The organism is Streptomyces sp. NPDC016469 (assembly GCF_040632905.1).
Lineage (GTDB): Bacteria > Actinomycetota > Actinomycetes > Streptomycetales > Streptomycetaceae > Streptomyces.
Genome location: NZ_JBEYCQ010000006.1, coordinates 1 through 115,343 on the forward strand (window position 1 = coordinate 1; position 115,343 = coordinate 115,343).

The following is a 115,343-nucleotide window of genomic DNA, read 5'->3' on the forward strand; positions in this document are numbered from 1 at the left end:
CCAGCTCGCCGATGCGCTCGAACAGGTCGTCTCCCAGGGCGACTTCGACCTGGCCGCCCCGGTGCGAGGCCACCGCCGGACGCGGGCGGTCCAGGCTCAGCCGGTGCTCCTCCGGCAGCGCGTCCAAGGCATCCCGCCAGAAGGCGAGTTCGCGGGAGAGCACGCTGTCCGCGTCGTCGGCCGCGCCCAGCACCCGCTGCTGCCACACCGCGTAGTCCGCGTAGTCCACCGGCAGCGGTTCCAGCACACTCGCGGTCGCACCCGCGCTCCGCGCCTCGTAGGCCCGGGACAGGTCATCGAAGAAGACACCGGCCGAGCGTCCGTCCGTCGCGATGTGGTGGAAGAGCAGGAACAGGACGGTGTGCCCGTCCTCGACGTCGAAGAGGATGGCCCGCAGCGGGTTCCCGGTCCTGAGGTCGAACCGGTGCCGGGTGGCCGCGTCCAGGTCGCCGTCCAGCGAGGCCGACGTGGACGCCCGGCGCTCGATGGCGACCCGGGCCCCATCGGCCAGCTGGACGTGCTGCCGCGGCTCGCCGTCGCCCGTCGTGAACACGGTGCGCAGCGGCGCATGGCGCTCCACGACGTCGTTGAGCGCGGCTTCCAGGGCATCGACGTCCGGGGTGTTTTCCAGGCGTACGGCCATCGGCACGTTGTACGCGGTGCTCCCGCCGTCCAGCTCGGTGAGCAGCCACAGCCGGCGCTGGGCGAACGAGACGGGGCTGTCCGGGCCGTCGCCCGCCTCCCCGGCGACCAGGGGCGGCAGCGCGGGCCGCCCCTTCAGCGAGCCGATGTACTGCGCGAGGCGTGCGGGCGTGGGGTGCTGGAACACGTCCCGGATGGTCAACCGGACACCCAGCACCTCGGCCATGTGGTTGGTCAGGCGGGCCGCCAGCAGCGAGTGACCGCCGTGGGCGAAGAAGCTGTCGTCCACACCCACCGGCTCCGAGGCGCGCAGCACCCGGCTGAAGAGGGCAACCGTCACCTCTTCGAGCTGTGTCTGCGGTACACGCCCGGTGTTCACCGCCGTGACCGGCTCGGGCAGTGCGCGCTTGTCGATCTTCCCGTTCGCGGTGAGCGGGAGGCGGTCGAGCGGGGTGAGGTAGGCGGGGACGAGGTGTTCCGGGAGCCGGTCGGCCAGGTGGCGTCGGAGCTCCACGGGATCGCCACTGGTGACCACATAGGCGGAGAGCTGGTCGTGGTGTTTGGTGACGACGGCCTGGGTGACGTGGGGGTGCGTGAGGAGTGCGGCTTCGACCTCGGCGGGTTCGATGCGGAAGCCCCGGATCTTGATCTGGTGGTCGGCGCGGCCTTCGTAGTGCAGGCGCCCGGCGTGGTCGAAGTGGGCGAGGTCGCCGGTGCGGTAGAGGCGGGAGCCGGGTGCGCCGTACGGGTTCGGTACGAAGCTGGTGGCGGTGAGGTCGGGGCGGTTGAGGTACCCGTGCGCGAGGCCGTCGCCGGAGACGTACAGCTCACCGGTGGCCCCGGGTGCGCAGAGCCGGAGCGCGGTGTCGAGGACGTACAGCGGCTTGTTGACCAGCGGGGTGCCGATGGGGATGGCGGTGTGGGGCTCGTCGGCGGGCTCGATGGTGTGGGTGGTGGCGTAGATCATCGCCTCCGCCGGACCGTACCCGTTGATCACCTCGATGCCCGGCCTGGCGCTGTGCAGCTTGTGTACGTGGACGGGCGAGGCCGCCTCCCCGACGGTGTAGGCCGTGGTCACCGAGTCGAAGGTCTCCGGGTGTTCGTCGGTGAGGTAGTTGAAGAGGCTGGCCGACAGCAGCAGCGTCGTTACGCGGTGCTTGGGGGCCAACTCCGCGATGAGCGAGGGTTCCGGCTTCTGCCCGGGCTGGAGGACGACGCGTGCGCCGTGAAGGAGCGGGCCCCAGAATTCGAGGCTGAAGGCGTCCCAGGAGATGGGAGAGGACTGGAGGTATATCTCGTCCGGGCCCGTGGGCAGGTAGGTCTGTCCGACCAGGGTCGATACGAGGTTGCGGTGCGAGGAGACGATGCCCTTGGGCCGTCCGGTGGAGCCGGAGGTGAACATCACGCAGGCGAGGTCGTCACCCTGGATCGGCAGACCCAGGTTGCCCGCGTCGTGGTGGGCCACCTCGTCCGGGCCCTCCACACACGTCACCCACTCGCCTTCGAGGCGAGCCGCGAGCCCCGCATGTGTGACCAGGTGGCTGATCGCGGCCTCGGTCGCGGCGGAGCGCAGTCGCTCGTCGGGGAAGTCCGGGTCGAGCAGTACGTGTCCGGCGCCGGTCTTGAGTACGGCGATGAGGGCGGTGGCGAAGGTGGCGTCGCGTTCCAGGAGGATGCCGGCGAGGTCGCCCCGGCCGAGGCCGCGCTCGCGCAGCTCACGTGCCCAGCGGTTGGCGGTGGCGTTCAGCTCCGCGTACGTGAAGCTGTGCTCACCGTCGATCAGCGCGACCGCATCAGGAACCCGCGCAACCTGCTCCTCGAAGCGCTGCACGAGTGACACATCGTCCCGGTCGGTCATCTCCCCGGCCCACGCCCCGAGCAGCACCTCCCGCTCACCCGCCGACAGCACATCGATGTCCCCGATGCGCGCCTCCGGGTCGGCGAGCGCCTGGCGCAGCACCGCTCCGAGCACGGTCACCATGCGCTCGACGGTGGACCGGTCGAACAGGTCCTCCGCGAAGACGACCATGCCGCGCAGGGCCTCGCCGTCGTCCGTGCGGAGCAGGAACTCCAGGTCGAACTTGGCCGAGCCGTTGGCAAACGTCTGCACGGCTTCCGGCCGCATACCGGGCAGAGCCAGCACCGGTGCGCCGGTTTCCAGGGTGAGGCAGATCTGGAAGAGGGGGTGGCGGGCGAGTGTGCGGGTGGGGTTGAGGGTGTCGAGGACGAGGTCGAAGGGGGCGTCCTGGTGGGCGAAGGCGTCGAGGTCGGAGGTGCGGACGCGTTCCAGGAGTTCGCGGAAGGTGGGGTTGCCGGTCGTATCGGTGCGCAGAACAAGGGTGTTGACGAAGAAGCCGATGAGATCGCGCAGGGCCTCGTCGGTGCGGCCTGTGACGGGGGAGCCGATGGCCAGGTCGGTGCCGGCGCCCAAGCGGGTGAGCGCTGCGACCAGGGCCGCGTGCACCACCATGAAGGAGGTGCAGCCCTCGGCCCGGGCCAGCTCACCCACGCGGGCGAACAGGTCGTCACCGAGATCGACGGCCACCTCACCGCCCCGGTGCGAGGCCCGGGCGGGGCGCGGCCGGTCCAGGTTGAGACCGTGCCCCTCCGGAAGCCCCGCCAAGGTGCCGTGCCAGAAGGCGAGTTCGCGGGAGAGCACGCTGTCCGCGTCGTCGGCCGCGCCCAGCACCCGCTGCTGCCACACCGCGTAGTCCGTGTACTGCACCGGCAGCGGCTCAAACACCCGCCCCTCGGCCCCGGCGACCCGTGCCTCGTACGCACGGGCCAGGTCCGTCACGTACACCTCGCTCGACCGGCCGTCCGTCGCGATGTGGTGCAGTACGACGACCAGGTGGTGCGTGGTTTCGTCCAGCCGGAACAGCGTGATGGAGAGCGGCAGTTCACTGCGGAGATCGAAGACATGGCGGCCGGCTTCGGCCACCGCGTCGTCCAGCTCCCCGGCGGTCACCTCGCGGCGCTCCATGCGCAACCGCGCCTCGGTGGCCGGGAGGATGCGCTGACGCGGTTCGCCGTCCACCGTTTCGTACAGGGTGCGCAGGGGCGCGTGGCGCTCGATGACGTCGTTGAGCGCGGCTTCCAGGGCGTCTGAGTCCAGGGTGCCTTCCAGGCGTACGGCCATCGGCACGTTGTACGCGGTGCTCCCGCCGTCCAGGTCTGCCAGCAGCCACAGCCGGCGCTGGGCGAACGACATCGGGGCCGATCCCTCACCGGACCCCTCACCGGCGGCCGGCGGAGGCAGTGCCGGCAGGCCCTTCGCCGCACCGACCTTCTCCGCGAGCCGTGCCACGGTCGGGTTCTCGAACACGTCCCGTATGGTCAGCCGGACGCCGACGACCTGCGCGATCCGGTTGGTGAGGCGGGCGGCGAGGATCGAGTGCCCGCCGTGGTGGAAGAAGTCGTCATCGATCGTCAGTGTGCCGGGCACGTCGAGCGTGCCGGTGAAGAGCTCGGTCAGGGTCTCTTCCAGCAGGGTGCGCGGGGCGCGACCGCCCGACGACGCCGCGACCGGCTCGGGCAGCGCACGCTTGTCGATCTTCCCGTTCGGCATGAGGGGGAAGCGGTCGAGCGGGGTGAGGTAGGCGGGGACGAGGTGTTCCGGGAGCCGGTCGGCCAGGTGGCGCCGGAGCCCCACCGGGTCACCGCTGGTCACTACGTAGGCCGAGAGTTGGTTCTGGTGTTTGGTGACGACGGCCTGGGTGACGTGGGGGTGGGTGAGCAGCGCGGCCTCGACCTCGGCGGGTTCGATGCGGAAGCCCCGGATCTTGATCTGGTGGTCGGCTCGGCCCTCGTAGTGCAGCCGTCCGTCGCGGTCGAAGTGGGCGAGGTCACCGGTGCGGTAGAGGCGGGTCCCGGCGGGGCCGTACGGGTTGGGCACAAAGCTGGAGGCGGTGAGGTCCGCGCGGTTGAGATAGCCGTGGGCCAGGCCGTCACCGGAGACGTACAGCTCACCGGTGGCACCCGGCGGGCACAGCCGCAGCGAGGTATCGAGGACGTAGAGCGGTTTGTTGACCAGCGGGGTGCCGATGGGGATGGCGGTGTGGGGCTCGTCGGCGGGCTCGATGGTGTGGGTGGTGGCGTAGATCATCGCCTCCGCCGGACCGTACCCGTTGACCACCTCGATGCCCGGGCGGATGGTCTGAAGTTTGTGCACGTGGACCGGGGACGCCGCCTCGCCCACCGTGTACGCGGTCGTGACCGAGTCGAACGTCTCCGGGTGTTCGTCGGTGAGGTAGTTGAAGAGGCTGGCCGACAGCAGCAGCGTCGTTACGCGGTGCTTGGGGGCCAACTCCGCGATGAGCGAGGGTTCCGGCTTCTGCCCTGGTTGCAGGACGACACGTGCGCCGTGGAGCAGCGGCCCCCAGAATTCGAGGCTGAAGGCATCCCACGAGATGGGGGAGGATTGGAGGTACACCTCGTCCGCACCTGTCGGCAGATAGGTCTGTCCGACCAGCGTTGATACGAGGTTGCGGTGCGAGGAGACGATGCCCTTCGGGCGGCCCGTGGAGCCCGAGGTGAACATGACGCACGCAAGGTCGTCACCGTGGATCGGCACCATGAGGTTGCCCGCATCGTGGCCCGTCACCTCGTCCGGGCCCTCCACACACGTGACCCAGTCGCCCCGAAGGCGGTCCGCCAGTCCCGCGTGTGTGACCAGGTGGCTGATGGCGGCCTCGTCCGCCGCCCAGCGCAGTCGCTCGTCGGGGAAGTCCGGGTCGAGCAGTACGTGTCCGGCGCCGGTCTTGAGTACGGCGATGAGCGCGGCGGCGAAGGTGGCGTCGCGTTCCAGGAGGATGCCGGCGAGGTCGCCCCGGCCGAGGCCGCGCCCGCGCAGCTCACGTGCCCAGCGGTTGGCGGTGGCGTTCAGCTCCGCGTACGTGAAGCTGTGCTCACCGTCGATCAGCGCGACCGCATCAGGGACCCGCGCAACCTGCTCCTCGAAGCGCTGCACGAGTGACACATCGTCCCGGTCGGTCACCTCCCCGGCCCACGCCCCGAGCAGCACCTCCCGCTCACCCGCCGACAGCACCTCCAACTCCGCGACACTCCGGGCGCCCGGCTCCACGGCCTGCACGGCAGCGGTGAGGAAGGCGACGAAGCGGTCCTGGTGGGCCGCGACGGCCTCGGGGTCGACGCCCTCCACCGGTGTGTCGAAGTCGATCCGGAGCCCGTCCGCCGCGCCCAGGTCGTACACCGCGACGCTGAGGTCGTCCACCGGGCCGTTGCTCACGTTGTGGTTCACCGTGGGGTGGCCGCACACCGTGAGGTCCGCGTTGAAGCCCATGATGTTGAGCACCGGACCCGTCGGCCTGCGCCCACCGGTGAGCGCACCGGCGTCCCGGCGCAGGTCCTCGTACCGGGTCAGCTGGTGCCGCAGACCGTGCTTGACCTCGGCGGACACCGCACGGACCAGGCCGCTCAGCGTCTCGCCCGCGCCCACCCGGAGGCGCAGCGGTACGACGTTTGACGCCATGCCCGGGGTGTTGCGCGCGGTTTTCGTGGTGCGGCCCGCCACGGGGAGTGCGAGCATCAGCTCGTCCTGGGCGGTGACCCGGTGCAGGTACACCGTGAACAGCGCGACCACCAGGACGGGCCAGGAGACCCGCTCGGCCCGGGCGACGGCGCGCAGCCGGTCCGCCTCCGCCGCAGGGACCAGGACCGTGCGCCGGGCGAAGGGCAGCGCCCCCCGGGACGGGGTCGCCCGGCCCGGGCCCCGGACGAGACTGGCCGCTGCCTCCGGCGCACCGCTCAAGTGAGCGCGCCACGCGGCCCGTTCAGTGGCCACCGCCTCGGAGGACCGGAAGGCGGCGTCCTCCGCGTGCAGGTCGGCCAGCCGGCCGAACGGGGAGTCGCCCCACGGCTCACCGGCGACCGCCCGCTCGTACAGCTCGACCAGCCGGTGCAGCAGCATCGACACGCTCGCGCCGTCCACGAGCAGGTGGTGGAAGGTGTAGAGGTAGAAGAAGCGGTCCTCGGCGAGCTTGATCAGGGCGCAGCGGACCGGGGACTCGCGGGTCAGATCGAAGGGTGCCCCGACCGCCGCGTCCACCAGACCCCAGGCCGCCCCCTCCGGATCCGCCTCGCCGCTCACATCGGTGTACGCGAGCGCCCGGTCGCCCGGGCCGGCGTCGATCAGCTGCCACACCTGCTCGCCGTCGTCCTCGAAGCAGCGGGTGCGCAGGACGTCCGCCTCTGCCACGAGGCGGCGCCAGGCCGCGCCCATCAGCGCCGTGTCGACCGGGCCGAGGATGTCCCGGCACTCGGCGACGTTGTACTTCAGGCCGGTGGGGTCCAGGGTGTGCGCCGTCCAGATGTCGCGCTGGGCCTCCGAGAGCGGCAACCGGGAGGCGGCCGGAGCGGGTGCGACGGTGGCGTCGGACGGCATGAGGTCTCCTGTGGGAAGCGGCGGGAGGGGGCGGAGCAGTGCCATACAACCGCCGGGGCCGGGCGCCGAGCGGCAGTTGTTCCGGCGGTAGGGCCAGCAGTTCGGCGGTGCGGCGGCAGTCGAACGGCAGGCACGGAAGCGCCCACCGCCGGGTGGCACCAACGCGCACCGCCCACCGCGCGCGGCCGCCGCAACACCCAGCCGTCACACCCCGGCCGTCGCCCCCGCCGCGGCCCGCACCACGCACAGCACGCGGAACGCCGAGCGCCCGCCGTCCGCGCTGGTCCGGATCACGCCGCCGACCAGCAGTTCGCGGATCAGCCGGCCGCACTCCGGCAGCGGGCGGCCGGTGAGCCGCACGACGTCCTGGAGGAGGAACTCCCCGTCGCCCCCCTCGCACAGGACGCCGATGAGCGTCCGGTACGGGGCGGGCAGCGCGGCGAGGGTGCGGCTCACCCGGACCTGGAGACGGGAGCCGTCCGGGCCGCCCGCCAGGTGGTCGAGGAGCGGGGCCGGGTCGGAGTCCACGATGTTCCGCAGGGTGGACAGGTCGCACACCGTGAGCCAGGAAGCGGCGGCACCGAGCGCCGCCGGGTGGCCGTCGAGGCGGCGGCAGATCCAGGCCACATCCGCGAGCGCCTGCTCATCGGGCACGATGTCGGGCCGCACGCGGCGGAGCTGGCTGAGGAAGAACCGTACGGCAGGCGCGTCCGTTTGCCCGGCGGTGGGATCCGAGGCCTCCAACGGGGAGAGCAGGAACAGGCGTTCACCGGGCACGTTCCAGGGTCGCTCACCGGTGATCAGCAGCCGCAGGCCCGGGAACGTACGCAGGAGCCGGCTCAGGCGGCCGAAGTCCAGGGCGGCGGTGTCGACACCGTCGAGGACGAGCACGGCGGCGCCACGTACGGAAGAGTTGCCGTCGTCATCGAGGGCGGCCAGCGCGTCCGCCAGTTCGGGCAGCCCGTCCTCGGCCACACCGCCGCCCCGCAGGAAACGCGCGCATTCGTCCGCGAGTTGGGGCATCGGGTCGTCGTCGGGGCGCAAGCAGTCGGCGGTGGCGCCGTCACCGTAATGCCACAGCACCGGCAGCCCGGCATCGTGCAGCCGGGCGGCCGTCTCCAGCGCGAGCCGGGTCTTGCCGACACCGCTCAACCCGACCACGGTGACCAGCCGTTCGGTGCCGGACCGCAGCTCCTCCACCAGGACACCCGTCTCCGCGTCGCGCCCGACCAGCGGGTACAGCGGCACGGGCGGGGCGGCCCGCTCCATGGACAGGCGCCGGACCTCACCGCCCGCCCGGGACCCGCGCCGGGCCGCCGCCTCAAGCGTGGCACGGGCCCGGGGACCGAGTCTGAGCGCGTCGGCGATCAGCCGCACCGTGTCCGTCCTCGGCCGCTGGGCCTTCCCCTTCTCCAGGTCCCGGATGGCCCGCACGCTGATGGTGGACAGGTCCGCCAACTCCCGTTGGGTCAGGCCGATACGGAGCCGATGGCCGCGTATCAGGGAACCGAGCGGGGCGGTGGTGGCCGGGGTGTCCTGCGGGGGGTGGCTGCGCGTCATGGGAAGGACTCCTGCTCGTCGGGGGATGGGCGCCCCGGAAGCGGCTGCGGTCCGGGATGCCGGGGGACGGCTGTCGTGCCTTGCTGCTGCCGGAATCCTCCGCGCGTGCCCTATCCGGGAGGCATCCCGAGGCCAACGCCGTCACGGGCCGGGCCGGCCCCTCGGGATAAGGCGATAGAGGCAGCCGCCCGGGACGGCGATAGGGGCTCCCGCCGTGATAGCGGGGGGATAGGGGCGGGGGCGGTGCCGTGAATCCGCTTCTTCCTAACGTGGTGTCCAGAAGGAAACGGAACACCGACGAAGGGACAGTCCGATGAACCGGAACACCACCGCCCGCAACGCCCTCCGCGCCGCTTTCGCCACCGTCGCGGTCGTGATCGTCACCGGCATCGGCGTCCAGGTGGGCTGGGCCGACGACACCTCCGGCACCGGCACCCAGCCGGCCGGCACCAGCAGCACCCCCACCCCGGGCGCCACCGGCTCCACCGACAACAACCCCTGGGACTGACCCCCGCCGGACTCAGCCGGCGCCCAACAGCCGCCGAGTCTCCGCCAGTTCCCGCTTCATGCCCCGGCTCGTGAAGACCTCCACCGCAGGGGCCAGCAGTTCCCGGGAACGCCCCGGCTCCTCCTCGCCGAGCAGCCGCGCCAGATCCAGGCGGGCCAGAGCGCCGCCGCTGAAATCCATGATCTGCTCCCGGGCCGCGACGGCCCGGTCGAAGAAATACCTCGCCCGGTCGGGCCGCCCCATCAGCACGAACGCCTGACCGAGGTCGCGCAGCAGATGCCCCTCGCCGATCACGTCACCGGAATCCCGGCACAGCTCCAGGACCTCCGTGAACGTCAGCACCGCGAGATCCAGATCCCCCCGCTCCAAAAGCAGTTGGCCCACCCGGCGCAGGGTCCGCGCCCTGCCTCCCAGATAGCCGACCCCGTCGTATATCTCCAGCGCCTCGTCCAACTGCGCCTGCGCCACGTCCATATCACCCCGGCGCATCCGGATGTGCGCGCTCTGCGTCAGCACGATCGCCCGCCCGACCACGTCACCGGCCCGGTCGAAGTCCGCCAACGACCGCTCGTACAGAGCGAGGGCGGTGTCGTCCTCCCCGTTCGTCCGCGCGATCAGGGCCATGTCACGCCGGCACAGCGCCTCGCCCTGCGGCTCGTCCAGCGCCTGGAAGACATCGAGCGCCGAACTCAGCGCCTGGCGCGCCATGTCGCACTCGTTGCGGCTCATGTACAGCGAACCCAGCGAGGCCCGAACGGCGGCGGTGCCCCGCAGATTGCCCGCCTTCCGCACGGCGGCCAGCGCCCGTACGTGGGTCTGCTCCCACAGGTCGTAATGGCCCCGCACCTCGAACAACGTGACCAGGGTCGTCGCCAGATTCCAGCTGACGTCGTGCAGGCCCTCGTCGGCGGCCTGCTCCACCATCCCGCACAGGGCGCCCTGCTCCGCGTCGAACCAGGCCAGCGGATCGGCGAGCAGCTCACTCGTGCATGACGGGGGCGGCGCCCAGCGCGGCGCGTCGCCGTGCAACACGGTGAAGTCACCGCCGTACACCTTGCGATGGGCCTCCTGCGCGAGATACATCCAGCCGCCCGCCATCCGGACGAGTGCGTCCCGGCGCAGCTCCGGCGCGTCCTGCGCGGCCAGCTGCTCGCGCGCGTAGACGCGGATGATCTCATGGAACTGATACCGGTAGCCGCCGGTCCGCTCCACCCCGACCACGTCCAGCATCTGCATGTCGACCAGCGGTTCCAGCAGGTCCGAGGGCACGGGCCGGTCGTCGTCCAGCAGGGAGCCCGCCAGCCAGCCCGGCAGCGTCGGGGTGCGCGCCATGGACAGCAGCCGCAGCAGCCCCCGGTCCTCGGGCGCCAGGCCGTTGTACGAGAGCGACAGGCTGGCGCGCATCGTCATCTCTCCGTGCGCCAACTCGTCCAGCCGGTGCCGCTCGTTGGCCAACCGGTGCACCATCGACGCGAGCGTCCAGTGCGGGCGGGCGGCGAGCCGGGCGGCCACGATCCGCAGCGCCAACGGCAGCCGGCCCACCGTACGCACCAGGGCCTCCGCCGACGCGGCCTCGCCCTCGACCCGCTCCTCCCCGATGATCCGGGACAGCAGCTTCAGCGCCCGCTCCTCGTCCAGGACGTCCAGCTCCACGCGGTGCGCGCCCGGCAGCGCGGTCAGCCGCGCCCGGCTGGTGACCAGCACCGCGCAGTCCCGGCTGCCCGGCAGCAGCGGCTGCACCTGGCTCTCCGAAGCGGCGTCGTCCAGGACCACCAGGAGGCGGCGGGAGGCGAGCCGGGTGCGGTACATCTCCGCTCGCTCGTCCAGCGAGTCCGGGATCAGCTGGCCCGGGATGCCCAGGGCCCGCAGGAAACGGCCCAGCACCTCCGCGGTGGTGGCCGGGGTGCCGGTGCCGCGCAGATCGCAGTACAGCTGGCCGTCCGGGAATCCCGTCTCCGCGAGCCGGTGCGCGAGATTCACGGCGAGCGTGGACTTGCCGGTGCCGGGCTTCCCGGTGATCACGGCGAGACCGACCGCCTTGCGCTCCCGGCCACCGGTCAGCGCCTTCTCCAGGGCGGCGAGCTGGGTCTCGTCGGCCACGAAGTCCGAGGTGGCGGCCGGCAGTTGCTGCGGCCGGGTGTCGTGGGGCTGCGGTTCGGCGGGGGTGGGGGCGTCCTGGCCGGGCCCGGATGCCGGCTGCGGACTCAGGGTACCGGTGCTTGCCGTGTCGGTACGGGGCGCGGCGCGCCCGGCCGCGTCGGCGGGCCGCCGGGGTGCGGGGGGCTCGGGAGCACCGCCGCTCGCGGACCTGGGCTCCTGTCCCCGTACCGGCGGAGGCAGTTCACCGGCGAGGATCGCCGCCTCCAGCCGCCGCAGTTCCCGGCCCGGTTCGAGCCCCAGCTCCTGGTCGAGGATCCGGCGCCCGTCCCGGAACGCCTCCAGCGCCTCCGCCTGCCGGCCCGACCAGTGCAGGGCGCACATCAGCTGGCCCCGCAGCCGTTCCCGCAACGGGTTCTCATGCGTGAGCAGTTGGAGCTCACCCACCAGCCGGTCGTGCCGGCCGAGCTCCAGTTCCAGCTCCATCCGCAGCTCGACGGCGCTCAGCCGCTCCTCGTCGAGCTGGCGCGCCTTGTTGGCCAGTGGGCCGCTGTCCAGGCCGGTCAGGGAGTCCCCCTGCCACAGCGCCACCGCGGACTTCAGGAGCGCCACCGCCTTCTCGGTCTCGCCCTCGTCGCGCTGCCGCCTGGCCCTCGCGACCAGGCCGGTGAAGAGCAGCGAGTCCACATCCCCGGTGTCCACGTGCAGGACGTATCCCGGCGGGCGGGTCGATATGGAGACCGTGCTGTCCGCACCGGCCAAGAGCTTCCGCAGCCGGGACACGCATATCTGCACCTGGGTGCGTGCGGTCTCCGGCGGGTTGTCCTCCCAGATGAGGTCCACCAGGTAATGCGTGCTGACCACCCGGTTCGCTTCGAGCAGCAGCGCGGCGAGGATGACCTCCTGCCGCCCCGGCGGCACCCGCAGCGGGCCGTCCTTGCCCCGTACCTGGAGCGGGCCCAGCAATTGGAAGGGCGGTCTCGCCGCGCCGGGGGCATCCTGGACCGTGTGCGTCGTACCCTCGGCCACCGAGACCCCCAGCTCGTAAGCGCGTTGATACTCCGGGATCAACGTCCCCAAAGTTTTCACAATCCTCACGCATCTGTCCATCCTGCATGCCCAGCGTGACCGGTCGGCGAAATAGCGGCGCGATAGGCGGGGGTTGGCGCGGCCCGGAAGAGTGCCGGGTGAAGGAGAAAGGAGGCGTCCATGCACACCGACGCCTGGACGAGCAGCGCCCCGTACACCGGGGGCGATCTGGTCACCGCGGCGGGGACCGACCACGTCCGTCTCATCTACGAATACCTCGACGCCGGCGACCTCGACGCGTGCGCCTCGCTGCTCCACGACCACGTCGCCCTGGACCTGCCCGGCGCCCCGGCGGCCCACGGCCGGACCGCGTTCCTGCACGCCCACCGCGACCACCTCGGGTCACCCGCCCGACACGAGATCGACCACATCGTCGCGCACGCCCGCAATGTGGTGGTCGCGGGCCGCCGCCTCGGCAAGGGCACCGATGACACGTGCGTGCGCTTCGTGGACTTCTTCCGCATCGCCGAGGACGGCATGGTGGAGTCCTGCACCCGCTATTACCACGCGGCGCCCTGACCGGCCCCGTCCGCCGGGCGCATGGCCATCGCACGGTAGTCGCGCGGTGCCATCCCGTACGCCGCGCGGAAGGCCCGGCTGAACACGGTCGCGTCGGTGAAGCCCCACCGGGCGGCGACGGCCCGGATGGGTCGCCGGCGCAGCTCGGGGCGGGCGAGGTCCGTGCGGCAGCCGTCGAGCCGGCGGCTGCGGATCATCGCGGCGACGCTCTCGGGCTGGTCGCGGAAGAGGGCGTGCAGGCTGCGCAGCGAGAGGTGGTGGCGGGCGGCGATGAGACTCGGGGACAGCGAGGGGTCCCCGATGTGGTGGTCGATGAAGGCGCTGATCCGCCGCAGCAGGACGTGCGCCCGCAGCTCGGCGGGCGCCTCCACCGGGGAGGAGCCGATCCGGTCGGCCAGGCAGGACGCGGCCATGTCCACGGCCATCTCGCCCAGCGCGCCGAGCTGTTGGGGGGAGCAGTCGGCACCGGTAGCGGCGAGGTTCGTCAGGAAACCGGCCAGGATCGCGCCCATCCCCGCGTCGCCCGGGACACTCCGCGCGAGGATCCGGTCCACCCGCTGCGACGGCAACGGCATCCGGGCCTTCGGTATCTGGAGGACGAGCACCTCGACATCGCGCCCGTCCGTCCCCGACCCCGACTCGTACGGACGTGAGGTGTCCCACAACGCCATGCCGCCGACGCCCAGTTCGGCCTCGCCGCCCTGCTGTGCGAACCACGCCGAGCCACGGGTCACCAGCGCCAGCTGGTACTGCTCCGGATCCCCCCTCCGGATCAGCGCCGGGGTCCTGCGCGACCGCAGCGGCCCGTAGCTGAACCGCGCCAGCTGTACGGCCCCGAGACCGAGCATCCCGCCCCGCGCGTCGAAACCGCCCGGGTCCGCGGCGTGGAACTCCGTGGGAAGCAGGACGTCGGACACCACCTGCTCGAACCATTCGAACCGGTCGTCCGGCGCCATCTCGGCCGCCGCCATCTCCTGCCACACCGTCGGCACCCCCGTCACCCCTGCTCAGCCGCCGGAGGGCGTCGGTCTCCGGCCGTGTGCAGTCTGCGGGACCGGCCGAGATCGCGACAAGCGGCGCCACGACCGGGCGCCGGTCAGGACGCGGCGGTCCGGGCCGTTCCCTCCGGCGAGCGCAGCACCAGCAGGGTGATCTCGCTGGGCGCGAAGACGCGGAACGGCGGGCCCCAGAACCCGGTGCCCCGGCTGGTGTACAGCTGCGTGCGGTCGCCGTGGCTGCTCAGCCCGGCGACTGCCGGCTGGTCGAGGCGGACCAGGTAGTGGAAGGGCCAGATCTGGCCGCCGTGGGTGTGGCCCGACAACTGGAGGTCGACGCCGCCCTCGGCGGCCCGGTCGATGAACTTCGGCTGATGTGCCAGGAGCAGGACCGGCAGGTCCGGGTCGGCACCCTCCAGCGCCCCGGCGAGGTGCGCGCGGTGACCGGCCAGGCCGGAGGATTCGGCGGTGACGTCGTCCACACCGGCGACCACGAGGGTGTCGCCGCCGCGTTCGAGCAGCACGTGGCGGTTGCGCAGCGGCTGCCAGCCCAGCTCGTCCATCAGGTCGACCCAGCCCTGCGCCTCGCTGTAGTACTCGTGGTTCCCGGTGACGTAGACGCGTGCGTGGGCGGCGCGCACCGTGCCGAGCGGCGCGGCCTGGGCGCGGCGGCGGTCGGCGGTGCCGTCCGCGATGTCACCGGTGTGGCAGACCAGGTCCGCCTCCAGCCGGTTGACCTCCGCGCACACCCGCTCGGACCAGCGGGCCCGGTCCAGCGGCCCGTAGTGCGTGTCGGTGATGAGGGCGACCCGTGTCCCGTCCAGGCCCGGCCCCAGGCGCGGCAGCTGTACCTCGACCCGGCGCACCCTCGGCACCCGGCGCGCCTCGGCGTAACCCCATCCGAGCAGGACGGCGGCGGCCCCGAGCACCGACCAGGTGACGATCCTGGCCCGGTCCTGCCCGTCGCCGGCCCCGGCCACGGTCAGGGCGAGCCGCAGCAGGACGCCGAACAGCACGGACCAGGTGAAGAGCACCCAGACGGACCCGAGCAGGCTGTCCCCGACGATCGCCGCCCGGTCCCGCTGCCGCCTCCCGTGCCCCCGCACCATCGCGAGCGGCATGGTGACGAGGCCGAGCGCGAAGAGACAGGTGCCGCCCACGGTGACGGGAAGCGGCCAGTGCTGCCCGGCGTACAGCAGCACCCAGCACGGCACGGCCCACAGCAGGACCGGGGCGACCAGGGGGACGTAACGCATCAGCCGCCGCACCCGGCTCGGCGGCGCCGCGGCCGCTCCGCCGTCCGCGGGCCGGGCCTCGCTGGTGTCGGTCACGTTTCCTCCTCGGACGGCCGGAATGCCGCCGGGCACTGTACCCCGCCGCCTCCGAGGACCCGGATGCGGCAGACCCTGGCCCCGGGAGAGGGCGACGGCGGCCCGGGCCGGGGCGGGGGAGGGCGCGGCGGGCAGGCGGAGGCCGACCCCGATCAGGGCCCGCCCGAGGGCGGTGCGCAGAGGCCGGGGGCCCGGGGCGGACAGGGTGAGGCGGTACGTGTCGGCCCCGGCGCGGAGTTCGGCGGCGCGGACGTGGTGCAGGTCTGTGACGACCGTGCGACCAGTGGTGACGCGGCAGAGCCCGTCGGCTTGCTCCGGCCGGGTTCTGCCATGCGGGTCTGCCGGGGCGGCCCGCGAGCCTCGGTGTCTCCGCATGCACCGTGCGCCGTATCGCGACCAACCTGCTGCAACTCGACGGCGCCCGGAGCCGCCTCCGGGCCGGGGCCCACGCCGTGCAGCGCGGGTACCCTCCGGCCACACCCCAGTGAGCGACGGCTCCGGGCGCGCCGGGTTCACGACCGGTCGCGGGCCAGTACGGCGACGGCCGACAGCAGCAGAACCGACCCGACGGCGAGCGAGACGCTGATCCGCTCGCCCAGCGCGACGGCGAGGAGAGCGGCCGTGGCGGGTTCGAGGAGCACGAGAACGGCGGCGGTGGTACTGGGCACCGTGACCAGTCCCTTGAAGTACCAGCGGTAGGCCAGCAGCGTCGGCACCACCCCCAGGAAGAGCAGCCAGGTCACGGACTCGACGGCGTTCTCGGCGTGCGGCCGGACGCCTTCGGCCAGGGCGAACGGCAGGAGGCAGAGGGCTCCTGCGCCCCAGGTGGCCGGGCTCGCGCTGGTGGCTTCCGACCTGCGGGCCCACAGGGTGACGGCGCTGTAGCCGATGCCCGAGACCAGGGCCAGCAGGACGCCTGCGAAGGGGTGGGGCCCGGAGACCGGGTGCGCGACCAGGATCACCAGGCCGATCAGGGCGAGCCCGGTCGCGGCGGTGCCCCGCCTGCTGAGCCGTTCGCCCAGGAAGAGATGGGCGCCGACGCTGACCAGGAGTGTGCTCGTGCCGAGCGCGACCAGGGTGCCCAGCGCGAGTCCGGCCTCCTGGACGGCGCCGAAGTAGGCCGTCTGATAGACCGCCAGGGCGGTCCCGACGAGTACGGAGGTCAGCCCGCGGGCGGACCCGGCCGGCCTGAGCGGACCATGGTCGAGAAGCTTCGGGGCGGTGAGGATGATCGCCGCGATGGCGAATCTCCAGAACGACACGGCCATCGGGCCGAGACCGCTGATACGGAACAGTTCGGCGGCTGCCGCGCCGCCGATTCCCCACGCGACGGCGGCGGCTGAAACGGAAAGCTGTCCCCGCCGGAGCGGCGTGAGGGCAGGCGAAGTCATCTGGTGCGTCTCCATGACGATGGTTTGCCGGAAGAGGGCCGCATGTCGAGCGGACGGCATCCATCGCCCCGGCGGCGGTGCGGCCGGGGTCGGAGTGGGTTTGCGCGCCGTCCGCTAGCGGACGGGCGGCGGCAGGATCATGGAACGCATGGGACGACACTAGCGCGACCAAGGGGTGCGCCGGCCCCGGCGTGCGCGGGCCGGTCGCGTTCAGGGCTGCCAGGTCCTCCCGGGCCGTGCCGACGCTTCTGACGAGCCGGACACGGCTGGGCCGAGCCCCACCTCCGGCGATGGATTCCGGTCCCCGCTCGCCTGCGGAGGCAGCACGATGTCGCCGGCTTCGTGGAGAGCGGCGTTCAGGCTCTCCACGACCACCGTCGACCGGTGGACCTGTTCCGGGTCCACCTCGCGGGCGTCGGGCTCGTGCGAGCCGACGGCCACGGTGGCGTGACCCGGTACCAGCCCTCCCGAGAAGAGCCTCCCGCGCCCTGGTGCGGCACAGGACGACGCCGGCCATGCGCACCGCCTCGGGACCGACCCTTGCGGCGCGCGGCCCCGCGCTCCTGCGGCGGTCCAGGAAGGCGCTGATCCGCCCGGCGTCATGCCACGACCCCGACGTCGCCGAGCGGTCCGACGCGGCGCACGGCCTCGACGTGCCGCCATGCTTCGTGGCCCGTGCCGAAGAAACCAGGCGTGCGGTCCCGGGCACGGTCGGCCGGTCCACGGCGAGAGCGGAGACCGCCGGGGTACGCGGCGCGGTCGGGGCGGCACCGCCCAGCAGAGCCCCGGGGAGCAGGGTCTCACTGTCGAGCAGCACATAAAGCCCCGTGATCCGGGGCAGCCCGCGTGCCGCGTTGCCGGGTGCGACGGCGACCAGCTTCACCCCCGCGTACGGACGGAACCCGGCCGGCATGAAGAGCCCCCGCTGCCTCGGGAGGACGTGAGATATGGGAGCGTGAGCGGGTGAGTGCGACGACGAACACCCTGCAATACCGCTTTGACGGGCCAGAAGACGCCCCGGTCCTGATCCTCGGTCCCTCACTGGGTACCACCTGGCACATGTGGGACCGCCAGGTACCCGAGCTCACCCGGCACTGGAGAGTCTTCCGGTACGACCTCCCCGGTCACGGCGGCGCCCCCGCCCGGCCCGCGACCGCCGTGGCGGAGCTGGGCGACCGGCTGCTCGCGACGCTCGACGGGGTCGGGGTCCAGCGGTTCGGGTACGTGGGGTGTTCCATCGGCGGGGCGATCGGCGCGGACCTGGCACTGCGGCACCCCCACCGGGTGGCCGCGCTCGCACTGGTCGCGTCCTCGCCCCGGTTCGGCAGCGCGGACGAGTTCCGGCAGCGCGGCGTCATCGTCCGTACGAACGGCTTGGAGCCCATGGCGCGCACCGCGCCCGAGCGCTGGTTCACGCCCGCCTTCGCCGCCGCGCAGCCCGCCATCGTGGAGTGGGCCGTCCAGATGGTGCGGACCACCGACCCGGGGTGCTACATCGCCGCCTGCGAGGCCCTGGCCGCGTTCGACGTCCGTACGGAACTGAGCCGCATCCCCGTCCCCACCCTCGTCGTGGTCGGGGCGGAGGACCGGGTGACCGGGCCGGGGGACGCGCGCACCCTGGTGGCCGGGATACCGGACGCCCGGCTCGCGCTGGTCCCCGCGGCCTCGCACCTGGCGCCCGTGGAGCAGCCCGGGGCGGTCACCGATCTCCTGCTCACCCACTTCTCCACCGCCTGGCAGGACACCCAGGCGGCCATCCCGATGCCCGACTCCGTGCCCCGGCTCTCCGCCCCCGTCCAGCCCGTCGCGGAGATCGCCCCCGCCGGGCCGGCCCCCGAGGCGGCGGCCGGCGGGCGCCCCGACCCGTACGCGCCCGGCATGCGGCTGCGGCGCGAGGTGCTGGGCGACGCGCAGGTGGACGGGGTCATGGCCGCCGCCGACGACTTCACCGAGGACTTCCAGGAGCTGGTCACCCGGTACGCCTGGGGAGAGGTGTGGAGCCGGGAAGGGCTGGACCGGCGCACCCGCTCCACCGTCACGCTCACCGCGCTCGTCGCCTCCGGACGGCTGGAGAGCCTGGCCGCGCACACCAGGGCCGCCCTGCGCAACGGACTCACGCCCACCGAGATCCGGGAGGTGCTGATGCAGACGGCCGTGTACTGCGGGGTTCCGGCCGCGAGCGCCGCGTTCACCATCGCGCAGTCCGTGATTCGGGCGGAAACGACGCCGCCCGCGTAGCAGGATGGATGCATGAGCAGCCACACCGAGAACGCCGCGCCGACCCTGACCAAGCAGTCGCACTCCTGCATCCGCCTGGAGAAGGACGGGCGCACGCTCGTCATCGACCCGGGCGGCTTCTCGGAGAGCGACGCGGCGATCGGCGCCGAGGCGATCCTCGTGACGCACGAGCACCCCGACCACTTCGACGAGGGGCGGATCCGGGCCGGTCTCGAGGCCGACCCGGCGGCCCGCGTCTGGACCCTGCGCAGCGTCGCGGAGCGGTTGAGCGCGGCGTTCCCGGGCCGGGTGCACACGGTCGGCCACGGCGACACCTTCTCGGCCGCCGGGTTCGACATCGAGGTGCACGGCGAGCTGCACGCGGTGATCCACCCGGACATCCCGCGCGTCACCAACATCGGCTTCCTGGCCGACGGCCAGGTCTTCCACCCCGGCGACGCCCTGACGGTGCCCGGCCGGGCCGTGGACACCCTGCTGCTGCCGGTGATGGCCCCCTGGAACAAGATCTCCGAGGTCATCGACTACGTGCGCGAGGTGAAGCCGCGCCGCGCGATCGACATCCACGACGCGCTCCTCACCGACCTGGCCCGGCCGATCTACGACCGGCAGATCGGCGAGCTGGGCGGCTCCGACCACGGCCGGATGACACCGGGCGACTCGACGGGCCTGTGACGGCCGCCGCCCCGGCGGCTGTCAGTGGCAGGCGTTAGGTTTACGTACATGCGCATCGCCACCTGGAACGTCAACTCGATCACCGCCCGCCTGCCGAGGCTGCTGGCCTGGCTGGAGAGCAGCGGCACCGACGTGCTGTGCCTCCAGGAGACCAAGTGCACCGCCGAGCAGTTCCCCGCCGACGCGCTCCGCGAGGCGGGCTACGAGTCCGCGGTCAACGCCAACGGGCGGTGGAACGGGGTCGCGCTGATCTCCCGCGCCGGCCTCTCCGACATCACCCTCGGCCTGCCCGACGGGCCGGTCTACGAGACCGCGCAGGAGCCCCGCGCGATCAGCGCGACGTGCGGGCCGGTGCGCCTCTGGTCGGTGTACGTGCCCAACGGTCGCGAGGTCGCCCACGAGCACTACGCGTACAAGCTGCGCTGGCTGGAGGCGCTGCGCAAGGCGGTGGCCGCCGACGCCGCCGGTCCGGCCCCCTTCGCCGTGCTCGGCGACTTCAACGTGGCCCCGACCGACGAGGACGTCTGGGACCCGGCCCTCTTCGAGGGGGCCACGCACGTCACGCCCGCCGAGCGCGAAGCCCTGGCCGCCCTGCGCGCCGAGGGGCTGTCCGACGTCATGCCCCGCCCCCTGAAGTACGACCGCCCCTACACCTTCTGGGACTACCGCGAGCTGCGCTTCCCGAAGAACAAGGGCATGCGCATCGACCTCGTCTACGGCAACGCCCCCTTCACCGCCGCCGTGAAGGACAGCTATGTGGACCGCGAGGAGCGCAAGGGCAAGGGCGCCTCCGACCACGCCCCGGTGGTGGTGGACCTCGACCTCTGAGCGGGCCCCGACGCCCCGGCGTTCCGTGAACGCGCGGTGGCCCTGTGGTGTTCGGCACTCGAACGACAGGCCGCGCGCCCAGTGGTGCGCAGGCACGCCGGGATGCGATTCTGAGCGGTATGAACATCCCTTTCTTGGACAACTGGCGTAAGCGTCACGACGGGGCGCGGAAGACGGGCCTCGCGGGCGCCGTCGACGCCGATCCGGAGGGCGTGGCCGGACTGCTCGCCGAATGCGAGCTGCTCCGGGTCCGAGTGGGGGAGCACGGCATCGAACTGGACGACAGCCCCGCCTCGTTGACGGCACTCGACCAGCTGGTGCCGCGCTGGCGCGATGACCCGGAGGAGCTGCCCTGGCTGGGCAACGACGCCGGTCTCTACCTCGGTACGGTCCTGGTGCGCAACGTCGCCGGGGCGCACTGGCACATCTGGCCGAGCGGCCAGCCCGTCGTGCGGCTCGCCTCGGGCCGCGAGATCGACGTGGTCGAGGCGGGCCTCGACTGGGCGATGTCCGGCAGCCCCGAGCTGTCCCAGGTGTACGCGGAGTCCGCCGAGGGCTGACCCGCTGCGCGCGGCGGACCACGCGAAGCGATAAGAATCCTTTTGCCCCATTGGTGCGTGTCGGTCGAGAAGTCCCTTGCCGGGCTGGTTAGTTTGCGCTGACCTCGACCGAGCGACAAGTGGGTAGGGCAGCGTATGGCCGTCGATCCGTTGATCGAGCTGCGAGACGTCAACAAGTACTACGGGAAGTTGCACGTACTGCAGGACATCAATCTCACCGTCGGCCGCGGGGAGGTGGTGGTGGTCATCGGCCCGTCCGGCTCCGGGAAGTCGACGCTCTGCCGGGCGATCAACCGGCTGGAGGCCATCGAGTCGGGCCACATCACCATCGACGGCAAACCCCTCCCCGAGGAGGGCCGGGGACTGGCCCAGCTGAGGGCCGAAGTCGGCATGGTCTTCCAGTCTTTCAACCTCTTCGCACACAAGACCGTCCTCGCCAACGTCTCCCTGGCCCAGGTCAAGGTGCGCAAACGCAAGAAGGACGAGGCGGACCAGCGTTCCCGCGAACTCCTGGACCGGGTGGGGCTCGGCGCGCACGCCGACAAGTTCCCCGCCCAGCTCTCCGGCGGGCAGCAGCAGCGCGTCGCCATCGCCCGGGCCCTCGCCATGGACCCCAAGGCGCTCCTGTTCGACGAGCCCACCTCGGCGCTCGACCCGGAGATGATCAACGAGGTCCTGGAGGTGATGCGTCAGCTCGCCCGCGAGGGCATGACCATGGTCGTCGTCACCCATGAGATGGGCTTCGCCCGCTCCGCCGCCAACCGGGTCGTCTTCATGGCCGACGGCTGCGTCGTGGAGGACCGCACCCCGGAGGACTTCTTCACCTCCCCGGAGAGCGACCGGGCCAAGGACTTCCTGTCCAAGATCCTCAAGCACTGACGGGAGGCCCTGAGTTGCGTACGAGGAAACTGCTGGCCGTCTGTGCCGGCCTCCTGCTCGCCCTCTTCGCCGCCGCCTGCGGCAAGGAGGGCAGCCCGCCCGTCAAGGGCCCGAAGGCCGACCAGCTGCCCGTCTACCAGGTCGACAAGGGCTTCCGGCTGCCGGACTCCCGGACCTGGCGGAACGCGAAGAAGCGCGGCTACCTGCGGGTGGGCGCCAAGGAGGACCAGCCCTACCTGGGCGAGAAGGACCCGGCGACGGGCGTCTACTCCGGCTTCGACATCGAGATCGCCCGCATGATGTCCGCCTCGCTGGGCTTCGACCCGAAGACGATCCGCTTCAAGACGATCGCCTCCGCCAACCGCGAGACCGCCCTGCAGAACGGGCAGATCGACTACTACGTCGGCACCTACACCATCAACGACATGCGCAAGAAGCTCGTCGGATTCGCCGGCCCCTACTACATGGCGGGCCAGGGGCTCCTGGTGCGCACCGACGAGGACGACATCCACGGCCCGCAGGACCTGGCCGGCAAGACGGTCTGCTCGGCCGCGGGCTCGACCCCGTACCAGCGGATCGCCGCCGACTACCCGAAGGCGAAGCTGGTCGCGTACGACACGTACTCGATCTGCGTCGACAACCTGCTGACGTTCCAGGTCGACGTCGTCACCACCGACGACGCGATCCTGCTGGGCTTCGCCGCCAAGGCGCCCGACGAGATGAAGGTCGTCGGCGAGCCCTTCTCCGAGGAGCCGTACGGCATCGGGGTACCGCGCGGCGACAACGCGCTGCGCTTCGCGCTCAACGACGCGCTGGAGGAGAACGAGAAGAACGGCAACTGGAAGAAGGCGTTCGAGGCGACCCTCGGCCTGTCCGGCGCACCCGCGCCCAAGCCGCCGCCCATCGACCGCTACCCGGCGAACTGAGAGGACGGCCCACCCCCATGGACGTACTCACCGACAACTTCTCGCTCTACGGCAAGGGCTTCCTCGGCACCGTCGAACTCACCGTCTACGCCTCGATCCTGGCCCTGGTCCTCGGCTTCGTCATGGCCTCCTTCCGGGTGGCGCCCGTCGGCTCGCTCCGGGCCTTCGGCACCGTATGGGTGACGATCCTGCGCAACACCCCGCTCACCCTGCTCTTCTTCGCCGTGCTCCTCGGCCTGCCGCGCTTCGGACTCGTCCTGCCGTTCAACGTGTTCGCGATCCTCGCGCTGGGCTGCTACACCTCGGCGTTCATCTGCGAGGTGCTGCGCTCCGGCATCAACACCGTGCCCACCGGGCAGGGCGAGGCGGCCCGGAGCCTCGGGATGACCTTCGGACAGAGCCTCGGGGCCATCGTGCTGCCGCAGGCGTTCCGCTCGGTGATCCCGCCGATCGGCTCGACGCTCATCGCGCTCGCCAAGAACTCGGCGATCGCCGGGGCGTTCAGCGTCACCGAACTCCTCGGCACCTACAAGACCCTCAACGAGCTGGGATACAGCATCATCTGGACCTTCGTGTGGATCGCCGTGGGGTACCTGATCATCACCCTCGCCATCAGCGCGCTCTTCCACGTGCTGGAAAAGCGCTGGGGAGTCGCCCGATGACCGCTCACTCCGTACCCACCGCCAACGCCCTGTACGACATCCCCGGGCCGCTCACCCGCAGACGGCACCGACTCTACGGAATCGCGTCTACGGTCCTCATCCTCGCTCTGATCGGCTGGGTGATCTATCTCCTCTTCGACACCGACCAGTTCACCGCCGCCAAGTGGACACCCTTCGAGTACAAGGGCATCCAGGAGCTCCTGCTCCGCGGACTCGGCAACACCCTCAAGGCGTTCGCGTACGCCGCCGTCCTCTCCCTGGTCCTCGGCGCCGTCCTCGCGGTCGGGCGGCTGTCCGAACACCGCCCGGTCCGCTGGGTGGCGACGATCCTCGTCGAGTTCTTCCGCGCCATGCCCGTGCTGGTGATGATCTTCTTCATCTTCGTGGCGCTGAAGGTGCAGCCGCTGCCCGCGCTGGTCGCCGGACTGACGCTCTACAACGGCTCGGTGCTCGCCGAGGTGTTCCGTACCGGCATCAACTCGGTGGAGCGCGGCCAGCGCGAGGCGGCGTACGCGCTGGGCATGCGGAAGACGCAGGTCACGACCTTCGTCCTGGCGCCGCAGGCGATCCGCGCGATGCTGCCCACCATCATCAGCCAGCTGGTGGTGGCCCTGAAGGACACCTCGCTCGGCTACCTCATCACGTACGAGGAATTCCTCCACGCGGGCAAACTCATCGCCTCCAATTTGGACTACGATCTGCCTTTCATCCCCGTGGTGATGGTGATCTCACCGATCTACATCGGGATGTGCATGCTGCTCTCCTGGTTCGCCACCTGGGTGGCGAGGCGGCAACGGCGCAATCCGAAGACGGAGGCGGTGGGCGTCGGACCGGCACAGCCCGGAACGCTCATGCCGGGAGGGCGGTAGAAGGACGGGAGCAAGGTCCGACCGGCAGCAGCCGGTGATCACTTCTCGCACGCGGGAAGAAGGTCAGCTGCGCGCCGGCGGACCGGTCAGCCGAGGGCGCTCCTCGTCTGCCACTCGTCCCACGTGACGTTCCACGCCCCGTAGCCGTTGCCCTCCGCGACCGTGCCCTTGGTCTCCGCGCCCGTGATCTCGAACGGGTCGCCGACGCGGGCCTGCCGGTAGAGGGCGGCGGCGTCCGCGTCGCTCATCCCGACACATCCCGAGCTGTGGTTGGCCCGCCCGAAGTACGCCGCGTTCCACGGCGCGGCGTGGGCGTACATGCCCGACCAGGTCAGCCGCATCGAGTAGTCGACCATCTTGTCGTACGTGTGGCCCAGGCCCACCGTCTCGGAGCGCATGTTGATCGTGCCCTCCTTCGCCATCAGCACGGCCGTCCCCCGCCACGACCGCTTGTCCCCACCCGGCGTACCGCCCGACACCGGCACGTCCATGACCGTGCGGCCGTCCCGCTCCAGCGCCAGCCGGTGCCGGTCCAGGTCCACCTTCACCACCTGGCGCGCGCCGACCGTGAACGTCGTCGCGTAGTCCCGTACGAAGAAGCCGCCGCCGGGACCCGAGTCGACGCCGTTCAGCTCGGCGTCGAGCGTGATGCGCGTCCCGGACTTCCAGTACTCCTTCGGCCGCCAGTCGACGCGGTCCCGGCCCGAGTAGTCCTGCAGCCAGCCCCAGGAGCCCTCGGTGTGGTTCGAGGTGGAGACCTTGAGTGCCTTCTCGACGGCCGCCTTGTCCTTGACCGGGTTGTCGAAGACGATCGACAGCGGCTGGGCGATGCCCACCGTCGTGTTCTTGCCGGGCGCCAGCGTCAGCTTATTCACCTTGTCCGCCGCCCTCGTCGTGAACGAGGCCGTGTCGCTGCCGCCCGAGGTGTCCCGCGCCTCCACGCGGTACGCGGTGCCGGGCGCCGCCATCCGGTCGGACGTCCAGGTCCGGCCGTCGGCGGATATCCGGCCGGCGAGCGCGCCGCCCTCCCCGGCCGTGACGGTCACCTCGCGCAGCTTCCCGGCCGCCAGGGTCACCGTCACGGGCTTGCCCGCGGCGGCCGCGGTGCCGTGCGGGGTCACCGAGATGGAGGCCGGCGCCGCCTTCGAGGGAGCGGGGTCACCGTTCTTGTCCGAAGCGGCGGCGCCGCCGGAACACGCCGTGAGCGTGACGCCGAGCACCGCGCAGCCGGCGATCAGCGCGAGCCGGGCGGGGCGCTGCCGGCGCGCCGGTGTCAGAAATGCGGGAATCAACGGAAAACCTCCAGGGCCGTACTCGGTCATCGGTGAAGAGGAACGCACCGGAGCCTAAGTTCCTCAATTCCGCGGAAAAGCGGGAATTCCTTGTGTGACGGGAAGCGCAGCGCAACGGTCATCGTCCGGTCACATTCGGCGCGCGGACCCGTCACGGACCGCTGTGAGCATCCTGTGCAGCCCCGCAGAGCAGACCGCGGGGCCCACGAGGGAGGGCCACCGATATGTCAGCGCTGCTCGCGACCGGAGACCGCAGCAGGGAACGGGACCTACGCATCCACGGCCTCACGGCGGACGAGCACCGCGCCCACCTGGCCACGCTCGCGGACGCCAGTTTCCTTCAGTACCCCTCCTGGGCCGGGGTGAAAGAGGGCTGGTCCTCGGAAACGCTCGGCTGGCACGACGACGACGGCACCCTGAACGGCAGCGCGCTCGTCCTCTACCGGCAATTCCCGGGCACCCGGAAATACTTCGCCTATCTTCCGGAGGGCCCGGCCGCCGACTGGGCCGACCCGGGAATGGACCGCTGGCTGCGCCCCCTGCTCGCGCACCTGCGCGCGGCCGGGGCGTTCGCCGTACGCATCGGACCCGGCCCCGCCTACCGCCGCTGGACCGGCGCCCGGCTCAAGGCCGCCACCGGCCCCGGGCGTACGGTCGGTGACGTCCTGGCGAGCGAGGTCGACCCGCTCGGCACGGCCGTGGCCGACCGGCTGCGGGCGCGCGGCTGGCGGCGCTGCGGCGGGGACGGCGACGACGCGGACGCCCAGCCCCGGTACGTCTTCCGGGTGCCGCTCGCCGGGCGCACCACCGACGACCTGTGGTCCGGGCTCAACCAGGAGTGGCGCCGCAACGTCCGCCGGGCGCACAAGGCCGGGGTGCGGATCGTGACCGGGAGCGCCGCCGAACTGCCCGAGTTCCACCGGCTGCTGAGGATCACCGAGGAGCGCGACGGCTTCCGGCTCGGCCGCTCGCTCGGCTACTACCAGCGCCAGTACGCCGTGCTCAACGCCGAGGCGCCCGGCCGGATGAAGCTCTGCCTCGCCGTGCACGAGGGCGAGATCCTGGCCGCCCACACCATGATCAGCACCGGCCGGCGGGTCTGGTACCAGACGGGTGCCTCCGCCGACCACCGCCGCGAGGTGCGCCCCAGCAACGCCCTGCAGTGGCAGATGTTGTGCGATGCCCTCGACGGCGGCGCCGAGGTGTACGACATGCGCGGGGTATCCTCCACCCTCGATCCCGACGACCGGCCCTTCGGGCTGCTGCGCTGGAAGCTGGGCACCGGCGGGGAGGTCGTGGAAACCCTCGGAGAGTGGGAGACATCGGTGGGCGGAGCCGCCAACAACACGTTGTACCGGGCGTTCCAGGCGTACCTGGCGCGCCGGTGACGGCCGCCGGCGCCGCCCCGGAGGCGGCCGCCCCCGAGGAGAGCGGCGCGCGCGGCTCCGGCTCGGTGCTGCGCAGCGGCGCCCTGATGGCCGCCGGGTCCATCGTCTCGCGGGCCACGGGGTTCATACGCTCGGCGGTCGTCGTCGCCGCGCTCGGTACCGGGCTGCGGGCCGACGGGTACGCCGTCGCCAACACCGTGCCCAACATCCTCTACATGCTGCTCATCGGCGGCGCCCTCAACGCGGTCTTCGTCCCCGAACTCGTCCGCGCCGCCAAGGAGCACGGCGACGGCGGGGCCGCCTACACCGACCGGTTGCTCACCCTGTGCACCGTGGGCCTGCTCGCTCTCACCGCGCTCGCCGTCCTCGGCGCACCGCTGATCATCCAGGTGTACGCCCCCACCTACGACGGCGACCAGGCCGAACTCACCATCGCCCTGGCCCGCTACTGCCTGCCGCAGATCCTCTTCTACGGCCTGTTCACGCTCCTCGGCCAAGTCCTCAACGCCCGCGACCGGTTCGGCGCGATGATGTGGACGCCGGTCCTCAACAACCTCGTGATCATCGCGGTGTTCGGGCTCTACCTCGGGACGGCCGCGAGCTCCGACGGCACCGTCAGCGCCGCGCAGGCGCAGTGGCTGGGCTGGGGCACCACGGCGGGCATCGCCGTGCAGAGCCTCGCCCTGGTGCCCTCGCTGCGCGCCGCGAAGTTCCGCTGGCGGCCCCGGTTCGACTGGCGCGGCAGCGGACTCACCCGGCCGCTGCGTGCGGCCGGCTGGCTCGTCCTGCTCGTCCTCACCAACCAGGCCGCGTACTGGGTGATCACCCGCCTCTCCACCGCGAGCGGCCAGCACGCCGTGGACCAGCACCTCGCGGGCGGCGCCGGTTACACCGCGTACAGCTACGCCTACCAGCTCTGGGTGGTGCCGCAGGGCATCGTGACCGTCAGCCTCGTCACCGCGCTGATGCCCCGGATGAGCTGGGCGGCGGCCGGCGGCGACCTCGCCGGGGTGCGCCGCGACCTCTCGTACGCGCTGCGCACCTCCGCCGCCGTGGTGGTCCCGGCGGCCGCGCTGCTGCTGGCGCTCGCGCCCTGGGTGATGGGCGCGGTCTTCGGCTACGGGCGCACCGGCCCGGCGGACATCACGGTGATGGCGGGCATGATGGCCGCGTTCGCCCCCGGGCTCATCGCCTTCTCCGGGCAGTACGTGCTCTCGCGCGGGTTCTACGCGATGAGCGACACCCGCACCCCGTTCCTGCTGAACCTGGTCATCGCGGCCCTCAACGCCGGACTCTCGGTCGTCGCCTATCTGACGCTGCCCGCGCGCTGGGCGGTGACCGGCATGGCGGGCGCGTACTCCGTGGCCCTGCTCACCGGCTTCGCCGTCACCGCGTACGTGCTGCACCGCAGGCTCTCCCCGCGCGGTGCGCCGAGCGCCTCGCTCGGCCGCTCGCCCGGGATGTGGGCGCATGTGCGGCTGGCCGCCGCGTGTGTGCCGGCCGGGGCGCTGGCGTACGCGGCGGCGCGTGCCGTCGACGCGGAGGGCTCGGGTCTCGGGGACTTCGCCGCGCTGGGCGCCGGGACGGTGGTCCTCGCGGTGGTCGTGGCGGGGCTGGCCCGGCCGCTGCGGCTCACCGAGGTGAGCGCCGCGCTGAACGCCGCCCGGGGCCGGCTGCGGCGCGGCTGAAGCGGCCCGCGCCCGTCCGCCCGTCCGAATCCGTTCCTTGACCGCTGGGATACTGACGCCATGCCTCGCGTGCTCCTCATAGAAGACGATCCCTCGGTGCGCGAAGGGGTCGAACTGGGCCTGCGCAGGCGCGGCCACGAGCTGCGGGCCGTCGGCACGGGCGAGGCCGGGCTCGCCGCGCTGGGGGAGTTCCGGCCGGACCTGGTCCTCCTCGATCTGATGCTGCCCGGCATGAACGGCGTCCAGGTCTGCCGCCGCATCCGGGAGACCAGCCAGCTCCCCGTGATCATGCTCACCGCGCGCGGCGACGACTTCGACGTCGTCGTGGGCCTGGAGGCCGGCGCCGACGACTACATCGTCAAGCCCGCCCGTACCGAGGTCATCGAGGCCCGCATCCGGGCCGTACTGCGCCGCCTCGCCGTGCCGGCCGGGCCCGGCGGCACCGAGTCGCACGGCGAACTGACCGTCGACCGCGCGGGCCTCGCCGTCGCCAAGGCCGGCGAACGGCTGCTCCTCGCCCCCTCCGAACTGAAGCTGCTGCTCCACCTCTCGGCCTCACCCGAACAGGTCTTCAGCCGCCAGCAGCTCCTGGAACACGTGTGGGAGCACAGCTACCACGGCGACGCCCGCCTGGTCGACGCCTGCGTCCGCCGCCTCCGCCAGAAGATCGAGGACGTCCCCGGCAGCCCCCGCTACATCCAGACCGTCCGCGGCTTCGGCTACCGCTTCGGACCGCTCACGTGAAACTCTTCGCCGCCCGCCTCGGCCTCCGCACCCGGCTGATCGCGGCGTTCCTGTTCGTCGCGGCCGTCAGTGCCGCCACCACCGCCGCACTCACCTACCGCGAGGCCCGGTCCGCGATCCTCCAGCAGGCGCAGGACTCCGCCGTCGCCCAGTTCCGCGACCGGATCGGCTCCCAGGCCGTCAGCCTCCCCATCGACGACGACCAGCTGCGCCAGGTCTGCCTCGCACTGGCCCGTGCGGGCGGCGGGCGAAGCTGGACCGTGTTCGCCGAATACGGGGAACTGCGGGCCTCCTCCTCGGACCGGTCGTCCTCCGGGGTGATCACCGCCGGGCTGCGCACGGCCACCCGGGCCAACACCCACGGCTCGTTCCAGCGCGTCGTCAAGGACGGCAAGCCCTGGCTGACCGTCGGCATGCCCGCCCTCTTCAACCGGGGCGACGGCAGACAGCCCACCGGCCTCGTCCTCTACGCCGTGATGCCGCTGTCCACCGAGGACGCCAACGTGGCCGCCATGGTCACCGCCGCCCGCGACGGCGCCCTGCCCGCCCTGCTCGTCGCCCTGGTGCCCGCGCTGCTCGCCGCCCGCAGCGTCCTGCGCCCGGTCCGCGAGCTGCGCCGCGCGGCGGCGGGCATCGGCAGGGGCGAGCTCGACACCCGGATCACAGTGCGCGGCTCCGACGAAATCGCCGACCTCGCCTGGACGTTCAACGAGTCGTCCACCAAGCTCCAGGAATCCGTCGAGGAGTTGCGCCGGGCCGAGGAACGGGCCAGGCGCTTCGCCTCCGACGTCTCCCACGAACTGCGCACCCCCCTCGCCGGTATGCTCGCCGTGACCGAGGTCCTGGACGAGGACGCCGGTGAACTGCGCTCCGACACCGCCGCCGCCGTCCGCCTGATCAGCATGGAGACCGGCAAACTGGCCACCCTGGTCGAGGACTTGATGGAGATATCCCGCTTCGACGCCCGCGCGGCCGACCTGCACCTGGACGAGGTCGACGTCGCCGAGACCGTACGCAAGACGCTCCAGGGCCGCCGCTGGGAGGGCCGGGTCACCCTCGAACTCCCCGACGGCGCACGGGCGGTGCTCGACCCGCGCCGCTTCGACGTGGTCGTCGCCAACCTGGTCGGCAACGCCCTGCGGCACGGCGCGGAGCCCGTCACCGTACGGGTACGGGGAGGCGCCCGGCTCGTCGTGGAGGTGGAGGACAGCGGGCCGGGCATCGACGCGGCGGTGCTCCCGCACATCTTCGACCGGTTCTACAAGGCGGACGCGGCCCGGACCCGGTCGGCGGGCAGCGGCCTCGGCCTCGCCATCGCCCGGGAGAACGTACGGCTGCACGGAGGGACGGTCCGCGCGGCGAACCGTCCCGGGGGCGGTGCGGTGTTCACCGTGGAGCTGCCGCTGGGGGAGCGGTGAGGGGCGGGCGCGTGCTCGGCGCGCTGCTGCCCGTGCTGCTGCTCGCCCCCGGGTGCGGGATCCGCGCGACGGACGTCGTGGAGGCGGGTGAGCCGGCGACCGTCGAGGTGGCCCCGGCCGGCCAGCGCGGCGCCGTGCTGTACTTCGTTTCCTCGTCCTCGGCGTCCCGGCTGATGCCGGTCGTCCGGACCATCAGCCCCCCGGAGGGCAGCGACGGCGGGGCCTGGTCGGACGACCGGCCCTCCGGGGCGTCCGCCGCGCTGTACCTGCTCTTCGAAGGGCCCACCAGGTCGGAGCACGACGCCGGACTGCGCTCGGAGCTGCCCAGCGGCCGGGCGAAGGCGACCATCGAGCTGAGCGCGGAGGGCGTGAAGGCCACCATCAGCATCCCGGTCACCCGGCTTTCCCAGGCCGCCCGCCAGCAGCTCATCTGCACGGCCGCCACGGCCAGTACCGCCGACCGGACGGAAGTGGTCACGGTGACCGGCCCCGACGGCGTCATCGGCCCGGCGCGCTGCTCGGTCTGACCGCGCTTGCGCCGTTCAGCCGGCTTTGCGGGCGACCGCTCCGTAGATGCCGATCGTGGCCGGTCGCGCCGAGGAAGGTGCATCCGGTCGCCAGGACGGGACGGGAACGAGGCCGGGCGCGAGGAGTTCGAAACCGTCGAAGAACTTCTCGATCTCGGTGTGGGAGCGCGGAGTGAGGGGCGTGGTCGCGGTCTCGTAGACCGCGCGTGCCGCGCTGCAGTCGGCGAAGTCGCCGGTGGCGTGCGAGAGCACCAGACAGCTGCCGGCCGGGAGCGCGTCGCGCAGGGTGGCGACGACCTGTCCGGGCCGCTGCGCGTCGGTGAGGAAGTGGAGCACGGAGGTGAGGAGCAGCGCGAGGGGCCGGTCGAAGTCGATGACGTCGCGGACGTGGGGGTGCTCCACGACGGCCCTCGGGTCGCGGAGGTCGGCGAGCGCGACGCCGATCGTGTCGGAGCTGCGCAGCAGGGCGTCCGCGTGTGCGACGACGATGGGGTCGTTGTCGACGTAGGCGACGCGCACGTCGGACGACGCTTCGAGGGCCACCTCGTGCACGTTGGGGGAATGGGGCAGCCCGGTGCCGATGTCGAGGACCTGCCGCAGGCCCGCCCCGACGACATGGCGGACGGCGCGCTCCAGGAAGGCACGGTTGGCCCGGGCGGCGGCGCGCTCCTGGGCCGCGGCGGCGACGAGGTCGTCGCCGGCCTGCTGGTCCACCCGGTAGTTGTCCTTGCCGCCGAGCAGGTAGTCGTAGATCCTTGCGGAGTGAGGCCGGCCGGTATCGATCACCGGGGCGGGTAAGCCGTGCTGCCTCAAGTGGCGCTCCTCTCGGCGGCCGCTGCGGCCGGTTTCCAGAGTCTGCCGATGCCGCGATCCTGCCCTTGCGTCCGACAGCGTGTCAACTAAAGTACACAAGAGCAAGATCGATGAGGGCGAGAGAGAACACCACGTGAGTGCGAGCCGTGACGAGGGAGAGCCCTGTGGGGGCGCTGCCGACGAAGGGCGGCACGCACGACCGCACTCCCTGGCGCACAAGCTGAAGTCGCTCATGGCCCAGCGGAGGGACGCGCGGGGCAGGGCATTCGTCTCCCGCACCCTGTCGCAGGCCGTCGAGGAGCTGCCCGACCCGCCCGCGACGACGTCGTTCGCGCTGATCGCGAAGCTCGCCGGCGGCCAGCAGGACAACCCGACGATCAAGACGGTCCTCGCCCTGTGCCGGGCTCTCGGCGACGTGCCGCCGGCCTATCTGCTGCCGCACGCCGGCTACGACGATCTCGCGGCACTCGAAGCCTTCGAGGACCCTCTCGCCCGCCGCCTGCTCGTTCTGCTGAGCGACCTGCCGGAGAGCGAGGTCCGCAAGGTGGCCGCACATCTGGAAGACCGGCGGAAGGCCCTCGGCCTCCCTCCCGTGCCGGACGACGGACCGAGCGCCGGGAAGCCGAAGCGGGCCCGACGACGGCGCACCGAAACCGAAGCCGCCCAGTACGCGGCCGATGCATTGGAAGGTCTCTGATGGACGGCATGATATTCGGCGCCTGCACCGTCGCAGGGGTGATCGTCACCGTGCTCTGCGCCCGGAGAGCCATGCGTCACCCGCGCGCGTTCACGTGGTTAATCGCCGTGGCGTTCGGTGTGTGCACCGTGGGCGTCTTCTTCGCGGTACCCGCGGTCGCCAGGACGGCCGAGGAGATCACCGGCCTGGACAACGCGGGGAAGCTGGTGGCCCACGTCTGCGCCATCCTCTGGTGCGCGGCACTGCAGATGACGATGGTGGACCTGGCCTACCGTCCGGAGTACCTGCGGGCCGCCATGTACCAGCGCATATGCGTGGCCGTCGTCGTCCTGGCCGTCATGGTGCCGCTCTTCCTCGCCACGAACGGCCAGGACGTCGAGTTCACCACGGCGTACGCCGACCACTCATCCGTGACCGCCTACTTGCTCGTCTACCTCTTCTACGTACTGATCACCTGCGGCGAACTCGCCTTCATGTGCGGCCGTACCGCACGCCGTTGCCGGACCACCCGCCCCTGGAGCGGTGCCGGCTTCACCCTGGGTGCCTTCGCGGCCGTCCTGGGCGTCGGCTACACGATGTCCAAGGGGTCGTACCTCGTCTGCCACGCACTCGGCAGCCCCTGGTCGCTCGACGTCGAGGAGGCGGTGAGCCCGGCACTCAGCGGGCTCGCCGTCCTCTTCCTCTTCGCCGGTCTGACCATGCCGATGCTCGGCGGGCTGCGCCGGCGGATGCGCGGAGGCGAGCGGACCGCACAGGGCCTCGGTCAGTAGCCGCCGCCGGTCCGCGCCGCACGGCGGCTCAGGTGCCCGCGCGGTGCGAGGTGCGCGGCGCGGGGACCGGGGCCTGGGCCGCGCGGGTGACATCCGCGACGAGCTCGACCACGTCGGGGCCGTACGCCTGGGAGTTGACCACCTTCAGGAGCAGGCAGAAGGTGCTGTTGCCGTGCTTGCGGGCCAGGCGTTCGTGGTTGCGGGCCAGGTAGCGGGTGGCGGCCTGGTTGGTGATGGCCTGCTGGCCGCAGAAGAGGAAGACCGGTCTGGCATCCTGACCGGTCGTCAGCCGGGCCAGCAGCACGTACTCGCTGACGCCCTTCTCGACCCGGTAGCGCTCCGAGCCGATCTGGAAGGCGCCCCGGTCGGGGCCGGGCTCCGGATCGGTGTTGATCCGCACCCCGGGCAGCAGCGAGTGCAGGTGCGCGGCCATCCGGCGGTTCGACACCGGCCCGCCGACGCAGAATTCGGTCCGCTCGCCGATGCCCTGCTGTGCGATGTCGTGGGACAGGATCTGGGCGTGCGCCTCGCAGTCCTTAATCAGCGCGGACAGCTCCAGCAGGGCGAAGACGTCGTGGCGGTGGACCGAGCCGTCGCCGCCCGCGTCGCGGTTGACGACGAGGAGGCACTCGGAGTTCCCCGGCAGCCCGAAGAACGCCTGCTTGCGGCGGAGCCTGCGGCGCCACAGATAGGTGCGCGCGAGCCAGCCGAGGGCGGCGCTGATGCCGGCGGCTATCACGCCCAGCACGATGTTGCGTACGTCGTCAGTCATGGGCGGGCATGTTAGCGGGCATTCGGCCTCACGTCCGAGGCGGTCCTGACGGGGCGGCCGGGAGGGCGTTACCCTGCGCGGACGATCCTTCACCGGAGGTTGCGCATGCGACGTTCCATCAGGCGAAATGTGTCGTTGACGGCGATCCTGGCCGCCGTCGTGTCGGTCGGGGCCGCCGCCCCTTCCTCGTCCGCCCACCCCTCGGCGCCACCACCCAAGTCACCCGTCGCTGTGGGGTACGGGGGAGCGGTCTCCAGCGTCGACGCGGACGCCACGGCCGCCGGTATCGAGGTGCTGCGCAAGGGCGGCAACGCGGTCGACGCAGCCGTGGCCACGGCCGCCGCGCTCGGCGTCACCGAGCCGTACTCGGCGGGGCTCGGCGGCGGTGGCTACTTCGTCTACTACGACGCCCGCAGCCGCACGGTCCGCACCATCGACGGCCGCGAGACCGCACCGCGCAGCGCCGACTCCTCGCTCTTCCTGGAGAACGGCAAGCCGCTCGCCTTCGCCGACGCCGTGACCAGCGGGCTCGCCGTCGGCACCCCCGGCACCCCCGCCACCTGGGACACCGCCCTGAACGCCTGGGGCAGCACGTCGCTCCGGCAGGTCCTCAAGCCCGCCGAGCGGATCGCCCGGGACGGCTTCGTCGTAGACGAAACGTTCCGCTCGCAGACGGCCGGGAACGAGGAGCGGTTCCGGGACTTCCCGGCCACCCGCGAACTGTTCCTGCCCGGCGGAAAGCTCCCCGAGGTCGGCTCGGTCCTCAGGAACCCGGACCTGGCGCGCACCTACGAGGAGGTCGGCCGCGAGGGCGTGGACGAGCTCTACCGGGGCGAACTCGCCGACGACGTCGTACGGACCGTACGCAACCCGCCCGTCGATCCGGCGTCCGACCGGGTCGTCCGGCCCGGCGACCTGACCGCGAAGGACCTGCGCTCCTACCGCGCGCTGCACCGGGCACCGACGAAGGTGAACTACCGGGGGCTCGACGTGTACGGCATGGCGCCGTCCTCGTCCGGTGGCACGACGGTGGGCGAGGCGCTCAACATCCTGGAGTCCACGGACCTCTCGCGGGCGAGCGAGGCCCAGTACCTGCACCGCTACATCGAGGCGAGCCGCATCGCGTTCGCCGACCGGGGGCGCTGGGTCGGCGACCCCGCGTTCGAGGACGTGCCGACGAAGCAGCTGCTCGGTCAGGAGTTCGCGGACGCGCGGGAGTGCCTGATCAAGGACGACGCGGTGCTGACCAGCCCGCTCGCCCCGGGCGATCCGCGCCACCCCGGGGCCTGCCGGTCCACGGGCAAGGCCGCGCCGACCACGTACGAGGGGGAGAACACCACGCACCTGACGACCGCCGACAAGTGGGGCAACGTCGTCGCGTACACCCTGACCATCGAGCAGACCGGCGGCAGCGGGATCACCGTGCCGGGACGCGGCTTCCTGCTCAACAACGAGCTGACCGACTTCTCCTTCGCGCCGGCCGACCCGGCCGTCCACGACCCCAACCTCCCCGGCCCCGGCAAGCGCCCGCGTTCCTCGATCTCGCCGACCATCGTGCTCCGGCACGGGAAGCCGGTCCTCGCCCTGGGCTCACCCGGCGGCGCGACCATCATCACCACCGTGCTCCAGACGCTGACCGGCAAGCTGGACCGCGGGCTGCCGCTGGTCGACGCCATCGCCGCGCCCCGGGCCAGCCAGCGCAACGCCCCGGCGACCGAGCTGGAACCGGCGCTCTGGAACAGCCCGCTGCGGCCGAAGCTGGAATCCCTCGGCCACGTCTTCAAGCTCAACCCGGAGATCGGCGCGGCCACCGGCGTACAGCGGCTGCCCGACGGGCGGTGGCTGGCCGCGGCCGAGAAGGAACGGCGGGGCGGCGGCTCGGCGATGGTGGTGAGGCCGAGCGGGCGGCCCTGACCGCACACCTTCACAAGGGGGGCACGGCACGACGATCTCCTCGCCAGAAGGGCGCCCCCCAGTGCGTATGCGAACGCTTGCCCTCGTCACGGCCTCCGGTGCCGCGCTGCTCACCGCCGGCACACCGGCCCCCGTCACCTTCGCGGTGGCGGGGGACCCGGCCCGCGCCCTCGCCGCCCCGGCCCGCCGGCCGTGCCGCTCGCCGTGATGGCGCGGACCCACCGGGCGCCTGCCCGGGCGCACCGTCCAGACCCTCGCCCGCTTTGGCCCGTCACCGGGAAGCCGCTATGGGGGCGGCCGACCTGCCGGCCAAGGCGTCGGCCTGCGGAAGGCCGATCAGATAAGCAACCGCAAGAAGCTCGGCTCCCGAGGCGGCCGGCCGCCGGCCCTCGACAAGCAGCACTCAAGGAGCGCCACGCGGTGGAGCGCGGCATCGCAACCGCGTAGTGGGACAGCGAATGCCGGTGCGGACGGCGACGCCCAGGTGCGCCCGCGTAACTCTCCCACTGCGCCGCCGACTCCCTTGCGGCCGGCCCGCCCCTATGCTGCCCTGGTCTCGTGAGCGGAATCCGCAAGGGATCCCTCCAGCGAGAACCGCAACGGCAGCACCATCCGGAAGCGGCCCGGCCTCTCCTGAACCACCTCGAACTCGACACCGGCCGGGATCGGCAGCCCGAGGAACGCCTCGATGGTCTCCTTCGGCTCCCTCACCAACGCGCGGAGGAACGCCGGGTCGGCCTGTGCCCGCTCGATCAGCCGGCGCTCGATGACCTGCCTGTCCGTGTGCTTGAACAGCTTGTGCCATTCTCGGGCCTTGCGCCGCTCCGCGTCGATGTCGGCGATCTGCACGTGCCGCGTCTGTGCCATCGAACCGAATGGGCCACAGTTCGGAGCCGACGTCGGCAGACTGTTCTGGAGACCCCAGTTGCAGAACACGTCGTGACGGGTGGCTACACCGAGCGGGTTGGTGATCCGGCCGTAGCCGTCGTCCTGGAACAGCCAGTTGCTCAGATCGTCCGGCGCCCTCTCGGCGGTGTACCAGTCGTCCGGACCGGTTCCGAGGTAGTTCTCGCAGATGTCGATGCCCTGCTGTGAATAGACCGTGTCCGTGTCCGTCTGCCAGGTGAGGTAGTAGGCGTCGAAGGTGTCTCCGCTCTGGCTGAGCATGTTCTCGATGTAGTCGGCGGGTGATGTGTAGTCGCCGCTCTCGACGAAATGACTGACGTCGGCGGGAAGCACGAACCACCTCACGGGCAGCAAGGTCTTGGTGAGCGACACCTTGTAGGCCGCGACCGCATCGTCGGTCATACCCTGGAATGCCTCGCTGTACTTGTCGGGCACGGCGAGTTCGGGCGAGGCCATCGTCCAGGCCGTGGCCGTCTCCCCGGTGTTCGGGTTCGTCCAGGTCGTGCTCCAGTTCCCGGCCACGTCGTCGTGGATCACGGAGAGGTCGTGCTCCGCCTGGAGGAAGTTCTGGTAGAACCGGTCCCACACACCGCCCATGACTCCTTGGAGGGTCGGCGGAGTTTCGGTGACATACCCCCAGAAGATGTTCGCCACCGCCGCCGAGAAGAAGGCGTTGCCTTTGAAATCCACGCCGCCGATGCCCCAGAGCGCGTCGTCGATCAGATTGGCGACGAAGGACTCGCCCGGGTCGGTCGACCCGTCCTCGGACAGGTGGGAGTAGACGTCCTGGATGATGTCCTGAAAGTAGCTGTGGAGGTTCGTCAGCCAGTCCATCTCGTTCTCGATGTTCGTGAGCGCCAGAGCCACCTGGGCCGCGGTCGGGGGCGGCGGCTCTTCCTCCTGGAACTCCGTCGTGGTGTTGTCGTCCAGGGTGCCGACGAGAACGGCGGGCTGGACGTCGCACCCCTCGGTCTGCGAACGCCGGTAGATGTTGCGCTGGGTCGCCGTCCCCTCGGGATCGGTCGCCAGGTCGACGAGACAGGCCAGTGCGTAGCCGCTGCCGCCCCAGGAGCTCCAGGGCCCGAACGCGCTTTCCCCCGAGTCGTTGACGAACGTCATCGCGTACTCGTTCTGGGTCCTGTCCGGCCACCACGGGTTTTCGGACGGGAACGGCGCGTTCTGCGCGTAATACGACGGCGTGGGTGCCGTCGCGGGTGCGGTCGGAATCGCGTCCTCGGGAATCTTCTTTCCGCTCACGTGGGTGGCCTCCAGTCGCCTTGGTCCGAGTCTGCGGAGGGCAGGGATCTGCGCTGGCGACCAGACGGGCCACCGTAAACCAGAAATGGGGAATAGATGTGCAGTGATGGGCGAGCCTGCGCCCACTGCGCGCATTCTTGCCGCGAGGAACCAGCGACACGCAATTGATCTGTGTACGCAACGCTAGCTCTCCCTGGTAGGGGCCGCAATGCGTCGCATGGACCAGCGAGAGCATGGCCGCTCCGCTCGGCTCCACCACCGCGCCGCGCCTCCTCGCGCAGGGCCGGGTCCGGCGCGCTCCGGATTCATCAGCGCCCGCTCGACAACGCCGATCGTGCCGGTGGATCTTGGTGGTCAGGCCGCCTCGGGAGCGTCCGAGGCCATGGTCGTCGGGCTCGGTGCAGATCTCGCCGGGCGGCTCGCGCATCCCTCTTCTACGCGCGCCGGCGGCGTGCTGGTGGGCGCGGCAGACAGCCGAATCCACGCTCACGTCCCAGGTGATCAGACCCTGAGCGTCGGCCTGGATCGGGAGTTGCTCCAGGATCCGCTTCCAGGTGCCGTCACGCTGCCACCGGCGGGAGGCCGTAGATCCGGTCCCCTGGGCCGTATCGCTCGGGGACGTCCCGCCTGGCTGCACACCTACAATCACCACCGCGGACACACCGCACTCGCAGGCAAACCACCCGCCAGCCGCGTCCCCCACCTCACAGGGCAGTACACCTAGAGCGCGGTCAGGATGCGCGGACCGTCGTCCGTGATCGCCACCGTGTGCTCGGCGTGTGCGGCCCGGCTGCCGTCCGTCGTGCGCAGGGTCCAGCCGTCGCGGTCCGCGCGGTACGTGTCCACGCCACCCCCGATCAGCATCGGCTCGATGGCCAGCACCATGCCGTGGCGCAGCGGCATCCCGCGCCCCGGGCGGCCCTCGTTGGGCACCCCGGGGTCCTCGTGCATCTCGCGGCCCACCCCGTGCCCGCCGAACCCCTCGGGGATGCCGTAGCCCGCGGTGCGGCAGACCGTGCCGATGGCGTGCGCGATGTCGCCGATCCGGTTGCCCACGGTGGCGGCCGCGATGCCCGCCGCCAGGGCCTTGTACGCGGTGTCGACGAGCCGGGTGTCGGCGGGGCGGGCGCGGCCCACGGTGAAGCTGATCGCCGAGTCGCCGGCCCAGCCGTCCAGCGTGGCGCCCGCGTCGATGCTGACCAGGTCGCCGTCGCGCAGCCGGTAGTCCGTCGGGATGCCGTGCACGATCGCGTCGTTGACCGACGCGCAGATGACCGCGGGGAAGGGGACCGGGGCGAAGTGCGGCCGGTAGCCCAGGAAGGGCGAGCCGGCGCCGGCCTCGCGCAGCACCCCGCGCGCCACCTCGTCCAGTTCACGCAGCGAGACGCCGGCGTCGGCGGCCTCCCGGGCGGCGGTGAGCATGCGGGCGACGACGCGGCCGGTCGCACGCATGGCTTCGATGGATGTGTCCGTCTTGAGTTGCACCATGCCAATTACAATACCGCAATTACTATACCGGTCCGAGCGGTATCAGGGCCCGGGCGGTATTAGAATGACGGCATGGTCCGCACCCCCCTGACTCCCGAAGAGCGCCTGCGCGGCGAACGGCTCGGCCTGCTGCTGCGCGAGGCACGCGGTGCCCGCAGCATGACCGACATCGCCGCCCACGCCGGTATCTCCGCAGAGACCCTGCGGAAGATCGAGACCGGCCGCGCCCCCACCCCCGCGTTCTTCACCGTCGCCGCCCTGGCCGGCGCGCTCGGCCTCTCCATGGACGAACTCCTGCTGCGCTGCGCCCCGGAACCGGCGTCGGTACCGCTCGCCGGATAGTGCCGGACTCGCGCCCCGCTTGCGCCCGCGCGCATAGTCTGGGGGCCATGAGCCTCCAGGACTTCGCGCGCAGCGAGTACGTCAGCCTGACCACGTACCGCAAGGACGGGACGCCCGTGGCCACCCCCGTCTGGGCGGTGGCCGACGGCGGTGAACTGCTCGTCTGGACCAAGACCGACTCCTGGAAGGTCAAGCGGCTGCGCAACGACAACCGGGTCCGCGTCACCGTCTGCGATGTGCGCGGGCGGACCGAGGAGGGCGCCCCGAGCGCCGAGGGCACCGCCAGGCTGCTCGGCGAGCGGGAGACGGCCGCCGTGCGCCGCGCGATAGGCCGCAAGTACACCTGGAAGTACTGGCTGCTCGACTACCCCGCGATGATCGTCCGGCTCGGCAAGCGCCCGCACACGGGGATCGCCATCACCCTCTGACGCCCCGGCGCGCTGGGCGCTGGCCCGCACGGGTGTGAAACATGATCGACTCAGCTGGTTCACGGCGATGGTCTTGCCCCGCCGTGTGGCGGGGCTTACGTTCTCCCCTACGCACGTGTCTACGGGCGTAGAAGCACGAAGAGGCTCTCTGACGCCGCGTCGAAGGAGCAGCTCATGTCCCACGTCGTACGCGCCGCACTCGTCCAGGCGACCTGGACCGGCGACACCGAATCCATGATCGCCAAGCATGAGGAGCACGCCCGCGAGGCCGCCCGGCAGGGTGCGAAGATCATCGGCTTCCAGGAAGTGTTCAACGCCCCCTACTTCTGCCAGGTGCAGGAGCCCGAGCACTACCGCTGGGCCGAGGCGGTGCCGGACGGGCCGACCGTACGGCGGATGCGGGAACTGGCCCGCGAGACCGGCATGGTGATCGTCGTTCCGGTCTTCGAACTGGAGCAGTCCGGCTTCTACTACAACACCGCCGCCGTGATCGACGCCGATGGCTCCTACCTCGGCAAGTACCGCAAGCACCACATCCCGCAGGTCAAGGGCTTCTGGGAGAAGTACTACTTCAAACCCGGCAACGCCGGCTGGCCGGTCTTCGACACCGCCGTCGGCAAGGTCGGCGTCTACATCTGCTACGACCGGCACTTCCCCGAGGGCTGGCGGCAACTGGGTCTCGGCGGAGCGCAGTTGGTGTACAACCCGTCCGCCACCTCGCGCGGCCTCTCCGCCCATCTGTGGCAGCTGGAACAGCCCGCGTCCGCCGTCGCCAACGAGTACTTCATCGCCGCGATCAACCGCGTCGGCCAGGAGGAGTACGGCGACAACGACTTCTACGGCACCAGTTACTTCGTGGACCCGCGCGGTCAGTTCGTCGGTGACGTCGCCAGTGACAAGGAGGAGGAACTCGTCGTCCGCGACCTGGACTTCGGGCTGATCGAGGAGGTCCGGCAGCAGTGGGCGTTCTACCGGGACCGTCGGCCGGACGCGTACGAGGGGCTGGTCGAGCCGTGAGCAGCCTCCACCACCGCCACCTCGCCGTCAGCCCCGACTGGCTCGCCCTCTACTACCGCCACCCGCTGGAGATCACGCACGGCGAGGGCCGCCACGTCTGGGACGCCGACGGCAACCGCTACCTCGACTTCTTCGGCGGCATCCTCACCACCATGACCGCCCACGCGCTGCCCGAGGTCACCAAGGCCGTCAGCGAGCAGGCCGGCCGGATCATCCACTCCTCGACGCTCTACCTCAACCGGCCGATGATCGAGCTGGCCGAACGCGTCGCCTCGCTCTCCGGCATCCCCGACGCCCGGGTCTTCTTCACCACCTCCGGCACCGAGGCCAACGACACCGCCCTGCTCCTGGCCACCACGTACCGCCGGTCGAACCAGATCCTGGCGATGCGCAACAGCTACCACGGCCGGTCCTTCTCCGCGGTCTCCATCACCGGCAACAACGCCTGGTCGCCCACCAGTCTCTCGCCGCTCCAGACCCTGTACGTGCACGGCGGCGTCCGCACCCGGGGCCCCTACGCGCACCTGAGCGACGCGGAGTTCACCGCCGCCTGCGTCGCGGACCTGGAGGACCTGCTCGGCCACACCCGCACCCCCGCCGCCCTGATCGCCGAACCCATCCAGGGCGTCGGCGGCTTCACCTCACCACCCGACGGGCTCTACGGCGCGTTCCGCGAGGTGCTGAACCGGCACGGCGTGCTCTGGATCTCCGACGAGGTGCAGACGGGGTGGGGGCGCTCCGGCGAACACTTCTGGGGCTGGCAGGCCCACGCCCAGAACGGGCCGCCGGACATCCTCACCTTCGCCAAGGGCATCGGCAACGGCATGTCCATCGGCGGCGTCGTCGCCCGCGCCGAGGTCATGAACTGCCTGGACGCCAACTCCATCTCCACGTTCGGCGGTTCACCGGTCACCATGGCTGCCGGCCTCGCCAACCTCTCGTACCTCCTGGAACACGATCTCCAGGGCAACGCCCGCCGCGTCGGCGGCCTGCTCATCGAGCGGCTGCGCATGATCGGTGCCGCCTCGACGCGGGTGCGCGAGGTGCGGGGCCGGGGTCTGATGATCGGCATCGAGCTGGTCAGGCCCGGCACCGACGAGGCCGACCCGGAGGCGGCCGCGGCCGTCCTGGAGGCGGCGCGCGAGGGCGGCCTGCTCATCGGCAAGGGCGGCGGCCACAACACCAGCGTCCTGCGCATCGCCCCGCCCCTCTCGCTCGCGATCCCCGAGGCGGAAGAGGGCGCGGACATCCTCGCCGACGCGCTGCGCGCGGTGGGCTGAGCCGGCAAGCACGCGGGTGCGGGGCCGGGCCCCGCACCCGCGCTCCACCAGTACAACGAGGAGGGGTACCCATGAGCCGTACCGTCATCCGCGGCGGCCTGGTCGTCACCGCGTCGGACGAGATGCACGCGGACGTCCTCGTCGACGGTGGCCGGATCGCCGCGCTCGCCGCCCACGACAGCGACGAGGCGGCCGGCTGGACCGCCGCCCGGACCATCGACGCGACCGGCAAGTACGTCATCCCGGGCGGTGTCGACGCGCACACCCACATGGAGATGCCGTTCGGCGGCACCTACGCGGCCGACACCTTCGAGACCGGCACCCGGGCGGCGGCCTGGGGCGGCACCACCACCATCGTGGACTTCGCCATCCAGTCCGTCGGCCGCTCCCTGCGCGAGGGGCTGGACGCCTGGTACGCCAAGGCGGACGGCAACTGCGCGATCGACTACGCCTTCCACATGATCCTGGCCGACGTGAACGAGTCCTCGCTCAAGGAGATGGACCTCCTGGTCGGCGAAGGCATCACGTCCTTCAAGCTGTTCATGGCGTACCCCGGTGTCTTCTACAGCGACGACGGGCAGATCCTGCGCGCCATGCAGCGGGCCGAGTCCAACGGCGGCCTGATCATGATGCACGCGGAGAACGGCATCGCCATCGACGTCCTGGTGGAGCAGGCCCTCGCCGCCGGGCGCACCGATCCCCGCTACCACGGCGACGTACGCAAGGTGGCGCTGGAGGCGGAGGCCACGCACCGCGCGATCCAGCTCGCCCGGGTCGCGGGGGCACCGCTGTACGTCGTGCACGTCTCCGCCGACGAGGCCGTCGCGGAGATCGCCGCCGCCCGCCACAGGGGGCAGCCGGTCTTCGGAGAGACCTGCCCGCAGTACCTCTTCCTGTCCACCGACAACCTTGCGGAACCGGACTTCGAGGGCGCCAAGTACGTCTGCTCCACGCCGCTGCGGCCCCGCGAGCACCAGGAGGTCCTGTGGCGCGGGCTGCGCAACAACGAGCTCCAGGTCGTCTCCACCGACCACTGCCCCTTCTGCTTCTCCGGGCAGAAGGAAATGGGCCGGGGCGACTTCTCGAAGATCCCCAACGGCATGCCGGGCGTCGAGAACCGCATGGACCTGTTGCACCAGGCGGTGGTCGACGGCCGCATCTCGCGCCGCCGCTGGATCGAGATCGCCTGCGCGTCCCCGGCGAGGATGTTCGGCCTCTACCCGAAGAAGGGCACGATCGCCCCCGGTGCTGACGCGGATATCGTCGTCTACGACCCGGCGGCCGAGCAGACCGTCTCCGCCGCCACTCACCACATGAACGTCGACTACTCGGCCTACGAGGGCAAGCGGCTCACCGGCCGGGTCGAGACCGTGCTCTCGCGCGGTGAGGTCGTCATCGACAACCGCACGTACACCGGCCGTGCCGGCCACGGCAGCTACACCCCACGCGCCACCTGTCAGTACCTGAACTAGGAGCAACGGGCATGGACTTCGGACTCGTCCTCCAGACGGACCCGCCCGCATCGGCCGTGATCAGCCTGATGCGCCGCGCCGAACGCAACGGTTTCCGCTACGGCTGGACCTTCGACTCGGCGGTGCTCTGGCAGGAGCCCTTCGTCATCTACAGCGCCATCCTGGAACACACCGACCGGCTCACCGTCGGCCCCATGGTCACCAACCCGGGCACCCGCACCTGGGAGGTCACCGCCTCCACGTTCGCCACCCTCAACGACATGTACGGCAACCGGACCGTGTGCGGGATCGGCCGGGGCGACTCCGCGATGCGCGTCGCCGGGCGCGCCCCCAACACCCTGGCCCGGCTCGGCGAGGCCATCGACGTCATCCGCGACCTGGCGGAGGGCCGCGAGGCGGACATCGACGGACAGACGCTGAGGATCCCCTGGATCAAGGACGGAAAGCTCCCCGTCTGGATGGCCGCCTACGGCCCCAAGGCCCTCGCGCTCGCCGGGCAGAAGGCCGACGGCTTCATCCTCCAGCTCGCGGACCCCTACCTCACCGAGTGGATGATCAAGGCGGTACGGGACGCGGCGGCCGGGGCCGGACGCGACCCGGACTCGGTCACCATCTGCGTCGCCGCCCCCGCCTACGTCACCGACGACGACTCGCCCGAGGCCCTGGCCCACGCCCGGGACCAGTGCCGCTGGTTCGGCGGGATGGTCGGCAACCACGTCGCCGACCTCGTCGCCCGGTACGGCGAGCACTCGGGCCTGGTCCCCGACGAGCTGACCGCGTACATCAAGGACCGGCAGGGCTACGACTACAGCCACCACGGGCGCGCCGGGAACCCCGACACCGCGTTCGTCCCCGACGCCATCGTGGACCGCTTCTGCCTGCTCGGCCCGGCCGCCGCCCACGTGGAGAGGCTGAGGCACCTCAAGGGGCTGGGCGTCGACCAGTTCGCGGTGTACAACATGCACGACGCCCGCGAGGCCACCATCGAGGCCTACGGCTCCGCCGTCATCCCCGCGCTCACCGGCTGAACGCCCGTCCCGGTTCGCCCGCAACTCCGGTCGTACACAACCCCCCCGCGTCCCGCCCGCCCGCACGGCACCGCCCCGAGCGAAGGGTCCAGCCGCCATGACATCGACCGCACCCCCGTCACCCTCTCCCTCACCGGACCCCATACCGGCCGACCACTCCGACCGCGTCGAGCTCGCCGCCGGCGCCGTCCCCGACGACAACCGCTTCGTCAACGCGGACCTGCTTCCCGTCCCGCTGGCGCGGCGCGTCTGGACCACGTACAACTTCACCGCCCTGTGGGTCGGCATGGCCCACAACATCCCGTCCTGGCTGCTCGCCTCCGGTCTCGTCGCCCTCGGCATGGACTGGAAACAGGCCGTCCTCACCATCGCGCTCGCCAACCTGATCGTGCTCGGGCCCATGCTGCTCACCGGCCACGCCGGACCCAAGTACGGCATCCCCTTCCCGGTGCTGGCGCGGGCCTCGTTCGGGCTGCGCGGCGCCAATCTGCCGGCCCTGATCCGGGCGGCGGTCGCCTGCGCCTGGTTCGGCATCCAGACCTGGATCGGCGGCGTCGGCATCTTCACGCTGCTGGGCAAGGTGTTCGGCGGCTGGGCCGAGGCGTCCGAGATCGGCGGGCAGCCCTGGACGCTCTGGCTGTGCTTCGTCCTCTTCTGGGCGCTCGAACTCGCCATCATCTACCGGGGGATGGACGCGCTGCGCCGGTTCGAGAACTGGGCGGCGCCCTTCGTCATCGTCGGCGCGCTGGTGCTCCTCGTGTGGATCGCGGTGAAGGCCGGAGGCCTCGGTCCGCTGCTCGACCAGCCGTCGAGGCTCGGCTGGGGCAAGGACTTCTGGCCCGTCTTCTTCCCGTCGCTGATGGGCATGATCGCCTTCTGGGCCACGCTCTCCCTGAACATCCCCGACTTCACCCGCTTCGGGGCGGGCCAACGGGCCCAGATCCGGGGCCAGTCGCTCGGGCTGCCGACGACGATGACCCTGTTCGCGCTGCTCTCGGTGCTCGTCACCTCCGGCTCCCAGGCCGTCTACGGCAAGGCCGTCTGGGACCCGGTCGAGCTCGTCGCCCACACCGACAACGTCTTCGGACTCCTCTACGCGCTGGTGACCGTCCTGGTCGCGACCATCTCCGTCAACATCGCGGCCAACGTCGTCTCACCCGCGTACGACCTGGCCAACCTCGCGCCGAAGTTCATCAGCTTCCGTACCGGCGCGCTGATCACCGGGGTCGTCGGCGTCGTCATCATGCCGTGGAAGCTCACCGAGACGCCGGAGCTGTACATCTTCACCTGGCTCGGTCTGGTCGGCGGCCTGCTCGGTACGGTCGCGGGCATCCTGATCGCCGACTACTGGATCGTCCGCCGCACGGTGCTCGATCTCGCCGACCTCTACCGGCCCGGCGGGCGCTACTGGTACACGGGCGGCTGGAACTGGCGGGCCGTCACCGCGTTCGTGGTCGGCGGTGTCCTCGCGACCGGCGGCTCCCACTCGAAGCCGGGGGAGGGCCCGTTCCCCTCCGACGGAGTCGTCCCGTTCCTGAAGCCGCTCGCGGACTACGGCTGGGCAGTGGGCCTTGCGGCCTCACTCGTCGTGTACGTGGCCCTGATGGCGGGGGTCACGACGGGGCGGAGGTCCGGCTCAGCAGGGCGCTGACGTCGTACGAATCGGCCGGTGACGGCGTGTTCTTCGGCACCGGCCGATCGAAGTCCGAGAGGTTCACCACCGCGTCCGTGCCGTTCCCGCCGTGCAGCGAGAGCCGCAGCGGATAGGGCTTGCCGGTCGCCGCCACGTCCACCGTCAGCGTCATGTCACCGCGCATCCGGGTCAGCGGGATCACGGACGTGTCGCCGATGGTGGTCTTCGGGCCCTTGTTGAGGGTGCCCGTGTCATCGTTCGCGTTGTCGCTGACGAGCTTCTGGAACGTGTCGAGGTCGCACGTCTTCGTCAGACCGCGCAGCCGGGGGCTGTCGGCGGGAGCCTTCAGATAGCGGTCGCCGACGATCGCCGCGAAGGCCGAACCGCCGTTGGGCACCTGGTTCTTCCAGAAGTCCGCGTCCGGCTTCAGCCACACGTCGTCACCGCGTTTGACGATCAGCACCGAGCCCTGGCTCCGGCCCAGGTCCACCGAACCGTTGCAGTTGCCGTGCCGGTCCACGGCCAGGTCCAGGGACATGGACGGGGTGCCCTTGCCCAGATCGCCCCGGGTGGACACGTGCAGGGACTCCGCGCCGAGCAGCGCGTCCCGGGAGCGGTCCGCGATCTGCTGGGCGGTGAGATGGTCGATGTCCTCCGCGTGGGCCACGCCCCCGAGGACGCCGGTACCGCCGGCGCCGATCAGAAACGCGGCGGCCCACGCGGCCGGGCGGGTGCCGAGTACGGAACCGGTCACGTCGCCTCCTCGGTGCGAAGGGTCGTGGGGGCTTCCGGACGACTGCGGTCCGGTCCCGTCGAGCGTACGCCGGGGGAGTGAACGCCGCCCGTTCGACGCAGGTGCCCCCGGAGCGCCGCCCCCCGGCGGCGTCTACACAGCGTGACGTTTTCCGGCGCCGCCGGTTAGGCAGACCGCGGGCGGTCCGCTCCGGCATCCGCCCGCGCCGGAGTCGAACGCGACCGTCCCCGTGCCGCCCCGGCGGTCACGGGCGGTCACCACCGAAAGGGCACCATGAAGAAGACCCTGGGGAACCTGTCCCGCACCGTGCTGCGCCGCGCCGCCGTCACCGGCCTGTCCACGGCCCTCGCCGTGGCCGGCGGCCTCGCCGTCGCGTCCCCGGCCGCCGCCACGCCGCCCGGCCTGTCCTGCGACACGGGCAAGCACGCCGTGGACGACTACACCGGCTACGCGCTGTGCCGGAACAACGGCTCCACCACCCAGACCTTCTGGGTGCACCTGGTCTGCGGCTGGTCCCCCGACGTGGACGGCGAGCATGTCACCCTCGCCCCGGGCCAGTCCGGCCAGTCCACCGCGCACTGCGCCGGCCTCGGCACGGGCATCGGCGAGATCAGCGTGCGGCCGTAAGCGCGTCCTTCCGAACGGTTGAGGGCGGCGCGCCCACTCGTTACCCTCCAGTAAGTCCGCTCGCGCGGACAGGGTGCACGCACGCACCTGACGGTACGAGGAGGCGAGCCGCCCATGTCCTCAGCCCGCACCACCCGAACGGCCGAAGAACCTCTGCCGGACCCGGCTCGGGCCGTGGACGAGCCGCCCCCGCGCGGGCTCGCCGACAGTGTGCGGGCCCTCGCGGACGGCCGGACCACCTCCACCGCACTCGTCACCGCCGCGCTGGCCCGGATCGAGGCGAGCCGGGGCACCCTCAACGCCTTCCGCCACCTGCGCGCGGAGGCCGCGCTCACCGAGGCCGCCGAGGCCGACCGCAGGCTCGCGGCGGGGGAGCGGCTGCCGCTGCTCGGGGTGCCCGTCGCCGTCAAGGACGACACGGACGTCGCCGGGATGCCCACGTACTTCGGCTGCGCCGGGGAGCGGGCCGCGGCGGCCGCCGACAGCGAGGCCGTACGCAGGCTGCGCGCGGCCGGGGCCGTGATCGTCGGCAAGACCAACTCCTGCGAGCTGGGCCAGTGGCCGTTCACCGAGGGCGCCGCGTTCGGGGCCACCCGCAACCCCTGGAACACCGACCACACCCCGGGCGGCTCGTCCGGGGGCTCGGCCGCCGCCGTCGCCGCCGGTCTGGTGCCCGCCGCCCTCGGCTCGGACGGCGCCGGGTCCGTCCGCATCCCGGCCGCCTGGACGCACCTGGTCGGCATCAAACCGCAGCGCGGCCGGATCTCGGTGCACCCGCACAGCGACGCGTTCCAGGGCCTCACCGTCAACGGACCGCTGGCCAGGACCGTCGAGGACGCCGCGCTCCTCCTCGACGCCGTCGCCGGGCCGCACCCCGGGGACCCGCACCGCCCGCCGCCCGTCGACGCCTCGGCCGCCGCCCGCCGCGACCCCGGGAGGCTGCGCATCGCGCTCGCCTGGCGGCCCCCGCTCACCCTCACCGGCACGGCACCCCACCCGGACGTGCGCCGCGCGGTCACCGCGATCGCGGAGGCGCTGGCCCGGCTCGGCCACCACGTCGAGGAGGCCCGGCCGCGCTACGGGCTCATCGGCCTCGGCTTCGTGCCCCGCGCCACGGCCGGCATCGCCGAGCTCGCCGCCCTGCACCCCGAACCGGCGCTCCTGGACGCGCGCACCCGCAGCGCACTGCGCACCGGCACCCGGCTGGGCGGCAGGGTGGTGCGGGCGGCCCGGGCACGCGAGGTGCACCAGCACCGGCGGATCGGGGCGCTGTTCCACCACGGACGCGGCGGCGCCGGATTCGATGTGCTGCTGACCCCGACGACCGCGATGCCGCCGCCCCGGATCGGCCGGTTCGACGGGCTGAGCGCCTGGCGCACCGATGTGGCGATGACCGAGGCGTGCCCGTACGCCTGGCCGTGGAACGTGCTGGGCTGGCCCGGTGTCAATGTCCCGGCGGGCTTCACCCCCGGCGGCCTCCCGGTCGGCGCCCAGCTCCTCGGCCCGTCCCGCGGCGAGGAACGGCTCGTCTCGCTGGCGGCCCAGCTGGAGGCGGATCTGCGCTGGCAGGACCACTGGCCGCCGCGCCCGGGTTAGGGCACCCGGGCCGTCCACTCGTCGTCGGAGAACTTCGTGCGGACCAGTTCCTCCGCGCGGGCCAGCTCCTCCGGGGTCACGTCGCCCCGGGTCAGCCCGTGCCGGTTGCGGAAGGACTCGATCATCCGCTCGATGACGGCCTGGCGCGGCAGGCCGGTCTGCCGGCGGAGCGGGTCCACGCGCTTCTTGGCGCTCTTCGTGCCCTTGTCCGACATCTTCTCCTTGCCGATGCGCAGCACGTCCAGCATCTTGTCGGCGTCGATGTCGTACGACATCGTCACGTGGTGCAGCACCGCGCCCGGGCCACCGTCCGGGCCGACCACGCGCTTCTGCGCGGCCCCGGCGATCTTGCCGACCTCGGTGGCGATGTCGTTGAGCGGCTGGTACCACGCCTTGATGCCCATGTCCCCGAGGGCTTCGAGCACCCAGTCGTCCAGGTACGCGTAACTGTCCGCGAAGGAGAGCCCGGAGACCAGGGACTGGGGCACCGCGAGCGAATACGTGATCGTGGAGCTCGGCTCCGCGAACATCGCCCCGCCCCCGGAGATCCGCCGGACGACGGTGACGCCGTGGCGCTCGACGCCCTCGGCGTCCACCTCGTTGCGCAGCGACTGGAAGCTGCCGATGATCACCGCCGGGGCGTCCCACTCCCACACCCGCAGCGTCGGCGGGCGCCGGCCCGCCGCGACCTCCGCCGTGATGACCTCGTCCAGGGCCATGTGCAGGGCCGGGGACTGCGGGGCGTCGTGGATGAGCTGCCAGTCGTAGTCGCTCCACTCCGTCGCCTGCGCCAGCGCCCGGCGTACGGCGACGGCGACACCCTCCGACGTGAGGCCGAGCATCACCGTCGACTCGGGCAGCGCCGCGTCGATCCGGGCCGCGAGGGCCACCGTGTCGGTGGTCGCCGGGGCTCCCTCCAGGGCCGCGTCGATCGCGAGGATCGCCTCGTCCGGCTCCAGGAAGAAGTCACCGGCCACCCGGACGTCGCGCAGGGCGCCGCCCTCGACCTCCAGGTCCACCACCACCAGCTTGCCGCCGGGGATCTTGTACTCACCGTGCACAGCCCTGCCTCCACTTCCGTGCGGCCCGCTCACCTTCGTGACGGCTCCGACCAGGCACAACGTCACCGCCGCGCGGAATAGTCCGCCGATCGCCGGATGACCGGTCCGGCATCAGGCGAGGAGCGATTGCGTAGAAATCATGATCTGTCCTGGCTGTTTGATACGGCGGTATTGCGAGATCGTGGCGGGACCCGCGTGGGTCTGGCGCGGGCATCGGACCGCCGACCAGGCTGAAGCCCGGCACGTTCGTGCACACGTTCTCCCACCCCCAGAAAGCGCCACCGCGCATGCAAACGCCCCCCAGACCCCGCACCCCCATGGCGCGTCCCCTGTGCGCGAGGAGGTGCCACCCGTGCTGCGCCATGTGACGCGCAAGGCGGCGGGCTGGCTCCTGATGATCGTGGTGGCGACCAACGCCACATACTTCCTGGCCAATTGGTTTCTCGACCCCCGGTCGAACTTCAAGGAACTGCGGCCCGTCCGCTCAGAGGCCCAGATCGACCGGGCGCTCGCGCCGTACAACCTGGACCCGTCGGTGCCGCTGGTGCAGCGGTGGTGGGACTGGCTCACCGCCGTCGTCACCCGCTTCGACTGGGGCATGTCGCCCACCGGTGTCTCCGTCAACGGCGAGATCGGCTACCGCTCGCTCGTCAGCGCCGAACTGGTCGTCATGGCGACGCTCCTCTCCGTCCTCATCGGCGTCACTCTGGGCGTCTTCACGGCGTCCCGGCAGTACGGCTGGGCGGACAGGGTCTCGCAGGCGATCTCCATCGCCGTGTTCAACGTCCCCACGTCGGTCGCGGCGCTCGCCGTGGTCTTCGTCGCGATCTGGCTCAACCAGCACGCCGGGCTGCACTTCCTCTACGTCGCCGGCGAGAACTCACCGAACGTCGAAGGGCTGCTCCCCACCATCGGCGACCGCCTGCTGCACCTGATCCTGCCCACCCTCACCCTGACGCTCATGGGCTACGTGGGCTACCACCTGACGCAGCGTTCGCTGCTGCTCGACACCCTCAACGCCGACTACGTCCGCACCGCCCGCGCCACCGGACTCACCCGCGCCAAGGCGATCCGCCGGCATGCCCTGCGTACGGCGCTCATCCCGACGGCCACCTCCGTGGCGTTCAGCATCCCGGCGATCTTCACCGGTGCCGTCATCACCGAGACGATCTTCGGCTGGAACGGCATGGGCCGCTACTTCATCCAGACCATCAGCAAGAACGACATCCACGGCACAGTGGCCACGGCCGCCTTCGCCGCCGCCCTGACCGCGATCGGCGCGATCCTCGCGGACATCGCCACCGTCTTCCTCGACCCGCGCGTGAGGGTGAGCTGACATGGCCGTGCAGCCCACGGAACTCATCAAGCCCGCCCCGAAAGCGGTACCCCGGCACACCGGCTCCGGTCTCGCGCGGCTCTACGCGCGGCGATTCCTGCGCAACCGGCTCGCCGTCGCCGGAGTGGCCATCTTCGTCCTGCTCGTGCTGTTCAGCGTGTTCGGCGGACTCCTCACCCCGTACGCGTACTCCGACGCCGACTTCGCCGCCCTCACCCAGCCACCGAGCGGCGCGCACTGGTTCGGCACCAACCAGGGCGGCAACGACATATACGCCTCGGCCGTGCACGGTCTGCGGCGCTCCCTGGTCATCGCGGTCAGCGTCTCCGTCCTGACCGTCGTCGTCGCCGCGGTCGTCGGCTCCAGCGCCGCGTACTTCGGAGGCCGGGTGGAGAAGGCGACCCTCGCCGTCATCCACTTCCTGCTGGTCGTGCCGTCCTTCCTGATCCTCGCCCTGGTCTCCCACCGGCTCGCCGGTGACTGGCGGGTCCTCATCGTCGTCCTGACGGTGTTCGGCTGGATGCCCACCGCGCGGGTCATCTGGTCCGTCTCGACCTCGCTGCGGGAACGGGACTACATCACGGCCGCCGAATTCATGGGGGTGAGCCCGGCCCGCATCATCCTGCGCCACATCATTCCCAACCTCGGTTCGCTGCTCATCGTCAACCTGACCTTGGGCGTCGTGGCGACCGTCCTCAGCGAGACCGCGCTTTCGTTCCTCGGGTTCGGCGTCCAGACCCCGGACGTCTCGCTCGGCACGATGCTCGCCGACGGGGCCAACGCCGTCACCAGCGCGCCCTGGCTGTTCGCCTTCCCCGCGGGGCTGGTCGTCCTGCTCACCGTCTCGATGACCTTCGTCGGCGACGGGCTGCGCGACGCACTCGACCCCACGTCCACGACCGGTGCGGCAGGAGTCCGACGATGACCCACGCGACGACCCTGCCCACCGCCCCGCCGCCCGGCGAAGCCGTCACCCCGGTCCTCTCGGTGCGCGACCTGCACATCACCTTCCCGTCCGAGGCGGGCCCCGTGGAGGCGGTGCGCGGCATCGGCTTCGACCTGCTGCCCGGCCGCACCCTGGGCATCGTCGGCGAGTCCGGCTCCGGCAAGTCCGCCACCGCCATGGGCATCATGGGCCTCCTCCCGCCCACGGCCCTCACCGGCGGCCAGGTGCTCCTCGACGGCCGGGACCTGCTCGGCCTCGCAGACAAGGAACTGTCCGCACTGCGCGGCAACGCCATCGGCATGGTCTTCCAGGACCCGCTGTCCGCGCTCACCCCGATCTTCACCGTGGGCCGGCTGCTGTCCGACGCCCTGCGCGTCCACCAGGACCTCACGAAGCGGGCCGCCTGGCAACAGGCCGTCGAACTCCTCGACCTCGTCGGCATCCCGGACCCGCGCTCCCGCGCCGCCTCCTTCCCGCACGAGTTCTCCGGCGGAATGCGCCAGCGCGTCGTCATCGCGATGGCCATCGCCAACAAGCCGTCCGTCCTGGTCGCCGACGAGCCGACCACCGCGCTCGACGTCACCGTGCAGGCCCAGATCCTGGACGTGCTCCGCCTCGCCCAGAAGGAGACCGGCGCCGGACTCGTCCTCATTACCCACGACCTCGGCGTCGTCGCGGGCCACGCGGACGACGTGGCCGTCATGTACGCGGGCCGGTTCGTGGAGCGGGCGGGCGTGGACGACCTGTTCGAGCGTCCCGTGATGCCGTACACCGCGCGCCTGCTCGCCGCCGTGCCCACCGTGGACAGCGGAGTGCGCCGCCCCCTCGTCCCGATCGGCGGTGAACCGCCCGCCCTGGTGGACCTTCCGGCCGGCTGCCCCTTCGCGAGCCGGTGCGCTGTCGCCCTGGACGCCTGCCGCACGGACGAACCCGCCCTGCGCGCGGTCACCGGGCACGGGGACGTGGCCTGCCTGCGCGCGGACGAGATCGCCGCCGGGTCGGTCGATCCGACGGGCGGTGCGGAGACGGCGGAGCCGTCCGGTCCGTCCGAGCGCGACGCGCCCGCCGGTGAGGTGGTCCTCCGGGTCGAGGACCTGGTGAAGACGTTCCCGGTCACCAAGGGGGCCGTCCTCAAACGCCGGGTCGGCACGCTGCACGCGGTCAACGGGGTCGGCTTCGAGCTGCGGTCCGGGGAGACCCTGGGCCTGGTGGGGGAGTCCGGCAGCGGGAAGACCACCACCCTGCTGGAGATCCTGCGGCTGAGGCGGCCCGAGGGCGGCCGGATCGAGCTCGTCGGCACCGAGGTCGGGTCCCGCGCATCCGCGGCACGGCTGAGGGAGTTGCGCCGGGACGTCCAGATCGTGATGCAGGACCCGATGGGGGCCCTCGACCCGAGGCTGCCGGTCTCCGCACTGCTCGCCGAACCCCTGCGCGCGATCGGCCGGGACCGCGTGTCCACCCGGGCCCGGGTCCGCGAACTCCTCGCCCTGGTCGGCCTGGACGAGGCGGTCGCCGACCGCTTCCCGGCCGCGCTCTCCGGCGGGCAGCGCCAGCGCGTCGGGATCGCGCGGGCCCTCGCGACCGAGCCCAGGCTCCTCGTGCTGGACGAACCGCTCTCCGCCCTGGACGTCTCCGTGCAGGCGGGCGTGATCAACCTGCTGGCCCGGCTCAAGCGCGAACTCGGCCTGGCCTACCTGGTGGTGGCCCACGACCTGGCCGTCGTCCGGTACGTCTCCGACCGGATCGCCGTGATGTACCTGGGCCACATCGTCGAGACCGGGGACACCGAGTCGCTGTTCGCCGACCCCAGGCACCCGTACACCCAGGCCCTGCTGTCCGCGATCCCGGTTCCGGACCCGAAGCGCGAACGCACCCGCGAACGCGTGGTCCTGGAGGGCGAGCAGCCGAGCGCCGCCCGCCTGCCCTCCGGCTGCGTCTTCGTGGACCGGTGCCCGCTGTACCGGCGGGCCGGCGAGGAGGTGCGCGAGCGCTGTCGTACCGAACGGCCCGCGGCCTCCCCGGTGGCCGGGCGGCCGGGCCACACATACGCCTGTCACGCCGGCTGAGGCACCTCCTCTCCCCGTCCCTCCCAGCCCCTCGAAACCGAAGGAACACTCCGCCATGCGCGCAAGACTGGCCATGCCCGTCGCCCTGATCGCCGCCGTCTCCGTCGCCGCCACCGCGTGCCAGTCCTCCGGCGGGAGCGACGGTTCCGACGGGGGCGGGAAGGACGCGCCCAGAGCCGCGTCGGCCGCCGTCGACTACAACCCGCAGCCGTACGAGAACATCAAGGACGGCGGCACGTACACCACCGTCGGCACCTTCGACGACCAGGGCAACCCCTTCAACGTCAATGCCACGCTGACCGCGTCCCGGGTCTGGGGCTGGTACAACGCCGACGCGATCACGTACTCGCCGACCGGCGAGGTGCAGTACAACAAGGACTACTACAGCGATGTGAAGGTGACGGTCGACGGCGGGAACCAGAAGGTCGTCCTGACACTCAACCCGAAGGCCGCCTTCAACGACGGCACGCCCATCGACTGGCGGGCCATCCAAGCCACTTGGAAGGCCAACAACGGCTCGGACAAGGAGTTCGCGGCCTCCTCCACGGACGGCTACGACCGGATCACCTCCGTCGAGAAGGGCAGGGACGCCAAGCAGGCCGTCATCACCTTCGAGGGAGTCAACGCCTCCTGGTCCACCCTGTTCGCGACCTTCCTGCACCCGGAGGCGGCGACGGTCGAGAACTTCAACAAGGCGTACGTGAAGAAGGCCCACCCCGAGTGGGGTGCCGGCCCGTACACGGTCGGGAAGTGGGACACCCACTCGGGAAACATCACCTTCGTCCGCAACCCCAAGTGGTGGGGCCGGAAGGGCAAGCTGGACAAGCGGGTGTACGTCAACCTGGAGTCCACGGCGGGGGTCAACGCCTTCAAGAACGGGCAGCTGGACTACACCTCCGCCGTCGACGCCGAGAGCCTCAAGCAGGTCAAGGGCCTCAAGGGCACGGAAATCCGCAGCGGCGGCAGCCCGTTCGAGTACTCGCTGTACTTCAACACCAAGTCGGCCGTCCTCTCCGAGAAGGCCGTCCGCAAGGCGATCCAGCAGAGCGTCGACCGCGCCCAGATTGCGAAGATCCAGTTCCAAGGGCTCGACTACAAGGAGCCGCTGCCCGGTTCGGCGGTGCTCTACAGCTTCCAGAAGGGGTACGAGGACAACCTGTCGGCGGTCCTGACGTACGACCCGGCCGAGGCGAAGAAGACGCTCGACGCGGCAGGATGGAAGCCCGGCTCCGACGGCGTCCGCGCCAAGAACGGCAAGAAGCTCGACGTGGGCTACACCCTCCTGGGCGACGACCCGCTCGGCAAGGCCACCGCCGGGGCCCTCGCCGCGATGCTGAAGCCGGCCGGTATCCACCTCGACATCCGGAAGGGTGACGACGCGGACTTCGCCAAGACCATCAGCGAGCGCAGGTTCGACCTCTTCCTGTCGGGCAACCGTTCCATGGACCCGTTCGGCGCCCGCTATCTGTGCGACTTCTACTGCTCGGACCGTGACTCCAACATCACCGGCTCCGGCAGCCCCGCCCTGGACGAGGAGATCCGCGCCACCACCGAGATCGCCGACCTGGACGAGCAGACGGCAGCGGTGAACAAGGTGGAGAAGAAGGCGCTCCGGGAGTACGCCTTCCTGCCCCTGTTCAGCGGGCCCTCCACGTACGCCGTGAAGAAGGGCCTCGCCAACGTCGGCGCGACGATCTTCTACACCCCGCTGCCCGAGACGGTCGGCTGGCAGAAGTAGCACTCGCCCGCGCGGCGGGCTGAACCGGCGGCCCGCGGACATGCCACCCGTGTCCGCGGGCCGCCGGTGTGTGCGGACCCGTTCCTCACTTCGACTCCTGTGGTCCGTACCAAACTCTTGACACCGCCTTTCTTCACTTCTTAAATCACGTAGCGAACCAAGTGCCCCATGCCCGCTCCACAGCGTCCGCTCCACCGTGTCTGCTCGACCTGTCATGCGCATGACTCACGTGTGCACGGCGGGGTTCCCCTTCCCTCCCCCATACACACCGGAAGGGAGAGTCATGGACTCCCCACGCCTTTCGCGCCGCCTGCTGCGCTCCGTACTCCCGGCACTCGCTCTTGCCCTCGCCACCGCGGGCCTGGCCGGCACCGGAGGCCCGGCCCCGGCGGACGCCGCGCCGATGTCGCAGGCCGCCGCGACCGCCACGACGACGTTCGCCGACGAGTTCGACGGCGCGGCCGGCTCCGCCGTGGACGGCAGCAAGTGGCAGATCGAGACCGGCGACAACGTCAACAACCACGAGCGGCAGTACTACACCTCGGGCAACAAGAACGCGGCGCTGGACGGCCAGGGGCATCTGGTCATCACCGCCCGCAAGGAGAACCCCTCCAACTACCAGTGCTGGTACGGCACCTGCCAGTACACCTCGGCACGGCTGAACACCTCCGGCAAGTTCACCCAGGCGTACGGGCACGTCGAGGCGCGCATGAAGATCCCGCGCGGCCAGGGCATGTGGCCCGCCTTCTGGATGCTCGGCAGCGACATCGGACAGGTCGGCTGGCCCAACTCGGGCGAGATCGACGTCATGGAGAACGTCGGCTTCGAGCCCTCCACCGTGCACGGCACCCTGCACGGCCCCGGCTACTCCGGCTCCGGCGGCATCGGCGCGGGCTACACCCTGCCGAACGGCCAGGCGTTCGCGGACGCCTTCCACACCTTCGCCGTCGACTGGGCCCCCGACTCCATCACCTGGTCCGTGGACGGCAACGTCTACCAGCACCGCACCCCCGCCGACACCAACGGCAACGCCTGGGCCTTCAACAAGCCCTTCTTCCTGATCCTCAACCTGGCGGTGGGCGGCTACTGGCCCGGCGACCCCGACGGCAGCACCGCCTTCCCCAACCAGCTCGTCGTCGACCACGTCCGCGTCACCACCAGTGACAGCCAGACCGGCACGGGCGGCCGGATCACCGGACTCGCCGGCAAGTGCGTGGACGTCGCCGCCGCCAGTACCGCCAACGGCACCCCGGTCCAGCTCTACGACTGCAACGGCACCAACGCGCAGAAGTGGACCGTGGGCGCCGACGGCACGATCCGGGCCCTCGGCAAGTGCCTCGACGTGGCCTCCGGCGGCACGGCGGACGGCACCAAGGTCCAGCTCTGGGACTGCAACGGATCGGCCGCGCAGAAGTGGGCGGTCAGTGGGGCCCGCGACATCGTGAACCCCCAGGCGAACAAGTGCCTGGACGTCACGGGCAACAACTCGGCCAACGGCACCCCGTTGCAGATCTGGACCTGCGCGGGAACGGCCAACCAGAAGTGGACGGTCAACGGCTGACCGGCCCGGCCCTCCGGCGCCCCGGGCGCCCATGATTGGCTGGAGGCATGATCGATGCCTTCCTCGCCGGTGACCTGACCCACATCGAGGCGGCGGTCCGCGCAGCGGCCGCCGCCGAGATCATGCCCCGCTACCGGCAGCTCGCCGCCCACGAGGTGGTCGAGAAGAACGGCCCGCACGACCTCGTCACCGTCGCGGACCGGCGCGCCGAGGAGCACCTCACCGCCTCCCTCGGCCGGCTGCTGCCCGGCTCGGTCGTCGTCGGCGAGGAGGCCGTCCACGCCGACCCGGAGGTGTACGAGGCGCTGGGCGGCGACGCGCCCGTATGGATCGTGGACCCGGTCGACGGCACCCGCCAGTTCGTCCGGGGCGAGCCCGGCTTCTGCACCCTGGTCGCCCTCGCCCACCGGGGCGAGCTGCTGGCCTCCTGGACGTACGCCCCCGTCCTGGACGAGATGGCCGTCGCCGTACGCGGCCGGGGGGCGCGGGTCGACGGCACCGCGATACGCGCCGGCTCGCCCGCGCCGGACGCCGTGCTGCGCGTGGCGATGTCGCACCCCGACTACACCACCGACGCGCAGAAGGCCGCCCTGCTCGGCCTGCGCGCCGAGGGCTTCGCCGCCCGCCCCTGCGGCTCGGCGGGCCTCGAATACCTGGCCGTGGCCCGGGGCGAGCTCGACGCTGTGGCTTTCAACTGGGAGTACGCCTGGGACCATGCGGCGGGGCTCCTCCTGGTCGCCGAGGCGGGCGGCGCACAGGCCACGCTGTCCGGCGAGCCGTTCCGTATCGCCGGTGGCAACACCCTGCCCTTCACCGCCGCCCGCGACCGCGCGACCGCCGACCGCGTCCTGGCGGCGTTGCGGGAAGGCCGGTCAGAGGCCCAGTAGCTCCCGGGTCAGCGCGGTGAGGCGCTTGCGGGCCTCTGGGTCGTACGCCTGGCCGTGCGCCCGGGCATCCGTGAACCGGTCGAAGTAGCGGCCGGTGACGCCGGTGAGCGCCGGGTCGGTGATCAGCCGCACCGTGGGGCGTACCCCCTCTTCGACGGAGACCGCCGGCGTCAGCCCGTACGCGCGCACGCCCTCGGTGTCCATCAGGTGGGCCGGGTGCAGCGCGTTCAGAGTGACGCCGGTGCGGGCCGTCTCCTCCTCGGCCAGGTCGAACGTCGACATGATCATCGCGAGCTTGCTCCGGCAGTACGCCTCAAGGCCCTCGTAACCGTGCTCCATCATGACGTCGTCCAGATCGACGGGGGCCTGTCCCATCGAGGCCACCTGGACCACCCGCGCGGGCGCCGACGCCGAGAGGAGCGGCAGCAACTCCCTGATCAGCAGATACGGCGTCAGGTGGTTGACGGTGAACCTCAGTTCGTGGCCCTGCGCGCCGAACTCCCGGCGCAGCGGTTCGCTTCCGCCGCCGGCCACCGCGTTGTTGACAAGCACGTCGAGACGGGGTTCGGCCGCGCGGACTTCGGCCGCCATGGTCCGGACCTGGTCGAGGTCGGCGAGGTCCGCGAGATAGGTGCGGACCTCGGCCCGGCCGGCCGAGAGTTCCCGCGCCTCCGCAGCTGCCCGGTCGAGCCGGGCGCGGTCGCGGCCGTGCAGGAGAAGCGTGGCGCCGCGCCCGGCCAGGTCGCGGGCGAGGTGGAGGCCGAGTCCCTGGGTGGCCCCGGTGATGAGAACGGTGCCGGTGAAGGTGTGGGGTGCCGTGTAAGTATCCATGGCCTGAGTTATATCAAGCTCTTGATATGAATTCCATGCCTGTCTCCAGTTCGGAGCTTGCTCCGTATCCGGCGCTGTACGCTCGCGAGCATGGGAATGACCGCCGGTGAACGCCTCGGCCTGGACATCAAGCGCGCCGAGCAGGCCCTCATGGCAGCCAAGAGCGCCGCGCTCAAGGACGCCGGCCTCACGGTCGCGCAGTACGCGGCGCTGCTCGCGCTCTCCGACAACCCCGGGATCTCGGGCGCGGCGCTCGCCCGGGCGTGCCTGGTGACCCCTCAGGCGATGGCGGGGGTGCTCAAGCATCTGGAGGAGCGGGGCCTGATCGCCAGGTCCGCGCACCCCTACCACCAGAAGATGCTGGAGACCCGGCTGACGGATGCCGGGACGGAAACCCTGCGCCGGGCCGACGAGCGGGCCGTCCGCATCGAACGCCGCATCGCGGACGCGTTCACCTCCGAGGAGCGCGACATGCTGCGCGAGCTGCTGGCCCGCTGCGTCACCGCGATCCGCGCGGACTGAGCCCCGCTCAGGCGGAGGCGCGCGGGCTGTGCTTGACCAGGCAGAACGGGTGCCCCGCCGGATCGGCGTAGATGCGCCACGGCCGGTCCGTGCCGCCCGCGTCGTCCAGCACGGTCGCACCCGCCGCCGTCGCCTCGGCCCCGGCCTCGTCCAGGTCGGGGACCCCGAAGTCCAGGTGGAACTGCTGCGGGTGCTCCGGGTCGGGCCACTTCGGCGGCCTGTGGCCCTCCACCCGCTGGAACGCCAGCACCGTGCCGGAGGGTGTGTGCAGGGTCGCCCAGTCGTCGCCGACCGCCCACCGGCGGTCCACCTGGTTCACGCGCCCGCCGAGCAGCGCGCGGTAGAACTCGGCGAGAAGCAGGGGCTCGGGGCAGTCCAGCACCACGCACTGCAGTTCGGCGACCATGCGAGGCAGTCTAGAGGGTGCCGCCCGATGCCCCCGCTCACCCCGACGCCGACCCCAGCACCGCACGCACCTCGCGCACCAGCTCCGCCGCCGTCTCCACCGCCGCCGCGTCCAGGCCCCGCAGCGCCGTGTCCACCCGGTCCGTGAAGCCGGCCGGGGTCTCGGGCAGGGCGGCGGTGGCCGCGAGGGCGCCCTTCTCGTTGAGGCACCACGTACGGTGGTGGGCGTGGAGCGACTGGGCGAGGATGCCGAAGGCCCGGGACAGGCAGAGCGAGACGTACAGCCGGTCGCCCGCCGGGGCCGCCTTGCGGGCCCCCGCGACCGAGAACTCCGCCTCCCAGGCCGCGTCGGCCAGCGCCTTGCGCAGCGGCTCCGGATAGACCGAGGTCTCCTGCTTCAGGGCCGTCAACTCCCCGCCCGGGTCGGACAGTACGCGCCCGAGGGCGACCTCGCCCGGGTACGCGGGCGACCAGAAGCCCAGCGGATGGCCCGGCTGGATCCCCACCTCGACACGGCCCTCGCGGCAGCCGGCCCAGACCGCCTCGACCCGGTCCAGGTCGCGCAGGATCCAGTCGACCTGGACGCCGTCCACCCGGAGCCAGCCACCGGCGTCCACCCACGGCCCCCAGCCGCCGGGGACGGTCACCTCGACCGGGGAGCCCTGGAAGGCGGTGGCCAGTGCGGACAGGGCGGCGGTGTCCGGCGTGCCGCGGTAGTACACGCCCAGGTCCCAGTCGGAGTCCGGGCGGTGGGCGCCCCGGGCCCGGCTGCCGCCGAGCAGGACGGCCCGGATGCCGGGCACTCGGGTGAGCCGGGCGGCCATCTCGGCGATCCTGGCGGTCATTCCGGAATCGGCGGGGCCCGCGAAGTTCTGTGAGGTCATCGGGCGAGGACGCTACCCGCCCCCGGCCTGTCGGTGCCTGCGAATATCCTGGGTGCTCCGACCGTCGGCTGACAAAGGAGTCCGAAGGTGCCGTCGATGCTCGATGCGGTCGTGGTGGGCGCGGGCCCCAACGGACTGACCGCCGCAGTCGAACTGGCCCGCCGGGGCTTCGCCGTCCAGGTCTTCGAGGCCGGGCCCACGGTCGGCGGCGGGGCGCGTACGGAGGAACTGACGCTCCCCGGCTTCCGGCACGACCCCTGCTCGGCGGTGCACCCCCTGGCCATAGGCTCCCCGGCCTTCGACGCGATGCCCCTCGACCGGCACGGCCTGGAATGGATCCAGCCCGCCCTCGCCCTCGCCCACCCCTTCCCCGACGGCACCGCCGCCGTGCTCGCCCGCTCCGTGGGGGAGACCGCGATGTCGCTCGGCCCCGAGGACGCGGGCGCCTACCGCCGGCTCCTCGCCCCCTACCTCGGCCACTGGGACACCCTCGCCCGGGACTTCCTGCGCACCCCGTGGGACGGGCTGCCCCGCGACCCGTACCGCTGGGCGCGCTTCGGGCTCGACGCGATCCAGCCCGCCACCCTGCTCTCCCGCCGCTTCCGGGGCGAGAAGGCCCGCGGCCTCCTCGCCGGCCTCGCCGCGCACGCCATCGCGCCCACGAACGGCATCGCCACCGGCGGCATCGCCCTGCTCTTCGCGCTCGCCGCGCACGAGCGGGGCTGGCCCGTGCCACGCGGCGGCTCCCAGGCCATCTCCGACGCCCTCGCCTCGTACCTGCGGGAGCTGGGCGGCACGGTCACGACCGGTATGGAGGTCAAGCGCCTGGACGAACTGCCGCCCGCCCGCGCCTACGTCTTCGACACCTCACCGGCCGCGCTCGCCCGGATCGCCGGCCTCGGCCGCGCCTACCAGGGGTACCGCTACGGCGCCTCCTGCTTCAAGATCGACTACGCGCTGTCGGGCCCGGTGCCGTGGACCGCCGAGGAGCCCCGCCGGGCCGGCACCGTGCACATCGGCCCCACCGCCGGCGAGATCGATGACGCGCTGCACCGGGCGGTGGAGGGCCGGGACCCCCGCGCCCCCTTCCTGATCACCGCGCAGTCCAGCCTGGTCGACCCCACCCGCGCCCCCGAGGGCAAGCACGTCTTCTGGGTGTACGGGCATGTCCCGGCGGGCTGGCAGGGCGACGCGACCGAGGTCATCGAACGACAGCTGGAGCGGTTCGCCCCCGGCTTCCGCGACCTGGTCCTCGCCCGCGCGGTCGCCGGCCCGCCCGGCATCGCGAAGCGCAACGCGAACTACGTGGACGGGGACATCGCCTGCGGCGCCTTCGCCGGCCTCCAGACCGTCATCCGCCCCAAGCTCGCCCGCGTCCCGTACGCCACCGCGCACCCGGCGGTCTTCCTCTGCTCCTCGGCGACCCCGCCCGGTCCCGGGGTGCACGGCATGTCCGGACACCACGCGGCGAAGGCGGTCTGGCGAAGGCTGCGCGAGTCGGGGGAGCCGGGCCGCCGCCGCTGAGGCGGATCAGCTGCGCCCGCCCTTCCGTACCGTGCAGGTGTCCGTGTCCGCCGGGCACCAGTGCGTACGCCCGCCGACCAGGTGGAGTTCGAGGTCGGCGTCGCGCATCCCGTGGTCGTCCAGCGCCTCGCGCAGCGCGGTCGGCGCCGGCTGCGGCGGCAGGCCGAGCACGCCGATGACGACGATCCCGTTGCGCGCCTCCACGGACGCGATCTGCCACTTCCCGGTCGCCGCCCACCGCTCCGCGACCGGCCGGGCGTCGGCGGCCAGCGAACGGTCCTGGGCGACCCGAAGGGTGCCGGTGGTGAGCGGGACGGCGACGAGCACGACGACACAGGCCACCGCCACGAGCGTCCAGCCCCGGAACTGCCCGACCCGCATGTCCGCCCGCTCGGCGCCCGCCCGTACGCCGTAACAGAGGAAGACCACGGTCCCGGTGGCCACGATCGCGGCCACGTTGGTCGCGAACAGGAGCGCCGACTCCCCGGCGTCGTGATACCGGTGCACCGTCAGGAGCAGCCCCGTCACGGCCAGCGGCGGAACCAGGGAGATGGCGATGGCCACGCCCGGCAACGTGTCCGAGATATCGGCGCGCACCAGGGCGAACGCGCCGACCGTGCCGGTGGCCAGCGCGGCGAGCAGATCGATCAGGCGCGGGCTGATCCGCGAGGAGACCTGGCTGTTGGAGGCGAAGGCGTCCGGCGGAGCGGCGATCCAGCCCAGCAGCATGCCGATCGCCACCACCGCCAGCGAGCCCCCGGCCACCAGCAGCAGACAGCGCACCACCTGACGCCGACGGGCCAGCACCAGCGCCAGCGCGCAGCCGAGGATCGGCGTCATCAGCGGTGCGACGATCATCGCACCGATCACCGTGGCCGTGGAGTCCCCGACGACCCCCGCACTCGCGATGACTGCGGCCAGCACGAGCAGCCCCCAGAACCGGGTCGAGCTCGGACTGCGCAGCCCGCGCTCGATGAACAGCGCGCCGGTCATCCTCCGCACGGCGTCCGCGTCGACTCCCGCCATGTTCCTCGCTCCTCTCTCAGGCGGGCGTGCCGCCCGGCTCCCGGTCCCCGGCCGCCAGGAACTCCACCACCGCCAGCAGGAACAGCAGACAGAGCGCGATCCCGACGACGGCCCACCCCGTCGGATGCGCCCAGAACAGGTAGACCACCAGCGCCCCGGCCACCAGCAGCCAGATGAACCAGGCGCGGAACCGGCGTACGAACGGGCCGACCGGGCCAGTCCGCAGCCCCGCCCCGTCGGCCGTGGCCCGCACCGCGCCGATCCCGGACGTCCACAACCCCCGGACGGTCGTCGCCCGCCGCCCCGGGCCGGTGAGCCAGGCCGCCAGCGCGACCACGACCCCCAGGGCCACCACCATCCGTACCGTCGTCCCCAGGAACCGGGTCATCGCGTCGTAGACCGCGCCCGCCGCCCCCGGCGACACCCCGCCCGGCAGCGCGTCCAGACAGACCGCCCGGAAGATCCGCAGCCCGATGCCGAGCAGACCCACGGCGACGGCTGCGCCGAGGGCCCCCGCCACCAGCGAGCGGCGCCGCCGCACCGAGAACAGCACGCCCGCGGCGATCAGCAGGACGGCGATCACGGCGAGCCAGTCGCCCAGGAATTGCAGGACCCGTACGTACGTCCTGACCCTGCCGACGTCCTCCGACCTGATGAGTGTGATGTCGGTGTGGATCTCCGGGATGTGCCCGGCCACCGCCATGCCCCGGTCCACCAACTGCTGCTTCACGCGGTCGATCACGGGGGCCAGGTCCAGCGTGACGGCGTCGTCGGTCAGCTCCACCGCGCCGCCGCCCTTCCCGGTGAGCGCCTTGTCCACGGCCCGGTGCGCCCGCCGGTTGCCCTCGGTCCACACCTTCTCGAATGCGTCCGACGCGGCGACCGCGCGCGCCCGGTCGTGGATGAGGCTGCGGACCGCGTCCTCCAGCGAGCCGCCGAGCCGCCCGAGCGCCTTCTCCAGGCGGGGCCGGTCATCCGGCGACACCCCGGACAGCAGCGCCGACAGGTCGATCCTGGTCATCAGCGCGTCGGTCGCCCGGTCGGCCACGGCGTCCTGGACGGCCGGGTCGGAAGCGAGCGGGGCGACCGCGGCCACGTAACGGTCGGTGTCCCCCACCTGGTCGGACGCCCACGCGGCGACGACGGACAGCGGGGCCAGCAGACAGCCGAGGACGATGAGGACGGTGGCGAGGAAGGAGCGGCCCCGGTGGCGGGGCGGGCGCGCGCGCTCCTGTTCGAGCGCGGTCACGCGGTCCCGCAGGGCCCGGACCTCCGAGGGTGAGGAGCCGTCACTCGCGCCGATGCCCGCCACCGCGCCTCCCACCCGTCCGATTTGTCTGACTGTCAGGCAACGTTCATCGGTGGGTTCACGCGAGCGGGGGTGGGCCGAACGAGGTCTGCCGCCGTGTGACGCGGCCCGTCCGGGACACTTGCCGTGAAGTCCCGACGGGCTGTCCTGACCTGCGGAAACATCGGTCGGGGCGGGCTTGTAATGCCCGAGTAACGCCCTCCTCCTAACGTCCGGGCTCCCCCGTACCGTTCCTGGAGGAGCATCCCGATGCACCTGTCCCGATCGCCCCGGCGGAGAACCGCCGCATGGGCGGCAGCAGCGCTCACCGTCACGGGCCTGCTGATCGGCCCCCCGTCCGCGGCCGCCGCCGAGGGCCCGACCGCCCAGGTCGACTCCGCCCTGCTGAAGGCCGTGGACAAGGGCGGCGAGGCATCGTTCTTCGTCGTCCTCAAGGACAAGGCCGACCTCACGACCGCCAAGCGCGAGCACGGCCACGCCGCGCGGGCGAAGTCGGCGTTCGACGAGCTGAAGGCGAAGGCCCGCAAGAGCCAGCAGTCCCTCAACACCTTCCTCGACAAGGAGAAGGTGGGCCACCAGGACTTCTGGATCGCCAACGCGGTCAGGGTCACGGGGGACCAGGACCTCGTGGAGCGTCTCGCGATGCGCTCGGACGTCGCGCGCATCGTCAAGGAGCAGCACTACGAGCTGGACGACATCGAGTCGAAGCCCGCCGCGGCCGAGACGAAGGCCGCAGTCGAGGCCGCCACCGAGGCCGCGACGGCCGAGGAAACCACCCCCGAGTGGGGTGTCAAGGACATCAAGGCCGACCGGGTCTGGGACGACTACCAGGACCGCGGCGAGGGCATCGTCATCGCCAACGTCGACTCCGGCGTCCAGTACGACCACCCGGACCTGGTCGACAGCTACCGGGGCAACAACGGCGACGGCTCCTTCACGCACGACTACAACTGGTACGACGCCAGCGGTCAGTGCCCGACCAGCGCCCCCTGCGACAACAACGGGCACGGCACCCACACCATGGGCACCATGGTCGGCAAGGGCGGCGTCGGTGTCGCCCCGAACGCGACCTGGATCGCCGCCAAGGGCTGCGAGACGGACACGTGCAACGACTCCACCCTGCTCCTGGCCGGCCAGTGGATCCTCGCGCCGACCGACCACAACGGGCGGAACCCGCGCCCCGACCTCGCGCCGGACATCGTCAACAACTCGTGGGGCGCCGACGACCCGACGACGACCTTCTACCAGGACATCGTCGAGGCGTGGAACTCCGCGGGCATCTTCGAGGCGTTCGCCGCCGGCAACGACGGTGACGGCATCACCTGCTCCACGACCCACCCGCCGGGGGCGCAGGTCACCTCCTACGGCGTAGGGGCCTACGCCTCCACCGGCAAGATCGCGCCGTTCTCCGGCTTCGGGCCCTCGCTCGTCGACGGCTCGCAGAAGCCGAACATCTCGGCCCCCGGCGTCGACATCCGGTCCACCTGGCCGGGCAGCACGTACAACACCATCTCCGGTACATCGATGGCGACCCCGCACCTCGCCGGCGCGGTGGCCCTGCTGTGGTCCGGAGCCCCCTCGCTGATCGGTGACATCGACGGCACCCGCGCGCTGCTCAACGAGGGCGCGATCGACGTGGACGACACGCACTGCGGCGGCACCGCCGGCGCCAACAACGTCTGGGGCGAGGGCAAGCTCGACATCTTCGCCTCCGTCGACAAGGCCCCGCACACCGCGGCCACCGTCACCGGCACGGTCACCGACGCCGCCACGGGCAAGGCGCTGACCGGCCTGAGCATCAAGGCCACCGACGCCTCGGGCACCTCCCGTGTCGTGAACACGGTCGCGGGCGGCGCCTACCGGCTGACGCTGGCCGAGGGCACGTACTCCTTCACGCTGAGCGGCTACGGCTACGCGCCGAAGGCCGTCACCGGCGTCCAGGTCACCAAGGGCCAGGCCCTGACCCAGGACTTCCAGCTCGATGCGGTCGACTCGCACAGGGTCTCCGGCACCGTCTACGACGTCCAGGGCCGCCCGCTCGCCAAGGCCACGGTCGCCGTGGACGGCTCCCCGGTCGCGTCGGTGAAGACCGACACCAGCGGCGCCTTCACGCTGCCGGAGGTCTCCGAGGGCAGCTACACCCTGAGTGTCACGCCGAGCGCCCCGGTCCTCTGCAACGGCGCGTACCACGGCGCGCTCACCGTCGACGGCGACGAGACCGCCAAGGTCAAGCTGCCGGCGCTGTCCGACACGTACGGCAACACCTGCACCCCGGCCACGTACTCCTGGATCAAGGGCACCACCACGGTGGCGCTCACCGGTGACGAGGACGCCAAGACGCTCGCGCTGCCCTTCCCGGTGAAGCTCTACGGTGTCTCGTACACCAGCGCATCCGTCACCACGAACGGTCTGATCAACTTCCTGGAGCCGCGGATCGGCGACTACGCCAACACCGCGCTCCCCTCGGCCGCCCGGCCGAACGGCACCGTCGCCGCCCTCTGGGACGACCTGGTCCTGGACAGGAAGTCGACCGTGCAGACGGCGGTCACCGGTTCCAAGGGCAAGCGCTCCTTCGCCATCGTGTGGAACAAGGCCGCGTACGCCGACGGCACCGCCGGCCGCGCCACCTTCGAGGCCGTCTTCGACGAGGCCACCGGCTCGGTGACCGTCCAGTACCAGACCGTTCCGGACCGCGGCGCCGCGGCCACCGTCGGCATCGAGGACCAGACCGGTACGGACGCCCTGCAGTACTCCTTCGACCAGCCGGTCGTCACCGCCGGCTCGGCCGTTCACTTCACGCGGGAAGACAAGTGATGAGAGCCCACAACTCGCGACGGGCCCTGCGGCTCGCCTCCGGACTGGTCGCCGCGGGCCTCGCGCTGACCGCCGCCCCGCACGCCCTGGCCGCCGCCGACTCGGACTCCGGCTCCGGCATGCGCCTGACGAACGCCCAGGCCACGAAGCTGGCCGAGCGCATGCAGCCGGATCTGTACGGGGACGGCGGGGCCACCGCCGACGCCGCGAAGACCGACGCGGACTCCGGTGCCTCGACCTCCGCGTCCGCGAACATCACCGTGACGTCGAAGTCGACCATCGAGAACGTGCACGGCTACGCCGCCACGATGCCGGTCAACAACAAAGGTGACTACTTCACCCTGCACAGCCTGGCCCACGTGACGCGGACCGCCGCCGACGGCACCGAGCAGTGGACCCGCGCCACGGACGACCTCTACGCGGACTGGGGGATCAGGCCGCTCCGCGCGTGGGAGAAGGAGCTCTACCCGCCGCACGTCCAGATGGGCTACAACGCCGTCAGCCCGTTCACGCCCGACTCCGACCAGGGCTACGACACCGGTGACCTGACCGGCGACGGTGTGCCCGACGTGGTCTTCTCGGCGAACGTCGGCATGAGCCCGCCCTCCGGCGTCGTCATCCCGGGCACCACGATGACCTCCGGCACGATGGTGACGGTCCTCGACGGCACGACCGGGAAGACGGTCTGGTCGAAGTACTACACGTTCGCCGGCCAGGTCAAGATCGTCGACGGTGCGCTGCTCGTCGCCGACTCGCCGAAGTACAACGACAACGCCCCGGCGAGCAGCACCGCGAAGCTCACCAGCACCCGCTTCTCCTACGAGGGCGGCAAGCTCACCGAATCCAGCACCTGGACGTACGACACCGGCACGTCGGCCCCCGCTACCTGGGGTGCCCTCCAGGACCTCGGGGGCGGCAAGGCCGCCGTCGCGTGGAACCTGCGCAAGACCGCGACCACCGCCTCCCGCGGCCGCGCGCTCGTCCTCGACATGAACGACGGCGCGGTCCAGTGGCAGACCGACAGCTCGCTGTACGTCCGTCAGCTGCGGGTGGACGAGGGTCGCGGACAGCTCGTCGCCGTCGAGCAGGCCGACTTCACGGACGAGATGCGCTACGAGCTCTCCGCGTACGACCTCGCCGACGGCCGCCGCACCACGCTCGACACGCGCTTCAACGTGGTCCCCACGGCGCTGGCGGTCGGGGACCTCAGCGGCAAGGCGGACGCGGAGTACGCCGTCTCCGAGTCCTCGCTCACGGACTCGCTGTTCGTGAACGCGAGCACCATCCGCGTCCTGGACGGCGACGACCCCGAGACCGCTCTGTGGCAGCACACCACCAAGCGCGACCCGTCCAACAGCGAGGACGGTCCCAGCACCTGGCGGCTCGACGTGGTGGGCAAGAAGCTGGTGGCGGCCGGGAAGGACGACACCGCGATCGGCACCGCCGCCAACAGCGGCAACCGGTACGCCTCGCTGACCGTCTTCAACGGCAAGGGCAAGGTCGCCTGGCAGACGAAGGGCGCCACCGCGTCCCCCACGTTCCAGGACGTGTACAAGGACAAGCACGGCAGGCACATCCGGGTCGTGGACGCCGACCAGAACGTCCGTACCTACGCGTTCAAGGACGGCACCCAGGAGCAGCTGACGCCGCTTCAGGGCGACATGGCCTACGGCAAGTCGCTCGACATCGACGGGGACAAGAAGGACGACTTCGTCGAGGGCGGCACCTCCCACGGCATCTGGGCGTACTCGGGCACCTCGTTGCTCGACGGCAAGCCGAAGAAGCTGTGGCAGACCACGCTGCCGGGCTCGGTCCACGGAATCGAGTCCGCCGACGTCACCGGGACCAAGACCCCGGAGACCGTCGTCGCCACGGACGACGCGGTCGTCGTGCTCGACTCGCGGACCGGTGCGATCCTGAACACCATCGACGGCAGCGGCCAGTTCGTCCGCTCCGTGACGTTCGCGGATGTCGACGGGGACAAGAAGTCCGAGATCCTGGTCCCGACCGACAAGTTGCGCGTGTACAAGGGCAACGGCAAGGCGCTCTGGACGTACGCCGCACCGGCGGACGCCGGCGACGTGCAGTTCTCCGCCCCGTCCATGGGCGACGGCAAGGTGTACGTGCAGTACACCAGCGAGAACTCCCTCGACCTGTCCGCCCCCGTCATGCGGGCCGTGCAGCTTGAGGCGAAGACGGGTGCGCTCGGCTGGGCCGAGGAGCCGAAGGCGCCGGCCAAGGCCCTGGACGGCAAGGTCCGTGCCGGTCTGCTCGACCACGCGGTGTACGCCTCGCCCGCCATCCCGTACGCGGACGGCCACGCCGTCGTGTACACCTGGGTCGCCTGGCTCCCGTCGGGGCTCAGCGGTGCCGATGCCTTCAGCCCGCACAACGTCACGGAGATCCGTGACGGCCGTACGGGCGAGGTGCTGCACACGGCGGCCACCGGCGGTCTGTGGACCCACAGCAACTACCTCGACGGCGACGGTGTCCTGCTCGGCTCGGGCACCGCGGCGATCTACTCCTTCAGCGCCGACGGCGACGCGGACAACCGTGTCTTCACGGTGCCGCCGGCCCAGTACGCGACCTGGATCACCGCACCGAACGGGGACAAGGTGATCGCCACCGGCGGTCAGGGCGGCGTCTACTTCTGGGACCCGGCCGTACTGACCGGTGACCAGCAGTACCCGGACTACCTCGGCAAGGCCGCCAACGCCGGCGGCGCCCGCAATTACGCCACCGGAGACTTCGACGGTGACGGCGCCGAAGAGGTCGTCATGCTCAACTACGACGAGCGGGGCGTCAACCAAGGTGCCGCGCTGATCGGCAGCGCCTACCTGGTCCCGAACCAGAGCACGCACTACACGATCACCCTCAAGCTCTCCTGAGCCCGGGCGGTCACCCCGTCCGCCGCCCCCTCCGCGCACTCGCCGGAGGGGGCGGCGGCGCGCCCGGTTAAAGTGGGCGCCCTCATGAACGAGCGGTACACAGCACCCAGCACCGACCCGGCGCCACCCCTGGTGCACATCCACCTTTTCGGTGGATTCCGGGTGACCCGCGACGGCGGACCGGCCCTGGCCGACCGCTGGCCGAGACAGACCGCCCAGGCCCTGGTGAAGCTGCTCGCCGTCGTACCCGGACACCGGCTCCACCGCGAGCAGGTCATCGACGTCTGCTGGCCCGACGCGGACCCGCAGGCCGCCCAGGGCAGCCTGCGCGTCGCCCTGCACGCCGCCCGCCGGGCCCTGGAACCCGAGCTCGCCTCCCGCGCCACCTCCTCGTACCTCCTCTCGGAAGGCGGACTGCTCCACCTCGACCCGGCCCGCGTCCGCATCGACGCCGACCGCGCCGAGGAGGAGGCCCGTACGGCGCTCGCCGCCGGTGGCGTGGACGGTCTCCGCGAGGCCCTGCACCGCTTCTCCGGCGAACTCCTCCCCGAGGACCGCTACGCCGACTGGGCCGAGGGCCGCCGCTCCCAGCTCGCCGATCTCAGGGAGCGCCTGCTCCTCGCCCTCGCCGACACCCACCTCCGGGCCGGCGAGCCCCAGGAAGCGGTCACCCTCGCGGAACGGCTCCTGGACGACAACCCCGCCGAGGAGCTGGCCCACCGCCTCCTCATCGACGCCTACACCCGGCTCGGGCTGCGCCGCCGCGCGGTGCGGCAGTACCACGTCTGCCGCGCGGCCCTCGACGCCGAGCTGGGCGTACGGCCCGGCCCGGAGACCGAGCGCCTGCACCGCGCCGCGCTCGCGGCGGAGCCCGCCGGACCGCCGTCCGCGCCCTCCCTGCCCGCCTCGCTCCGGGTCCCCGCCGCCACCCCGCTGCGCGGGCGCGCGGCCGTGCTCGGGCGGCTGCTCGCGGCGGACGGGCCCGCCGTCGTCACCGTGCTCACCGGCGAGCCCGGCGTCGGCAAGACCCGGCTGGCCGGCGAGGTGGCCAGGCAGGCCGCCGCCTCCGGCACCGCCGTCCTGTGGGGCGGCGGACACGACGCGGAGGGACACACCCCGTACGGCGCCTTCGCCGAGGCCCTGGACGGCTGGCTCGCCGAACGCGACGAGGCGGAACGCGCCCGCGTCGGCGGCGAGTACCCCGAGCTGGCCGCGTTCCTGCCGGCGCTCGGCCGGGTCCGCGCCGACTCCGAACGCAGCCCCGAGGAGGAGCGTGACCGCCTCTTCCGCGCCACCGCCGGCCTGCTCGGCGAACTGGCCGCCGTACAGCCGGTGCTGATCGTGCTGGACGACCTGCACGCGGCGGACCTGGGCTCCTTCCAGCTGCTGAGCCACCTGGCACGGCGGGCCGCGCAGACGCACGGCCCGCGGTTCCTCGTGACGTACCGGGAGGAGGAGATGCCCGACGGCGACCCGCGCTCCGCCGGCCTGTCCTCGCTGGCCCGCCAGGGGCTCGCCGTCCGCGAGGAGGTGCCGCGCCTGGACCAGGAGGCGTGCCTCGCCGTCGTACGCGACACGATCGGGCCGGTCGCCGCCCCCACCACCGGCGCCCCGGACCGGATCTGGGAACTCTCGCTCGGCAACCCGCTGTTCGCCGTCGAGCTGGCCCACGGCATGGCCGAGGGCGCCGGGACCGTCGCCCCGGACGGCGTCCGGCAGCTCGTCGCGGACCGGCTGGCGCGGCTCGACCCCGACGCCCGGAGAATCGTCGAGGCGCTCTCCGTGGCCGGACCCGAGACATCGTTGTCAGAGCTGCTCGACGTGGCCGCCCACGGTCTCCACCCCGTCGTCACCGGGGGCGCCGCCACCGACGCGCTGGAGCGGGCCATGGACGCCTCGCTGATCGAGGAACGGGACATCCTGGTGGGCGGCCGGCACGAGGCGGGCCTCACTTTCCGCCACCCGCTGGTCCGCCTCACCTGTTACGAGAAGCTCTCCGCCGTCCGCCGCAGGCAGCTGCACGGCGCCTTCGCGCAGGCGGTGCTCCGCCGCCGCCCCGACGCCGTCGACACCCTGGCCTCGCACTTCACCCGTGCCGACGACCCGCGCGCCGCCGAGTACCTGCGCCGCGCCGCCGCCCGGGCCGCAGCCCTCTTCGCCAACGACACCGCCGACCGCTACTACCGCGACCTGGTCGCCCGGCTCGACGTGGACGCCGCCCGCGCCCGTCTCGCCCACAGCCAGGTGCTGCGCCGCATGGGGAACTTCGCCCAGGCCGCGGAGGTGCTGCGCCTCGCCCTGGACGAGTTCGTCAGACGTGGCGATCACGAGGACATCGTGCTCGCGGCGGCCTGGCTCGCCGACACCCTCGGGCGCACCGGCCTGCCCGACGCCGGCCGGCAGGTGCTGGCCGCGCACCCGGTCACCCCCGACACCGCAGCGGAACCGGCCGCGGGCCACTACCTGGCCCAGGCCGTGCTGTGCCGCATCCAGGGCCGGTACGAGGACGCCTACCCGGCCGCCCAGCTGGCGGTGGCCGCCGGGCAGCGGGTGGCCGGCCGGGCGGGGGAGGGGCTGATGGCCCGGGCACACTCGCTGCGGGCCAGCATCCTGGGCCTGAGCGGCCGGCTGGACGAGGCCCGCGAGGCGGCCGACCTCGCCCTGCCGCCGGCCGAGGCGTACGGCGACCCGACGCTGCTCGGCCAGGTGCTGTCGACCCTGCGGGAGAACGAGCGGCGCAGCGGCCAGTTGCGCCGGGCCGTGGCGACCGGACAGCGGGCCCTCGGCCTCGTCGAGCAGTCGGGCGACCTGGCCGGGGCCGCCTTCGAGCGCGCCAACCTCGCCGAACTCCAGCTGCTCCTGGAGGACTTCGAGTCCGCGCGCACCCTCGCCGAGGCGGCGGTCGCGGGTGCCGAGGAGGACCAGGCCTGGTGTCTCCCGTACACCCTCGCCGCCCTCGCCCTCGTCCGGATGCGCACCGGGGACACGCGGGACGCCGCCGCGCTCCTCAACCGCGCGCAGTCCTCGCCGGGCCTCGTGGACCGGCAGGCGGGCCACGAGGTCCGGGCCGCCCGCGCCGAACTGGCATTGCGGACGGGGGCCCCGGGCGAGGCGCTGCGCGCGCCGGCCGGCCATGAGCGGGACGTGCCGGTGTTCGCCGCCTGGGCCGAGCTGCACTGCGGCCGGCCCGAGGCCGCGCGCCGGATCGCGGGCGAGGAGGTGGTCCGCGCCGGGCGCACCGGCGAACGGCTGGCCGAGGCGGACGCGCGCACGGTCCTGGCCCTGGCCCTGCACCGGCTCGGCGAGGGCGAGGCGGCGCGGGAGGCACTGACACGTGCCGACGACCTGGTGCGGGCCCTGCCCTACCCGGCGGGCGCGGCGCATGTGGCCGAGGTGCGGGCCCTCATGGAAACGGAGCCGGACGCCCGGTAGCGGGGCGGCCCGGCTCCGTTCAGGGGTCGCTCACACGGGCAGCCGCTCCAGCAGCCCCGCGAAGTCGGTGTCCGGTGCCAGGGTGCCGAAGGCGAGCCCCCGGTCCCCGGCCAGCCGCGAGGCGCAGAACGCGTCGGCGACCGCCGTCGGCGCGTGCCGGACGAGCAGCGAGCCCTGGAGCACCAGTGCGGCGCGCTCGATGAGGCGCCGGGCCCGCAGCGGGGCGTCCTCGGTGAGGACCAGCTCGCCGCGCAGCTCCCGCCAGGCCGCGTCCAGCCGGCGGTCCGCCCCCGAGGCGGCCTCGACCTCGGCGCGGAAGGCGTTCAGCGACTCGGGTTCCCGGGCCAGCGCGCGCAGCAGGTCGAGCGCGTTCACATTGCCCGAGCCCTCCCAGATGCCGTTGAGCGGCGCCTCCCGGTACATGCGCGGCATGCCCGAATCCTCGACGTAACCGTTGCCGCCGAGGCATTCCAGCGCCTCCGCGACCGCGACCGGCTGGCGCTTGCACACCCAGTACTTGGACACCGCCGTGGCCAGCCGCAGGAACGCCCGCTCCTCGGCGTCGCCCCGCTGGGCCCGGTCGGCGGCCCCGGCGAGCCGCAGCCCGAGCGTGGTCGCCGCCTCGGACTCGACCGCGAGGTCGCCGATCACATTGCGCATCAGCGGCTGGTCGATCAGCTTGGCGCCGAAGACCGAGCGGTGGCGCACATGGTGGGCGGCCTGGGCGAGCGCGGCGCGGATGCCGGCGGCCGAGCCGATGACGCAGTCCAGACGGGTCATCGTCACCATGTCGATGATGGTGCGCACGCCCTTGCCCTCCGCACCGACGAGCCAGGCGACCGTGTCGTCGAACTCGGGCTCGCTGCTGGCGTTGGACCGGTTGCCCAGCTTGTCCTTGAGCCGCTGGATGCGGAAGGTGTTGCGGCTGCCGTCCGGCAGGACGCGCGGCACCAGGAAGCAGGAGAGACCGCCCGGCGCCTGGGCGAGGACCAGGAAGAGGTCGTTCATCGGGGCGCTGGTGAACCACTTGTGCCCGCGCAGCCGCCAGGTCCCGTCGCCCGCCTCGGTGGCCACGGTGGAGTTGGCGCGCACATCGGTGCCGCCCTGCTTCTCCGTCATGCCCATCCCGGCGAGCAGCCCCGGCTTCTCGGCGGGGGCGCGCAGCCCGGCCTCGTACACCCGGCCGGTCAGCAGCGGTTCGTACGTCTTCGCCAGGTCGGGGGCGTGCCGCAGCGCCGGGACGACCGCGTACGTCATGGAGACCGGGCACAGGTGGCCCGCCTCCAGCGTCGACATCACCATGAAGCCGGCCGCGCGCGCCACATGGGCGCCGGGGCGCTCGTCCGCCCAGGCGGCACCGGCCAGGCCCGCGTCCACCGAGGCGTTCATCAGGTGGTGGTACGCGGGGTGGAAGTCGACCTCGTCCACGCGGTGGCCGTAGCGGTCGTGGGTGCGCAGCACGGGCTCGTTGACGTTGGCCTGCTCGGCCCACTCCTGGGCCTGCGCGCTGCCGGCGTAGCGGCCGAGCCGGTGCAGCTCCTCGGTGTGCCACTCGGCGCCCTCGCGGCGCAGGCCCTCCAGGAGCACCGGGTCGTCGGCCGCGTCGTATCCGGTCAACGGCGGCGCCTGGTTGGTCACTTCGTGGGTCGCGGCGGTGGGGTTGCTCCGCGGGGCGATGGTTTCGGGCACGGGAACCTCCTGGTGGAGCGGTGTCAGGGCTGCTGTGCGGGCGGGGCGCCCGCGCAGCGCAGGGCCATGGCGACGAGTTCGGTGAGCAGCGCCTCGGTGGTCTCCCCGTCGCCGGCGCCGAGCGGATCGACCAGGACCTCGCCGACCGCGCCGGTGAGCGCGGCGGCGGTGATCTCGCCGTTCTGCGCGGGCAGCAGGCCCTCCTCGATGCCCTCGTGGACGACCTCGGCGAACAGGGCGCGGTAGCGGCGGCGGTAGTCGAGGCGTTCGGCGCCGACCGCCGGATCGGCCGGGGCGGCGAGCAGCGCGTAGGCCAGGCCCCGGTTCTCCAGGGCGCGGCGGGCGAAGACCTCGATGCCCCGGGCCAGCCGCTCGACCGGAGTCCCCGGCTCGCGCAGCACCGTGCCGAGCACCTCGACCTCGCGCCCGGCGGCGCGCCGGAACACCTCGACGGCCAGCGCCGCCTTGGACGAGAAGTGCTGGTAGACGGAGCCGGCCGCGATACCGGCCGAGTCGGCGACGGCGGTGACCGACGCCTGGGACCAGCCGACCTCCGTGACCACCGAGGTGGCGGCGGCGATCAGATGCTCCCTGGCTGCTTCGAGCCGACTGATTTCGGCTGGGGTCTTGCGGTAGGCCATGAAAGAAGTGAACCATCATTCAGAGTTTCCCGCCATGGTCCGTTCGCACGGTCCGGCTCGTCAGGAGAACGTGATGCACCTCAGTACCCTGCTGGACAGCGCCGTCCGCTCGGCCGGGGACCACGAAGCGGTCGTCTACCGTGAGCAGCGGTGGTCCTACCGGGAATTCGCCGACGCGGCCCGCCGCGCCGCGACCGTGCTGCGGGAGGCCGGGCTGCGCCCCGGCGACCGGCTGGCCGTGATGACGTACAACACCCCGGCCTTCCTGTTCGCGGCGTTCGGCGCCTGGTATGCGGGCGCCACCCTGGTCCCGGTCAACCACAAGCTCCAGACCGCCGAGGTGGCACGCCAGCTGACCCACTGCGGGGCCGGGATCGCCGTGGTCGACGCGGAGATCGGCGAGCGCGCCACCGCCGCCGGCGCCGGGGTGACCTGGCTGGTCAGCCACCCCGACGCCGGGCCGGACGGCCTGCCCTCCGACGCGTTCGAGGCCCGGATCGCGGCCGCCGAGCCGTTTGCCGGGGAGCCGGCTACGGAGGGCGACATCGCGCAGATCCTGTACACCTCGGGCACCTCCGGTATCCCCAAGGGCTGCGTCCACACCCACCGGACGATCACCCTGACGGCCGCCTACACCGCCGCCGCCATCCCGCTGCGCCGCGACGAGCGGTTCCTGATCTGCATGCCCGTCTGGCACGCCTCCCCGCTCAACAACTGGGTGATGGGCACGCTGCTGACACGCGGCACGGTGGTGCTCCAGCGCGAGTACGAACCCCGGGGCATGCTGGAGACCATCCAGCGCGAACGGGTCACCGCGATGTTCGGCGCCCCGATCGCCCTCATCGCACCGACGCAGGCGGTCGCCGACTTCGCCTCGTACGACCTCTCGTCCGTGCGGGCCTGGATCTACGGCGCGGGACCGCTCGACGCGGACACCGCGCGCCGCCTCATGAAGGCGTACGGCTCCGAGGACTTCCACCAGGTGTACGGGATGAGCGAGACCGGCCCCGTGGGCGCCTCGCTCTCGCCCGCCGAGCAGGTCACGAAGGCCGGCGCGATCGGCCGGGGCGGCATGCCCGGGGTGGAGCTGCGGGTCGTGCGCCAGGACGGCGCGGACGCGGGGGCGGGGGAGACCGGCGAGATCCGGCTGCGCTCCGACACCCGCATGGTGGGCTATCTGGACGACGAGGAGGCCACCGCCGAGGTGTTCGCGGGCGACTGGTACCGCAGCGGCGACCTGGGCCGGGTCGACGAGGACGGGTTCGTCACGGTCGTGGACCGGATGAAGGACGTGATCATCACCGGCGGCGAGAACGTCGCCTCGCAGGAGGTGGAGGGCGCCCTGCGCGGCCACCCCGACGTCCTGGACGTCGCCGTCGTCGGCCGGCCCCACCCCCAGTGGGGCGAGACCGTGGTCGCCGTGGTCGTCCCGCGCGAGGGCGCCTCGCCCGACCTGGAGGGCGTCCGCGCCTGGCTGGAGCCCCGGATCGCCCGCTACAAGGTGCCCCGCGAACTCGTCCTGCGCCCGGACCTGCCCCGCACGCCCTCCGGAAAGATCACCAAGCACGTCCTGCGCGACGAGCTGACGCGGTGAGCCGGGGCCGTACCCCTGCGGGAGGGGTGGGCCCGGCCCGCGTAGGGTCGGGGCATGGCCGACGAACAGGTGACCAAGGCGCGGCGCGGCCCCGGCAGACCCCGTGAGGAGCGCGTCACCCGGGCCGTGCTGGACGCCGTCGTCGCCCTGGTGACGGAGCACGGGATGGGCGCGCTGACGATGGACGCCGTGGCGGCCCGGGCCGGCGTCAGCAAACCGGCCATGTACCGGCGCTGGGCCACCAAGCAGGATCTGGTCCTGGCCGCCGCCGAGTCCCGGATCGGGCCGCTGACGGTCCCCGACATGGGCGACTTCCGGGCCGAGCTGCGCGCCGTGCTGACGGCGCGCATGGAGGCGTACCGGCAGCCGGGCGTCGCGCGCCTGCTCGCCGGGGTGATCGGCTCCTCCTCGGAGGCGGGCGCCGAGCCGGGCGCGTACCGCGACTACACGGCCCGCGTGATGAGCGAGACCCGCCACCTCCTGGAGCGCGGGGTGGCGCGCGGTGACGTCCGGGCCGATGTCGACATCGCCGCCGCCGCGACGCTGGTCGCCGCCTCGCTGGTCTTCCGGATGGTCGGCGAACAGCGCCTGCCGGACGAGCAGTTGGTGGAATCCATGGTGGACCTGATCGGCCGGGCGGTCGCCGTCCAGGCGTAGCGCCCGTCGCCCCCGCCCGGCCCAGTCGCCGGGCGGCTTCCGCATGCCCGGAACCACCCCCGGACGGTCACCGGATCCGCCCGCGAATCAACCCGCCGCACCCCTTGCCCCGCCGCATCTTCATATCGATACTGCTGGTTACGTAATTAGCCCGCCGCGGGAGGAACACCTATGCAGACCGCTGTCACGAACCCCAAGCCGGTCCTGGACAAGCCGCTCATGCACTACGGGAGCCGGACCCTCGAACGGCTCGCGCCCGGCGCCGAGCCGGCCACGTACCGGCAGGTCGGGATCAGCCCGCTCACCCCGCACTTCGGTGCCGTGCTCGGCGGGGTCGACCTGACCCGCCCGATCAGCGGCGAACTCGCCGAGGAGCTGCGCCAGGCGCTGCTGGAGTGGAAGGTGATCTTCTTCCGCGAGCAGACCGGCTTCACCGCCGAGCACCAGCTCGCCCTGTCCGGCGTCTGGGGCCCGCCGGAGCCCAACCCGTTCTTCCCGAAGACCGGGACGGCCGGCGTCTCGCGCCTCGCCAAGGACGCCAAGGCGGCCGGCAACAAGAACATCTGGCACAGCGACCACTCGTTCATGGTCAACCCGGCGCTCGGCTCCGTCCTGCGCGCCGTTGAGGTGCCCGAGGCGGGCGGCGACACCATGTGGGCGGACATGGCAGCCGCCTACGACAACCTGCCCGACGACCTGAAGGCCCGCATCGCCGAGCTCACCGCCGTGCACGACTGGGCACCCAGCTGGGGCGCCCTCATGAACGACGAGCAGAAGGCCGCGTTCCGCATGTCCTGGCCCCAGGTCGAGCACCCGGTCGTCGTCCGCCACCCGCGCAGCGGCCGCAAGACCCTCTACGTCAACGAGCCCTTCACCACCCGCATCAACGGCCTGTCCGACGCCGAGAGCCGCGAACTGCTCGACATCCTGGTGCTCCAGGCCCGCATCCCCGAGTACCAGGTCCGCTTCCACTGGGAGGCCGACTCGATCGCCATCTGGGACAACATCGCCACCCAGCACTACGCGATCAACGACTACTTCCCGCAGCGCCGGGTCATGGAGCGCATCGCCATCGCCGGCGTACCGCTGTCCTGACCCCTCCGCCCCTCTTCCCGGGAGACCCCATGACCGCGGCACCGATCGAACGGCCCCAGCACCCCACCGAAGCGGTGGCACCCGTCGGCACCCGTACCCGGGCCTGGACGGTGACCGCGCTCCTCGTGGTCTTCATGATGGTCAACTTCGCCGACAAGTCCGTGCTCGGCCTCGCCGCCGACGAGATCCGCGCGGACCTGCACCTGAGCGCCACTCAATTCGGCCTCGTCAACGGCGCGTTCTTCCTGCTTTTCTCGGTCGCGGCCGTCCTGGTCGGGCTCGCAGCCGACCGGGTCTCACCGAAGATCCTGCTGCTGCTCATGGCGCTGCTCTGGTCCGTGGCCCAGGTGCCCGCGGCGATCGGCGGCGGCCTCGCCGTCCTCGTCGCCTCCCGGGTCTTCCTGGGCGCGGCCGAGGGCCCGGCCTTCCCCGTGGCGCAGCAGGCCGCCCTCGCCTGGTTCCCCAACGACCGGCGCAACCTGCCGGGCGCCCTGATCACCCTCGGCGTCACGCTCGGGGTGATCACCTCCGCGCCCGGCCTGTCCTGGGTCATCCAGCACCACGGCTGGCGCACGGCGCTGTGGGTGCTGGCGGGCGTGGGCCTGGTGTGGGCCGCCGTCTGGAGGGTGCTCGGCGCGGACGGCGGACACCGCGTCGAGCCCTCCCGTACGCGCGTACGGGAGGAGGAGCCCGCCACCCCGGTCCCGTACCGCGCGATCCTCACCAGCCGCACCTGGATCGGTGCCACCTTCGCCTACTTCACCAGCTACTGGACCGTCGCCCTCATGCTGGTCTGGCTGCCGTCCTACCTGCGCAACGCCCTCGGCTACACGGCCGGCGAGGCGGGCACCGTCGTCGTCGCCCCCTGGACCATCGGCGCCGTCGTCCTGCTCGCCCAGGCCGGGGTCACCGGACGGCTGATGCGGCGCGGCGTCGGCAGCCGCCGCGCCCGGGGCTGGGTCGGCGGCACGCTGCTCGCGCTCGGCGCACTGTGCTGCCTGGCCGTCCCGCTCGCGGTCGGCTCCACGGCCAAGACGGTGCTGATCGCCCTCGGCTTCGGGCTCGGCGGCTCGTACGCGGCCGTCGCGGCGACCACCGTCAGCGAACTCGCCCCGCCGAACCGGGCCGGCGGTGCGCTGGGCGTCATGAACGCCCTGGTCACCATGGCCGGGCTGGCCGCCCCGGCGGTCGTGGGCGCCCTCGTCGACGCCCGGGGGAGCGGCGGCTACCAGAACGCCGTCGTGCTCTCCGGCCTTCTCCTCGTCCTGGGGGCCGCTGCGTCCTTCTGGCTCATCGACCCGGCCCGCGACGCGGCCCGTACGGCCACCCCCTGACTCTCCCCCCACCGGACCCACCCAAGGAGCCCGCCCGTGAGCACCGCCCCCGCACTCGACACCAGCTCGCTCGACCTCGCCGTGGCCGGCCTGCGCGACCGGGCCGGCACCTGGACCGCCACCCCGCTCCCCGAACGCGTCGCCCTCCTGGAGCGGATGCTCCCGCGCATCGCCGGGGCCGCGCCCGCCATGGTCGCCGACGCCGCCGCCGCGAAAGGGTACGCCGCCGACTCGGCCTGGGCCGCCGAGGACTGGGTCACCGCCCCCTGGGCCCTGGCCCAGACGGTGAGCGCCTACCTCCACGTGCTGCGCAGGCTGGCCGCAGGACAGGACCCGGTCGACCGCAAGGCCGTCCGCGAGCGCGGGGGCCGCGTCCTGGTCGACGTCTTCCCCGCCACCGGGTCGGACCGCCTCCTGCTCAACGGGTTCACCGCCGAGGTGTGGACCCTGCCCGGGACCACCCGGGCGCAGGCGCTGGCCGACGCGGCGGGGGAGTACCGGGGCCGCCGGGGCCGCCCGGCCGTCGCCCTGGTCCTGGGCGCGGGCAACGTCCCCGCGATCACCCCGCTCGACATCCTGCACAAGCTGTACGCGGAGGGCGAGGTCGTCCTCGCCAAGATGAATCCCGTCAACGCCTACCTGCGCCCGCACTTCGAGGAGGTGTTCGCCGAGTTCATCGAGAAGGGCTGGGTGCGCTTCGTGGACGGCGGCGCCGACACCGGTGCCTACCTCACCACCCACGACGGCGTCGACACCATCCACGTCACCGGCAGCGAGCGCACCCACGACGCGATCGTCTGGGGCACCGACGAGCAGGCCGAGCGGCGCAGGAGCGAGGACACCCCGCTCAACGACAAGCCGTTCACCAGCGAACTCGGCGGCGTCAGCCCCTGCATCGTGTCCCCGGGACCGTGGAGCGCGGCGGACTTCCGCTTCCAGGCCGAGCACATCGTCACCAGCAAGATGAACAACTCCGGCCACAACTGCGTCGCGAGCCAGATCCTCGTCGTCCCCCGCGAGTGGGAGGGCACCGAACGGCTGCTCGCCGAGATCCGCCGGGTCCTGCGCGCACTGCCGCCCCGCGCCGACTACTACCCCGACGCCGCCGACCGCCTCGACGCGGTCGTCCGCGCCCACCCGGACGCCGAGGTCCATGGCGTGGGCGCCTGCCGCCTGCTGGTCCCCGACATCACGGACGAGGGCGACCCGATGCTCGACATCGAGGTGTTCGCCAGCGCCCTCGGAGTCGTACGCCTGCCCGGTGCCGACGCACCGGAATTCCTGCGCGCGGCCACGGAGTTCGCCAACGACCGGCTCCCCGGCACCCTCGGCGCGACCCTGCTGGTCCACCCCCGCACCGAACGCGCCCACCGCCACGCGGTCGAGGAGGCGGTCACCGGCCTCCGCTACGGCACCCTCGGCGTCAACTGCTGGTCGGCGTTCGGCTTCCTGCTCGGCTACACCCCGTGGGGCGCCTTCCCCGGGCACAGCCGCCAGGACATCGGCAGCGGCGTCGGCTTCGTGCACAACGCGTTCATGCTGGAGCACGTCGAGAAGACCGTCGTACGCGCCCCCTTCGCACCCGCCCCGCGCGGCCTGTTCACCGGCTCCCCGTCCCTGTCCCCGCGCCCCCCGTACTACGTCACCAACCGCACCGGCCGTACGACCATGGAACGGCTCACCGCCTACACCACCGACCCGAAGGCGACCCGCCTCCCCGGCATCTTCGCCTCGGCGCTCCGAGGCTGAGCACGGACGCGCGGGCGTCGGGCAGCCCCAGGCAGCCCGACGCCCATGTCGGATTTCCGCCAGCCCCGGACCCCGCCCGTGGCCCATCCTTGAACCATGCACACCGAAACCGAGCGCTGCGTCCGGGCGGTCCGGTCGAAGGACGCCCGCTTCGACGGCTGGTTCTTCACCGCCGTCCTGACCACCCGGATCTACTGCCGCCCGAGCTGCCCCGTCGTGCCGCCCAAGGCCGAGAACATGACGTTCTACCCCAGCGCGGCCGCCTGCCAGCAGGCCGGCTTCCGGGCCTGCAAGCGGTGCCGCCCCGACACCAGCCCCGGATCGCCCGAGTGGAACGCGCGAGCCGACTCGGTGGCCCGCGCGATGCGTCTCATCCGGGACGGCGTGGTCGACCGCGAAGGCGTCCCCGGCCTCGCCGCCCGCCTCGGCTACTCGCCCCGCCAGATCGAACGCCAGCTCCTCGCCGAACTGGGAGCCGGACCGCTCGCCCTCGCCCGCGCCCAGCGCGCCCAGACCGCACGCGTGCTCATCGAGACCACAGCGCTGCCGATGGCAGAGGTGGCCTTCGCCGCCGGGTTCTCCTCGATCCGGACCTTCAACGACACCGTCCGGGAGGTCTTCGCCCTGGCACCCGGCGAGCTGCGCACCCGCGCCGCCCGCTCGGCCCCGGCGCCCGCCACCCCCGGCGTCATCGCGCTGCGCCTCCCGTACCGCGCCCCGCTCAACCCCAGCAATCTCTTCGGCCACCTCGCCGCCACCGCCGTCCCCGGTGTCGAGGAGTGGCGCGACGGCGCGTACCGCCGCACGCTCGCCCTGCCGCACGGCCACGGCATCGTCGCGCTCACCCCGCGCCCCGACCACATCGCCTGCCGGCTCTCCCTCACCGACCCGCGCGACCTGACCCTCGCCATCAGCCGGTGCCGCTGGCTCCTCGACCTGGACGCCGACCCGGTCGCCGTGGACGAGCAGCTGCGCACCGACCCGCTGCTCGCCCCGCTGGTCGACGCGGCACCGGGCCGCCGGGTGCCGAGAACCGTCGACGGTGCCGAGTTCGCCGTCCGCGCCGTGCTGGGCCAGCAGGTCTCCACCGCCGCCGCCCGCACCCACGCCGCCCGCCTGGTCACCGCGCACGGCGCCCCGGTGGACGACGCCGAGGGCGGACTCACCCACCTCTTCCCGGACCCGGAGGCGCTGGCCGGACTCGACCCCGAGCGACTGGCCCTCCCGCGCAGCCGCCGCCGCACGCTCACCACCCTCGTCCGGGCCCTGGCGGACGGCTCACTGCGCCTCGGCCCCGACGCCGACTGGGAGCGGGCCCGCACCGAACTGGCCGCGCTGCCGGGGTTCGGCCCCTGGACCGTCGAGGTCATCGCGATGCGCGCCCTCGGCGACCCGGACGCCTTCCTCCCGACCGACCTCGGCATCCGCAGGTCCGCCCAGCACCTCGGCCTGCCGTCCACGCCGGCCGCGCTCACCGCCCGCGCGGCCGGCTGGCGCCCCTGGCGGGCGTACGCCGTCCAGTACCTCTGGACCGTCGACGACCACCCCATCAACCACCTCCCGGACACGGAAGGAAGTGCCCCGTGACCCGGCAGCACACCGTCACCGACAGCCCCTACGGCCCGCTGACCCTCGTCGCCACCGACGGTGTCCTCGCCGGCCTCTACATGACCGCCCAGCGCCACCGGCCCCCCGAGGAGACCTTCGGGGAGCCCGATCCGCGCCCCTTCACCGAGGCGGTCCGCCAGCTCGACGCCTACTTCGCCGGCGAACTGCGCGACTTCGACCTGCCGTTGCACCTGGCCGGCACCCCGTTCCAGCGCAGCGTCTGGGAGCAGCTGCGGCTCATCCCGTACGGCGAGACCCGCTCGTACGGCGAACTCGCCGGGATCCTGGGCAGGCCCGGGGCCTCCCGGGCGGTGGGCCTGGCCAACGGCAAGAACCCGGTCGGCATCATCGTGCCCTGCCACCGGGTGATCGGGGCCTCGGGCGGCCTCACGGGTTACGGGGGCGGGCTCGACCGCAAACAGCGCCTGCTGGCGTTCGAGAACGGCACGGAGGAGACCACCCCGGCGCTGTTCTGAAGCGAGTACGGCGAAGGGCCCCGCACACGCGCGTGTGCGGGGCCCTTCGCCGTACAGCGATTCCGCGGGTCAGCCGGTGAAGATCTCGGTCACCGTCCAGATCGCCAGGCCCAGCATGCACAGGCCGCCGATGCGCTGCACGGTCTTGAGCGGTACGCGCTTCGCGATGAACCGGCCCGCAAGCAGCGCCAGCGCGGACACGGACATCAGGGCGGCGGCGGAACCGATCGCGGTGGACCAGGTGCCGTTGCTCGCGGCCAGGTTGGCGGTCGTGATCTGCGTGAGGTCGCCCCACTCGCTGATGAACACCGCCATGAACGCCGTCGAGTACACCGGCCAGAACCCGGTCACCGTCTTCGGGCCCGACTCGTCGTCCTCGTCGTCCCCGCCCCCGCGCAGCAGCATGAACGCGCCGAAGGCGAAGAGGGAGGCCGAGACCAGCTTGACGATCCAGTCGGGCAGCAGACCGAGCAGCCCGCCCGCGCCCACCGCGATGGCGACATGCACGATGAACGCGGACGAGGTGCCGAACCAGACGTAGAGCGGGCGCATGCGCGTGCCCATGGCGAGCGACGCGAACATGGTCTTGTCCGGGAGCTCGGCGAGGAAGATCAGCCCGAAAGCGGTGATGATCGCCAGGGGGTCGAGATGCATTCCGGGTGGCTTTCTGTACGAGCCGGGCCCAGGATCTCCGCGAAGTGCCGGTCGGCGTTTCGGAGGACCGCTCGGCCCGGCATGACGGCACCGCCCACAGGGCGTGGGCGTGTCATACCTGACCGAAGGTCTCGCCCACCCGTGATGATCCACGAGCCCGGCCACCGGGAACCGCGAGGTTCCAGTGTGTCGACGACCGGTTTGCGGGGCTACTCCCCTTCGCAGCCGTCCACACTACCTCACCCGCCCGGCCGCCGGGCGAGCAGGAACGCCTGCGGGGTGCGCTCCTCCGGGTCCGCCGCCCGCACCAGCCGGGCCCGCACCTCCAACCCGGCGGCTTCGAGCAGCGCGGCCACCCGGTCCGGGTCGAAGCGGTACACGTCGAGGTCCACGGGATGCCCGTACGCGTGATCGAGCCGTACGCCCTCGTCGTCGCCCGCCTTGAAGGCGATGAGCAGGTGGCCGCCGGGGGCCAGGACCCGGCGGAACTCGGCCACGTACGCCCCCAGGTCCCGCGGCGGCGTATGGACGAGCGAGTACCAGGCGACGGCCCCTCCCAGTGAGCCGTCGGGCAGGTCCAGCGCGGTCATCGTCCCCACCTCGAACCGCAGGCCCGGGTAGCGCCGCCGGGCCTCGGCGACCATGCCGGGCGAGAGGTCGACCCCGGAGGCGCCGAGACCCAGGTCCCGCAGGTACGCGGTGACCCGCCCCGGCCCGCAGCCGAGATCGGCGACCGGCCCGCCGCCGTCCCCGCGCACGTACGCGGCGAAGACGCCGAGCATCGCCCGGTCCAGAGGCTTCGCGGCCAGCTCGTCCGCGAGGAGCGAGGCGTAGTCGGCTGCGACGGTGTCGTACGAGGCCCGGGTGGCGTGGAGGGTCATGCCCGGGACCGTACCGGGGCGGCGGTGCTACCGTCGCGCCATGGCGAAGGTAGCGGTCGGCATCGACGCGGAACTCGTGGTCGAGGTGATGGTGCTCGCGGGGGTCGGTAACCCGCAGGACGCGGTCGAACTGGTCGTACGCGACTACATCGCGCGCGGCCACCGCACCGAGGCCCGCGTCGCGGCCCGTGAGGAGACCGTGCGCGACAACGGGACCAGGCCGCCGGAAACCCAGGGCTGACCGGGCGGCCCGCCTCAGCCGACGGGCCGGCCGTCCTCCAGCTCCACGGCACCCGTACCGGACTCCAGAGCCTTCAGCGCCGCGTGCATCCGCCAGGCGCGCGCACCTTTCAGGTACTGGTCGATCTCCGTCGGCTCGACCAGTCTCCACGACAGCAGCTCCGACTCCTGGAGCCGGATCGCCTTCAGCTGCTCCTCGTCCAGGACCCCACCGTCGTACAGGTACGCCACGATCGGCGGCCGGTCGCTGCCACGCGCCCAGTCCACGACGAGGAGCCGCCCCGGCTCGATGTCGAGCCCGATCTCCTCCAGCGACTCGCGGCGCGCACCTTGCCGCGGGCCCTCCCCGTCGGCCGACTCGACCGTCCCGCCCGGGAGCGTCCACCCCTCCCGGTAGTTCGGCTCGACCAGCAGCACCCGGCCGCCCGCATCGCGGAAGACGCAGGCGGCACCGACGAGGACCTTGGGAAGACCGGCGATATACGTGGCGTAGTCAGTAGTGGTCACACGGTCAGCCTAGGGGCACTTTGATCGATCAGACCATGGGCAGGGAGGGGGTGCGGCGGATAAAGTCGTGGCGGCGCGACTGCCTGTTCGAATGCAAAGGGAATCATGGTGACGGACGGAGCAGTGATGGAGACCGCACGCGTGCTCGTCGCGGCGGACAAGTTCAAGGGCTCGCTCACGGCCGTGCAGGTCGCGGAGCGGGTGACGGCCGGGCTGCGGCGCGTCGTTCCCGGTCTACGGGTGGAGACCCTGCCGGTCGCCGACGGCGGCGACGGCACGGTGGCGGCGGCGGTGGCCGCCGGCTTCGAGCGCCGCGAGGCGCGGGTGACCGGGCCCCTGGGCGACCCCGTCACCGCCGCGTACGCGGTGCGCGGGACCACCGCGGTGGTCGAGATGGCCGAGGCGTCCGGCCTCCAGCACCTGCCCGACGGTGTCTTCGCGCCCCTCACGGCCACCACGTACGGCTCCGGGGAGCTGCTGCTCGCGGCGGTCGACGCGGGAGCCCGGACCATCGTGTTCGGCGTCGGCGGCAGCGCGACCACGGACGGCGGGGCGGGCATGCTCGCCGCGCTCGGCGCGCGGTTCCTCGACGCGGACGGAAAGCCGGTCGGTCCGGGCGGCGGCGGTCTGGCGGACCTCGCCGAGGCGGACCTGTCGGGGCTCGACCCCCGGTTCGCCGGCATCGACCTGATCCTCGCCAGCGACGTCGACAACCCGTTGACCGGCCCGAAGGGCGCGCCGGAGGTCTACGGCCGCCAGAAGGGCGCGACGGAGGAGGACATCGCGACGCTCGACGCGGCGCTCGCCCACTACGCGTCGCTCCTCGGCCCCGCGCAGGCGGAACTTCCCGGCGCCGGGGCGGCCGGCGGCATCGGCTACGGGGCGCTCGTCGCCCTCGGCGCGCGGTTCCGGCCCGGGATCGAGGTCATGCTCGACGTCCTCGGCTTCGCCCCCGCGCTGGACCGGGCGACGTTCGTCATCACGGGCGAGGGTTCCCTCGACGCCCAGACCCTGCACGGCAAGGCCCCGGCGGGCGTCGCGGCGGCGGCGCATGCGGCGGGGGTCGAGGTGGTGGCGGTGTGCGGCCGCCTCGCGCTCGAGCGCGAGGCGCTGGAAGGGGCGGGGATCCGGCGGGCGTACGCGCTGCTGGATCTGGAGCCGGATCCGGCGGTGTGCATGGCCCAGGCGGGGCCGTTGCTGGAGCGGGTCGCGGAGTCGATCGCGCGCGACTTCCTGGCCTGAACCGGGCCCCCGCTCCTCAAACGCCGGAGGGGCTGAAAACCAGCCTCGCCGGCGTTTGAGGCGCGGGGTCCGGGGCAGAGCCCCGGTTTCGGGAAGGGGCGGGTAGGGGACAAGGCCCGCCCCGGGCGCACCCCGCCTCAGGCGCACCCCGCCCTGTGCGCCCGCACAACCCCGCCCCGCCCACCCGTGGCACCCGCAACGCGTCCCCCCACCCCCCATGGACGCCCCCCTCCTCCCCCTGCTGACCTGTGGCAACACAGGAACCGCGGAAGGAGGAGGACCCCCATGCCCACGCTCGAGATCCGCGCACTCTCCGCCGCCTACGGCCCCGTACGCTCACTGCGCGGCATCGACCTCGACGTCCCGGCCGGCACGATCACCGCCGTACTCGGCGGAAACGGCGCCGGCAAGACCACCCTGCTGCGGGCCGTCTCACGGACCCTCGGCTTCCACGGCGGGACCGGCGCCGGCACCATCCGGTTCGACGGCCGCCCCCTGGACGGGCTGCGGCCCGACCGGGTGGTGGCCGCCGGGATCGTCCAAGTGCCCGAGGGCCGACAGGTGTTCGCCCGGATGACCGTGGCCGACAACCTGCGCGCCGGAGCCCTCGGCGCCGACGGAGGCCGCAAGGCGGCGGCGCAGGCCCTGGACCGCGTCCACGAGCTGTTCCCCGTGCTCGCCCGCCGTGCCCACCAGAGCGCCGGGCTGCTGTCCGGCGGCGAGCAGCAGATGCTGGCCATGGGCCGCGCCCTGATGGCACGGCCCCGGCTGCTCCTGCTGGACGAGCCCTCGCTCGGCCTCGCGCCCCTGATGGCGCAGCGCATCGCCGACACGGTGCGTGAGATCAACGCCTCCGGCACGTCCGTCCTGCTCGTGGAGCAGAACGCGTCGATCGCCCTGCGCCTCGCCACCACGGCGTACGTCCTGGAGGTCGGTGAGGTCACCCTGCACGGGCCCGCTGACGAACTGGCCGCCTCCGACGAGGTGCGCCGCCGCTATCTGGGCGTCGTGGACGAGGCGGCCGCCGCCGACGCGGACCGGGCGGCGGGCACCGCCGTACGCACCCTGAGCAGGTGGTCCGCGTGACCGCCCCCGCCCCGCTCACGGTCCAGGACGTCACCGTCCGCTTCGCCGGGCTCACCGCCCTCGACGGCGTCTCGTTCACCGTCGAGCCGGGCAGTGTCCACGCAGTCATCGGACCCAACGGAGCCGGCAAGTCGACCACCTTCAACGTGCTGTCCGGGGTCTACCGGGCGGCCTCCGGCAGCGTCCGGCTCGGGGAGACCGAGCTGACCGGGCTCGCCCCGCACCGGATCGCCGCGCTCGGTGTGGCCCGCACCTTCCAGAACCTCGCGCTGCCCCCGTACGCCACCGTCGCCGACACCCTCATGCTCGGCCGGCACCGGCTGACCCGGGCCGGTTTCCTGGCCGCGGGGCTGCGGCTGCCGGCCGCCGCCCGGGAAGCCCGCGCGCACCGGGACCGGGTCCGCGAGATCGCCGAATTCATCGGCCTGGAAGCGGAGTTGGACCGGCCGGCGAGCGCACTCCCGTACGGGCAGCAGAAGCTGGTCGAGCTGGGCCGCGCGCTGTGCATGGAGCCGCAGGTGCTCCTGCTGGACGAACCCGTGGCCGGCATGACCGCCGACGAACGCCGGCGCACCGCGGCGGTCGTGGCCGGGGTCCGCGACGGCCTCGGCATCTCGATCGTGCTGGTCGAGCACGACATGGGGGTGGTGATGCGGCTCGCGGACGCCGTGACCGTACTCGACTTCGGACGCAGGATCGCCGGCGGCACCCCCTCCGAGGTCCAGAACGACCCGGCCGTCGTCCAAGCCTATCTGGGGGCCCCGCAATGACCACCTTCATCGAACTCCTCCTCGGCGGCCTGTCCATCGGCTCGGTCTACGCCCTGATCGCGCTCGGCTTCGTCGTCATCTTCAAGGCCACCGAGGTCGTCAACTTCGCCCACGCCTCCCTGCTGCTGGCGGGCGGTTACGTCACCGCCGTGCTCCACGACGACATCGGCTTCTGGCCCGCCCTGGCGACCGGGATCGCGGGCGCGGCCGTCGTCGGCTCCGCCGTCGAGTTCCTGGTGATGCGCCGCTACCGGGGGAGCGACCACAGCGTCCTCGCCATCGTCACCATCGGCGTCGACATCCTGCTGACCACCGAACTCACCCGGCGCATGGGCACGGAGGTGCTCGCGCTCGGCGACCCCTGGGGCAACCGGGTCCTCACCGTCGGCGGGGTCACGCTCGCCCAGACCCGCGTCGCCGCGTTCGTCGCCGCCGCCCTCCTCATCACCGTCTTCCTGCTCGCCTTCCGCTTCACCTCCTGGGGCGTCTCGATGCGCGCCGCCGCCGAGAACCCGCGGACGGCCGCGCTGATGGGGATCAGGCTCGGCCGGGTCTCGCTCGCCGCCTGGGCGGTCGCCGGGGCGCTCGCCGCCGTCGCCGCGCTGTTCCTCACCGTCTTCCCCACGCCCGGCCTGGAACGGGCGACCTCGCTCGCCGCGCTCAAGGCGTTCCCCGCCGCCATCCTCGGCGGCCTCGACTCCACGACCGGCGCCCTGGCCGGCGGGCTGATCGTCGGCGTCACCGAATCGCTCGCCACCGGCTACCAGAGCGATCTGTCGTTCCTCGGCCGGGGCATCGGCGACCTGGCCCCCTACCTGGTGATGGTGATCGTGCTGCTCATACGCCCCGCGGGACTCCTCGGCACGAAGGAGCCGGCCCGTGTCTGAGACCGCCACCCCGTTCGCGTACGCCGTCACCGCGCGGCTGCGCCGTCCCCGTACCTGGGCCTGGGCGGCGGGATCCGTGCTGCTGCTCGCCCTCCCCTTCTACCTGGACCGCTTCTGGCTCCAGGCCGGTCTCTTCGCGATGGCCGCCGCGATCGGCGCGATCGGGCTCAACCTGCTGACCGGGGCCACCGGGCAGCTGTCCATGGGCCACGCCTTCTTCCTCGCCGTGGGCGCGTACGGCTACTGCGTGCTGGCGGGGGAGAGCGGCACGGAGAACGGGCACACCCTGTCCGGGCTCGGCCTGCCCAGCTGGCTCGCCGCCGTGCTCGCCGTGCTCCTCGCCGGTGCCGCCGGCGGGCTGTTCAGCCCGATCGCGGGACGGCTGCGGGGTGCCTACCTCGGCATCGCGACCCTGGCGCTGATCTTCATCGGCCAGCACGTGCTGTTCAATGCCTCGTCTCTCACCGGCGGGTACAACGGCCGCCCGGTGCCACCGCTGTCGCTCTTCGGCCTCACCTTCGACGACACCGAGGTGCTGGTGGCCGCGGTGCCGTTCCAGTCGTCCGAGAAGCTCTGGTACGCGGCACTGCTCGTCCTGCTCCTCAGCGGCCTGTTCGCGCGCGGGGTGCTGCGAGGGCGGCCGGGCCGGGCGCTGAACGCCATCCGCGACCACCGCATCGCGGCCGGTGTCATGGGCGTCCCGGTGGCCCGCTACCGGGCCGGGGTCTTCGTCCTGTCCTCGATGTACGCGGGGCTGGCGGGTGTCCTCCTGGCCCTGGTCTTCCAGCGGACGGTGCCCGAGTACTTCGGCATGGTCCTGTCCCTCGAATACCTCGCGATGATCGTGATCGGCGGGCTCGGCACCGTGGCGGGGGCGGTCGTCGGGGCCGCCTTCGTCTCGCTGCTGCCCCAGCTCCTCACCCATTACAGCGATTCCCTGCCCCTGGTCGCGGCCCCCGGCACGGGCGGCCTGACCCCGGGCGAGGCATCGCGCTACCTGTACGGCGCCGCGGTCGTCGCTGCGGTCCTGTTCCTGCCCGGCGGCCTGACACGCCCGATGAAGAATTCAGGGGAGAAGAAATGAAACTGCGTGTGCTCGGGGCCGTGTGCGCGGCCCTCGCCCTCACCCTCACGGGGTGCAGCGAGAAGGCCAAGTCCTCCGACGGGGGAGAGGGGGCCAAGGGCGGGGTGAAGACCGGCGAGGGCGTCACCGACTCCACGATCGCGCTCGGCGCGCTCACCGACATGACCGGCGTCTACGCCTCCCTCGGCAAGAGCGTCACCCAGGCCCAGCAGCTCTGGGTGAAGCAGACCAACGCGGCCGGCGGCATCTGCGACCGCAAGATCGAGCTGACCGTGCGCGACCACGGTTACGACCCGCAGAAGGCCGTCGCCGGCTACACCGAGCTGGAGCCCAAGGTGCTGGGCTTCGTCCAGTTCATCGGCTCCCCGTTCGTCGCGGCGGTGGAGCAGCGCATCGACGGCCAGGACAAGGGCCTCGTCCTGCCGCAGGCGTGGTCCGCGAACCTGCTCGGCAGCAAGTACGTCCGCGTCATCGGCGCCACGTACGACGTCGAGACGGTCAACGCGATCGACTACCTGCTCGCGGAGAAGCGCATCGCCAAGGGCGACAAGATAGGCCATGTGTACTTCGAGGGCGACTACGGCGAGAACGCGCTCGCCGGCTCCAAGTACGCGGCGAAGCAGGCGGGCCTCACCGTCGTCGAGCAGAAGATCAAGCCCACCGACAACGACATGACCGCCCAGGTCGCCGCCCTGAAGCAGGCGGGCGTCAAGGCCGTCGTCGTCAGCGCGGGCCCCCGCCAGGCCGCCTCGCTCGTCGGGGTCGCCGCCGCCACCGGCCTCAAGGTCCCGGTCATCGGCAACAACTCCGCGTACGCGCCGCAGTTGCTGAAGACGCAGGCCGGCCCGGCCCTGATGCGGGACTACTACGTCGCCGCGTCCACCCTGCCCATCGGCGACCCGGGCACCGGTCCGGCGAAGCTGGCGAAGGAGTACGCCGCCGCCTACCCCAAGGACGGCCTCGACAACGGCGTCATCGCCGGGTACACGGCCGCCGACCTGTACGGCGAGGCCCTGAAGAAGGCGTGTGCCGCGAAGGACCTCACCCGCGAAGGTGTCGACAAGGCGCTGTTGACGATCACCGGATTCGGCACCGACTTCGGGGTCTCCCACGACTTCACCGATCCGGCGGCGCCGTCCACCCGGGAGAGCGTGATCATGAAGCCGGACGACAAGGTCCCCGGCGGCCTGAAGGTGGTCAGGCCGGCCGAGGCCGCCGCGGCCGCCAAGAGCTACACCCTCAAGTAACTCTCCCCCGCAGGGAAAATGCCGGACGGGCGGCACGCGTCGCGCGTGCCGCCCGTCCGTGTATCCACAGCCCGGTCAGCTGGTGTATGCCTCCAGTTCCGAGAGCTGCGCGGCCGGCCAGCCGGTGTTGGCGGTGAACGTCAGCCGCAGATAGCGGGCCGACGTACCCGGCAGGGTGACCGTAGCCTGGTTTCCGTTCGACGGGTTGAAGGTGTAACCCGCCGAGCCCTTCAGGGAGTTGTACGTGTTGTTGTCCGTGCTGCCCGACACGCTCAGCGTCTGGGTGCGGGTCGCCCAGGCGGAGGAGGGCGGCAGCTTCAGGACGAGCCGCTTGACGGACTTGGCCGCCCCGAGGTCCACGGTGATGGTCTGCGGGAAGGCATGGTTGGTGCTCTCCCAGTACGTGTTCGCATTGCCGTCGACCGCGTTGGACGCGCCGTACACGTCGGCGTGGCCGGACTCGGTGACACTGCGGCCCTGGGCGAGGTTACCGGTCTCCTCCGGCGGGTCGGTCGGGTCGGTCGGCGGGTCCGTGGGGTCGGTCGGCGGGTCGGTCGGGTCGGTGCCGCCACCCGGGACGCCGCCGTTCGTCCACACCGGGGCGGGCCAGACGCCGGTGCAGGCCGGCGGGTCGGCGTACCAGCCGGAGTTCCCGGAGCCCCGGGTGATCTGGAAGCCGCTGCCGACGCAGTTGTGGATCGGGTTCGACTGCGCGATGTGCGTCGCCGTGACGTTGTCGAAGGTGGCCGTGCCGGGTGCCTGGATCTGGAGCGCGTAGGTGCCGGCGCCGTCGATCCTGATGTTCTTGAAGTGCAGCCCGTTGGACGCCCCCTCGATGAGGTGGATCGCGGCGTAGGAGCTGTCCAGGACTTCGCTGTCGGTGATGTTGATGTTGCCGTTGATCGGTTCGTTGAGCCCGCTGAACCAGATCGCGCCGACCCCGAAGTTCCAGTTGTAGTCGCTGTTCCCGGTGCGGATCAGGGTGTTGCGGGCAGCCGTGGTGGTGCCCGAGACGGCCGTTCCCTGCCCGGAGTTGACGCCCGGGTAGCGGTTGGCGATGTGCAGGCCGCCGCCGTTGGTGATGGTGTCCGCCATGACGTTGTCGGACAGGGTGATGTCCTTGCCGCCGTAGGTGACGATGTTGTTGGCGAGGATCGGCAGGATCACCGTGTTGAACGTGAACTTGTTCTTCACGTTCGGGACGTTCTCCGCCCACATCGCGAGCCCGTCGTCACCGGTGTTGCGGACGAAGGTGTTGGTGACCGTGGAGTTGGTGACGCCGTAGTGGAAGTTCACCCCGTCGGCGGTCTGGTCCAGGATGCGGCTGTTCTTGATGGTGAAGTTGTCCATCGGGCCGTCCATCCAGGCACCGCACTTGGTGTGCTGCATCCAGACGTTGTCCACGGTCGAGTTGGACAGGGCCCCGCCGATGGCGTTCACCTGGTCGTTGTCCACCCGCTCCCGGATGTCGCCGATGATGGCGAAGTCCTTGAGCGTGACGTTGCTGCTGCCGCCGTCCCCCGCGTACTTGCCGTAGACGCCGACGGCCTTGCTCCGGTTGGACGGATCACGCCCGGTCAGCACGGAGTACCAGGGCCCGGCGCCGCGCAGGGTCACCTTGTCCACGATGATGTGGTCGCGGACCTGGAACGTGCCCTGCGGGATGTACACCTCCTTGCCCTGCGCCCTGCCCGCGTCCACCGCCGCCTGGATCTTGGCAGTGGAGTCCGCGGCCCCCGTCGGGTCGGCCCCGAAGTCGGAGACGACGTCCAGCGCGCCGGAGGGCTTGGCGATGGGCGCGCCCACCTGCTCGAAGTCCGCCAGGTCGATGGTGAACGACGGTGAGCCGGCGGTGGACGACACCTGGAGCCGGACCTTCGTCCCGGCCGGCAGCGTCGACCCGAACATGGTCCGGGCCTCGTCGTAGAAGTGGTGCGGGTTGGTGTCGCCCGGGTTGTTGTTGAACGGGTAACCGCCGTAGTACCAGCCGTACTTGGAGGTCACCGGGACCGCCTTGGGCGAGGCCCCGTTCACGCGTACGTCGATCGAGGCGTCCCGGCCCGTCCCGGCGGCGTTGTCCGGCAGCGAGTACCGGAAGGACATCGCGTTGGCGGGAGCGGTGAGCGTGAACTCCACGTACTCACCGACCGCGTCCAGGGTCACCGCCTGCCGGCCCGACGCCTCGGACGGGAGCGTGCCGTAGAGGCGGTTCGGGCCGATCAGGGTGCCGTTGGTGGCCGCGTACTCGGCCTCCTGTTCCTTGAACGGGACGGTCGCGCCGCGGCCGGGAACGGCGAGCGGTGAGGGGGCGGGGACACCGGCCGCCTGGGCGGCCGGTGCGCCGGTCAGCACCACGGCGGCGGCGGTGCCGAACGCGGCGAGTGCCAGCGAGAGGGAGGCGGATATGGACCGCTTGAGCAGCGGGCGTCGGGGTGGGGAAGTCACGTCGAAGTCGTCCTTGCGGCTCGTGGGGGCTCTTCGGGCGTCCCACAGGCTAGGAGCATCGCCGCAAGGAAGTCTATGACCGCGCGCAATATTTCGATGACTCGACTAAAATTTCTGACGTAAACCCATGAAAAAGCGGCCGTGTGGGGCGCGGGTCTACTTGTCGGTGATGCTCCACGTGCCGTCACCGTTCTCGGCGGAGCCGGCGAGAGCAGCCCACTCGGTGCCGTCGAGGCCCAGGGCCGCGTGGAGGTAGGCGGAGATCGCTTCGGCGAGGAGGGCTACGCGGGCGGGATCCTCGTCGGTGGTCTCGGCGACCCGGTCGCCCGCGATGCCGCCCATGGTGTGCTCGGCGCCGGCGAGGGTGAGCAGACTCTTGGGCGCCGGGCTGAGGTGGTAGGCGTCGGTGAACCACTCCGGCCCCCGGGTGGAGAGCTGCGACTCGTCCTTTCCGCCCGCGACGATCAGGGCCGGGGTGGTCATGGTGACGAAGTCCGGCCGCATGAACGGGAGGTTCTCGGCGGCGAACGGGGTGAGGGTGTCGCCGCTGCCGGTCGCGGCGATCAGGGCGCCGGCCGAGACCGCGGGGTGGGAGAAGTCCTCGCCGGGGATGCCGTCGGCGTCGAGTACGCGGGCGCCGAGGACGGCGCCCGCGGTCTGGGCGCCCCAGGAGTGGCCCACCACGGCGATGCGCTCACGGTCGACGCGGGTCTCCAGCTGGGCCTGGGCCAGGAGGTCGCCGAGGTTGTCGAGGATCGCGTGGAGGTCGGCTATCCGGACGCGCCAGATGGTGGGGAAGTGCGGGTCGTCCCAGCCGATGGCGTTGCGGTGGGAGTCCAGGTGGGTGGGCTGCACCACGATGAATCCGGCGGCGGCCCACCGGTCGACGAGGGGCCCGTACCCGTCCATGGACCACGCGTTGCCGTGGGAGAAGACGATCACGGGCAGGTCCCGGCCCGACTGGGGGGCGGTGACCTTCACCTGGAGGCCGATGGCGCGGCCGGGTGCGGGAACGGGGATGGGTTTGACCGAGACGATCTGGTGGTCATGGAGGCGGGAGGGCATGGGGGGACCTGTGCTTTCTCTCCGGAGCGGCTCTGCCATACTTTGGCGGAGCGACGTTCCGCCAACTTAGCGGAACATTGTTCCGCGAGCAAAGGGAGGCATGCGTGCCGGAGTCGGCCGGGGTACGCCAAGCACAGGCGCAGCGCACCCGCAGCGGCGTACTGGAGGCTGCCGCGGCGGTCTTCGTCGAGCAGGGCGTCCAGGCGCCCGTCCGTGACATCGCCGAACGCGCCGGCGTCGGTGTCGGCACGGTCTACCGGAACTTCCCGACCCGGGCGGACCTCGTCACCGCCGTCTATCGGCACCAGATCGACGCCTGCGCCGCACTCGCGCCCCGGCTCCTCGGGGAGTCCCCCTCGCCGTTCACCGCGCTGACCCGGTGGGTGGACGCGTTCGTGGACTTCCTGGTGACCAAGCACGGTCTCGGGGCGGCGCTGGGGTCCGGCGACCCGGGACTGGAGAACCTCCACGCCCTCATGCTCGACACCCTGGTCCCGGCCTGTGCGACGCTGCTGGACGCCTGCGCCGCCGTCGGCGTGATCCGCCCCGATGTCACCGCCTACCGGCTCATGCGCGCCATCGGCAACCTCTGCATCACCGGCCCCGACTACGACCAGGCGGACGCCAAGCGCATGGTCGCCCTGCTCCTCATCGGGTGCCGCAACCCGGAATGACAGGCGCCCGGGGCGCGCCGGCGCCCCGTACACGCACGAGGGCCCGGATGCCTTGCCGGCATCCGGGCCCTCGTGTCGTTCGTACAGTCCGCTACGGCAGCTGCGCCGCACGCGCCTCGCGGCGGTTGTCGCGGAAGGTGTTCACCCGGCGGGCGGTCGCGAAGAGCGGGATGACCGCACCCAGGACCACCTGGAGCGCGCAGCCGGTCTGGAGGAGCAGCTGACCGCCGGGAGCGTCCAGCGCCCAGGCCGCCAGGAGCCCCATCGCGGCCACGATCCAGCCGAGCATCGCCACCGCGAGGACGCCCCGCGGCTTCGGGTACTCGACCCGGCTGACCATCAGCCACGCCACCCCGATGATCGCGAGCAGCGTCGGGACGAAGGGCAGCTCCAGGAGCACGATCGAGATGACCGTGAGCGCTCCGAAGGGGCTCGGCATGCCCTGGAACATGCCGTCCTTCAGCGTCACGCACGAGAACCGCGCGAGTCTGAGCACCACCGCGAGGAGCACCACGATCGCCGCGAGCGCCGAGACCCGCTGGTGTGCGTCGTCCGCGACCATGCCGTACACGAGGACGAAGTACGCCGGGGCGAGCCCGAAGCTGATCAGGTCCGAGAGGTTGTCCAGCTCGGCGCCCATCGGCGAGGAACGCAGCTTGCGGGCCACGAGGCCGTCGAACAGGTCGAAGATCGCTGCCATGAGCATGAGGATCACGGCGGTGGCGGCGGAGTGCCGCGCCATCCCGCTCTCGTCGCTGCCCGTCAGGTGCGGGATCAGGATGCCCGTGGTGGTGAAGTACACCGCCATGAACCCGCATGTGGCGTTACCGAGGGTGAGGGTGTCCGCTATCGACAGCCGCAGCGAGAGCGGCATGTCGTCGGCGTCGTCCTCCGCCTCGGCCTCCGGGACCCAGCCGGCCTGGGTGTCGGGATCAATCACGGTCAATGCGAGTCACCCCCGCGGTGGTGGTCTGGCCGACCTCGACCGCGACGTCCACACCTTCCGGGAGGTAGATGTCGACGCGGGAGCCGAAGCGGATCAGCCCGATGCGCTCACCCTGCTCCACCTTCGTGCCCTGCGGGATGTAGGGGACGATGCGCCGGGCGACCGCGCCGGCGATCTGCACCATCTCGATGTCACCCAGTTCGGTGTCGAAGTGCCAGACAACGCGCTCGTTGTTCTCGCTCTCCTTGTTGAACGCGGGGACGAAGCCACCGGGCACGTGCTCCACCGAGGTCACCGTGCCGGCCAGCGGGGCGCGGTTCACGTGGACGTTCAGCGGGCTCATGAAGATCGCGACACGGGTCCGCCCGTCCTTCCACGGCATGATGCTCTGCACCACGCCGTCGGCCGGTGAGATGACGCGCCCCCGGCTGATCTCGCGCTCCGGGTCCCGGAAGAACCAGAGCATGCCCGCCGCGAGCGCGGTGGTGGGCACGGCCACGGCCGCCCAGCGCCCGGACCGGCGGGCGCGGGTCAGGCTGAGGGCGGCGGTGGCGACGGTCGGCAGGAGCCACGGCGAAGCTCCGCGTGCGATGCGGACCCGGCCGCGTGAGGCAGAGGTATGGCTGTCGGGCATGGATGACCTTCGTAGCGGATTGAGCCGCGCTGGCAACGGGGGACGGCGGCTTTTCCGGCGATGTTATCGGTTGCTGGCCGCAACTGGGCAAGCCAGCAGCCGAGTCGGACGTCTGGAAGGCACCGGTTGAGGATGACAGGGTGTGATCTTCTTCGCGGTCAAATCACCACGAAAGGGACGATCAACCCTGGAAACGGTACTCCTCGAGGAGCCGGCGCCCGATGATCATTTTCTGGATCTCGGCGGTACCTTCACCGATCAGCAGCATCGGGGCCTCGCGGTAGAGGCGCTCGATCTCGTACTCCTTGGAGAAGCCGTAGCCGCCGTGGATACGGAAGGCGTCCTCGACGACTTCCTTGCAGTACTCGGAGGCGAGGTACTTCGCCATCCCTGCCTCCAGGTCGTTTCGCTCCCCGGAGTCCTTTTTGCGTGCCGCGTTTACCATCATCGCATGGGCGGCCTCGACCTTGGTGGCCATTTCGGCCAGCTTGAACTGGATCGCCTGGTGCTGCGCGATGGGCTTTCCGAAGGTCTGGCGCTGCTGTGCGTAGGAAACGCCCAGTTCGAAAGCACGCTGTGCGACACCGCAGCCACGGGCGGCCACATTGACCCGGCCGACCTCGACTCCGTCCATCATTTGGTAAAACCCTCGGCCGGTGACACCCCCCAGCACGCGATTGGCCGGAATTCGCAGTCCGTCCATGATGAGCTCGGTGGTATCGACCCCCTTGTAACCCATCTTGTCGATCTTTCCGGGGATCGTGAGCCCGGGCCGGACCTCGCCGAAGCCCGGCTCCTTCTCCACCAGGAACGTCGTCATCGACTTGTGCGGCGCGGTGCCCTCGGGGTGGCCTTCGTCACTCCGGCACAGGACGGCGACGAGCGACGACGTACCGCCGTTCGTCAGCCACATCTTCTGGCCGTTCAGGACGTACTCCTCGCCGTCCCTGACGCCCTTCGAGCTGATCGCCGAGACGTCCGAGCCGAGCGCCGGCTCCGACATCGAGAACGCGCCCCGCACCTCGCCCAGCGCCATGCGCGGCAGGAAGGTGTCCTTCTGCTCCTGCGTGCCGTGCTGCTTGAGCATGTACGCCACGATGAAGTGCGTGTTGATGATGCCCGACACACTCATCCAGCCCCGGGCGATCTCCTCCACGCACAGCGCGTACGTGAGCAGTGACTCACCCAGACCGCCGTACTCCTCGGGGATCATCAGGCCGAACAGGCCGAGTTCCTTCAGCCCTTCGACGATCTCGGCGGGGTACTCGTCGCGGTGCTCCAGCCGGGTCGCGACCGGAATGATCTCTTTGTCGACAAAGTCCCTGACCGTCGAAAGGATCTCCTGCTGGACCTCGGTGAGCCCGGCCGTCTGGGCGAGTCGCGTCATGGCTACTTCTCCACGTTCTTCTGCGAAGGCTGGCTGAGCTCCGGGCGGCCGGGCTGCTCCCCGCCCCGCTCCTTGATGTACGTCTCGGTGGGGACCATGACCTTGCGGCGGAACACGCAGACGAGCGTGCCGTCCTGCTTGTAGCCCTTGGTCTCGACGTGGACGATCCCGCGGTCGTTCTTGGACCTCGACGGCGTCTTGTCCAGGACCGTCGTCTCGCCGTAGATCGTGTCGCCGTGGAAGGTCGGCGCCACGTGCTTCAGCGACTCGATCTCCAGGTTGGCGATGGCCTTTCCGGAGACGTCCGGCACCGACATGCCGAGCAGCAGCGAGTAGATGTAGTTGCCGACGACGACGTTCCTGCCGAAATCGGTCGTGCTCTCCGCATAGTTGCTGTCCATGTGCAGCGGGTGATGATTCATGGTCAGCAGGCAGAAGAGGTGGTCGTCGTATTCGGTGACGGTCTTTCCCGGCCAGTGCTTGTAGACCGCACCGACCTCGAATTCCTCGTAAGTGCGCCCGAACTGCATATCAGGCCTCCGGGGCTTCGAACTTGGAGGTGCGCTGCATGCCGGCCGCCCGGCCCTTGCCCGCGATGACCAGGGCCATCTTGCGGCTGGCCTCGTCGATCATCTCGTCGCCGAGCATCGCCGAGCCCTTCTTGCCGCCCTCCTCGGAGGTGCACCAGTCGTAGGCGTCGAGGATCAGCTCGGCGTGGTCGTAGTCCTCCTGCGAGGGCGAGAACACCTCGTTGGCCGCGTCGACCTGGCCGGGGTGCAGCACCCACTTGCCGTCGAAGCCGAGCGCCGCCGCGCGGCCCGCGACCTCGCGGTAGGCGTCCACGTCGCGGATCTGCAGGAAGGGGCCGTCGATCGCCTGGAGGTCGTGTGTACGGGCCGCCATCAGGATGCGCATCAGGATGTAGTGGTACGCGTCCGCCGGGTAGCCGGGCGGCTGCTGGCCGACGACCAGGGTCTTCATGTTGATCGACGCCATGAAGTCGGCCGGGCCGAAGATCAGGGTCTCCAGGCGGGGCGAGGCGGCGCCGATCTCGTCGATGTTGACGAGGCCCTTGGCGTTCTCGATCTGCGCCTCGATGCCGATGCGGCCGACCTCGAAGCCCATCGTCTTCTCGATCTGGGTCAGCAGCAGGTCCAGCGCGACGACCTGCTGGGCGTCCTGGACCTTCGGCAGCATGATGCAGTCCAGGTTCGGCCCGGCGCCCTCGACCACCGTGATGACGTCGCGGTACGTCCAGTGCGTCGTCCAGTCGTTCACCCGGACCACCCGGGTCTTGCCCGTCCAGTCGCCGTTGTTCAGGGCGTCCACGATGTGGTGGCGGGCGCCCTCCTTGGCGAGCGGCGCGCACGCGTCCTCCAGATCCAGGAACACCTGGTCGGCGGGGAGGCCCTGGGCCTTCTCCAGGAACCGGGGGTTGCTTCCCGGTACCGCGAGACAGGAGCGGCGCGGGCGCAGTCGGTTGACGGCAGTCATGCGGGGACCTCCAGAGGGTCGAGCTTGTTCGCTTTCCGGATCTCGTCGACGATACGGCCGATGATCTCCGTGATACCGAAGTCCTTCGGGGTGAACACGGCGGCGACACCCGCCCTGATCAGGGCCTCGGCGTCGGCCGGGGGAATGATGCCGCCGGCGATGACCGGGATGTCGCCGGCCCCGGTGCGGCGCAGCCGGGCCAGCACGTCCGGTACCAGCTCGGCGTGCGAGCCGGACAGGATGGACAGGCCGACGCAGTGCACGTCCTCGGCGACGGCCGCCGAGACGATCTGTTCGGGCGTCAGGCGGATGCCCTGGTAGACGACCTCGAAGCCGGCGTCCCTGGCCCGCACCGCGATCTGCTCGGCGCCGTTGGAGTGCCCGTCCAGGCCCGGCTTGCCGACCAGCAGCCGCAGCCGCCCGACGCCCAGGTCCTCGGCGGTCCGCGCGGTCTTCTCGCGTACGAGGGCGAGCGGCGAGCCCTCCTCGGCGGTGACCGCGACCGGGGCCGACGACACCCCGGTCGGCGCCCGGAACTCACCGAACACATCGCGCAGCGCCCAGGACCACTCGCCGGTGGTCACCCCGGCACGGGCGCACTCGACGGTCGCCTCCATCAGGTTCTCCGTGCCGGCGGCGGCCTTCTTCAGCGCGGCCAGCGCCTCGGTGGCCCGGGGCTCGTCCCGGTTGTCCCGCCACTCGTGGAGCGCGGCGACGACCCTCGCCTCGTTGGCCGGGTCGACCGTCATGATCGCGCCGTCCAGGTCGGCGGTGAGCGGGTTGGGCTCGGTCGTCTCGTAGACGTTGACGCCGACGATCTTCTCGTCGCCGGCCTCGATGCGGGCCCGCCGCTCCGCGTGCGAGGAGACCAGCTCGGACTTGAGGTACCCGGACTCGACGGCGGCCATGGCGCCGCCCATCTGCTCGATCCGGTCCATCTCGGCCAGTGATGCGGCGACCAGCTCGTCCACCTTGGCCTCGATGACATGCGAACCGGCGAAGATGTCCTCGTACTCCAGCAGGTCGCTCTCGTGCGCCAGGACCTGCTGGATGCGCAGCGACCACTGCTGGTCCCAGGGCCGGGGGAGTCCCAGCGCCTCGTTCCAGGCGGGCAGCTGGACGGCGCGGGCGCGGGCGTCCTTGGAGAGGGTCACGGCCAGCATCTCCAGGACGATGCGCTGGACGTTGTTCTCCGGCTGCGCCTCGGTCAAACCGAGCGAGTTGACCTGGACGCCGTAGCGGAAGCGGCGCTGCTTGGCGTCGGTGATGCCGTAGCGCTCCCGGGTGACCCGGTCCCAGATGCGGCCGAAGGCGCGCATCTTGCACATCTCCTCGATGAAGCGGACGCCCGCGTTCACGAAGAACGAGATCCGCGCGACGACGGCCCCGAACTTCTCCTCGGGCACCTGCCCGGAGGCGCGTACGGCGTCGAGGACGGCGATGGCCGTCGACATCGCGTACGCGATCTCCTGGACCGGGGTGGCCCCGGCCTCCTGGAGGTGGTAGCTGCAGATGTTGATCGGGTTCCACTTGGGGATGCGGTTCACCGTGTACGTGATCATGTCGGTGGTCAGCCGCAGCGAGGGCCCGGGCGGGAAGACGTGCGTCCCGCGCGACAGGTACTCCTTGACGATGTCGTTCTGCGTGGTGCCCTGGAGCTTGCCGGGGTCGGCCCCCTGCTCCTCCGCGACGACCTGGTAGAGCGCCAGCAGCCACATGGCGGTGGCGTTGATCGTCATGGAGGTGTTCATCTGCTCCAGGGGGATGTCCTGGAACAGCCGGCGCATGTCGCCGAGGTGGGACACGGGCACACCGACCCGGCCGACCTCGCCGCGGGCCAGCACGTGGTCGGGGTCGTAACCGGTCTGGGTCGGCAGGTCGAAGGCGACCGACAGACCCGTCTGGCCCTTGGCGAGGTTGCGCCGGTAGAGCTCGTTGGACGCCTCGGCCGTGGAGTGGCCCGCGTACGTCCGCATGAGCCAGGGGCGGTCCTTCTGACGTTCGCTCATCTCTGAACCTCAGACGTTCCGGAAGCGGTTGATGGCGTCCAGGTGCTTCTCTCGCATTTCGTGGTCGCGCACGCCCATGCCCTCGCGCGGGGCCAGTGCCAGGACGCCGACCTTGCCCTGGTGGGCGTTGCGGTGCACGTCGTGGGCGGCCTGGCCGGTCTCCTCGAGCGAGTAGACCTTGGAGAGCGTCGGGTGGATCTTGCCCTTGGCGATCAGGCGGTTGGCCTCCCACGCCTCGCGGTAGTTGGCGAAGTGGGAGCCGATGATGCGCTTGAGCGACATCCACAGGTAGCGGTTGTCGTACTCGTGGTTGTAGCCCGAGGTCGAGGCGCAGGTGACGATGGTGCCGCCCTTGCGGGTCACGTAGACGCTCGCGCCGAACGTCTCGCGGCCCGGGTGCTCGAAGACGATGTCCACGTCCTCGCCGCCGGTCAGCTCGCGGATGCGCTTGCCGAACCGCTTCCACTCGCGCGGGTCCTGGTTCTGCTCGTCCTTCCAGAAGGCGTAGCCCTCGGCGTTGCGGTCGATGATCGCCTCGGCGCCCATCTTCCGGCAGATCTCCGCCTTCTGCTCGCTGGAGACGACACAGATCGGGTTGGCGCCACCGGCCAGCGCGAACTGCGTGGCGTACGAGCCGAGTCCGCCGCTCGCGCCCCAGATCAGCACGTTGTCGCCCTGCTTCATGCCGGCGCCGTTGCGCGAGACGAGCTGGCGGTACGCGGTGGAGTTGACGAGCCCGGGGGCCGCGGCCTCCTCCCAGCTGAGGTGACCGGGCTTCGGCATCAGCTGGTTCGACTTGACGAGCGCGATCTCCGCCAGGCCGCCGAAGTTGGTCTCGAAGCCCCAGATCCGCTGCTCCGGGTCGAGCATCGTGTCGTTGTGGCCGTCCGAGGACTCCAGTTCGACGGAGAGGCAGTGCGCGACGACCTCGTCACCGGGCTTCCAGGCGTTGACGCCGGGGCCGGTGCGCAGGACGACGCCCGCCAGGTCGGAACCGATGACGTGGTACGGCAGGTCGTGGCGCTTGGTGAGCTCGCTGACCCTGCCGTACCGCTCCAGGAAGCCGAAGGTGGAGACCGGTTCGAAGATCGAGGTCCAGACGGAGTTGTAGTTCACCGAGCTGGCCATGACCGCGACCAGGGCCTCGCCGGGACCGAGTTCCGGCACCGGCACGTCCTCCACGTGGAGCGACTTGCGCGGATCCTTGTCGCGGCTGTCGACCCCGGCGAACATCTCGGCCTCGTCCTTGTGGACGGTGACCGCGCGGTACGACTCGGGGACGGGCAGCGCCGCGAAGTCGGCGGCGGTGGGCGCGGCGGAGCCGCCCTTCGCTTCGGTCTGCGACTGGATCGCGTCCAGGATTTCCTTCACGGGTGCCTCCGGCGGATGGGGTCTCCCCCGCTCACGCGAAGCCGAGAGCTTGGGGAGGGCGTTGAGGGAACGCTGAGGGGCCCTGCGAACAGGGGGGACGGGTCTGGAGGTGTGCCGTCGGTTCGGCGGGGTGGTGCTCGACTGCTTGCTCGGTGGAGCAGAAGGGTTGCCTGGTGACGCAGGCGCCCGGGCGCGCAGGCACGTGGCTTGCGGGGACAGCCGGCGTACGTGAGGTGCCAGCACGCCGGCCGCCCGGATGCCTTCAACGTATGGCACTGCGTGACAGCTGACAAGGCACTCGGTGCCAATAATTTCCCTCAATTGTCAGCCGCCACCCACACGTGAGCAACCCGGGCGGCGGTATGCGCCGGTTCGCCCCGGTACAGACGGTCAGGTGTGCGTGGGGCGGTAGACGTACGGAGTCGTGGTGGTCAGTGCCATGAAGCCGAGCCGCTCCAGGATCGGGCGGCTGTCCTCGGTGGCGTCGACCTGGAGGTAGTCGTAACCCCGCTCCGCCGCCACGCCCGCCCGGAAGGCCACCAGCGCCCGGTAGACGCCCCGCCCGCGCCACGCGGGGTCCGTGCCGCCGCCCCAGAGCCCCGCGAACCGCGTGCCCGGGTACAGCTCCATGCGCGCGGAGCTGACCGGTTCGTCGCCCGCCATGGCCACCAGTGCCACGAAATGCTCCGGGTCCTCGCGCAGCCGGGCCACGACCTGCCGGAGCAGCCATGACCCGTCCTTGCCGAACGCCCGCTCATGGGCGCGCGCCATCAGCTCCGCGCCCGCCTCGTCCCGGACCTCTTCCAGCCGGACGCCCTCCGGCAGCCGCACCTCCGCGGCCAGCCCCGCCACCCGCGCCACGAGCAGCGTCTCCGGCTCCCCGGCCTCGAAACCGGCCGCCAGCAGTCGCGCGCCCAGGTCGGCCGGCCGGTCGTGCCCGTACAGCTTCCACTCGAACTCGTCGCAGCCCGCCCGCTCGCAGAGCGCCACCTGCTCCGCGACCGCCGCGTCCGCCCGGGCGGCATCCAGGTCCGGCGCGGACCACACCACCCCGTTCCAGTCGTGCGCGGCGCCCACCTGCCGTACCACGTCGCCCGCGCGCTCCACGCGCACGCCGGGGCCGTCGGGGCGGGCCTGTTCGCGCATCACGCGGTCGAAGAGGGCGAGGAGGCGGACGCGCTCGGATGTCACATGATCGTTCATGCGCACACCTCAGCACCGGACTCCCGCCCCGGCAACGGGGTTTCCCCGGGCTCAGCGCTCCTTGAGGGCCTGCTGGATCGTGCGCATCACTTCGTCCAGCGGCGCGTCCGTTCGCGCCACCGCGACCAGCACCTCGCCCTGGGTCTCCACCGACGCGGCCGGCGGCTTCGCGGGCTCGGCGCCCGCCGTGCGGCCCGCGCCGATGCCCGTGCCGAAGGTGTCGCGCACGATGGCGAACGCCTGGTCGAGCTGCGCCTCCACATCGCCCTGCCCGTCCGCCCGCAGCCAGCGGCGCAGCACATGGTTGTGCGCGGTGACGACGGCGGACGCGGCGACCTCGGCCAGCAACGGGTCGTCGTTGCCGGGATGGTGGTCGCGCTCGTCGAAGTGGCCCAGCAGATAACGCGTGAACAGCCGCTCGTAGCGGGCCACCGAGGCGATCTCCGCCTGGCGCAGGGTCGGCACCTCGCGGGTCAGCTTGTAACGGGCCACGGAGACCGCGGGCTTGGCCGCGTACATCCGCATGACCTCCTTGATGCCCCGGCACACCGTGTCGAGCGGGTGCTCGTGCGCCGGGGCCGCGTTGAGGACGGCCTCGGCCCGCACCAGGGTGTCGTCGTGGTCCGGGAAGATCGCCTCTTCCTTGGAGCGGAAGTGGCGGAAGAAGGTCCGCCGCGCCACGCCCGCCGCACCGGCGATCTCGTCGACCGTGGTGGCCTCGTATCCCTTCGTCGCGAAGAGTTCCATCGCCGCGGCGGCCAGCTCACGGCGCATTTTGAGCCGCTGGGCGGCGGCACGGGTGCCTGCGGCACTCTCCGGGACGTCGGGCGCGGCGGACACACGGGTGGACCTGGCGGGCTGGGACATGGTGTGAACGTACTGCATGGGGGCGGGAGAGCGCGCCTGCGGGGGCGGGCCGCCCGGAGGCCCGAGCAGCCCGCCCCAGCCGGCTCCCGGGTCAGCGCCGGGCATATTCGCGGAAACCGCGCCCCGTCTTGCGGCCGAGGCAGCCCGCGGCCACCAGGTGCTCCAGGAGCGGGGCGGGCGCCAGGCCCGGGTCGCGGAACTCGTTGTGGAGCACCTTCTCGATGGCCAGCGAGACATCGAGCCCGACCACGTCCAGCAGCTCGAACGGGCCCATCGGGTAGCCGCCGCCCAGCTTCATCGCGGCGTCGATGTCGTCGAGGGATGCATAGTGCTCCTCGACCATCTTGATCGCGTTGTTGAGGTACGGGAACAGCAGCGCGTTCACGATGAAGCCGGCCCGGTCACCGCAGTCCACCGGGTGCTTGCGGACCGTGCGGCACACCTCGTGGACCGTGGCGTGCACGTCGTCGGCGGTGAGCACCGTACGCACGACCTCGACCAGCTTCATCGCGGGCGCCGGGTTGAAGAAGTGCATCCCGACGACATCCTCGGGCCGCCCGGTGGCCCGGGCGATCGCGACGACCGGCAGCGAGGAGGTCGTCGTGGCCAGCACCGCGCCCGGCCGGCACACCTTGTCCAGCGTGGCGAACAGCTCCTGCTTGACCAGCAGGTCCTCGGCGACCGCCTCCACGGCGAGGTCCACCTCGGCGAACGCGTCCAGCGAAGCGGCCGGGGTGATCCGGGCCAGCGTCTCGTCCCGCGCCTCCTCCGTCAGCCGCCCCTTGGTGACCGACCGGTGCAGCGACGTGGCGATCCGGGCCTTGGCGAGGTCCGCCTTCTCCTGGCCGCGCGCGGCGAGCACCACGTCGTACCCCGCCTTGGCGAAGACCTCCGCGATCCCCGAGGCCATCGTCCCCGAGCCCGCGACGCCCACCGACCGCACGGTGCGCCCGGCGGTGCCCTCGCCGCGCGGGGCGGGCGTCAGCGCGTCCGGCACCACGGTCCGGCTGCCCGGCTCGGCGTAGGTGTAGAAGCCGCGCCCCGCCTTGCGGCCGGTCAGCCCGGCGGCGGCGAGCTGGCCGAGCACGGGCGCGGGGGCGTGCAGACGGTCGTGCGAGGCGGAGTACATCGCCTCCAGGACCGTGCGGGCCGTGTCGATGCCGATCAGGTCCAGCAGGGCCAGCGGCCCCATGGGCAGGCCGCAGCCCAGCTTCATCGCGGCGTCGATGTCCTCGCGGGTGGCGTAGTTCGCCTCGTACATCGCGGCGGCCTGGTTGAGGTAGCCGAACAGCAGGCCGTCCGCGACGAACCCGGGCCGGTCGCCGATGGCCACCGGCTCCTTGCCCAGCAGGCGCGCCAGCTCCGTGACGGCCGCGACGGCCGGCGGGGCCGTCAGCACCGACGAGACCACCTCGACCAGCTTCATCGCCGGCGCCGGGTTGAAGAAGTGCAGGCCGAGGACCCGCTCGGGGTGCTGCGACTCGGCCGCCAGCCGGGTCACGGACAGGGCGTTGGTGCCGGTGGCGAGGATCGCGGTGGGGGAGACGATCGCGTCGAGCTCCCGGAAGACCTGCTGCTTGATCTCGTACGACTCCGGCACGACCTCGATGACCAGCTCCGCGTCGGCGGCCGCCTGGAGGTCGGAGAACGTACGGAAGCGAGCGAGGGCGTCGCGCCGCTCTTCCTCGGTGATCCGCCCGCGCTCCACGGCGCGGGCGGTGGACGCCTCCAGCGAGGCGACGGCCCGGCGGGCGGCGGCCTCGTCGGTGTCGATGCCGACGACCTCGCGGCCCGAGCGGGCCAGGACCTCGGCGATTCCGGTGCCCATCGTGCCGAGACCGACGACGGCAATGGTGGAGAGAGGGGTGTCCATCACGGGACTCCAGGGGTGAGTGACGACTGGGAGAACGCACGGCGCGCACGGCGCGCGGGAGGTGCCTGTCGTGGTGTTCGACCACCGGGCGTGATCCACGCACGGGACCGGAAAGGAGCGACGGGCCCTGTCCCGGGGCCACGTCTCGTACAGCTGCCGAACCGACGACACTCCGGATGGCTGCGTCACCAGGCCATCGGAGCGACGGGAGCATGTCCCGCTCAACTGAGCTTAACCAGCGAGTAACGAGCGCGCCAGCCCTGACCAGTTGTGGCCCGCACCACATTCCCGGGGCCCGCCGATACGCACCGTGTCCGCCGTTACGCTGACGGTCATGGACGACGAGGAGTTCCGGTCACTGGCGCACCGGCTGGCCGACGAGGCGGGGGAGTCGGCGGCCTACCGCGCCCTGCTCGCCACCGAGGACGACGAGGAACTGGCCCAGGTACTGGTCGAGCACGAATGCCCGCTGTGGGCGCGGGAGATCGCCGCGTTCCGGCTGGGCTGCGCCGGTGACCGCCGCGCCTTCGAGCCCCTGGTACTCCTGCTCAACCACCGCGACCCCGACCGCTGCGTCAGCGCCGCCCACGCCCTGGCCCGCCTCGGCGACCCCCGCACCCCGCGCGCCGCCGCCGCACTCGCCACCAACACCCTGCGCACCGCCTACGCCCTCCACCCGGTCCGCCTGCTCGCCACGCTGAGCGCCCCCGAATCCGTACCCGCCCTGATCGAGACCCTGTCCGGCCTGCTGGCCCCGGACGAACCGCACTGGCGCGTCGCCCTCGCGTGCGTGGAGGGCCTCGGGTCCCTCGGGGACGCCCGCGCCCGCCCGGTCCTGGAGGCGGCGCTGCCCCGGCCCCGGCTGGCGGACGCGGCCCGGGAGGCGCTGGGCCGGCTACCGGCGGGATGAGCGGAGGGGCGCACGCGGTCGTTCCGTGTGCGACCCCTCGGTGCCGTGGCTCAGCCCCGGAACCCCAGCAGCCCGTGCAGGGTGCTGCCCGGGTCCGGGCGTGCCGCCGGGCGTGCGGACTTGGCGGTCTCCGGTTCCGGGTCGGGCGTCTTCGCGCAGACCGCGTCCACGTCGCCCCGGCCGGCCCGGGGCACCGTGCCCTTCGCCAGGTAGTCCGTCAGGTAGCGGTCCAGGCAGGCGTTGCCGCTCAGGGTGATCCCGTGGTTGCCGCCGCCCTGTTCGACGACGAGGCGGGAGCCGCGCAGTTTGCGGTGCAGGGTGACTCCGCCCTCGTACGGGGTGGCCGCGTCGTCCGTCGCCTGGAACAGGAGCGCAGGGGGCAGCGCGTGGTTGGACACCCGCACCGGGTTCAGCGGCTCCACCGGCCAGTCGGCGCACGGCGCGTTGTACCAGGTGTTGCCCCAGGCCATGAACGGCGCCTTCGCGTGCACCCGCCAGGTGTCGTTGCGCCAGGTGTTCCAGTCGCGCGGCCAGGAGGCGTCCCGGCACTGCACGGCCGTGTAGACCGAGTAGCCGTTGTCGCCCTCCGCGTCCACCGCGCCGAACCGTTCGAACGCCGCGACGAGCGGCTTCTCGTCCTTGTCGTTGACGTACGCGGCGAACGCCTCGGCCAGCACCGGCCAGTAGCCGTTGTAGTAGCCGCCCGGCAGGAAGGTGTCGTCCAGCTCGCCGGCGCCGACCTTCTTGCCCGCCGGGCGCTTCTTCACCGCGTCCCGCATCCGGTACCAGGCGGCCTCGACCTTCGCCGGGTCACCGCCCAGGTGATAGGTGGAGTCGTACTTCGCGACCCAGGCGGCGAACGCCTTGTGCCGGGTGTCGAACGCGTAGTCCTGGGTGAGGTTGTCCTCGTACCAGACGCCCTCGGGGTCCACGTTCGAATCGAGGACCAGCCGCCGGACGCGGTCCGGGAAGAGCTTCGCGTACACCGCGCCGAGGTAGGTGCCGTAGGAGTAGCCGAAGTAGTTGAGCTGCCGCGCCCCGGTCGCGCGCCGGATCACGTCCAGGTCCTTGGCCGCGCTCACCGTGTCCATGTACGGGAGCAGGTCCGGGTACTTCTCGCCGCAGGCCGCCGCGAAGTCACGGGCCCGGTTGCGGTTGACGCGCTCGCCGCCGAGGGACTGCGGTACGGGGTCGGGCCTGACCGGGTCGAAGTACCCGGGCAGGCAGTCCAGGGCCGGGCGGCTCTTCCCGACGCCGCGCGGGTCGAAGCCGATCACGTCGTACTGCGAGGCGACCGCCTTCGGCAGCGAGGCGGCGATGAAGCCGGCCATCGACAGGCCGCTGCCGCCGGGGCCGCCCGGGTTCACCAGCAGCGGGCCCTGGAAGGTCTTCGAGGTGTGCGGCACGCGTGTCAGGGCCAGGGTGACCTGGCGGCCCGCCGGGTCGTCGTGGTCCAGCGGTGAGCGCACCGTCGCGCACTGGAGCGTCGGCGAGGACTTCGTACCGCAGTCCTTCCAGGCGAGCGGTGCGGCACGCGGGGTCGCGGTGTCCGCCGCGGCCGGCGCGGCGGTCACCAGACCGGCGACCGTCGCCCCGACGGCGCACAGCAGTACTGAACGGTTCGTCATATGGCCTCCCGGGATGGGGGAACACGGCTGCGCGGGACGCAGCCCCCGCCGCATGTTCCCCGCAATCAGCGCCGGAAGGACCCGTTGTGGTGAGAGATGACCCGTTTGCGCGCCCGCTCAGAGCAGGGTCAGCTGGGTGGGCTCGGAACCGTCGAGCGGCGGACGCGGTTCGCGGCGGGGGAGCTTGCGGGCCGCACCCCGGTGCGAGGGCCCGATCCCGTACTCGGCCGCCAGTTCGTGCACGTAACGGGTGATGCGCCGCTGGTACCAGGTCGGTGCGTAGGCGCCGTCCGCGTACAGCCGCTCGTAACGCCGTACGAGGTGCGGGTGGTGGTGGCCCAGCCACTCCATGAACCACTCCCGGGCGCCGGGGCGCAGATGCAGGACGAGCGGGGTCACCGACGTCGCACCGGCGGCGGCGATCGCGCGCACGGTGGCCCGCAGCTGCTCGGGGCTGTCACCGAGGTGCGGGATGACCGGCGCCATCAGCACCCCGCAGCCGATGCCCACCTCGCTCAGTCTCCGTACGACATCGAGCCGGCGCTCCGGTGAGGGCGTGCCGGGCTCCACGGTCCGCCACAGCTCGGGGTCGGTGAACCCGACCGAGACCGAGACACCGACCTCGGTGACCTCGGCCGCCTGCCGCAGCAGCTCCAGGTCGCGCAGGATCAGCGTGCCCTTCGTCAGGATCGAGAACGGGTTCGCGTGGTCGCGCAGGGCGCCCAGGATGCCGGGCATCAGCCGGTAGCGGCCCTCCGCCCGCTGGTAGCAGTCGACGTTGGTGCCCATCGCGATGTGCGCGCCGTGCCAGCGCGGCGAGGCGATCTCGCGGCGGACCAGCTCCGGGGCGTTGACCTTGACGACGATCTGCGAGTCGAAGCCGAGTCCGGTGTCGAGGTCGAGATAGCTGTGGGTCTTGCGGGCGAAGCAGTAGACGCAGGCGTGCGTGCAGCCCCGGTACGGGTTCACGGTCCATTCGAACGGCATCCGGGAGGCGCCGGGCGCCCGGTTCACGATCGAGCGGGCCCGGATCTCGTGGAAGGTGATCCCCCGGAATTCCGGGGTGTCGAAGGTGCGGGTGGTCACCGCGTCGGCGGCGAAGAGCGCACCCGTGCCGCTCGTGGGGTGGTTGGCGTTGTCTTCAGCCAGATTGTCCCAGCGCATGGACGCCTCCTCGGTAGTTCTGGAACGAGAATAGAACACTTGTTCCCATGATCGTTTTTTCCCGTTCGTCCCGGCCCGGATTTTGAGCCGGACACCCGAGGTGATTGGCTCAGCACACCCCGAAGAACCGAGTGCTGGAGGAGCAGGCATGGCGCAGGTCGAGGCCACGACGGAGCGGATCATCGCGGCGGACGCGGAGGCGGTGTTCGACGCGCTGGCCGACTACAAGGACGTCCGGGGCAAGGTGCTCCCCGCCCACTACAGCGAGTACGAGGTGCGCGAGGGCGGTGACGGCGAGGGCACCCTCGTCCACTGGAAGCTCCAGGCCACCAGCAAGCGGGTGCGCGACTGCCTCGTCGAGGTCGCCGAGCCGACCGACGGGCAGCTCGTGGAGAAGGACCGCAACTCCTCGATGGTCACCACCTGGACCGTCACCCCGGCCGGCGAGGGCAGGTCCAAGGCCGTCGTCACGACCGTGTGGAACGGCGCCGGCGGCATCGGCGGTTTCTTCGAGAAGACCTTCGCGCCCAAGGGCCTCGCCCGCATCTACGACGAGCTGCTGGCGAACCTCGCCGCCGAGGTCGAGAACTGACGCCGCGTCGTCACCGCCCGCCTCACCGGTTCGGGTGGTCTTTGCGGCGGGGCGGTTGTGCGCCGTAGTGCCTCCGACCGGGGGTTACGCCCCCTGAGTGCGCCGCCGGCGCCCCCCGTCGCGTTTGCCCTCACTTATCGCCTGATGCGAGAAATGTGCGGCAGCGCGACGAGGGGAGCGGCACGTGGTGGGTGGCATCACACTGTTGGACGACGAGCCGGGCGGCCCGGGGGACGCCGAGGCGGCGCCCGTGCCCGCCCCGCCCCCACCGCCCCCGGTCGCGACGGAGACCGCCGCCGGTGACACGTCCGACGGCATCGCCGCGGACCCCCGCCGGATCCGGCTGGTCTTTGTCGGGCTGATGCTCACCCTCCTGCTCGCGGCGCTCGA

Annotated in this window: 94 protein-coding genes and 3 pseudogenes (1 of these 97 running past the window's edge); 58 read left to right on the top strand and 39 right to left on the bottom strand. The window is 71.9% G+C overall.

The genetic code is table 11. The features are described 5' to 3' along the window. Positions 1 to 7,045: amino acid adenylation domain-containing protein (locus ABZ565_RS08185; RefSeq protein ID WP_361021939.1), on the bottom strand; the 7,045-nt coding region annotated here is incomplete at its 3' end. 204 nt (positions 7,046 to 7,249) lie between these two features. Next, positions 7,250 to 8,605: a helix-turn-helix domain-containing protein gene (locus ABZ565_RS08190; protein ID WP_361021942.1), complete on the bottom strand. Its 1,356-nt coding sequence runs from the start codon at positions 8,603 to 8,605 to the stop codon at positions 7,250 to 7,252. A gap of 313 nt (positions 8,606 to 8,918) precedes the next feature. Between ABZ565_RS08190 and ABZ565_RS08195 the strand changes: the two genes are divergently transcribed. Continuing rightward, a complete protein-coding gene (locus tag ABZ565_RS08195) occupies positions 8,919 to 9,113 on the top strand; it encodes a hypothetical protein (protein ID WP_361021945.1) in 195 nt (64 codons plus the stop codon). A 12-nt stretch (positions 9,114 to 9,125) separates the two neighbouring features. Here ABZ565_RS08195 and ABZ565_RS08200 read toward each other — a convergent pair whose 3' ends face one another. Further along, positions 9,126 to 12,290 carry a BTAD domain-containing putative transcriptional regulator gene (locus tag ABZ565_RS08200; protein WP_361021948.1) on the bottom strand — a complete coding sequence of 1,055 codons (3,165 nt, stop codon included), beginning with the start codon at positions 12,288 to 12,290 and terminating at the stop codon, positions 9,126 to 9,128. A gap of 129 nt (positions 12,291 to 12,419) precedes the next feature. On the opposite strand from ABZ565_RS08200, the gene ABZ565_RS08205 reads away from it, so the two are divergent. Next, positions 12,420 to 12,818, top strand: a complete 399-nt coding sequence (locus tag ABZ565_RS08205) for a nuclear transport factor 2 family protein (protein ID WP_361021951.1) — start codon at positions 12,420 to 12,422, stop codon at positions 12,816 to 12,818. Here ABZ565_RS08205 and ABZ565_RS08210 read toward each other — a convergent pair. From ABZ565_RS08210 to ABZ565_RS08225, 4 genes and pseudogenes are all read right to left on the bottom strand, one after another. Beyond that, positions 12,800 to 13,810, bottom strand: coding sequence for a helix-turn-helix domain-containing protein (locus ABZ565_RS08210; protein WP_361021954.1), 1,011 nt, complete (start codon positions 13,808 to 13,810; stop codon positions 12,800 to 12,802). The two genes, ABZ565_RS08205 and ABZ565_RS08210, sit on opposite strands and share 19 nt — an antisense overlap. A 104-nt stretch (positions 13,811 to 13,914) precedes the next feature. After that, entirely contained in the window at positions 13,915 to 15,144 is a 1,230-nt protein-coding gene (locus ABZ565_RS08215; protein ID WP_361022626.1) for a metallophosphoesterase, read from the bottom strand. Positions 15,145 to 15,656: 512 nt separating this feature from the next. Continuing rightward, positions 15,657 to 16,535: an EamA family transporter gene (locus ABZ565_RS08220; RefSeq protein WP_361021957.1), complete on the bottom strand. Its 879-nt coding sequence runs from the start codon at positions 16,533 to 16,535 to the stop codon at positions 15,657 to 15,659. A 781-nt stretch (positions 16,536 to 17,316) separates the two neighbouring features. Beyond that, positions 17,317 to 17,448, bottom strand: a pseudogene (locus ABZ565_RS08225) (ornithine cyclodeaminase family protein); the annotation flags it as partial. 50 nt (positions 17,449 to 17,498) lie between these two features. Between ABZ565_RS08225 and ABZ565_RS08230 the strand changes: the two are divergent. The 8 genes from ABZ565_RS08230 (at position 17,499) to ABZ565_RS08265 (ending at position 24,169) form a co-directional block, all read left to right on the top strand. Then, positions 17,499 to 18,773 (top strand): alpha/beta fold hydrolase, encoded by a 1,275-nt coding sequence (locus ABZ565_RS08230; RefSeq protein ID WP_361021959.1) that lies wholly within the window; start codon positions 17,499 to 17,501, stop codon positions 18,771 to 18,773. Between the two features lie 12 nt (positions 18,774 to 18,785). After that, positions 18,786 to 19,445, top strand: coding sequence for an MBL fold metallo-hydrolase (locus ABZ565_RS08235; RefSeq protein WP_361021962.1), 660 nt, complete (start codon positions 18,786 to 18,788; stop codon positions 19,443 to 19,445). Between the two features lie 48 nt (positions 19,446 to 19,493). Then, positions 19,494 to 20,273, top strand: a complete 780-nt coding sequence (locus ABZ565_RS08240; RefSeq protein ID WP_361021965.1) for an exodeoxyribonuclease III — start codon at positions 19,494 to 19,496, stop codon at positions 20,271 to 20,273. Positions 20,274 to 20,392: 119 nt separating this feature from the next. Continuing rightward, entirely contained in the window at positions 20,393 to 20,833 is a 441-nt protein-coding gene (locus ABZ565_RS08245) for a DUF6278 family protein (protein WP_361021968.1), read from the top strand. A 135-nt stretch (positions 20,834 to 20,968) separates the two neighbouring features. After that, positions 20,969 to 21,712, top strand: coding sequence for an amino acid ABC transporter ATP-binding protein (locus ABZ565_RS08250; protein ID WP_361021971.1), 744 nt, complete (start codon positions 20,969 to 20,971; stop codon positions 21,710 to 21,712). Positions 21,713 to 21,726: 14 nt separating this feature from the next. Continuing rightward, positions 21,727 to 22,638, top strand: a complete 912-nt coding sequence (locus tag ABZ565_RS08255) for a glutamate ABC transporter substrate-binding protein (protein ID WP_361021974.1) — start codon at positions 21,727 to 21,729, stop codon at positions 22,636 to 22,638. Between the two features lie 17 nt (positions 22,639 to 22,655). After that, positions 22,656 to 23,300, top strand: coding sequence for an amino acid ABC transporter permease (locus ABZ565_RS08260; protein WP_361021977.1), 645 nt, complete (start codon positions 22,656 to 22,658; stop codon positions 23,298 to 23,300). Next, on the top strand, positions 23,297 to 24,169 hold the full coding sequence (locus tag ABZ565_RS08265; RefSeq protein ID WP_361021979.1) for an amino acid ABC transporter permease: 873 nt from the start codon (positions 23,297 to 23,299) through the stop codon (positions 24,167 to 24,169). Before ABZ565_RS08260 ends, ABZ565_RS08265 begins: the two co-directional genes overlap by 4 nt. Before the next feature lie 86 nt (positions 24,170 to 24,255). Here ABZ565_RS08265 and ABZ565_RS08270 read toward each other — a convergent pair whose 3' ends face one another. Continuing rightward, positions 24,256 to 25,461 (bottom strand): Ig-like domain-containing protein, encoded by a 1,206-nt coding sequence (locus ABZ565_RS08270; protein ID WP_361021982.1) that lies wholly within the window; start codon positions 25,459 to 25,461, stop codon positions 24,256 to 24,258. A gap of 224 nt (positions 25,462 to 25,685) precedes the next feature. On the opposite strand from ABZ565_RS08270, the gene ABZ565_RS08275 reads away from it, so the two are divergent. From ABZ565_RS08275 to ABZ565_RS08295, 5 genes are read left to right on the top strand one after another with little or no spacing between them, the layout of a single operon-like run. Beyond that, the gene (locus ABZ565_RS08275; protein ID WP_361021985.1) at positions 25,686 to 26,849 is read left to right on the top strand and encodes a peptidoglycan bridge formation glycyltransferase FemA/FemB family protein; all 1,164 of its coding nucleotides are present in this window, start codon (positions 25,686 to 25,688) and stop codon (positions 26,847 to 26,849) included. Then, a complete protein-coding gene (murJ, locus tag ABZ565_RS08280) occupies positions 26,846 to 28,537 on the top strand; it encodes a murein biosynthesis integral membrane protein MurJ (RefSeq protein ID WP_361021988.1) in 1,692 nt (563 codons plus the stop codon). The genes ABZ565_RS08275 and murJ overlap by 4 nt, the downstream gene beginning before the upstream one ends. A 60-nt stretch (positions 28,538 to 28,597) precedes the next feature. Next, a complete protein-coding gene (locus tag ABZ565_RS08285) occupies positions 28,598 to 29,281 on the top strand; it encodes a response regulator transcription factor (protein ID WP_361021991.1) in 684 nt (227 codons plus the stop codon). Further along, entirely contained in the window at positions 29,278 to 30,699 is a 1,422-nt protein-coding gene (locus ABZ565_RS08290) for a HAMP domain-containing sensor histidine kinase (RefSeq protein WP_361021994.1), read from the top strand. The genes ABZ565_RS08285 and ABZ565_RS08290 overlap by 4 nt, the downstream gene beginning before the upstream one ends. A gap of 11 nt (positions 30,700 to 30,710) precedes the next feature. Then, the gene (locus ABZ565_RS08295) at positions 30,711 to 31,226 is read left to right on the top strand and encodes a hypothetical protein (protein WP_361021997.1); all 516 of its coding nucleotides are present in this window, start codon (positions 30,711 to 30,713) and stop codon (positions 31,224 to 31,226) included. A 15-nt stretch (positions 31,227 to 31,241) separates the two neighbouring features. Here the strand turns inward: ABZ565_RS08295 and ABZ565_RS08300 are convergent, their stop codons facing one another. Next, entirely contained in the window at positions 31,242 to 32,039 is a 798-nt protein-coding gene (locus ABZ565_RS08300) for an SAM-dependent methyltransferase (RefSeq protein ID WP_361022000.1), read from the bottom strand. A 232-nt stretch (positions 32,040 to 32,271) separates the two neighbouring features. Between ABZ565_RS08300 and ABZ565_RS08305 the strand changes: the two genes are divergently transcribed. Further along, positions 32,272 to 32,736, top strand: a complete 465-nt coding sequence (locus ABZ565_RS08305) for a hypothetical protein (RefSeq protein WP_361022002.1) — start codon at positions 32,272 to 32,274, stop codon at positions 32,734 to 32,736. Then, a complete protein-coding gene (locus ABZ565_RS08310; protein ID WP_361022005.1) occupies positions 32,736 to 33,506 on the top strand; it encodes a hypothetical protein in 771 nt (256 codons plus the stop codon). Before ABZ565_RS08305 ends, ABZ565_RS08310 begins: the two co-directional genes overlap by 1 nt. Before the next feature lie 28 nt (positions 33,507 to 33,534). Here the strand turns inward: ABZ565_RS08310 and ABZ565_RS08315 are convergent, their stop codons facing one another. After that, positions 33,535 to 34,278, bottom strand: coding sequence for a hypothetical protein (locus ABZ565_RS08315; RefSeq protein WP_361022008.1), 744 nt, complete (start codon positions 34,276 to 34,278; stop codon positions 33,535 to 33,537). Positions 34,279 to 34,383: 105 nt separating this feature from the next. Here ABZ565_RS08315 and ggt point away from each other — a divergent pair, with 105 nt between their 5' ends. Then, entirely contained in the window at positions 34,384 to 36,192 is a 1,809-nt protein-coding gene (gene ggt / locus ABZ565_RS08320) for a gamma-glutamyltransferase (RefSeq protein ID WP_361022011.1), read from the top strand. Between the two features lie 67 nt (positions 36,193 to 36,259). Next, complete coding sequence (locus ABZ565_RS08325; RefSeq protein WP_361022014.1) at positions 36,260 to 36,400, top strand: hypothetical protein; 141 nt, start codon at positions 36,260 to 36,262, stop codon at positions 36,398 to 36,400. Between the two features lie 332 nt (positions 36,401 to 36,732). Here the strand turns inward: ABZ565_RS08325 and ABZ565_RS08330 are convergent, their stop codons facing one another. Both ABZ565_RS08330 and ABZ565_RS08335 read right to left on the bottom strand, forming a co-directional pair. Continuing rightward, complete coding sequence (locus ABZ565_RS08330; protein ID WP_361022017.1) at positions 36,733 to 38,355, bottom strand: hypothetical protein; 1,623 nt, start codon at positions 38,353 to 38,355, stop codon at positions 36,733 to 36,735. A gap of 340 nt (positions 38,356 to 38,695) precedes the next feature. Next, positions 38,696 to 38,842: pseudogene (locus ABZ565_RS08335) on the bottom strand (IS5/IS1182 family transposase); the annotation flags it as partial. A 135-nt stretch (positions 38,843 to 38,977) separates the two neighbouring features. On the opposite strand from ABZ565_RS08335, the pseudogene ABZ565_RS08340 reads away from it, so the two are divergent. Continuing rightward, a pseudogene (locus ABZ565_RS08340) lies at positions 38,978 to 39,079 on the top strand (IS481 family transposase); the annotation flags it as partial. On the opposite strand, the gene map reads toward ABZ565_RS08340, so the two are convergent. Beyond that, positions 39,076 to 39,843 carry a type I methionyl aminopeptidase gene (map, locus tag ABZ565_RS08345; RefSeq protein WP_361022020.1) on the bottom strand — a complete coding sequence of 256 codons (768 nt, stop codon included), beginning with the start codon at positions 39,841 to 39,843 and terminating at the stop codon, positions 39,076 to 39,078. The pseudogene ABZ565_RS08340 and the gene map sit on opposite strands and share 4 nt — an antisense overlap. Before the next feature lie 72 nt (positions 39,844 to 39,915). Between map and ABZ565_RS08350 the strand changes: the two genes are divergently transcribed. The 7 genes from ABZ565_RS08350 (at position 39,916) to ABZ565_RS08380 (ending at position 47,061) form a co-directional block, all read left to right on the top strand. Further along, positions 39,916 to 40,185 (top strand): helix-turn-helix transcriptional regulator, encoded by a 270-nt coding sequence (locus ABZ565_RS08350; protein WP_164402001.1) that lies wholly within the window; start codon positions 39,916 to 39,918, stop codon positions 40,183 to 40,185. A 47-nt stretch (positions 40,186 to 40,232) separates the two neighbouring features. Then, positions 40,233 to 40,613, top strand: coding sequence for a PPOX class F420-dependent oxidoreductase (locus ABZ565_RS08355; RefSeq protein WP_164402002.1), 381 nt, complete (start codon positions 40,233 to 40,235; stop codon positions 40,611 to 40,613). Positions 40,614 to 40,787: 174 nt separating this feature from the next. After that, positions 40,788 to 41,630, top strand: coding sequence for a nitrilase-related carbon-nitrogen hydrolase (locus tag ABZ565_RS08360; protein WP_361022024.1), 843 nt, complete (start codon positions 40,788 to 40,790; stop codon positions 41,628 to 41,630). Continuing rightward, the gene (locus ABZ565_RS08365; RefSeq protein ID WP_361022027.1) at positions 41,627 to 42,910 is read left to right on the top strand and encodes an aspartate aminotransferase family protein; all 1,284 of its coding nucleotides are present in this window, start codon (positions 41,627 to 41,629) and stop codon (positions 42,908 to 42,910) included. Before ABZ565_RS08360 ends, ABZ565_RS08365 begins: the two co-directional genes overlap by 4 nt. 71 nt (positions 42,911 to 42,981) lie before the next feature. Then, positions 42,982 to 44,382 carry a dihydropyrimidinase gene (hydA, locus tag ABZ565_RS08370; RefSeq protein WP_361022030.1) on the top strand — a complete coding sequence of 467 codons (1,401 nt, stop codon included), beginning with the start codon at positions 42,982 to 42,984 and terminating at the stop codon, positions 44,380 to 44,382. Positions 44,383 to 44,393: 11 nt separating this feature from the next. Then, complete coding sequence (locus tag ABZ565_RS08375; protein ID WP_361022033.1) at positions 44,394 to 45,410, top strand: TIGR03842 family LLM class F420-dependent oxidoreductase; 1,017 nt, start codon at positions 44,394 to 44,396, stop codon at positions 45,408 to 45,410. A 97-nt stretch (positions 45,411 to 45,507) separates the two neighbouring features. Further along, the gene (locus tag ABZ565_RS08380) at positions 45,508 to 47,061 is read left to right on the top strand and encodes an NCS1 family nucleobase:cation symporter-1 (RefSeq protein WP_361022035.1); all 1,554 of its coding nucleotides are present in this window, start codon (positions 45,508 to 45,510) and stop codon (positions 47,059 to 47,061) included. On the opposite strand, the gene ABZ565_RS08385 is transcribed toward ABZ565_RS08380, so the two are convergent. After that, a complete protein-coding gene (locus tag ABZ565_RS08385) occupies positions 47,024 to 47,797 on the bottom strand; it encodes a hypothetical protein (protein ID WP_361022038.1) in 774 nt (257 codons plus the stop codon). The two genes, ABZ565_RS08380 and ABZ565_RS08385, sit on opposite strands and share 38 nt — an antisense overlap. A 273-nt stretch (positions 47,798 to 48,070) precedes the next feature. Here ABZ565_RS08385 and ABZ565_RS08390 point away from each other — a divergent pair, with 273 nt between their 5' ends. Continuing rightward, positions 48,071 to 48,424, top strand: coding sequence for a hypothetical protein (locus ABZ565_RS08390; protein ID WP_361022041.1), 354 nt, complete (start codon positions 48,071 to 48,073; stop codon positions 48,422 to 48,424). A gap of 114 nt (positions 48,425 to 48,538) precedes the next feature. Then, positions 48,539 to 50,020, top strand: coding sequence for an amidase (locus ABZ565_RS08395; protein ID WP_361022044.1), 1,482 nt, complete (start codon positions 48,539 to 48,541; stop codon positions 50,018 to 50,020). On the opposite strand, the gene ABZ565_RS08400 is transcribed toward ABZ565_RS08395, so the two are convergent. Beyond that, complete coding sequence (locus tag ABZ565_RS08400) at positions 50,017 to 51,081, bottom strand: biotin/lipoate A/B protein ligase family protein (RefSeq protein WP_361022047.1); 1,065 nt, start codon at positions 51,079 to 51,081, stop codon at positions 50,017 to 50,019. The two genes, ABZ565_RS08395 and ABZ565_RS08400, sit on opposite strands and share 4 nt — an antisense overlap. Positions 51,082 to 51,433: 352 nt before the next feature. Here ABZ565_RS08400 and ABZ565_RS08405 point away from each other — a divergent pair, with 352 nt between their 5' ends. From ABZ565_RS08405 to ABZ565_RS08430, 6 genes are all read left to right on the top strand, one after another. After that, positions 51,434 to 52,417 carry an ABC transporter permease gene (locus ABZ565_RS08405; RefSeq protein WP_361022050.1) on the top strand — a complete coding sequence of 328 codons (984 nt, stop codon included), beginning with the start codon at positions 51,434 to 51,436 and terminating at the stop codon, positions 52,415 to 52,417. A 1-nt stretch (position 52,418) separates the two neighbouring features. After that, positions 52,419 to 53,342 carry an ABC transporter permease gene (locus ABZ565_RS08410; protein ID WP_361022053.1) on the top strand — a complete coding sequence of 308 codons (924 nt, stop codon included), beginning with the start codon at positions 52,419 to 52,421 and terminating at the stop codon, positions 53,340 to 53,342. Further along, entirely contained in the window at positions 53,339 to 55,429 is a 2,091-nt protein-coding gene (locus tag ABZ565_RS08415) for an ABC transporter ATP-binding protein (RefSeq protein WP_361022056.1), read from the top strand. Before ABZ565_RS08410 ends, ABZ565_RS08415 begins: the two co-directional genes overlap by 4 nt. Before the next feature lie 55 nt (positions 55,430 to 55,484). Then, positions 55,485 to 57,167: an ABC transporter family substrate-binding protein gene (locus ABZ565_RS08420; RefSeq protein ID WP_361022059.1), complete on the top strand. Its 1,683-nt coding sequence runs from the start codon at positions 55,485 to 55,487 to the stop codon at positions 57,165 to 57,167. 283 nt (positions 57,168 to 57,450) lie between these two features. After that, entirely contained in the window at positions 57,451 to 58,728 is a 1,278-nt protein-coding gene (locus ABZ565_RS08425; protein ID WP_361022062.1) for a lectin, read from the top strand. A gap of 47 nt (positions 58,729 to 58,775) precedes the next feature. Continuing rightward, the gene (locus tag ABZ565_RS08430; protein ID WP_361022065.1) at positions 58,776 to 59,615 is read left to right on the top strand and encodes an inositol monophosphatase family protein; all 840 of its coding nucleotides are present in this window, start codon (positions 58,776 to 58,778) and stop codon (positions 59,613 to 59,615) included. On the opposite strand, the gene ABZ565_RS08435 is transcribed toward ABZ565_RS08430, so the two are convergent. Next, positions 59,601 to 60,446 (bottom strand): SDR family NAD(P)-dependent oxidoreductase, encoded by an 846-nt coding sequence (locus tag ABZ565_RS08435; RefSeq protein WP_361022069.1) that lies wholly within the window; start codon positions 60,444 to 60,446, stop codon positions 59,601 to 59,603. The genes ABZ565_RS08430 and ABZ565_RS08435 overlap by 15 nt on opposite strands. A 90-nt stretch (positions 60,447 to 60,536) precedes the next feature. On the opposite strand from ABZ565_RS08435, the gene ABZ565_RS08440 reads away from it, so the two are divergent. After that, complete coding sequence (locus ABZ565_RS08440) at positions 60,537 to 60,968, top strand: MarR family transcriptional regulator (RefSeq protein ID WP_361022072.1); 432 nt, start codon at positions 60,537 to 60,539, stop codon at positions 60,966 to 60,968. 7 nt (positions 60,969 to 60,975) lie between these two features. Here the strand turns inward: ABZ565_RS08440 and ABZ565_RS08445 are convergent, their stop codons facing one another. Together ABZ565_RS08445 and ABZ565_RS08450 are read right to left on the bottom strand one after the other, a co-directional pair. Then, on the bottom strand, positions 60,976 to 61,374 hold the full coding sequence (locus ABZ565_RS08445) for a VOC family protein (RefSeq protein WP_361022075.1): 399 nt from the start codon (positions 61,372 to 61,374) through the stop codon (positions 60,976 to 60,978). Positions 61,375 to 61,411: 37 nt separating this feature from the next. Further along, positions 61,412 to 62,218 carry a nucleotidyltransferase domain-containing protein gene (locus ABZ565_RS08450; RefSeq protein ID WP_361022629.1) on the bottom strand — a complete coding sequence of 269 codons (807 nt, stop codon included), beginning with the start codon at positions 62,216 to 62,218 and terminating at the stop codon, positions 61,412 to 61,414. A 126-nt stretch (positions 62,219 to 62,344) separates the two neighbouring features. On the opposite strand from ABZ565_RS08450, the gene ABZ565_RS08455 reads away from it, so the two are divergent. Beyond that, on the top strand, positions 62,345 to 63,781 hold the full coding sequence (locus ABZ565_RS08455) for an NAD(P)/FAD-dependent oxidoreductase (protein WP_361022078.1): 1,437 nt from the start codon (positions 62,345 to 62,347) through the stop codon (positions 63,779 to 63,781). 6 nt (positions 63,782 to 63,787) lie between these two features. On the opposite strand, the gene ABZ565_RS08460 is transcribed toward ABZ565_RS08455, so the two are convergent. Together ABZ565_RS08460 and ABZ565_RS08465 are read right to left on the bottom strand one after the other, a co-directional pair. Continuing rightward, positions 63,788 to 64,807 (bottom strand): DUF389 domain-containing protein, encoded by a 1,020-nt coding sequence (locus ABZ565_RS08460; protein WP_361022081.1) that lies wholly within the window; start codon positions 64,805 to 64,807, stop codon positions 63,788 to 63,790. A gap of 16 nt (positions 64,808 to 64,823) precedes the next feature. Continuing rightward, positions 64,824 to 66,119 carry a hypothetical protein gene (locus ABZ565_RS08465; protein WP_361022084.1) on the bottom strand — a complete coding sequence of 432 codons (1,296 nt, stop codon included), beginning with the start codon at positions 66,117 to 66,119 and terminating at the stop codon, positions 64,824 to 64,826. A gap of 246 nt (positions 66,120 to 66,365) precedes the next feature. Between ABZ565_RS08465 and ABZ565_RS08470 the strand changes: the two genes are divergently transcribed. The 3 genes from ABZ565_RS08470 to ABZ565_RS08480 all read left to right on the top strand — a co-directional run bounded on the left by ABZ565_RS08470 (position 66,366) and on the right by ABZ565_RS08480 (position 75,250). Next, a complete protein-coding gene (locus ABZ565_RS08470) occupies positions 66,366 to 68,930 on the top strand; it encodes a S8 family serine peptidase (RefSeq protein WP_361022087.1) in 2,565 nt (854 codons plus the stop codon). Then, positions 68,930 to 71,818 carry a VCBS repeat-containing protein gene (locus tag ABZ565_RS08475; protein ID WP_361022089.1) on the top strand — a complete coding sequence of 963 codons (2,889 nt, stop codon included), beginning with the start codon at positions 68,930 to 68,932 and terminating at the stop codon, positions 71,816 to 71,818. The genes ABZ565_RS08470 and ABZ565_RS08475 overlap by 1 nt, the downstream gene beginning before the upstream one ends. A gap of 84 nt (positions 71,819 to 71,902) precedes the next feature. After that, on the top strand, positions 71,903 to 75,250 hold the full coding sequence (locus ABZ565_RS08480; protein ID WP_361022092.1) for an AAA family ATPase: 3,348 nt from the start codon (positions 71,903 to 71,905) through the stop codon (positions 75,248 to 75,250). 30 nt (positions 75,251 to 75,280) lie between these two features. Here the strand turns inward: ABZ565_RS08480 and ABZ565_RS08485 are convergent, their stop codons facing one another. Together ABZ565_RS08485 and ABZ565_RS08490 are read right to left on the bottom strand one after the other, a co-directional pair. Beyond that, positions 75,281 to 76,939: an acyl-CoA dehydrogenase family protein gene (locus ABZ565_RS08485; protein WP_361022095.1), complete on the bottom strand. Its 1,659-nt coding sequence runs from the start codon at positions 76,937 to 76,939 to the stop codon at positions 75,281 to 75,283. Positions 76,940 to 76,962: 23 nt separating this feature from the next. After that, positions 76,963 to 77,580: a TetR/AcrR family transcriptional regulator gene (locus ABZ565_RS08490; protein WP_361022098.1), complete on the bottom strand. Its 618-nt coding sequence runs from the start codon at positions 77,578 to 77,580 to the stop codon at positions 76,963 to 76,965. A 73-nt stretch (positions 77,581 to 77,653) separates the two neighbouring features. On the opposite strand from ABZ565_RS08490, the gene ABZ565_RS08495 reads away from it, so the two are divergent. The 7 genes from ABZ565_RS08495 to ABZ565_RS08525 all read left to right on the top strand — a co-directional run bounded on the left by ABZ565_RS08495 (position 77,654) and on the right by ABZ565_RS08525 (position 86,093). Beyond that, positions 77,654 to 79,174, top strand: a complete 1,521-nt coding sequence (locus ABZ565_RS08495) for an AMP-binding protein (protein WP_361022101.1) — start codon at positions 77,654 to 77,656, stop codon at positions 79,172 to 79,174. A gap of 54 nt (positions 79,175 to 79,228) precedes the next feature. Then, positions 79,229 to 79,831: a TetR/AcrR family transcriptional regulator gene (locus ABZ565_RS08500; protein ID WP_361022104.1), complete on the top strand. Its 603-nt coding sequence runs from the start codon at positions 79,229 to 79,231 to the stop codon at positions 79,829 to 79,831. Between the two features lie 171 nt (positions 79,832 to 80,002). Beyond that, on the top strand, positions 80,003 to 80,926 hold the full coding sequence (locus ABZ565_RS08505) for a TauD/TfdA family dioxygenase (protein ID WP_361022107.1): 924 nt from the start codon (positions 80,003 to 80,005) through the stop codon (positions 80,924 to 80,926). Between the two features lie 29 nt (positions 80,927 to 80,955). Then, complete coding sequence (locus ABZ565_RS08510) at positions 80,956 to 82,260, top strand: MFS transporter (protein WP_361022110.1); 1,305 nt, start codon at positions 80,956 to 80,958, stop codon at positions 82,258 to 82,260. Positions 82,261 to 82,296: 36 nt separating this feature from the next. After that, on the top strand, positions 82,297 to 84,009 hold the full coding sequence (locus ABZ565_RS08515) for an aldehyde dehydrogenase family protein (protein WP_361022112.1): 1,713 nt from the start codon (positions 82,297 to 82,299) through the stop codon (positions 84,007 to 84,009). Between the two features lie 96 nt (positions 84,010 to 84,105). Beyond that, positions 84,106 to 85,596 (top strand): AlkA N-terminal domain-containing protein, encoded by a 1,491-nt coding sequence (locus tag ABZ565_RS08520; RefSeq protein ID WP_361022115.1) that lies wholly within the window; start codon positions 84,106 to 84,108, stop codon positions 85,594 to 85,596. After that, positions 85,593 to 86,093: a methylated-DNA--[protein]-cysteine S-methyltransferase gene (locus tag ABZ565_RS08525; RefSeq protein WP_361022118.1), complete on the top strand. Its 501-nt coding sequence runs from the start codon at positions 85,593 to 85,595 to the stop codon at positions 86,091 to 86,093. Before ABZ565_RS08520 ends, ABZ565_RS08525 begins: the two co-directional genes overlap by 4 nt. A gap of 69 nt (positions 86,094 to 86,162) precedes the next feature. On the opposite strand, the gene ABZ565_RS08530 is transcribed toward ABZ565_RS08525, so the two are convergent. Then, positions 86,163 to 86,747 (bottom strand): TMEM165/GDT1 family protein, encoded by a 585-nt coding sequence (locus ABZ565_RS08530; RefSeq protein WP_361022121.1) that lies wholly within the window; start codon positions 86,745 to 86,747, stop codon positions 86,163 to 86,165. Between the two features lie 239 nt (positions 86,748 to 86,986). Beyond that, on the bottom strand, positions 86,987 to 87,628 hold the full coding sequence (locus ABZ565_RS08535) for a class I SAM-dependent methyltransferase (protein WP_361022124.1): 642 nt from the start codon (positions 87,626 to 87,628) through the stop codon (positions 86,987 to 86,989). A gap of 40 nt (positions 87,629 to 87,668) precedes the next feature. Between ABZ565_RS08535 and ABZ565_RS08540 the strand changes: the two genes are divergently transcribed. Further along, the gene (locus tag ABZ565_RS08540; RefSeq protein WP_361022127.1) at positions 87,669 to 87,869 is read left to right on the top strand and encodes a DUF2191 domain-containing protein; all 201 of its coding nucleotides are present in this window, start codon (positions 87,669 to 87,671) and stop codon (positions 87,867 to 87,869) included. 14 nt (positions 87,870 to 87,883) lie between these two features. On the opposite strand, the gene ABZ565_RS08545 is transcribed toward ABZ565_RS08540, so the two are convergent. Beyond that, positions 87,884 to 88,375 carry an NUDIX hydrolase gene (locus ABZ565_RS08545; protein ID WP_361022130.1) on the bottom strand — a complete coding sequence of 164 codons (492 nt, stop codon included), beginning with the start codon at positions 88,373 to 88,375 and terminating at the stop codon, positions 87,884 to 87,886. Positions 88,376 to 88,501: 126 nt separating this feature from the next. On the opposite strand from ABZ565_RS08545, the gene ABZ565_RS08550 reads away from it, so the two are divergent. The 6 genes from ABZ565_RS08550 to ABZ565_RS08575 all read left to right on the top strand — a co-directional run bounded on the left by ABZ565_RS08550 (position 88,502) and on the right by ABZ565_RS08575 (position 94,691). Next, positions 88,502 to 89,617: a glycerate kinase gene (locus ABZ565_RS08550; protein ID WP_361022133.1), complete on the top strand. Its 1,116-nt coding sequence runs from the start codon at positions 88,502 to 88,504 to the stop codon at positions 89,615 to 89,617. Between the two features lie 285 nt (positions 89,618 to 89,902). After that, positions 89,903 to 90,703 carry an ABC transporter ATP-binding protein gene (locus ABZ565_RS08555; protein WP_361022136.1) on the top strand — a complete coding sequence of 267 codons (801 nt, stop codon included), beginning with the start codon at positions 89,903 to 89,905 and terminating at the stop codon, positions 90,701 to 90,703. Continuing rightward, the gene (locus tag ABZ565_RS08560; RefSeq protein ID WP_361022139.1) at positions 90,691 to 91,473 is read left to right on the top strand and encodes an ABC transporter ATP-binding protein; all 783 of its coding nucleotides are present in this window, start codon (positions 90,691 to 90,693) and stop codon (positions 91,471 to 91,473) included. The genes ABZ565_RS08555 and ABZ565_RS08560 overlap by 13 nt, the downstream gene beginning before the upstream one ends. After that, positions 91,470 to 92,360: a branched-chain amino acid ABC transporter permease gene (locus ABZ565_RS08565; RefSeq protein WP_361022142.1), complete on the top strand. Its 891-nt coding sequence runs from the start codon at positions 91,470 to 91,472 to the stop codon at positions 92,358 to 92,360. Before ABZ565_RS08560 ends, ABZ565_RS08565 begins: the two co-directional genes overlap by 4 nt. Beyond that, positions 92,353 to 93,444: a branched-chain amino acid ABC transporter permease gene (locus ABZ565_RS08570; protein WP_361022145.1), complete on the top strand. Its 1,092-nt coding sequence runs from the start codon at positions 92,353 to 92,355 to the stop codon at positions 93,442 to 93,444. Before ABZ565_RS08565 ends, ABZ565_RS08570 begins: the two co-directional genes overlap by 8 nt. Beyond that, complete coding sequence (locus ABZ565_RS08575) at positions 93,441 to 94,691, top strand: ABC transporter substrate-binding protein (RefSeq protein ID WP_361022148.1); 1,251 nt, start codon at positions 93,441 to 93,443, stop codon at positions 94,689 to 94,691. Before ABZ565_RS08570 ends, ABZ565_RS08575 begins: the two co-directional genes overlap by 4 nt. Positions 94,692 to 94,766: 75 nt before the next feature. Here the strand turns inward: ABZ565_RS08575 and ABZ565_RS08580 are convergent, their stop codons facing one another. Together ABZ565_RS08580 and ABZ565_RS08585 are read right to left on the bottom strand one after the other, a co-directional pair. Next, entirely contained in the window at positions 94,767 to 97,136 is a 2,370-nt protein-coding gene (locus tag ABZ565_RS08580; RefSeq protein WP_361022151.1) for a discoidin domain-containing protein, read from the bottom strand. Positions 97,137 to 97,292: 156 nt separating this feature from the next. After that, positions 97,293 to 98,201 carry a chlorophyllase gene (locus tag ABZ565_RS08585; protein WP_361022154.1) on the bottom strand — a complete coding sequence of 303 codons (909 nt, stop codon included), beginning with the start codon at positions 98,199 to 98,201 and terminating at the stop codon, positions 97,293 to 97,295. A gap of 104 nt (positions 98,202 to 98,305) precedes the next feature. On the opposite strand from ABZ565_RS08585, the gene ABZ565_RS08590 reads away from it, so the two are divergent. Then, positions 98,306 to 98,875, top strand: coding sequence for a TetR/AcrR family transcriptional regulator (locus ABZ565_RS08590; RefSeq protein WP_361022157.1), 570 nt, complete (start codon positions 98,306 to 98,308; stop codon positions 98,873 to 98,875). Between the two features lie 91 nt (positions 98,876 to 98,966). On the opposite strand, the gene pssA is transcribed toward ABZ565_RS08590, so the two are convergent. The 10 genes from pssA to ABZ565_RS08640 form a co-directional block, all read right to left on the bottom strand. Further along, positions 98,967 to 99,821 carry a CDP-diacylglycerol--serine O-phosphatidyltransferase gene (gene pssA / locus ABZ565_RS08595; protein WP_018100354.1) on the bottom strand — a complete coding sequence of 285 codons (855 nt, stop codon included), beginning with the start codon at positions 99,819 to 99,821 and terminating at the stop codon, positions 98,967 to 98,969. Next, a complete protein-coding gene (locus ABZ565_RS08600) occupies positions 99,808 to 100,455 on the bottom strand; it encodes a phosphatidylserine decarboxylase (RefSeq protein ID WP_361022160.1) in 648 nt (215 codons plus the stop codon). The genes pssA and ABZ565_RS08600 overlap by 14 nt, the downstream gene beginning before the upstream one ends. Before the next feature lie 181 nt (positions 100,456 to 100,636). Then, on the bottom strand, positions 100,637 to 101,842 hold the full coding sequence (locus tag ABZ565_RS08605; RefSeq protein WP_361022163.1) for an acyl-CoA dehydrogenase family protein: 1,206 nt from the start codon (positions 101,840 to 101,842) through the stop codon (positions 100,637 to 100,639). A gap of 2 nt (positions 101,843 to 101,844) precedes the next feature. After that, positions 101,845 to 102,372 carry a MaoC family dehydratase gene (locus ABZ565_RS08610; RefSeq protein WP_361022166.1) on the bottom strand — a complete coding sequence of 176 codons (528 nt, stop codon included), beginning with the start codon at positions 102,370 to 102,372 and terminating at the stop codon, positions 101,845 to 101,847. Position 102,373: 1 nt separating this feature from the next. Continuing rightward, entirely contained in the window at positions 102,374 to 103,336 is a 963-nt protein-coding gene (locus tag ABZ565_RS08615) for a CoA ester lyase (RefSeq protein ID WP_361022169.1), read from the bottom strand. Next, the gene (locus ABZ565_RS08620; RefSeq protein WP_361022172.1) at positions 103,333 to 105,345 is read right to left on the bottom strand and encodes a protein meaA; all 2,013 of its coding nucleotides are present in this window, start codon (positions 105,343 to 105,345) and stop codon (positions 103,333 to 103,335) included. The genes ABZ565_RS08615 and ABZ565_RS08620 overlap by 4 nt, the downstream gene beginning before the upstream one ends. A gap of 9 nt (positions 105,346 to 105,354) precedes the next feature. After that, entirely contained in the window at positions 105,355 to 106,695 is a 1,341-nt protein-coding gene (gene ccrA / locus ABZ565_RS08625) for a crotonyl-CoA carboxylase/reductase (RefSeq protein ID WP_361022632.1), read from the bottom strand. Positions 106,696 to 107,106: 411 nt separating this feature from the next. Beyond that, positions 107,107 to 107,907, bottom strand: coding sequence for a GNAT family N-acetyltransferase (locus ABZ565_RS08630; RefSeq protein WP_361022635.1), 801 nt, complete (start codon positions 107,905 to 107,907; stop codon positions 107,107 to 107,109). Positions 107,908 to 107,970: 63 nt separating this feature from the next. Further along, the gene (locus ABZ565_RS08635; protein WP_361022175.1) at positions 107,971 to 108,786 is read right to left on the bottom strand and encodes a TetR family transcriptional regulator; all 816 of its coding nucleotides are present in this window, start codon (positions 108,784 to 108,786) and stop codon (positions 107,971 to 107,973) included. Between the two features lie 91 nt (positions 108,787 to 108,877). Further along, the gene (locus tag ABZ565_RS08640; RefSeq protein ID WP_361022177.1) at positions 108,878 to 110,659 is read right to left on the bottom strand and encodes a 3-hydroxybutyryl-CoA dehydrogenase; all 1,782 of its coding nucleotides are present in this window, start codon (positions 110,657 to 110,659) and stop codon (positions 108,878 to 108,880) included. 334 nt (positions 110,660 to 110,993) lie between these two features. On the opposite strand from ABZ565_RS08640, the gene ABZ565_RS08645 reads away from it, so the two are divergent. Next, complete coding sequence (locus ABZ565_RS08645; RefSeq protein WP_361022180.1) at positions 110,994 to 111,569, top strand: adenylosuccinate lyase; 576 nt, start codon at positions 110,994 to 110,996, stop codon at positions 111,567 to 111,569. Between the two features lie 50 nt (positions 111,570 to 111,619). Here ABZ565_RS08645 and ABZ565_RS08650 read toward each other — a convergent pair whose 3' ends face one another. Both ABZ565_RS08650 and ABZ565_RS08655 read right to left on the bottom strand, forming a co-directional pair. Continuing rightward, entirely contained in the window at positions 111,620 to 113,197 is a 1,578-nt protein-coding gene (locus ABZ565_RS08650) for an alpha/beta hydrolase (RefSeq protein WP_361022183.1), read from the bottom strand. A 117-nt stretch (positions 113,198 to 113,314) separates the two neighbouring features. Beyond that, positions 113,315 to 114,361, bottom strand: coding sequence for an Rv2578c family radical SAM protein (locus ABZ565_RS08655; RefSeq protein ID WP_361022186.1), 1,047 nt, complete (start codon positions 114,359 to 114,361; stop codon positions 113,315 to 113,317). 148 nt (positions 114,362 to 114,509) lie between these two features. Between ABZ565_RS08655 and ABZ565_RS08660 the strand changes: the two genes are divergently transcribed. Both ABZ565_RS08660 and ABZ565_RS08665 read left to right on the top strand, forming a co-directional pair. Next, complete coding sequence (locus ABZ565_RS08660) at positions 114,510 to 114,953, top strand: SRPBCC family protein (protein ID WP_361022189.1); 444 nt, start codon at positions 114,510 to 114,512, stop codon at positions 114,951 to 114,953. A gap of 184 nt (positions 114,954 to 115,137) precedes the next feature. Then, a protein-coding gene (locus ABZ565_RS08665; protein ID WP_361022192.1) for an MFS transporter crosses the window boundary here: on the top strand, positions 115,138 to 115,343 show its 5' portion. Its footprint extends 2,257 nt past the window's final position; 206 of the gene's 2,463 nt are visible here — the first part of the coding sequence; its start codon is at positions 115,138 to 115,140; its stop codon lies off the right edge, out of view.

Bases quoted from the DNA above. Each gene is read 5' to 3' on its own strand.
- ABZ565_RS08380 (WP_361022035.1), top strand. From the start codon at position 45,508: ATGACATCGACCGCACCCCCGTCACCCTCTCCCTCACCGGACCCCATA.
- ABZ565_RS08645 (WP_361022180.1), top strand. From the start codon at position 110,994: ATGGACGACGAGGAGTTCCGGTCACTGGCGCACCGGCTGGCCGACGAG.
- ABZ565_RS08430 (WP_361022065.1), top strand. From the start codon at position 58,776: ATGATCGATGCCTTCCTCGCCGGTGACCTGACCCACATCGAGGCGGCG.
- ABZ565_RS08450 (WP_361022629.1), bottom strand. From the start codon at position 62,218: ATGACCGCCAGGATCGCCGAGATGGCCGCCCGGCTCACCCGAGTGCCC.
- ABZ565_RS08585 (WP_361022154.1), bottom strand. From the start codon at position 98,201: ATGCCCTCCCGCCTCCATGACCACCAGATCGTCTCGGTCAAACCCATC.
- ABZ565_RS08535 (WP_361022124.1), bottom strand. From the start codon at position 87,628: ATGACCCTCCACGCCACCCGGGCCTCGTACGACACCGTCGCAGCCGAC.
- ABZ565_RS08410 (WP_361022053.1), top strand. From the start codon at position 52,419: ATGGCCGTGCAGCCCACGGAACTCATCAAGCCCGCCCCGAAAGCGGTA.
- ABZ565_RS08240 (WP_361021965.1), top strand. From the start codon at position 19,494: ATGCGCATCGCCACCTGGAACGTCAACTCGATCACCGCCCGCCTGCCG.
- ABZ565_RS08510 (WP_361022110.1), top strand. From the start codon at position 80,956: ATGACCGCGGCACCGATCGAACGGCCCCAGCACCCCACCGAAGCGGTG.
- ABZ565_RS08440 (WP_361022072.1), top strand. From the start codon at position 60,537: ATGGGAATGACCGCCGGTGAACGCCTCGGCCTGGACATCAAGCGCGCC.
- ABZ565_RS08555 (WP_361022136.1), top strand. From the start codon at position 89,903: ATGCCCACGCTCGAGATCCGCGCACTCTCCGCCGCCTACGGCCCCGTA.
- ABZ565_RS08650 (WP_361022183.1), bottom strand. From the start codon at position 113,197: ATGACGAACCGTTCAGTACTGCTGTGCGCCGTCGGGGCGACGGTCGCC.
- ABZ565_RS08390 (WP_361022041.1), top strand. From the start codon at position 48,071: ATGAAGAAGACCCTGGGGAACCTGTCCCGCACCGTGCTGCGCCGCGCC.
- ABZ565_RS08530 (WP_361022121.1), bottom strand. From the start codon at position 86,747: ATGCATCTCGACCCCCTGGCGATCATCACCGCTTTCGGGCTGATCTTC.
- ABZ565_RS08375 (WP_361022033.1), top strand. From the start codon at position 44,394: ATGGACTTCGGACTCGTCCTCCAGACGGACCCGCCCGCATCGGCCGTG.
- ABZ565_RS08355 (WP_164402002.1), top strand. From the start codon at position 40,233: ATGAGCCTCCAGGACTTCGCGCGCAGCGAGTACGTCAGCCTGACCACG.
- ABZ565_RS08445 (WP_361022075.1), bottom strand. From the start codon at position 61,374: ATGGTCGCCGAACTGCAGTGCGTGGTGCTGGACTGCCCCGAGCCCCTG.
- ABZ565_RS08205 (WP_361021951.1), top strand. From the start codon at position 12,420: ATGCACACCGACGCCTGGACGAGCAGCGCCCCGTACACCGGGGGCGAT.
- ABZ565_RS08220 (WP_361021957.1), bottom strand. From the start codon at position 16,535: ATGACTTCGCCTGCCCTCACGCCGCTCCGGCGGGGACAGCTTTCCGTT.
- ABZ565_RS08470 (WP_361022087.1), top strand. From the start codon at position 66,366: ATGCACCTGTCCCGATCGCCCCGGCGGAGAACCGCCGCATGGGCGGCA.
- ABZ565_RS08360 (WP_361022024.1), top strand. From the start codon at position 40,788: ATGTCCCACGTCGTACGCGCCGCACTCGTCCAGGCGACCTGGACCGGC.
- ABZ565_RS08235 (WP_361021962.1), top strand. From the start codon at position 18,786: ATGAGCAGCCACACCGAGAACGCCGCGCCGACCCTGACCAAGCAGTCG.
- map (WP_361022020.1), bottom strand. From the start codon at position 39,843: ATGGTGCAACTCAAGACGGACACATCCATCGAAGCCATGCGTGCGACC.
- ABZ565_RS08265 (WP_361021979.1), top strand. From the start codon at position 23,297: ATGACCGCTCACTCCGTACCCACCGCCAACGCCCTGTACGACATCCCC.
- ABZ565_RS08305 (WP_361022002.1), top strand. From the start codon at position 32,272: ATGGCCCAGCGGAGGGACGCGCGGGGCAGGGCATTCGTCTCCCGCACC.
- ABZ565_RS08275 (WP_361021985.1), top strand. From the start codon at position 25,686: ATGTCAGCGCTGCTCGCGACCGGAGACCGCAGCAGGGAACGGGACCTA.
- ABZ565_RS08285 (WP_361021991.1), top strand. From the start codon at position 28,598: ATGCCTCGCGTGCTCCTCATAGAAGACGATCCCTCGGTGCGCGAAGGG.
- ABZ565_RS08395 (WP_361022044.1), top strand. From the start codon at position 48,539: ATGTCCTCAGCCCGCACCACCCGAACGGCCGAAGAACCTCTGCCGGAC.
- ABZ565_RS08315 (WP_361022008.1), bottom strand. From the start codon at position 34,278: ATGACTGACGACGTACGCAACATCGTGCTGGGCGTGATAGCCGCCGGC.
- ABZ565_RS08435 (WP_361022069.1), bottom strand. From the start codon at position 60,446: ATGGATACTTACACGGCACCCCACACCTTCACCGGCACCGTTCTCATC.
- ABZ565_RS08475 (WP_361022089.1), top strand. From the start codon at position 68,930: ATGAGAGCCCACAACTCGCGACGGGCCCTGCGGCTCGCCTCCGGACTG.
- ABZ565_RS08350 (WP_164402001.1), top strand. From the start codon at position 39,916: ATGGTCCGCACCCCCCTGACTCCCGAAGAGCGCCTGCGCGGCGAACGG.
- ABZ565_RS08425 (WP_361022062.1), top strand. From the start codon at position 57,451: ATGGACTCCCCACGCCTTTCGCGCCGCCTGCTGCGCTCCGTACTCCCG.
- ABZ565_RS08415 (WP_361022056.1), top strand. From the start codon at position 53,339: ATGACCCACGCGACGACCCTGCCCACCGCCCCGCCGCCCGGCGAAGCC.
- ABZ565_RS08325 (WP_361022014.1), top strand. From the start codon at position 36,260: ATGCGAACGCTTGCCCTCGTCACGGCCTCCGGTGCCGCGCTGCTCACC.
- ABZ565_RS08250 (WP_361021971.1), top strand. From the start codon at position 20,969: ATGGCCGTCGATCCGTTGATCGAGCTGCGAGACGTCAACAAGTACTAC.
- ABZ565_RS08505 (WP_361022107.1), top strand. From the start codon at position 80,003: ATGCAGACCGCTGTCACGAACCCCAAGCCGGTCCTGGACAAGCCGCTC.
- ABZ565_RS08655 (WP_361022186.1), bottom strand. From the start codon at position 114,361: ATGCGCTGGGACAATCTGGCTGAAGACAACGCCAACCACCCCACGAGC.
- ABZ565_RS08615 (WP_361022169.1), bottom strand. From the start codon at position 103,336: ATGACTGCCGTCAACCGACTGCGCCCGCGCCGCTCCTGTCTCGCGGTA.
- ABZ565_RS08500 (WP_361022104.1), top strand. From the start codon at position 79,229: ATGGCCGACGAACAGGTGACCAAGGCGCGGCGCGGCCCCGGCAGACCC.
- ABZ565_RS08480 (WP_361022092.1), top strand. From the start codon at position 71,903: ATGAACGAGCGGTACACAGCACCCAGCACCGACCCGGCGCCACCCCTG.
- ABZ565_RS08195 (WP_361021945.1), top strand. From the start codon at position 8,919: ATGAACCGGAACACCACCGCCCGCAACGCCCTCCGCGCCGCTTTCGCC.
- ABZ565_RS08495 (WP_361022101.1), top strand. From the start codon at position 77,654: ATGCACCTCAGTACCCTGCTGGACAGCGCCGTCCGCTCGGCCGGGGAC.
- ABZ565_RS08660 (WP_361022189.1), top strand. From the start codon at position 114,510: ATGGCGCAGGTCGAGGCCACGACGGAGCGGATCATCGCGGCGGACGCG.
- ABZ565_RS08260 (WP_361021977.1), top strand. From the start codon at position 22,656: ATGGACGTACTCACCGACAACTTCTCGCTCTACGGCAAGGGCTTCCTC.
- ABZ565_RS08640 (WP_361022177.1), bottom strand. From the start codon at position 110,659: ATGGACACCCCTCTCTCCACCATTGCCGTCGTCGGTCTCGGCACGATG.
- ABZ565_RS08600 (WP_361022160.1), bottom strand. From the start codon at position 100,455: ATGCCCGACAGCCATACCTCTGCCTCACGCGGCCGGGTCCGCATCGCA.
- ABZ565_RS08190 (WP_361021942.1), bottom strand. From the start codon at position 8,605: ATGACGCGCAGCCACCCCCCGCAGGACACCCCGGCCACCACCGCCCCG.
- ABZ565_RS08605 (WP_361022163.1), bottom strand. From the start codon at position 101,842: ATGACGCGACTCGCCCAGACGGCCGGGCTCACCGAGGTCCAGCAGGAG.
- ABZ565_RS08520 (WP_361022115.1), top strand. From the start codon at position 84,106: ATGCACACCGAAACCGAGCGCTGCGTCCGGGCGGTCCGGTCGAAGGAC.
- ABZ565_RS08420 (WP_361022059.1), top strand. From the start codon at position 55,485: ATGCGCGCAAGACTGGCCATGCCCGTCGCCCTGATCGCCGCCGTCTCC.
- ABZ565_RS08610 (WP_361022166.1), bottom strand. From the start codon at position 102,372: ATGCAGTTCGGGCGCACTTACGAGGAATTCGAGGTCGGTGCGGTCTAC.
- hydA (WP_361022030.1), top strand. From the start codon at position 42,982: ATGAGCCGTACCGTCATCCGCGGCGGCCTGGTCGTCACCGCGTCGGAC.
- ggt (WP_361022011.1), top strand. From the start codon at position 34,384: ATGCGACGTTCCATCAGGCGAAATGTGTCGTTGACGGCGATCCTGGCC.
- ABZ565_RS08620 (WP_361022172.1), bottom strand. From the start codon at position 105,345: ATGAGCGAACGTCAGAAGGACCGCCCCTGGCTCATGCGGACGTACGCG.
- ABZ565_RS08540 (WP_361022127.1), top strand. From the start codon at position 87,669: ATGGCGAAGGTAGCGGTCGGCATCGACGCGGAACTCGTGGTCGAGGTG.
- ABZ565_RS08550 (WP_361022133.1), top strand. From the start codon at position 88,502: ATGGAGACCGCACGCGTGCTCGTCGCGGCGGACAAGTTCAAGGGCTCG.
- ABZ565_RS08460 (WP_361022081.1), bottom strand. From the start codon at position 64,807: ATGGCGGGAGTCGACGCGGACGCCGTGCGGAGGATGACCGGCGCGCTG.
- ABZ565_RS08635 (WP_361022175.1), bottom strand. From the start codon at position 108,786: ATGTCCCAGCCCGCCAGGTCCACCCGTGTGTCCGCCGCGCCCGACGTC.
- ABZ565_RS08310 (WP_361022005.1), top strand. From the start codon at position 32,736: ATGGACGGCATGATATTCGGCGCCTGCACCGTCGCAGGGGTGATCGTC.
- ABZ565_RS08575 (WP_361022148.1), top strand. From the start codon at position 93,441: ATGAAACTGCGTGTGCTCGGGGCCGTGTGCGCGGCCCTCGCCCTCACC.
- ABZ565_RS08490 (WP_361022098.1), bottom strand. From the start codon at position 77,580: ATGGCCTACCGCAAGACCCCAGCCGAAATCAGTCGGCTCGAAGCAGCC.
- ABZ565_RS08565 (WP_361022142.1), top strand. From the start codon at position 91,470: ATGACCACCTTCATCGAACTCCTCCTCGGCGGCCTGTCCATCGGCTCG.
- ABZ565_RS08245 (WP_361021968.1), top strand. From the start codon at position 20,393: ATGAACATCCCTTTCTTGGACAACTGGCGTAAGCGTCACGACGGGGCG.